Source organism: Fischerella thermalis PCC 7521, assembly GCF_000317225.1.
In the GTDB taxonomy this organism is placed as follows: Bacteria; Cyanobacteriota; Cyanobacteriia; order Cyanobacteriales; family Nostocaceae; genus Fischerella; species Fischerella thermalis.
Genome location: NZ_AJLL01000106.1, coordinates 57,672 through 153,819, shown reverse-complemented (window position 1 = coordinate 153,819; position 96,148 = coordinate 57,672). Strand labels below are relative to the sequence as shown.

Genomic DNA, 96,148 nt, shown 5'->3' with positions numbered 1-96,148 from the left:
ACATTATTGCTCAACGCCGACCTATTGCTTTTCGATATTCAGAAGAAAGACTGTATATGTAACGTGGCAAATCATTTAGCGTTTTGCCGATTTCTTCCTTTTCTAAAAACCCTAGTAACCAAAGTTGTTCTGGGCGATAGTATGTCTCTGTTTTACTTCAATAATTCTCTTGTATGGTAATAAAAAAATAAATTTTATATTTTGTTAAAGGCAAATACATAATTACGTGTAAAGATTAAATTTGAATATAGAAAAATTATTTTTAGTTATATACTTCAACTTTTAGTTTTACTAAGGTACACACTAGCAATACATAAGTGTTACTTAGGGGTAAGAATACTACTTTTTATACAAAAATACAAAACTTAACAAAGACTGCATCAGAGAGTATTTTCCACGGGTATCCGCCCTTTGGTAGACTGTAAAACTGAAATCACCAGATGAAAAGTCGCAAAATCAAGCTATCGAGAGGGCAGACTCTGTGGAAAATACTCTTGGGTTAGAGATTATTGAGGTAGTTGAGCAAGCTGCGATCGCTTCTGCTCGTTGGATGGGTAAGGGCGAAAAGAATACTGCTGACCAAGTGGCTGTAGAAGCCATGCGGGAACGGATGAACAAAATTTACATGCGCGGTCGCATTGTGATTGGGGAAGGCGAACGCGATGATGCTCCCATGCTTTACATTGGAGAAGAAGTTGGTATCTGTAGCCGCCCGGATGCTAAAGATTTTTGTAACCCAGATGAATTAATTGAAATTGACATCGCTGTTGACCCTTGTGAGGGTACTAACCTTGTAGCGTATGGTCAACCAGGCTCAATGGCAGTGTTGGCAATTTCTGAAAAAGGTGGTTTGTTCGCCGCCCCAGACTTTTACATGAAGAAGCTAGCTGCTCCCCCAGCTGCCAAGGGTAAAGTAGACATTAACAAATCTGCCACTGAAAACCTAAAAATTCTATCTGAATGTCTAGACAGAGCAATCGATGAACTGGTTGTAGTGGTGATGAAGCGTGAACGCCACAACGACCTGATCAAAGAAATCCGGGAAGCAGGAGCAAGAGTCCAACTCATTTCTGATGGTGATGTAGGTGCAGCCTTATCCTGTGGTTTTGCTGGAACCAATATTCATGCTTTGATGGGTATTGGTGCGGCTCCCGAAGGTGTGATCTCTGCTGCGGCTATGCGCGCGTTGGGTGGACACTTCCAAGGTCAGTTAATCTATGATCCAGAAGTAGTCAAGACTGGTTTGATTGGCGAAAGCAAACAAGCTAACATCGAACGCTTGAAGTCTATGGGTATCGAAGATCCTGATAAAGTCTACGATGCTCATGAACTAGCATCCGGTGAAACCGTCTTGTTTGCCGCTTGTGGTATTACCTCTGGTAATCTTATGCAAGGCGTCCGCTTCTTCAAAGGAGGTGCTAGAACTCAAAGCTTGGTGATTTCCAACCAGTCGAAAACAGCTCGCTTTGTGGACACCATCCACATGTTTGAAGAACCCAAGGTATTGCAGTTGCACTAAGTTTGGATAGTGGTTAGTAGTTAGTGGTTAATACTACTAACTACTATCTACTCACTACTAACAACCGCTCGTTCCCCATTAGTAAAGACGATTTAGCAAATGAATATAGCAGTGGTGGGGTTAAGCCATAAAACAGCCCCAGTCGAAGTCCGGGAAAAGCTGAGCATTCCAGAACCACAGACCGAAAGCGCGATCGCACACCTGCTTAGCTACCCCCATATTGATGAAGTTGCCATCCTTAGCACTTGTAACCGTTTAGAAATTTACATTGTCACCGAAGAAAGTGAACAGGGTGTGCGAGAAGTGACACAATTCCTCTCGGAACACAGCAAAACACCTGTGACATCTCTAAGACAACACCTATTTGTTTTGCTCCATCAAGATGCTGTAATGCATTTGATGCGGGTTGCTGCTGGTCTAGATAGCTTGGTACTTGGTGAAGGTCAAATTCTTGCCCAGGTGAAAAACACCCATAAGCTGGGACAGCAATACAACGGTATAAAAACTATTTTGAATCGATTATTCAAACAAGCGATCACGGCTGGCAAGCGCGTACGTACTGAAACTAGCATTGGTACTGGTGCAGTTTCGATCAGTTCGGCGGCTGTGGAATTGGCCCAAATGAAGGTAGAAAATCTCGCAGCCTGCCGAGTGGCTATACTAGGTGCTGGCAAAATGTCGCGCTTGTTAGTGCAACACCTAGTTTCTAAAGGTGCTGTCAAAATTTGTATTTTAAATCGCTCTGTTGGTAGAGCAGAGCAATTAGCTAAGCTCTTCCCCGAACATAATATCCAAACTCATCCACTTTCGGAAATGATGAAAGTCATTTGCGAAAGTGATTTAGTATTTACAAGCACGTCTGCAACAGAACCAATTCTTGATCGTGCTAAATTAGAAATTGTGTTAGAAGCCAGCCGGGCATTGATGTTAATTGATATCTCCGTGCCACGCAACGTTCATGGAGATGTTAACGAACTGGCAAATGTCAAAGCGTTTAATGTTGATGATTTGAAAGCTGTGGTGGCCCAAAACCACGAAAGCCGTCGTAAGATGGCCCAGGAAGCCGAAGGGCTTTTAGAGGAAGAAGTAGAAGCTTTTGACGTCTGGTGGCGATCGCTAGAAACAGTAACAACAATTAGTTGTCTACGCAATAAAATCGAAACTATCCGAGAACAAGAACTAGAAAAAGCTTTATCCCGTTTAGGTTCAGAATTTGGCGAAAAACACCAAGAAGTCATCGAAGCTTTAACAAGAGGTATCGTTAACAAAATTTTACATGACCCAATGGTACAACTGCGAGCGCAGCAAGATGTCGAAGCAAGACGTCGTTGTATGCAGTCGCTACAAATGTTGTTTAACCTGGATGTAGGAGAGCAGTTTAGTTAGGGATCGGGGACAAGGGAGACAAGACAGACAAGGAAGATAAGGGAGAATTATTTAACAAGTCTCTTCCCAATGCTCAATACCCGATCCCCGTTCTCGATCCCCGATCCCCAATCCCAGTATGAACCGAATTTTTCGCGTCATTACACTTGTGTTAGGTTTGTGGCTATTGTTTGAATTAGCCTCACGCCTCATAGCAGAAATTCTGTGGTTTGATGAAGTTGGATATTTACAAGAATTTCTGTTGCGCTTACAGACACAAATAGGATTGTGGGCGATCGCTTTTTTGATCTCAATCAGTTTTTTGCTAGGTAATTTGGTTATAGCCAATCGCCTCAAGCACCCCTCTGGGAAGATGGGGAGGAGGTGGGGACGCGGGAATACGGAGAGTATGGATGAAAGATTCTCTGCTTCTTCCCCAGGTCTCCCTACCTCCGCGTCTTCTACTTTGAAGCTACGCTTACTCATCCCAGCAGTGGTGGGACTGAGTGCATTAGCAGGAGTGGTTCTGATTTACTACGTCCAGACAGCTTTTGACTTATGGTTTGTTAATATCAAACTCCCCACTTTATCTTGGCAATTACCACCCCTGTTGCAGTTTTTTTCACAACTTTTTCGTTCAGAAGAAATACGTTTATCTGCTGTCAATGCAGGTTTGTTAGTGTTTTTAACCATTGCAATTTTAATTACTCATCAGTTTTGGTTAAAAGCGATCGCCCTATTGATTAGCTTATTATTAGCTTTCTTGCTATCTGCACGTTGGGTTACAGTTTTACAATTTTTCCAAGCTACCAGTTTTAACAGTACAGACCCTCTTTTTAACCGAGATATTAGTTTTTATGTATTCTCCCTACCAATTTGGGAACTATTGAAATTTTGGTTATTAGGAATTTTTGTATACAGTCTTGCTTCCGTATCATTAATTTATCTGCGTTCGTCTAATAGTTTGAGTGAGGGATGGTTTCCTGGGTTTTCTGTACCACAGCGACTCCATTTAAATGCCTTAACAAGCTTGCTCATGCTGGCGGTAGGTTTACACTATTGGTTGTTACGCTACGAACTTTTATACTCCAAAAGTGGATTTAACTTTGGTGCTAGCTACACAGAGGTCAACGTACAGTTACCAATTTATACAGGACTGAGTGTCTTGGCTGTGGCGATCGCAGTTTACTTACTGTGGCGAATATATATTTTATCCAAACGCCAAAAAACCAGATTAAGACCGATTCCTTTTCCACGCCAATTAATCTACTTACTTGCATTGTATGTAGCACTCGCAGGGCTTTCTGGTGAAATTTTGCCCACAATTGTACAGCGCCTGGTTGTCCAACCTAACGAATTAGCCCAGGAAAGACCCTACATTGCCCGCACCATTGCCTTGACTCGCGAAGCATTTAACTTAAACGCTATTGATGCTGAAACTTTTGACCCGCAAGGTAAATTGACAGCAGCTGACTTAAAAGAAAATCAACAAACAATTGGTAATATCCGTTTGTGGGATAGCCGTCCCCTTCTACAAACCAACCGTCAGCTACAACAAATTCGACCATATTACAAATTCCCTGGTGCCGATATTGACCGCTATACCTTGTTGCGCGACATCGAAAAACAAACAACAGAATACCAACAAACTATTATTGCAGCGCGAGAACTAGATTACGGTGATGTTCCCCAGCAGGCACAGACTTGGATCAACAAACATCTTATTTATACTCACGGCTATGGATTTACACTTAGTCCAGTCAATGTTGTTGGCCCTGGTGGATTACCTTATTACTATGTCAAAGATATTGGTGTAGAAGACAGAGGTAGCCAAGGTTCATTGCAAATCACTACAGAAGAAATTCGTGCCAGCATTCCCATTAACCAACCACGTATTTATTACGGGGAAATTACTGATACTTACGTGATGACAGGGACAAAAACCCAAGAATTAGATTATCCCAGTGGTAACGAGAATGTCTATAACGTCTACGATGGGCGGGGCGGGATTTCTATCGGTGCGATGTGGCGGCGTTTCCTGTTTGCTCAGTATCTCAAAGATTGGCAAATGCTACTAACGCGCAATTTTACTTCTCAAACCAAGTTATTATTTCGCCGCACTATTCGAGATCGGGTACAGGCGATCGCGCCTTTTTTACGTTTTGACAGTGATCCGTATTTAGTGGCTGCAAGTGGAGGAGGGACAACTCTTACAGGTCAGCCTACAGACCTTTACTGGATAATTGACGCATATACTGTCAGCGATCGCTATCCCTATTCTGACCCTGGTAAAAATTCATTTAACTATATTCGTAATTCCGTCAAAATTGTTGTTGACGCTTACAACGGTACGGTTGATTTTTATGTAGCTGATCCCACAGATCCAGTAATTACTACTTTGGGGAAAATTTTCCCACAAATGCTCAAACCTCTGCAAACGATGCCAGTCGCACTCCGCAGTCACATCCGCTATCCAGGAGACTTTTTTAGAATTCAATCAGAACGCCTACTGACCTATCACATGACTGACCCGCAGGTATTTTACAACCGAGAAGACTTGTGGGAGATACCAACAGAAATTTATGGTAACGAACAGCGAACGGTAGAGCCTTATTATTTAATCATGAAGTTACCAAAAACAGAGACAGAAGAATTTATTTTACTGTTACCTTTTAAGCCTAACCAGCGTGCAAATTTAATTGCTTGGTTAGCAGCACGTTCTGATGGCGAGAACTACGGTAGATTATTACTATATGAATTTCCCAAACAATTGTTAGTTTATGGAACTCAACAAATCGAGGCATTAATTAACCAAGATCCGGTAATTTCTCAACAGATTTCTCTATGGAATCGTGAAGGTTCAAAAGCAGTTCAAGGAAATCTTTTAGTAATTCCTATTGAACAATCTCTTTTGTATGTTGAACCCTTATATTTGGAAGCAGAACAAAATAGCCTACCAACTTTTGTCGCAGTAATTATTGCTTACGAGAATCGAATTGTGATGGCAGAAACTCTAGAACAAGCATTAGCAGGGATCTTCCAGCCAGAACAACCAGCTGCGCCGACAATTATTCGCCCAGTGGAGTAAAGGCAAAAAGCAGCCAGTTGCCTTTTTAAGAAAGTTAGGTGTGTCGAGTGTTGGATGCGATCGCCCAATTTTTACCTCTAAATACTTAGTTCATGAAGTCGTAGGCAAAAAAGTTTAAAAACAAAACCCCAAAGCATAAGTGCTTTGAGGCTGCATAATTATATTCAGGGTCTTTATATGGGCTGACCCCATTTTATTACAAAAAGTAAACTACTATTTAGATTTACATCAAATTAGTTAAAAATTATAATATTTAATATTTTCTTAAGATTTTGATTTTAATATTTTCTTTAGATTGTTCACGATAACCGACACAAACATACCCCGGCTACAAACCGGGGCTTTTGTCCAAGTCAGCTATTGTAGTCTTGCTGTAGGCTGTCGCAACGGGGTAAGTGCTGTGAACGCATCAACATTACGTCAACTGTGGTCTTTGATTGAGAATACTCAAACTAATATTCTTTTAGAAGTTAATGATACGGAATTAATCCAGCAGTTGTTAAAGCAACTGGAAAACCAAAAACTACTCAGTAGTGAAGAAAGTAAAGTCATTCGTGCTTATATCAGTTCTAGGCTACCGTTAATTCGGGATCTTGCAATGTTACGCAGAAGCTGTACTTAAACTCAGTAAATAGTAAACAGTTATCAATTAGTAGCCGTTTACTGATAACTGATAACTGAATTTGTCTTTTACTCAATCTCCCGAACTTTGAGTTTGAGGAAGTGATTCTGATTTAACATACTTACCTGGCTGTTCCTTCGGTAATTACCTTCCACAGTCGATCACGCAGCATAGCGATAGTGGAAGGTTTAATGTTTAAGGACGAACGCCAGTTTTTTGCATATTTATGGTCTTTGAGGATATGCGCCTGAACGCAGAAATCACCATTTGCAGGTACAGAGAACATAACAGCCGCAACTGTACGTATGTTTTTTTAGCACCAATTCTAGATGATTGTATACTAAGACAAAAATCAATTCCAAGTCTTTGATTATTTGTATAAAAAAATACCTTAATGCGAATGGAATTTAGTGGCAGATAATCTAAAAAGTGTATCTTTTGTAAAACTTTTTTTGCCGGATACAATGAACCCAGATGTAATATTTAGTCTGTCGATTTATTATTTTGGGGACTAAGGACTAGGGAGATGGGGAGGTGTGGGAGTATGAGGAGAATAAATAGTGACCAATGACAAATGACTTTTGACCACTAACTACTAACCACGAACTACTAATAAATGACAATAAATTAGGACTATGGGCCATAGTGTGATGCAAAATCAAGATGAAATAACGGCTTTTGAGTCCCTTGATGTTGAGCTGCGTAACGTTTTTAAGTTTTTCGACCAAGAGCCAGCAGTGCATGGAATAGACTTGGATGTCAGACAGGGCGAATTCTTTAGTATTCTCGGTCCATCAGGTTGTGGTAAGACAACTACACTACGTTTAATAGCAGGGTTTGAAAAAGCTGATGCTGGTAAGATTTTGATCCAGGGTCAGTCTATGAGTAACGTTCCTCCCTATCGCCGACCAGTCAATACTGTATTTCAAAGTTACGCTTTGTTTAACCACTTGAATATATGGGATAACATCGCCTTTGGGTTACGGTTAAAAAGATTACCTAAAGCTGAAGTAGAAACAAGAGTTAAAGAAGCTTTAAAACTGGTGAAGATGGAAGGCTTGCGATCGCGCTTTCCCAGCCAACTTTCTGGCGGTCAACAACAACGTGTAGCATTGGCACGAGCATTAGTCAATCGTCCAGCAGTGTTGCTCTTAGATGAACCATTGGGGGCGTTAGATTTAAAGCTGCGTAAAGAAATGCAGGTGGAACTATCAAATTTACACAAAGAACTGGGCTTGACTTTTATTATGGTTACCCATGATCAAGAAGAAGCTCTATCTTTGAGCGATCGCATTGCCGTGATGAACCATGGCAGAATAGAGCAAATTGGTACACCCAGCGAAATTTACGAAAATCCCCGAACAGCATTTGTTGCTGATTTTATTGGTGATACAAATTTATTTACAGGCGAAATTACAGAAGTAAATACATCCACTGTAGAAGTGGTAACAAAAACAGGATTAAAAATCACAGTCTCTCGCTTTGTTGATACACCTGCTGAATTGTTACAAGCAGTAGTAGTAAGTGTGCGTCCAGAAAAAATTCAGCTTTCACTTTATAAACCTAGCGTCCAAGCTAATTGTTTTGAAGGGCGACTAGTGAACGTTATGTACTTAGGAACTCACGTTAACTATGTTGTTGAATTAAAAACAGATGTGTGTATCACCGTTATGCAACCTAATATTTTTGGCAGCTTACCAGATCCTAATATACCCATCTATGCTTGGTGGACAGAAAATGATTGTTTAGTAATTGGTCAATAGTTATTCTTTTAAAAAATGACTACCAGACGACTATTTATAAAAAATATAGTATTACTTTCTAGTTTATCTTTAGCTAGTTGTGGTTGGAGATTAGCTGAGGTTCGCGCTAATTCTAATAATACAGGTTCCCGTGACCAATTGGATATCTATACTTGGACACAGTATGTAGATCAAGAATTATTTAAAACTTTCAATGCGGAAACTGGCATCAAAGTACTTTCAGATGTGTATGATTCTAACGAAGTCATGCTTAATAAATTACAAGCTGGGGGTGGTGGAACTTATAGTGTAATTTACCCTTCTGATTACATGGTGCAAAAAATGGTAGAGAAGGGTTTATTAATCGAACTAAACCATCAACGTTTAACTGCTATAGATAATTTATTCCCGCACTTTCAAAATCCTAGTTATGATCCAAATAACCGTTATAGTCTTCCATTTAATTGGGGAACAACAGGCTTAATATATAATTCCGAAATCCTCAAAAATCCGCCTGAAGATTGGGAATATCTTTGGCAAAATCAACAGCAACTCAACAATAAAATCACTTTGTTAAATGATGTGAGAGAAGTGATGGGAGCAGTGTTGAAAATGCTGGGCTATTCCTATAATTCTAAGAACGAAACCGAAGTCAAACAAGCTTATGAAAAATTACAAGCTCTCAAAGGTGCGATCGCAGCTTTTGACACAGATGCTTGGCGAAATCAAATTGTAGCAGGAGATTTATTATTATCAATGTGTTATTCATCAGATGCGGTGAAAATCACTCAAGAAAATCCTAAATTTAAATATGTGGTTCCCAAAAGTGGTTCTTCACTCTGGACAGATACAGTAGTAATTCCAACAACAGCCCGAAATATTGATGGAGCTTATGCTTGGATAAATTTTATCTTTCAACCAGAAGTAGCAGCGCAAATTAGCCAACGTCTTTGGGTAACGACATCAAGCCGCGCGGCTTTTGAGTTATTACCGAATAAAATAAAAAACGATCCGAACGTATTTCCTCCAGATTCGATACTGGAAAAATGTGAACGCATCACACCTTTAGGAGAAATTGAAGAAGTATATGATCGCTATTGGACTGAATTAACAAGTGGATAAAAGCGGAAGAAAGTCTCAATTAAAAAATTTCATCACTAAGCATGAAAAACCTCACCCCTTACCCCTCTCCTTATTAAGGAGAGGGGTGTCCGATAGGACTAGGTGAGGTGAGTTTTAAGTCAGAAAGCAAAAATACAAATATTAATGCTTTACCCTTCATAACCGTGTCTACTCAAATTCCTTCTTCTCAAATAAATCCTACAGGCGGAATTCCCACAGTTCCTAAATGGCGTCCAAAGTTAACCTGGTTAGAACCTTTTGCATTACTTGCACCCGCAGGAATTTGGTTGCTATTGCTGCTAGTTTTGCCAACTCTGCTAATTTTAGAACTAAGTTTAGTACCTGGAATTCGACCAGGGGATTTAGTCATTCCTAGTGGTTTCGATAACTATATTCGGCTTTTTGATCCACTGTATCTGCGAGTGATGAGGCGATCGCTATCTTTTGCAGTTGGCACTACAGTGATATGTTTAGTCTTGGGTTTTCCTGTCGCTTATTGGATCGCACAAATAGCACCAAAGCGCTGGCGAAATTTGCTCTTAATCGCTTTTGTTTTGCCATTGTGGACTTCCTCTTTACTCCGCACTTATGCTTGGATTACGATTTTACGTCCCACTGGTTTACTGAACACAGTCTTAAATAGTGTGGGCTTACCACCTTTAGATTTACTCAATCGCAGTCCTGCTGTATTAATTGGTATGAGTTATAGTTTGCTGCCTTACATGGTGTTGATTTTATACGCATCTCTAGAAAAATTAGACAAACGTTTCTTAGAAGCAGCTGCTGACTTGGGTGCAAATCCTGTACAAGCTTTTTGGCAAGTCACCGTACCTCAAACTCTCACTGGTATAGCAGCAGCTTCTTTTTTAGTATTCATTACAGCTTTAGGAGATTTTATCAACCCAGAATTACTTGGTGGTGCTTCCAGTAGCACAGCAGCAAGGTTAGTTTATAACCAGTTCCTCGGTGCTACCCAAAATTGGGGATTTGGTTCAGCGCTGAGTATGGTATTAATTTTGGTTGTAAGTATTGCGATCGCAATGTTAATTAAATTGGGTGACATTACACCCAAGAGGTAATGGGGAGATGGGAAGTAAGTATTAATCAACCATTAACTACTAACTACTAGCAAATGACCAATGGCAATTGACAATTGATCATTAACTAATTTTTCTGTTTAGAAATCGACAGAGTATATGTATGCTCCCCATCAACTAATTCCCCAACGTACAATAAGTATTTACCAGCTTGCCAGAAACCAGAAATTTCTGGCTTGTCTCCAGAGTAATTATCTGGTAATACACAAAAACGCCCTCCTGGCCCTTCAATCAATAAAGTTGGTTTGCCATCACTTGTGACTGCTAATTTCAAATAAGGCAATGGCTTTGTAACTTGAATAATTTGATTTGGTGTAGCTGAAATTTTACCACAATCACTAGATTTTGGGCCGCCAGACTTACCATTTAGAACCATTGGATCTGGTTGAAAATCAGGATTTATGGTGACGGTTTCTGCCATAACAGATTTAGCATTTGTGAGTAGCAAGCTTGCTGTCAAAGCCAAAACCGATGCAATATTAAATAATCTACATGTCTTCATATTGATGATTTTATTTACTCTTGATTAATTCAAGAGCGATAGTTATACATAATATTCTGACATTTCTAGACGACCGCAAATTCACTTTTGTTCCACAACTTAGCTTGTATAAAATTTAAACAGTTACTTAAATACAAGTAGTGGAAAAAGACATACCATAACTGACGGTGGCAATAATTAGATGATTAAAAATTAAGTAAAAAGCTTAAATAATATTAGCTTCGTAACTTTTAACTGATAATAAGTCTTTTCCTTTCTGCCACCTGTCCTCGGATCAAGGCAATAACATTCGCTAAAATCACTAAGACAACAGTTAACTATCGGATATATTTGGACTGTTGTTGAATAAGTTTGCTAACCGAGGTAAAACAATATGAATCCTCAACCTGATGAAGACTTACAGCAACGTCTCCGCAAACTGGAGGCAGAAATTGATTCGTCTTCTGGGGAAAAAACCAAATCACAACAAGTTGAGCAGTCGTCTGTGCCTAATTTTTCCAGTGTAAATTCACAATTACAGCAACTGTCGAATTGGTTTAATAGCCTATCTGGGACGGGAAAGGTAGTTGCTGGGAGTGTCGGCGTTTTATTAGGCTTGGCGGTTGTGCAAGCAGTGTTTAAATTTGTTACTTCTGCAATTAGTTTGGCACTCTTAGCAGGACTAGTTTACTTTGGATACAAATTTATTGTGTCTAGTAGTTCGCGACGCAATCGATAGTATATTTTGACACGCCTGGAGTGGCATATACATATATAAAAGTTCAAGGGAAATATTGCGATGGCAACCCCAACTGTGAGGAGAAGTAATGATCAATCTAGTTCCAGTCAATCTAATCAACCAGGTAAACCCAAAGCACTGCCTCTATCTACTAGGCGTGTAGCTGCTTGGGCGACGGAAATGACGCTACTAGTAATTAGTGGCTTAATTCCTTTCAGCCTTGGTGCATATCTTAATACTAGAACTGATCTCAACCGAGTGCCACTAAATCCTGTATTGATTGTAACAGAAAGAGAAATCGCTCGTCCCCTAGCTCTGCCTGTGAGCTACGGCACTCGTAACGTTGCATGGCCAACAAATTTTTTGTGGACAGTAGCTATACTAGCGCCTCTGACACTTTCTGGTTGGCAATTGCTTTTACTAGCGAAAACAGGCAGCACCCTGCCAAAACGCTGGTTTGGTGTTCGGGTTGTCAACTCTCAAGGCAAACCCCCTGGTTTAGGGGCTGTTTTACTGCGAGAAGGTGTTGGGCGTTGGACATTGAGTTTGTCTGTAGCTTACATGCTCTGGCGCAACAGCCCAACTTTTCCTAACTTAGGTGTTTTCACTTTCCTGTCTGGTTTAATAATGCTCTTAGAAGCTAGGGGCTTACCATTACGACAAAGGCGCGCAATCCATGACATTATTGCAGGTACTTACACCATAGACGCGAATCAACCGTTTACACCTTCCCAGCTAAAAAACCAAAAGCAGACGCAGTGGACAGAAGCAGCAGACGAAGACGCAGCCATTGCCTCAGTTGTGATCACACCATCAGAAACCACTCAACCACCTGCCCATCCGTGGGAATGGTTGCGGCGTAATCCAAGTATAACCCTGCTAGCGATCGCACTGTTGAGTATGGCTGGTGTATTGACAACTCTAGTCGGTACTCAAATATACATCCAAACTCAGCAAAATCGCCGGGTTTTAGAGCAGCGCAACAGCCAACAGTTCCTAGCTCTTGTCAAACAATTAAGTCCTAACTCTGGCGTCAGCAATGAAGAGCGCCGTAGTGCGATTCTGGCAATGGGTACTCTCAATGACCCACAAGCTACCAAATATCTTGTAGAACTTTTAGCCAAAGAAACTGACCCCAGTCAACTCGAAACAATACAGCAGGCTCTGACAAACATTGGTCTGTCAGCCATCCCTGATTTAAAACGCATGAATCAGTCCTTAGCTGAGGATTTGGAATCAACAAGCAACCCATCTCCAGAGCGGGAATTGCGACAGAAGCGCTTGCAGAGCAATCAGCAGGCGATCAATAAGATTATTGCAGTTAATAGCGCTAAAGTTAATGACCTCGACCTCAGCCGTACTCAATTATTCCAAAACGGTGCAGCAAATAGCCCCATATTCAACTTGGCACTAGATAAAGTTGATTTATCAGGAATCAATTTCAAAGGAGCGAATCTATCCTTTGCTAGTTTGAGGGGTAGTAGCTTCCGGGGAGTAGGTGAGGATAGACGTTGGGATACTTTCGATGATTGGATTGCAGATTTGAGTGGCGCTCAGTTTAAACAAGCCGATCTGCGCGATACAAATCTCAGTCGTGTCTTGATGGTGCGTACAGACTTCAGCCGCGCTAACCTCAAGGGAGCAAACTTAACTAACGCACGTTTAGTTAGTGCCAACTTGAGCAGCGTCCAGTTAATGGGAGCCGATTTACGTGGTGCTGTTTTAGAAAATGCTAGCCTTACCGGGGCAGATTTGAGTGAAGCTATATTTAACGACGCTGACTTATATGCTGCTCGCCTGGGTCGTGTCATTGCGATCGGTACACAATTACCCTTTGCCAACTTAAGTAAAACCGATTGGCAAGCAGCAGATTTATCAGGAGCAAATTTGCAGCGTGCGGATCTAAGCAATGCTAATCTCAGCGCAACTCGCTTGACAAATACTAATTTGCGCTCTGCTAACCTGACAGGTGTCAACTTCCGCAACGCCGATTTGAGTCTTGCAGATTTACGCGGAGCAAATCTCACAGAAGCTGATTTTCAAGGTGCTATTCTCTTCCCTGCTAAACAAGATCCAGCCGATCAATTTGTGCAAACTCCATCAACAGGTTCACAATCTGCTGTAGTCAAAGGAGTGGATTTTAGCCAAGCAAAAAATTTAGATACCAAGCAATTGGCTTACATTTGTACTCAAGGTGGTATTCATCCGCGTTGTCCGTAAGGTGGGGAGTGTGAGGACAAGGAAGACAAGGGGGACAAGAAAGAAATTACCTATTTCCTGTTCCCTGTTCAGAGTTCTCTGTTCCCAATGACAAATGGACACCAACCACTAACCACCAACAACCAACGAAATCAGTGTGAGGAGAGTCGGCAAATGAAGCGTCTTAAATATTTAATATCCGTACTTTTGGCTAATTCACTTTTGAGTTTGAGCCAATTTAGTCAGCCAGCCCATGCTCAAGCAGCTTATGGTAGTTACGTCGGTGTTGGACCCGCTGTTGGTTTTGCGGATGGGACTCAAATTGGTGGGGTTGTAGCCTTTCGTTACAAACTTTTGGAAACACCAGTTTCTTTCCGCGCTCAAGCTTTTTTAGCTAATAACATAGCGATTGTACCAACTGTTTCTTATGATTTTCCCCTTAACTGGCAAACTGATGCTTATATAGGAGGTGGGCTAATTTTTGCTGGTGGTGATACGCCTTCACCAGTTGGTAATAAAATTAGCTTTGCTTTGCAACCAGGTATTGATTATGTTGTACCTAATAGCAATACTGTGTTGTTTGGTAATGCCATTATTGGCTTTGACGCTTTGCGTGATGGCGGTACAACTTTCTCCTTACAAGGTGGTGTTGGTTTGAGATTTTGATTTGCTTGGTGTCTTTGTGACTTGGTGGTGAATACAATGATTTTTGAACCACAAAGACACTAAGACACTTAAGATTTATTTAGCGATCGCAAATCATTTCCAGAAGCATCCCCTTTGTCAAAACTACAAAATTTTTGTCAGAATCAGGAAATAAGGACATAGTTGATGGTTCCAAATCAGTTAACAGTAACTAATAAAATTTGATAACTGATAACTGTTAACTGATAACTGATAACTGATATTAGGATTGACAAATTATGTTCAGAAATTTGGGATGGGTATCAAACGATAATTTTGCTCCCGATAATTCGCGATCGCCACAAAACAACCCAAAAGCTGATGAACAACTTCTTGATGCTTATTCCCAGGCTGTCATCAATGTAGTGGAAAAAGTTAGTCCTACGGTTGTTAATATTGATGTGAAAAAATGGCTGACGGGACGTAGCCGCAGTTATCAACCGTTTACACAAGAGGTACGTGGTAATGGTTCTGGATTTATTTTCACTCAAGATGGCTACATTCTCACCAACAGTCATGTCATACACGGTGCATCAAAAATTCAGGTAACACTGTCTGATGGTCGCAGTTACGATGCTGAAATGATTGGGGATGATCCGGATACGGATTTGGCTGTGATTAGAATTTATGCGCCCAATTTAGTAGCTGCGCGTTTTGGTGATTCTCAAGCATTGAAAGTCGGTCAGTTGGCGATCGCGATCGGTCATCCCTACGGTTTCCAGACTACTGTTACAACTGGAGTGATTAGCGCATTAGGACGTTCTTTCCAATCCCGATCTGGTAAGCTGATTGAAAATATTATCCAAACTGACGCTGCTTTAAATCCTGGTAATTCAGGCGGACCGTTAGTTACATCCCACGCTGAAGTGATTGGTATAAATACTGCTATTGTGATGGCAGCACAAGGGATTTGTTTTGCCGTACCTATCAACACAGCCAAAATGGTCATCCCGACTTTAATGAGGTATGGTCAAGTTCGACGTGGTTACATTGGTATTGGTGGACAAAATGTGCAAATTTCCCGCCGGATCATGTTATTCAACGAATTGGCTGTGGATACAGGCATTTTTGTTATGCACGTTGAACCAAACAGTCCGGCTAAAAAAGCTGGTTTACTGCAAGGGGATGTGATCGTTGGTTTTAATAATTTACCGCTGGGTGGAATTGAAGACTTGCAGAAGTTTTTAACACCAGAACGTGTCGGAGTGCGATCGCAACTGACTATTTTGCGTAACAATCGCAAGCTAGTAATAGATATCATCCCAGAAGAATCAGCTAGAGGCTAATAGTTAAAGTTATTGGTCTATCGCAAAAGCTTTGAGAGGTTTGTAGTCAGCAGGAAGCGTGCTTCAATATTAGAGAACTAAAGTCCTCACTACAAACGCAATTAAATCTCATAATTAATGCGATAGACCACTATTAACTTCTACATCGGTGTTTATCGGTGTGTATCGGTGGTCGATTTATCAAAAATATTGGTCATAGCTTTAATTTTCATCAGGTATGAAACAAACCTGTTGTCACCTCCTCTAATACTTTCAGTCCCTGCAAAGCACCTCGAATAAGTCTGGTTGCAGCAATGGGTTGTTTTAGCATTGCTACAGCCAAAGATAAAGGCTGAAGGGAACCATCAGAATTCAGTGTGGAATTGAGGTTTGGTAAATTGCGATCGCATCCATCACTTACAACCCGCACCATTGCTACTGCTATCCCAGTTGAGTTGAAAAATTTCAGCACGGCATATCCTTCCATGTCCACAACATCGGCTGCTAACATTTGACCAAGCTGGCGTTTTTCTTTACTCAACCAAATCATGCGATCGCTTGTTAATGCTTTGACAACAGCAGCCTGAGGGAGACACTGCTGCAAACATCCTGTCAAAGTTGCATCGCACTTATACACCAAAGTATCACCAGTATTTTCCTGATAAATGCAATCTGCATACACTACAACGTCCCCTACTTTATACTGGGGTTGGAGACTGCCACACAAACCCATTACCAATACTCTTGGTTGGGGATGATTCAGGATATTTTTTAAACCTTGACTTTTTTGCAAATATGTGTATACAGCCTCTCCTGCCATAGGTATGGGTATTACAGACGGTGTAGAGCTAATGATGCGGCTTAAGCCTCGGCACACAGCTTGGTACTCTGCACCTTGACAGACTAGGATTGTTTGGATAGTTGTTGAATGAAACACTTTTATAAAAATTAGGAAACTAAGGGCAACAAAAGAGGAATTTTGCTTTTTTAGTATGGCTGCGTAAAATCGTAGCGTTTTTATTTTTAAACGCAAAGAAACGCAGAGTTTTTCTATGGAAAATTAGCTACCAGCGAATTTGATATAACGTCTAATCGTATGCCTGTGTGATTAAACTTAAGATCAGCAGTCAGCAAAAATCTCAGTCATCATGGTAAAACCTCATCACTCTAAGTCTCTCCGTGAGCGCTTCAATATTTCTAAATTAGCGATTCAGCATCCCCGACTGACGGTGAGTTTTTGGTTAGCTGTGATGATAGCGGGAATACTTGCTTTTAGTTCCCTCAAGTATGCTTTGTTTCCAGATATTACTTTTCCTGTAGTAGTGGTAAATGCTACAGCTCCACTTTCGACAGCTTTAGATACGGAAGCAAAGCTCACTCAACCCATAGAACAGCGCCTCAATTCTTTAGAAGGACTTGATAAAATCCGCTCTTCTACATATCCTGGACAAACAGTTGTGAGTTTGTCTTTTTTTGTTGGTACTAACCTAGAAAAGTCTACGGCAAAGGTAGAAACAGAACTCAAACAAGCATCTCTACCTGAGGGTTCCTCTTTTAAGATTATTCCGATTAGATTGAATGAGTCTGGTGCTGTTAGTTACGCCATTGAGAGTCAGTCGCGAAATTTAACAGAGCTGACAAAGTTAACTAACGAGCAAATTATACCTGCGATCGCCAAACAGCCAGGAGTGTTAAGAGTAGATTTATTAGGCGCTGCTGCTACCCAACAAGGAGCAACATTAGTCAGATTCAATGGCAAAGATGCGCTCGCTGTTCAGGTAATTAAACGTGGTGATGCGAACACTTTGGAAGTGGTTTCTCGAGTAGAGAACCAGGTGCAACAGCTACGTTCTACGTTGGGTGATGTTCAACTCACCCTAGCTGCTACGCAAGCAGAGTACATCCGCAAAGCCACCGATGCCACTATTGATGCTTTAATTGAAGCCATAATTTTGGCGGTAATCGTGATTTTTCCGTTTTTGTGGAATTGGCGAGCGACTGCAATTTCTGCACTGGCAATTCCTATATCTTTGTTAGCAACTTTTATTGTCATGGCCTTGTTTGGCTTCAACCTCGAGACAATTACACTATTGGCTCTAGCTTTGGTGATTGGCAGTATTGTTGATGATGCGATCGTTGATGTCGAAAATATTATGCGGCACGTCGAGGACGGAGAACACCCCCGACAAGCTGCCTTTTTAGCTACTGATGAGATTGGGCTGACAGTCACAGCAGCAACTTTTACAGCAGTCGCCGTGTTTCTACCTATAGGCTTGATGGGTGGAGTAATTGGTCAATTTTTTAAACCCTTTGGCATCACTGTTTCCGCAGCAATGCTAGCTTCTTTGCTAGTTGCCCGGACTTTATCGCCAGTTTTGGCTATTTACTGGCTCAAACCCAAGCCTCCAGGTTCTAGATGTCGCCAAGGAAGGAGATGGTTGAGTTTTGCCCAATATTACCAGAATTTGCTGGGTTGGTCGCTGAATCATCGTGCCATAGTCATCGGTTTAGCTGTGCTGAGTTTTGTAGCGGGTATAGCTTTGATTCCACTAGTTCCCAAAGGGTTTATACCGAAGTTAGAACGGGGGGAATTTAATATAGTTTATACAACTGCCTTACCAAATTTCGCAGAGTTAGGACAGGGAGCAGAGGACACAGTAAATTTTGTTCCAGAATTTTCCCCATCTCCAGGTCTACCTGTTTCTGATTCTGTCTCATCTCTTTTCCCTGATGAATCTCCAATCACAACTATCTTGAATAAATCTGCTGAGGTAGGTAAGAAACTGGAGGAGGTAGTGAGAAAATCACCAACAGTCGAAACAGTATTTACTGTTGCAGGTACGCGTGAGGGACAACCGAACAAAGGCAAACTTTACGTCAAACTTAAAAGCGATCGCAACATCAAAACCTCAGAATTACAAGATCAGTTTCGTGCCTCTTTGCCTAAACTTGAGGGTGTAAGTATTAGTGTTGAAGACATCCAGTTTGTTGATTCTGGCGCGCAAAAACCTTTAGAAGTAGCATTACAGGGTAATGACCTCAACACCCTCAGTCAAACCGCCGAGACAATCAAACAACGTCTGCAAAAATTGCCGGGGTTTGCTGATATTACAGTCAAAGGTACAACAAATGCCCAAGATCAAGTCTCGCAAATCGAACGTTTGAATAATCAACGGGTCGCTTATATTAGCGCCAATCTCGGTCAGAATTTACCCCTAGGTGATGCTACTGATAAATTAGTATCTGAAGCTCAGGCTGTGATACCTGCTGGTGTGACTTTGAATTTAGGAGGTGACTCTGAACGCAGTGGTGAAGTTTTCGCCAGTTTCGGCACTACTCTGGCGTTATCGGCATTGTGTATTATTCTTGTACTCATTGCCCTGTTCCACAGCTGGGTAGATCCGGTGGTGATTTGTATTTCTTTGCCTTTAGCACTAGTAGGGGCAATGTTGGCGCTGGTAGTTACTAAAAGTGACTTTGGCATGATTTCGCTGATTGGCTTTGTGTTTTTGCTGGGGCTGGCTAACAAAAATGCAATTCTGCTTGTGGATTGTATTAATCAGTTGCGAGATGGCGGCTTAAGCCAGAAAGAGGCTATTCTCCAAGCCGGACCAATACGCCTGCGCCCGATTATGATGACAACTGTTTCGACAATTTTAGGTATGCTTCCCATCGCCTTGGGTTTGGGAGCAGGTTCGGAATTGCGATCGCCTATGGCTGTTGCTATTGCTGGTGGGTTAGTAAGTTCCACCATCTTGAGTTTAATTGTTGTCCCAGTCGTATACGCCGTTCTTGATGATTGGTTTCCCAGACGCAGTGACACCAAACCCAGAGGATAGACTGATATGATTCCGCTTAAACAGTTATATTATCCGTTGGGGTCGGTAATTGGTAATGGGTAATTGGTAATTGGTGATCATTGATTATTTTTTCACTATGCCCAATAACGCCAGGTGACGCCATGTGCTACAACTGTTGGAACCCCCAAGGGCGTAGTGGCTGCTTGATGCCGGGAAAGGAGTCCATCGCACTGACTCCTCAATGCCCAAGCTTTATATCGTAAGCAATTAATCGGGCATCATAATGATAACTGACGCCTAATGTGAATTAAAACTATGGCAAAAATCTTGTTTTTGAAATCGTAGACGCCCCAAGGGCGGCTTCCCGTAGGGTACACCGATGCATACCGATAATCTATCTGTGTTCATCTGTGTTCATCGGTGTTCGTTAACCAAAATCAAACTCTGGACAATTGCCAAAAACCTTATATTATTTCCTCAATTCACAGTCTTACGTAACTGATAACTGATAATGCGTGTATTTGTTACAGGTGGTACTGGTTTTGTTGGTGCAAACTTAGTGCGGTTACTTCTAGCAGAAGGATACACCGTTAGAGCATTGGTACGTCCTAATAGCCAATTAGATAACCTCCAAAATCTAGATGTAGAAATAGTCAAGAGTGATTTAAATCACCCAGAATTATGGCAGCAGATGCGTGGTTGCCAGTACCTTTTTCACGTCGCTGCTCACTATTCTCTTTGGCAAAAAGACCGGGAAGCTCTTTACCAGCATAATGTTCTAGGTACGCGCAATGTCCTAGCTGCTGCTAGAAAAGCTGATATTGCTAGAACAGTTTATACCAGTTCTGTAGCGGCTATTGGAGTCGGCCCTGGTGGTACGATTGTAGATGAAACTTATCAAAGTCCTGTAGAGAAACTAATTGGTCACTACAAAAAGTCTAAGTTTTGGGCTGAACAAGAAGCCATGCAAGCGGCTGGCGATGGTCAGGATGTGGTTATAGTCAACCCCAGTAGTCCAATTGGGGCTTGGGATATTAAGCCAACGCCGACAGGAGATATTATTGTGCGGTTTCTGCGACGACAAATGCCTTTTTATACGCACACGGGACTGAATTTTATTGATGTGCGGGATGTGGCGAAGGGGCATTTACTAGCTTTACAAAAAGGTAAATCAGGCGATCGCTACATTTTAGGACATCAAAATCTGACGCTCAAACAACTACTCGATCAACTTGCCGAGATTACAGGTTTGCAACCCCCGAAAAGGTCTATACCTGCTTGCTTACCTCTTAGTGTTGCCTGGTTTGATGAAAAAATTCTAACTCACTTTGGCAAAACACCATCTGTTCCTTTAGATGGTGTACGTATGGCAACGCAAACGATGTATTATGACGCTTCCAAGGCTGTGCGAGAATTGGGTTTACCTCAGTCTCCCCTAAGTGTGGCTCTGCAAAATGCTGTAGATTGGTTTTTATCGCGTCCAGGATTTACGCAGATTTAATTCAAATTTACAGTGCTGATGATAACAGCAAATGTATACCTCTTCCGGAGCCGCGATCGCTCCACCTATATAGCAGTTCTATCTGATTTGCAGATAATTTCACAAATAATTTCGGATTGCTATATAACCCATGACAAGAATGTATAAAATCAGCCATAAACTTGTAGATTAGAACACAGAATTTTATTGATTAAAGTTGTACCTGTTGTACTATCCATATGGATTTCTAGCTCTGCTTGGGGAAAAGCCTCAAATAGCATTTGTTCTCCAGGAAAAACTATTTGCTCGAAGTCACAGTTAGTGCTGTGGGAGATGCGAAGGATTTGAATCTGACTAGTTGTGTTTTTGTAGAAACACAGAATTTGGTTTTGTGTCAGCAATGTTGGAGAGTTGTGCATTTGAGTTCTACTGGCTTGTTGAACAAAGTTGACTATAGATGTTTCCAAAGCCTTATATTCATTAGAGCTAAGATTGCACGGCTCGTAAGATTGGCTGAGAAAACGGATTAGCGCCAGACTAACAGCTTCTAAATCAGCCCGTTTTTTCGCTGCTGCAAAGGCTTGAGTGAAAGTGGGATAAATTTGGCGATCGCTGAATCCAGTCTTTTCATCTGGAAGCCAACACTGAAATAAATATCCTTTGGGCATTGGTATTATTTCAATCAACCAGCCATGATAAGACTGCTTCCATTTCATCCACAATTTCCTTCTGAGCTTTTTTGATCGCAGATTGATTGGAACAATAGATTTTCTGCTTAATGTTCCCCTCCAATACCCCTCCAATATCTGAAGAATATAAAACCTACATATGCAATTTCCGTGTAGAAATTGTGCAGAAATTGTGGAGTCGTTAGGGTAAATGACAGCCGTGTGTCCCTACTTGAGACGATAGCCTAACCCATGTACAGTTTCTATAAAATCTTCAGCAGCACCTGAAAATTTGAGCTTTTGCCTGAGAGATTTGATGTGAGATCTAACAGTTTCTTCTACAGGCGAGTCGTCCATAGACCACACTTGCTCTATAATGCTAGAACGGCTCAACACTCGTCTGCCATTGGCTACCAATAATTCCAAAATCGCATATTCTTTCGGTGTCAACGCCAGAGGTTTATCATCGTAAGTAGCCTCGTAAGTACTAGGATTGAGAAGCAGGCTCCCCCAACATAAACTTAATGTGGTTGCAGAACTACCCCTTCTGAGCAAAGCACGTATACGAGCCATTAACTCTTCTAAGTCAAATGGCTTTGCCACATAATCATCTGCTCCTGCATCTAATCCGGTAATTTTGTCTGCTACAGTATCACGAGCCGTTAGCATCAACACAGGTGCAGCAGAGTTACGATGTGCTGGATTATTGGCTTGGATGGTGCGTAAACGTTGGCAAAAGCGAATACCATCTAATTTTGGCAATGTCACATCCAACAATAGCAAATCGTACTTAATGGACTCAACCGAGTTCCAGGCTGCTTCTCCATCTTGGGCAATATCTACTACATATTGACTCAATTATTAAGGGAAATTCTTCAGGAATCTGTTGATGAGAATAAATTAAAAAATTTATATCGAATTCAATCCTCGGCTAAATTAATGAATCAATTAATTACTGATTTGTTGACTTTCACAAGGGCAGAGGCAGGAAAATTAGATTTCAATCCTCAATTGATTAATCTAGAAAGTTTTTGCTTAAATTTATTAGAAGATTTTCAGCTTTTGGATACTAAACAAACTGCAATACATTTTATTAAATATGGTCGCTGTTATCGGGTGAGCATGGATGAGAAACTGCTATATTCTATTCTCAGTAATTTGCTTTTGAATGCCATCAAGTATTCATCCCCAGGAGGGAATATATATTTATTATTAAAGTGTGAAGTAGAAACTACTATTTTCCAAGTTAAAGATGAAGGAATTGGTATTCCCCAACATGAACAGCAGAAGATTTATGAACCGTTTTATCGAGGACAAAATGTTGAAAATATAGTTGGTAGTGGGTTAGGTTTATCAGTTGTAAAAAAATGTGTAGAACTCCATCAAGGAGAAATTTTTGTGGAAAGTGAAGTAGGAGTTGGCACTATATTTACAGTGAAAATCCCTCACTGAAGACAAGGGTGTAAACGCTTCGCTCAATTACAAATTAAAAATGTATAACTATTAGCAGGGTAGATATAAGTTTTGTTTTTAACTTACCTAAGTACTACTTAAGTAAAAATACTGACAAATTTGCTAAGAATAAGATAGGCAATGTAGGATATACCCCTATTTGAGTAGCAAAATTGCGGTAAATAGAGTAAAACTCGAGTTAATGATTGAAATAAAAATCTATGCCGCATAGCAATTTGACAGCAAATATACGCACAGACAGCAATAGTAGACTGGCTGTAGGTAAGCATGTACTCAAAATCAGTTCTAGCCAAGGTGCGATCGCAGAATTAGCAACCATACCAGTAAAACCGACTTTGCTAGAACGCTCGACGCCAGTGTTGATTCGTCAACCTCCTAAGGAGAAACTTCTAGAGCGTGAAAAACCAATCAATGAAGCGATCGCAGCTTTAAAATCTGGACAATCGGTAGAATTTTATAGTCCCGTAGGTTTTGGCAAAAGCTTTTTATTGCGTTACTGCGCGCAAGAACTCCAGGCTGATTCTGTGTTTAGTGATGGTGTTATCAGTCTATCTTGCCATCACCCCTATGTGAGTGATTTACTGCAAATAATTTGGGAAGCTTTCTATGGATATGAAAGTGATACCCCTTATAAACCTACAGATGAGCAAATACGCCAGCAAATTCAGGATAAACACGCACTAGTTATACTCGATGACGGCGATCAACTTATTCAAGATGAAGTGCAAAAGCTGAGAAATGCTGCTAGCAACTGTACTTTTCTGGTTGCTTCTACAAAACAGCGTCTGCCAAAACCAGCATACTCCACTGCACTTTCTGGATTGTCTATTCAGGACGCCTTAGTTTTTGTAGAAACAAAAATGCGACGTTCCCTGAAAACTGAGGAACTACCTGCTGCTAGATCACTGTGTATCATCCTCAATGGAAACCCGCTGCATCTGCAATTAGCGATCGCCTACATCTTAGCAGAAGGGCGATCGCTAGCGGAAGTTGTCAGTCAACTACCAAATTCTCAAGCTAGTATTTATCTCATTCAACAAATCATTGAGTCACTACCACACACCCACAGAAACATTTTGGAAACTTTAGCAGTGATGGGTGAAGTAGGGTTATTACAGGAAGAAGTTGCAGCGATCACACAACAACCAGACACCTCTGAAATTTTAAAGAATTTGCAACAGCGTTATCTCATACAACAGGAAGATTCTCGTTATCGGATCAACAAGACCATCACAGAAGTGTTACCACCAGCATGGAAATTAGGAACACCATTAGAAAACGCGATCGCTTACTTTATTAACTGGACACAGTTGTATCTCCAGCAGCCACAAAATTTATTAGCAAAAATTGATGCGATCGTACAGATTTTAGAAGTAGCAGTCAGAGCTAGCCGTTGGCAAGTAGTCTTACACTTAGCAAAAGCAGTGGAAAGTTTACTAGCTTTGAGTAAGCGCTGGGGTTTGTGGGAACATGTGCTACAACGTGGACTACAAGCATCTCAAGCCGAACGAGACAAAGCCTCGGAAGCTTGGGCTTTACACCAACTTGGTACTCGCGCCTTGTGTTTAGAAGAAAATACTGTTGCCTTTAGATACTTTACCAGAGCCTTAGAAATACAAGAATCGTTGAGTGATTTCACAGGACTAGCCCTCACTCGCCAAAATTTCAATTTACTTCCCTCATCTTTATTAAATTCCCAGCTTCAAAATATACACAATGGTAGCAGTGAATCCCACACTCTCCCGAAAATTGAGAAAAACCCCAACTTTAGTAATCATGTTCAAAAATCAAAAGTTAACTCGCCAAAAAATAGTCATCAACCTGTAGTTAATCACCGAGTTGTCAACAGTATTCAGGCAAAAGAAGCCAAACCTTTGCCCCCTTCCTCAGTGTCACCCCTAACTCGGATGAATATAGTAGAAGGACAAACTTTACCTCCAGTTCAGCCTTTGCGGCAAAACTTTTTACTTTCACCACAAGGGATTATTACTACCGGAATTTTGGCTTCTGGTGGATTATTAGCTTGGTTTTATTGGGATCGTACCGCACCCCAACCCATTCAACCAGATACCAGCAAGCCTCAAGCAACAACCATACCATCAGCCCAGCCAGAAACCGAAGCAACATTCACACCATCGCCCATTGCTAAACCCACAAACTCAGAAATACCCACACTGTCACCCTTAAAACCCTTAAAAGAAACTAAACCCAGAATAGATCCAGCATTAACACCACCAACATTTCCCGAACCAACATTCATCAAACCACAACAGTCAAAAAGCAAACCTACATCTGCACCAGTACCAACGTACTCACCCACTACCACTCCAGAACCAACACCGACAGTAGAAACCGAGCCAGGCTTTAATTTTACACCAGTACCCAGTCCAGCATTCGGTCTACCATCTCCGACAACTTCGCCAATACCAACTTTTGAGCCAGCATCACCGGAAACTACATCTGAACCTATTTTTACCCCGTCACCGACTCAAGAACCAACATCAAGTTCTATAACCATACCTTCTACTTTTACTCCGTTGCCTGCTCAAGAACCAACATCAAAATCAATCACCATACCTTCTACTCCAGAAGTGACAGTGACGCCAATTGAAGAACCATTTAATCAAAATTGATTGTTGGTGGTTGGTTGTTAGTTGTTGATGGTTGGTTGTTGATGGTTGGTTGTTAGTGGTTAGTGGTTATTCCTCCACTCCACCTTTACGGAAAGCCGCTTGCGCGTCTACACACTCCTCACACTCCTCACACTCCTCATACTCCTCATACTTCCCCCACCTCCCCACTCCCCAGTTAAAATCCAAAATTGCTAGTCAAAGTCCTAACTTCTCCAACACTGGGCGAGTAGAAACAATGTGCCTTTCTAAACCTAGTTCTTTCGGACTAATGCCGATCGCTAAAGCAACCAACTGCGGTAGATGCAAGACTGGTAAACTTAGCTTACGTCCAATTACCTTTTCTACCTCTGGTTGACGAGAATCGAGGTTAAGGTGACACAAAGGACAAGGCGTTACCATACAATCAGCACCCGCTTCTATGGCTTCTTGAATATGCTTACCAGCCATTTTGAAGGACTCGCTGGTAGCATAACTAGCAAGAGGCCAACCGCAACATTGCGTACGACCTCTGTAATAAATGGGTGTAGCTCCCACTGCCCTAAATAGATTTTCCATCGTCTCTGGCTGGAAGGGGTCATCATAAAGCATGAATTTTTGGGCACGCAGGAGATAGCAGCCGTAAAAAGCAGCACACTTGAGTCCAGCTAATTTACGGCTAACTCGTTTTTGAATCTCTTCTAAGCCATAATCTTTTGCGAGAGCATAAAGCAGATGTTTAACTTCTGTGCTTCCTCGGTAAGGTGAACACCCTTCTTTTTGCAGCAAGCTGTTAACTTGTCCAACATAAGCGGGATTTGTTTTCTGACATTCTTTGAGGTGTTCATCAACATGACCAATTACACCTTGACAAGTACTACAATGAGTCAGTAGAGGCAAACTTAATTCTTCTGCTAAAGAAATATTGCGAGCATTGACAGTATCTTCCAAAAGTTGGGAATCTTCCTTAAAAGTACCGGAACCGCAGCAAGCAGCTTTTTTGAGTTCAATGAGTTCAATGCCCAATGCTTTGCTGAGGGCTACTGTGGATTGATGAAGTTCCCGGCAAGCCCCTTGAGCAACACAACCTGGGTAGTAAGCGTATTTCAACGTATGGGATAGCATAGAAATATTGTTGTTAGATAATCGACACGAATTGCGTACACTAGAGCAGATGAAAAAGGTAATTGGTAATTGGTGATTGGTAATTGGTGAGGGGGAAAGGAGGTAGTTGGAATTATATTCTATGAATTTCCTTCTGCCTTTTAATGCCTCCTGCCTTTGCCTCCTGCATAGCTGCCTGTAACTGTTTTATCATCGCAAGACTAGTGTTGGTTGTCAGACAATAGGTACTGGGGTGTATATTCTGAAAAAAAATTTAGTAAGAATTGCAAAACAGAATCCTTTAAAGAGTGTATGCGATCGCGCTTTCAGATAAGATGTATATGCTCAAAACCATGTAACCCATAAAGAGCGGATTATAGCAACTGGTTGAGGAATTTAATCTATGAGCCAAGCGGACATTTTTGATAGAGTGAAAAAAATCGTTGTGGAGCAACTAGGTGTTGAACCCGAAAAGGTTACACCACAAGCCAATTTTGCCAATGACCTAAACGCTGATTCCCTAGATACAGTCGAGTTGGTAATGGCTTTAGAAGAAGAATTTGATATCGAAATTCCTGATGAAGCAGCTGAAAAAATTACCACAGTTCAAGAAGCATTGGATTACATTAACAACAAAGTTGCCGCATCCGCATAAGAGAGGTTAGGGCATAGGGTATAGGACATAGGGCGTAGGGCATAGGGCATAGGGCATGGTGCGTAGTAAAAATTATATGAAGCCCAATTCCCAATTCCCAAATCTCAATTCCCAATGCCTAATTTCCTATTTCCAATGCCCTGTGCCCAATTCCTGTTTTGTCCTGCCGGAGAGCCACCTGTAACTTAGTCATGACAGATTTGATACGTAAACGCGTTGTTGTAACTGGTGTTGGCGCGATTACACCGATTGGTAATACACCAGCCGAGTATTGGGAAGGATTGGTAAGCGGACGCAATGGCATTAGCGAAATCACCTTGTTTGATGCTTCGCGCCATGCTTGCCGTATTGCTGGCGAGGTAAAAAACTACGATCCGCACGATTACATGGATCGTAAAGAAGCCAAGCGCATGGATAGGTTTTCTCAATTTGCCGTTTCAGCGGCAAAACAGGCTCTAGCAGATGCGCAATTAACGATTAATGACCTGAATGCTGAACAAGTAGGTGTGATCATCGGTTCTGGCGTTGGTGGTCTGAAGGTAATGGAAGAGCAGCAAACGGTTTATCTCAACCGTGGCCCAGACCGCTGTAGCCCATTCATGATTCCCATGATGATTGCCAACATGGCTGCGGGGTTAACAGCAATTCACACTGGCGCAAAAGGGCCTAATTCCTGCTCCGTAACAGCTTGTGCTGCTGGTTCTAACTCCATCGGAGACGCGTTTCGCCTGATTCAAGGCGGATATGCCCAAGCAATGATTTGTGGCGGAGCAGAAGCAGCTATTACACCCCTATCTCTTGCTGGTTTTGCTGCATGTAAAGCACTTTCGTTTCGTAATGATGACCCTGCTCATGCCAGCCGTCCCTTTGATAAAGACCGTGATGGATTTGTCATGGGCGAAGGAGCAGGTATTTTGATTTTGGAAGAAATGCAACACGCCATCAGTCGTGGTGCGAGGATTTATGCCGAAATCGTCGGCTATGGTATGACCTGTGACGCTTACCATATCACATCCCCCGTACCCGGTGGTGAAGGAGCCGCCAGGGCTATACAGCTGGCACTTAAAGATGCAGGAATCACCCCCGAAATGGTGAGCTACATCAATGCCCACGGTACTAGCACCCCAGCTAACGATTCGACTGAAACCGCAGCAATGAAAAGAGCCTTAGGTGATCATGCTTACAAAGTAGCAATTAGTTCTACTAAATCCATGACAGGTCACTTATTGGGCGGTTCTGGTGGTATTGAAGCAGTGGCAACAGTACTCGCGATCGCTAACGACCGACTCCCACCCACAATTAACCTGGAAAACCCTGATCCAGAATGTGATCTAGACTACGTAGCAAATGTTAGCCGTGTTGCACGTGTTGAGGTAGCACTGTCCAATTCTTTTGGTTTTGGTGGTCATAATGTCACCCTTGCCTTTAAAAAACATGTCTAGGAATTAAAAGGGGATAGGGGATCGGGAAACAGGGACAAGAGAGACACGGGGGACAATGGAGAAATGTATCCCAATTCCCCATGCCCCCGTTGCCCCTTATTCTAGAGAGGACCCCACCTTCCCCGATCCCTTTCTTCGATCCCTAGAAAGAACGTATTGTCTTTGACGCCCTGTTGAGATCATTCCGTCCCTTTAACAACTGAATATCTAGGCCAATCCTTTCTAGAATAATCCTAAAATCCCTGATCAAAAATCCTCAACTTTACGGCTTGTTTGTCAACAAGCACCAATGGGATGATGATACTATCGTGGGGAAATTTGATCCCCAGCAGGCGAAAGAAGCTTAAAAGAGTGCTAACCCGTCGTTAACAACAAGAGATTATGGCTGTTGCAACCCAAACCCTTGAAGAACTTTGTATTAACTCGATCCGCTTTTTGGCAATTGATGCCGTAGAAAAAGCCAAGTCTGGTCATCCAGGACTGCCAATGGGTGCTGCACCAATGGCATTTGTGCTGTGGGATAAGTTTATGCGGTTTAACCCTAAAAATCCCAAGTGGTTCAACCGCGATCGCTTTGTCCTGTCTGCCGGTCACGGCTGTATGTTGCAGTATGCCCTACTCTACTTGACTGGTTACGACAGCGTCACGCTAGACGATATTAAACAATTCCGTCAGTGGGGTTCTAAAACTCCTGGACATCCAGAAAACTTTGAAACACCAGGTGTAGAAGTAACGACCGGACCCTTAGGACAGGGAATTGCCAATGCGGTCGGTTTAGCGATGGCAGAAGCCCATCTCGCCGCAAAGTTCAACAAACCCGATGCCAAAATAGTTGACCACTACACCTATGTGATTTTGGGTGATGGTTGCAACATGGAAGGTGTATCCGGGGAAGCCTGTTCTTTGGCAGGACACCTGGGCTTGGGTAAACTCATTGCCCTGTATGATGACAACCACATCTCTATTGATGGTTCTACCGATATTTCCTTCACCGAAGACGTGGGCAAGCGTTTTGAAGCATACGGTTGGCACGTGCAAGCCGTTGGCGATGGCGACACCAACTTAGAAGCAATTCATAAAGCGATCGCAGCTGCCAAAGCAGTCACCGACAAGCCATCTTTAATTAAAGTCCGTACCACCATTGGTTACGGTTCCCCCAACAAAGCCAATACCGCAGGTGTTCACGGTGCAGCCCTTGGTGGTGATGAAGTCGCTGCTACTCGTAATAACTTGGGTTGGGAACACGAACCATTTGTTATCCCAGAAGATGCCCTCAAGCACTTCCGTAAAGCCATAGACCGTGGTGCTGAGTACGAAAGTCAATGGAATAAAACCTTTGCTGATTACAAAGCGAAGTATCCCCAAGAAGCGGCTGAATTTGAGCGGCAAATTAGTGGTAAATTGCCAGAAGGCTGGGAAAAAGCACTACCCACCTACGAAGCAGGAAGTAAAGCGATCGCCACTCGCAAAACTTCCGAAATCACCCTCAATGCTTTAGCACCCGTCCTACCAGAAATGATCGGTGGTTCTGCCGACCTCACCCACTCCAACTTGACAGAACTCAAGGGAGCAGGCGACTTTCAAAAAGGACAGTACCAAAACCGTAACCTCCGTTTCGGTGTGCGTGAGCATGGTATGGGTTCGATTTGTAACGGTATTGCTTTGCATGGTTCCGGGTTAATTCCCTACTGTGCTACCTTCTTGGTCTTTGCCGACTACATGCGAGCAGCAATTCGCCTTTCGGCATTGTCTCAAGCGGGAGTCATCTACGTTATGACTCACGATTCCATCGGTTTAGGTGAAGATGGCCCCACCCACCAACCAGTAGAAACCTTGGCATCTTTGCGGGCTATTCCCAACCTGACAGTTATCCGTCCCGCCGACGGTAACGAAACATCTGGTGCTTACAAAGTCGCCATTGAAAATGCTAATCAACATCGCCCCACTTTGCTAGCATTGTCGCGGCAAAACCTGCCCCAATTAGAGGGAAGCAGCATTGAAGGTGTGACCAAAGGCGCTTACATTCTTTCTGATAGCGAAGGAACTCCCGATATCATCCTCATCGGTACAGGTAGTGAAGTATTTCTGTGCGTTGACGCTGCTGCCAAACTCCGCGCTGAAGGTAAGAAAGTTCGTGTAGTTTCCATGCCTTCTTGGGAACTCTTCGATGCTCAAAGCGAATCCTACCGTGAGTCAGTGTTACCCAAAGCAGTTAAAAAGCGTTTAGCTGTTGAAGCTGCTTCTAGCTTCGGTTGGTGTCGTTACCTGGGCGACGAAGGCGCAATGATTAGCGTTGATCGCTTTGGTGTTTCTGCACCTGGTGGTGTGATCATGGAGAAATTTGGCTACACCGTTGATAATGTAGTCAAAAAGGCGCAAGAATTGTTGGTTTAATCAGCAACAGAATAATCTTTGATAAATTTTAGCGAGGGTGGGTGAATCCACCCTTTGTTATTTTATGAACCGCGTGGAGAGTGCTTGCAGTAAGCTTTTCTGTACCGTTGAGTAGAAATATTTAATTTATAGCGCTTCTCTTTATCGGTGTGTATCGGTTTTTTTCTGTGGTCGAGTTTTTCAACAAGATTGTGGCGAAGTCGCAACTTCTGGAAATTAAGCTTTGCCTGCGTAAATTGAACTTGTGTATACACTGTAGAATGTACTTTTTTGAGGACCTATCTTCTGCCTACCAACAACTACAGGCATCATAGAAGTTGAAGGTATTAAAAGAGCAACTTTAAAATGACTATTTACTTTTACAAAGCTTATGAGCCTTATGGCTGTTTTTCTAACTTTTCTCCCCACAGCATTAAAATCGATGGTATTCACTGGCGGACAGTAGAGCATTATTATCAAGCTCAAAAATTTGTGGGAACAACAGATGCGGTGATCATACCTGTAATCCACGCCGTTGAGACACCAGAAGAAGCAGCGGCTTTAGGACGCTGTTGCACTCGCAAGGTGCGTTTAGATTGGGAAATAGTTAAAACTAATATCATGCGACAAGCTGTACTCAAAAAGTTTCTCACCCATGCTGATATTAGGGAGGTTCTACTCACGACCGGCGATCAATTACTGGTGGAAAACTCACCAAGAGATTATTTTTGGGGTTGTGGTGCAGATCACACAGGACAAAATCATCTCGGTAAAATTCTCATGAGTGTACGGGAGGAAATTCGTAAGTTACCATTGCTTACAGTAATTTCTGAATAAGGTCGTCATTTTTTGGCAAAATTTTGAGCTAAAAACAATTTAAGGCGATCGCTAACTAAAAACTTGAGAATTCGAGTTAAGTAATTTCCAGGTAGCGGCGATTTCGTCTCATCGCCGCAATTCTTGCTTTTGTGGCTTTAACACCAGGCTTTCGATCATCTTTTTTTCCAACAAGCCACCCAGTATTGCAAGAAGTTTTAATTCTGTTAATCAAAAACTAACAACTAAACAAACAACTTTTATTGCACATTCACCCAAAAATCAGCTGTATTAACTTTACCATTACGATTAAATTGCATCCACAGTTTGTATGTTCCCGCTTCAGGAAAACTAGTTACAAAATCCACCTCTCCATCAGGAGAATCTTTACGAGCATGAGCATGAATATAATCTGATGCTGTCAAAGGAGAAGAACTTTTAATAATAACTAAATGTCCTTTTTCTCCTAAGTATGGTTGCAAATCTTTAATTGTTTGATTATTATCAATGTCTTGGAGAGCAAACTTCAAATTGACTTCTTCACCAGCCTTGAGAGTTGGTTGAGAAAAATTTAGGTTGACTTTAGTATCAGCTAATATTTTGGTATTGCTGTATTTTGCTAACTCTTGAGGTACAGGAGTTGAACCGGGCACTGTGATTTTCATAACAGTAACTTCTTCTTGTTTACCAGATGGCTTGTAATCGCTGAAAATTGTGTAGTTATTAGGTTCAGGAAAATTAGTATTAATTTCAAAACGCCCATTACCTTTGTAATTGGGATGCAAGTGATTGAAAAATTTTAAGTCATCACTCACTACAATTAAATGCATTAATTGTTCTTGGAATTTGTCAAATTTGCTGATAGATTTTCCTTGAGAATCTTGGATGTTAATTACCAAAGGTAGAGGCTGATTTGGAACAATATTTTTAGGAGCGGTTAATTTTGCTTGAGTAGAGACGTAATTACTATTACTATGATTGTTTGAATGATGTTCATAATGTGTTTGCTCAGTAGCATGTCCATTATGATTTGCTGATACTGTTGTATTTTCTTGGGAAGCAGTTTCTCCCCACTTAACTTGTGATGAGCAACCTTGATTAAGTATTAAAACTGCGATAGCAACAATTCCAGCAATAGAATATTTCATAGAAATCTTTACTCTGTATGATGAATAGGTGGCAGTATAGCTAACTAAAGTTTGTCATACAGAAATGAAATCATCATGAAATTGTTCTCTTCCTCATTCTGGAATGTACCCTGACGACTAAGGTCGACGAATCGCGATCGCATTCTTTCCGTCAACTGCTGACACTCCTCCCATCTGATTCCATCTTCCTTCAAGAACCAGTCCTCAAAAAGGGCAAAATAGCCTCTGCTACTGCTTCTGGATATTCTTCATGCATTCCCAGAGAACCAGGAAGAACGGCTGTTTGGACTCCGCTGAGTGCTGCCAAAGCGTCCATGTCAGCACGGGATTTGCTGGGAGAGGATTCTCCAATTACCACCATCAAAGGCACAGATAAATTTTGAGCCAACGTCAGAAAGTCAGCTTGGTGATGTACAGCGTCGAGATTTCCAGTTACAAAGGCAGCAGGAGCAAATCTAGCTCCTGGTTGTTGGGTATTTTGCCATTTATGCTCAATGAAACTGGGGGTGAGTTTGGCAGCATCCACGTAGACGTGGCGACGGTACATAAAACTTAAAAAAGATGGCACGGTGTTGAGCTTGTAGAGTGCTTGACCAACAATAGGCGATCGCACTATTTCTCTAAATACTCCTGCGATCTGTCGATCTACACCCATCGTCGGTAAAGGCCCACGCCAAGTTGGCGCTACTAAAACCAACCGTGAAAATACGGAGGAGTTTTTCTGGGCTAATTTTAGGACATAAGCCGCACTGTGACCAGCAGCTACTACTGTTATGGGAACATCAAAAACAGAAGTTACAAAATATTCTAGAAATTGTTCATATATAGCAGGTTCGTAATTTACAGGTAAACGAGAAGATTCTCCAAATCCAGGCCAATCTACAGCGATAACTTGAAAATGGGGCGCAAGTAACTTAGCTATCCCGTTCATTTCTTCTCGTGTAGACACAGTGCTAAAAGCAGGAAGTAGCAATAGCGGGGAACCACTACCGATAGTTTCATATACAATCTGGAATTGTTGGTTTTTCCAATTCCAGGAGATTGCTTTGACTACTCCACCGATACCAAAATTAGTAGGAGATGATAATAAATTAGTTGACATGAGACAAAGTTTTATAGTTTTTGATAATTAATAATTTCAATTATTAGTTATTTAAAAAAATTTTTCCCTATATTCCTAAATTTGGCATTCCAAAGCCTTCTTTTGCATAGTCTTGAAAATGTTGTAGAAACCATTGGCACGGGAAGGTGTGAGGCTAACGTTTAAACCAGTTTCTTGAATAAAATCTGGAGTCAGTTGGACAATTTCAGCAGGAGTAAGTCCATTCAAACCTTCAATTAAAAGACCCACTAATCCCTTAGTTAATTGAGAATCAGAATCACCTTGAAACGTAACTTTGCCATCTACTAAATCAGCCTTGACATAAACTTGGGAAACACACCCAGGTACTTTGTTTTCTGGAAGTTTATCAGCTTCTGGAAACTCCTTCAGCTTCTGACCATACCAAATTAACTGTTCATAGCGTCGTTTTGGGTCTGTAGCGCGTTGAAAGCGCTGGACAATCTTAGCAAGGTTTGGTGGTAAGGAGTCTATGATAGAGGACATAACACAATTAGCCGAGCGATCGTATCATCTTGAGTTTAGATGATTTTGCAGGTGATTGTGTCTTAATCTCTAATCCACTACACCTAATCCCCTACCCCTTATCTCTTCCAGGAAACTTCTAGCTACCCTATCCCAAATTCGGTGATCGCCTATAGCTTTTACTAAGTAATCCAAAAAAATGTTAACTATTAATGCAAAATTCAACTTTGGATTGTTTTTTTTTGGTAAGAAATTCACATTGGTATTTTTAACGCAATCACAATTGTAAGGAGAAATTCAGTTGCTGACATCTACTTTACTAGCGGCTGCAACCACACCTCTGCAATGGAGTCCCACTGTTGGGGTGACTATGATTCTCTGCAATATCCTTGCCATTTTCTTTGGCAAATTCACCATTAAATACCCCAATGCAGAACCTGCCTTGCCTTCAAACCAGTTTTTTGGCGGATTTGGAGTGCCGGCATTACTCGCTACTACGGCTTTTGGTCATATATTGGGAGCAGGCGCTATCTTAGGTCTGCACAACCTGGGAAGATTTTAAATTTTTCTACCAGAAGCAATACAAGCTGTTTACCGTATTAATATTTACGGTTAACTACTGGGTTGATGATTTTTTGTCTCCGATTATGAGTCAGAGAATTTACTCTCTGACTCTTTTTTTAGAAGTTAGTGTGAATTGACTAGACTGACATAGGAGGCTGACCGCGCATTTGACGTAAGGCGTTGAGGCAAGATGGACAGTCACACCCAAACAAAGCTATGGCGGTATCGCTTTCCTCCTCAGTAAAGTTCATTTCAATTATGTCACTGGGATTGTTTTTTTGAGCCAGTTTCATTTCTGGTTTGGGTAGTGGGGTAGGAGTGTTACTTACCCGTGTACATACCAGACGATGAGTTGCAGAGTGAGGAGACTCTACACAAGAAACATGGCTTCCTGTTGAGTTCACTGTTTGATTTGCGCGGGCTGGTTGGGTCATCATCACCATAGACAGCATAGACGCAAACAGTGCGGGGCTAGAAAGCAAGGAAAGAGCTAATTTTCTGTTCATTTACTCAACGACGTTGGTGATTAACGAAAGCAGAATAGATAGTATTTTCACATTTGTATGGCTAATGTTCAGTAAATTCTATATAAAGTTGTCTGATGTGATAACCCAAAGATTACTGAAAAAGCGAACATTGCGTTACTTGTTGTTATCCCTGGTTGCAAGTCCTGTCTTTTGTAAAGACTTATGAGAGTTCAGCTCAACTTTTAACGATTACACAGCAACAAACATAAGTGAAAGACTCAGCTATATGAAGCTAAGTTTAAGGCATCGACTAACATAATAGTTGCCAAGTTCCCAGAATGGGGCAATGGGGTGATGGGGAACTCGGGGCCCCCACTGGGGATTAGGGGCAGTGGGGAGTAGAATAATAACCACTAACTACCAACTACCAACAAACAACCACTAACAATAATGGCAAATTCTCCTACAATTTGTTGGGTATAAAAGCATAATTTAAGCTATGGCGAATCAAAATTTGATCCCTGTAATTGTGAGCGGTGCTGCTGGTAAAATGGGGCGCGAGGTAGTCAAAGCAGTGGCACAAGCGCCTGATATGAGCCTGATGGGTGCTATTGATACTAGTCCAGAACACCAAGGCAAAGATGCAGGCGAACTTGCTGGTTTAAGTGAACCTTTGGAAGTACCAATTACCAATCAATTGGAACCGATGCTAGGTTATGTAGCTGGTGAAAGGCACATGCAACCAGGAGTGATGGTGGATTTTACTCATCCTGATGCTGTGTATGATAACGTTCGTAGTGCGATCGCCTACGGTATTCGTCCGGTTGTTGGTACTACAGGGTTAAGTCCTGAACAAATTGAAGATTTGGCAAGTTTTGCAGATAAAGCGAGTACAGGATGTCTACTCATTCCCAATTTTTCTATCGGCATGGTACTACTGCAACAAGCCGCTGTGACAGCATCTCAATATTTTGACCACGTAGAAATCATTGAACTGCATCATAACCAAAAAGCCGATGCTCCCAGTGGTACTGCCATTCAAACTGCCCAAATGTTAGCAGAAATGGGTAAAACTTTTAACTCAGCAATCGTCAAAGAAACCGAAAAATTACCAGGGGCGAGAGGTAGTGTTGCAGACGAAGGAATCAGAATTCATAGCATTCGTCTACCAGGGCTGATTGCTCATCAGGAAGTCATTTTTGGCGCCCCTGGTCAAATTTATACCTTACGACATGACACAAGCGATCGCTCTGCCTATATGCCAGGAGTACTACTAGCAATTCGTAAAGTCTTGCAGTTAAAGTCGTTAGTATATGGATTAGAGAAGATACTCTAATATCTGGTTGGTTTGAATGTTTATGTCATCTGTCAAGCTGGTAATTGGTAATTGGTAATTAGCCTTTTCCCCATTCCACATTACCTATGATCAATAAAACCAACTTGGTATACATTTTCCATCTCCAATCCAAAATCTAAAATCCAAAATCCAAAATCCGAATGCTTGTCCCATTGACTCGCCAAAAATTTAATCAACTCATTCCTTTAATCGCCACTGGTCCGCAGTATAAGTATTACTGGGGAAAATTTCCGGATTTTTTACAGAGGCTGTTAATTTCTGTTGTCATTGCAGCTGTTTATGTGTTGGTAAGGCTTTTTGCCATGCCTGGTTTTGGTCCCATTCTATTTGTACTGGGAGTAATTGGTGCTTTTTACTGGCTGTGGGGACCTGTATTTTGGGCGAGTATGCGCAATGCCAAATGTCGCCGTTACAAATACAGTGGCTTTTTCCGTGGTCGGGTTTTGGATTGGTGGATTACAGACGAATTGATTGGTAAACAGGAAACCGTTGACAACAAAGGTGATTTGGTAATAGTAGAAAACCGGGAAAAGCGAATCAACCTGGAAGTAGGTGACGAAACCGGATTTACAGCCCAACTCAGAGCGCCACTACGGGTAGAGCATAAAGTAATTGCTCGTGGTCAAAAAGTAGAAATGCTGGTAATGTCAAATCGTCCAGATTTGAGCAAAATTGAAGAAATTACCGATATCTATATTCCTAGCCGGGATTTGTGGGTTAGTGATTATCCTTATTTGCGGCGAGATTATTTTCCTGAAGTGAGTCGTCGTTTACGCGATCGCCCATCAGAAAGACCCCGCAGACGTCGTCCCCCTGAGGAACAAAAGGGGAGAAGAGTGGAAGAATGGGAGTAAAAAGGAGTGTGAGGAGTATGAGGAGTATGAGGAGTGTGAGGGGTGTCACAGAGAATAATTAATAACTAATTCCCAATCCCCGATCCTCTATCCCCTCGCTTTTCCATAGGCTTGCCAAGCCAAATCTATTAGACCATCAACGATCGCAGTTGCAACTAATGCTCCACCTTTGCGGCTGTCGATTGTAATGTTTGGCGTCAGAGAATCTTGCAAGCGTTCTTTATCTTTATCTATGCTGATAAAACCTGGTGGCGTAGCAATCACCAAAGCTGGTCTTATTTCTTCTGCTTCTATTAAATCAACTAATCTAGACAAAGCTGTTTGTGCTTGACCAATTACAAATAAGCCCTCTGGATAACGTTTAGCTAAAGTTTCGATTCCCCAAGCTGCTTTAGTTTTTTCTTTTTGAGGACGGGTAGGTGTATCCATGCTGCAATATACAGCGTTAGCAAAAGTACTTTGAATATCGTAATTAATACCTACTTGTACCATCGGCACATCTACAATAATAGTTGTGCGTGAAGCTAAAGCTGCTGCTCCAGCTTGCAAAGCACGCTCAGAAAAACGAATCAAAGATTTGTACTCAAAATCAGCCGTGCTATAAATCACCCGCCGAACAATTTCATACTCGGCAGGTGAAAAGACATGTTCGCCAATCTCGCTATCAATAATTGCTAAACTCTCAGCATCAGTTATGTGCCATTCCATTGGATTTCAGCTTAAATAGTCAAGTGTCAATTGTCCATAGTTCATAGTCCATAGTCAATTGCCCATAGTCAAAAGTACAGAGAATTTCCAATTGACCATTGACCACTGACAATTGACGAAATCACATTTCCGATGCTGAAGAGCGATTGAAAAAGTTAGATAAGTAGGCAACTAATACACCGATGAGAAAACCAGCTATATTGCGAACTAAAGGTAGCCAGTCAGAGGTGCGGGATACTACAGGCCCAATACCGAAAGCGATAAACAAGATTCCCCACAGAGGAGAAAAAATTAAAGCCCATTGCCAAGCAATAACTTGTCCGTCACGCCGGGGTTGAGCCGCAAATCCACACACAATTCCACCAATGATTGAGCTAATCAAAGTCAGAATCCACTGCTCTTTAGGCAATCCAGGAACAACACGGCAACCGCCTTGACGCAAACAAGTTTCAATTGATTCTAAAGCTTGTATAATTGCTCCGTCTTCGCCTTCTTCTCGTACAAAGTATAAGTTGCCAAAGCGTGTTTGTAGTTCTACCCAAAATGTGCGGGGTAGCAACTTATAAACTGCATCGCCGACGTTGAAATTGAGAATATTACCACCACTGGCATCAGCAACTAATAAAACACTTTTATCATCAAGTTTCCAAAAGTTTTTAACTGCTAAACCAGGCGTACGGTCATACTGAGTTAAAACTCTCAACTTCCAACCGGTTTCAGCTTCAAATTGTTCTAGTTTTCTAACAAGGTTTTCTTCCTGAGCAGAGGTAAGCGATTTGGCTAAGTCTACGACTGGGGTTGGGGTGTCTGGTAGTAACTCTGGATTGTCGTAAGCATGAGCGTAAGGAGGATGGGTTGCCCAAATTGACCCTGCCAAGAAAAACACTGCACAAAATACCAGAATTCGTCGCCAAAAACAATGCTGCATGGACTTTTTTATACGATTCTCTACAGTAGACGTGAACAAGTTGTTTTAAAAGATTAGAGGAAAACTGATAATTCTTTACACTTTTTAACTTTAATCTAATTTAAGTCATTAGTCATCTGGGAAGAGATCAAGTGTCATTAGTCAATTAACAAATGACTAATGACAATTGCAAATTAAAGAGGTTTGTGTGTCGGTATACCGACAGCACGGGGAAATTTAGCTGGTGTAGTTGCAATCTTCCGCAAGTACAAACAATGACGAAGACTTTTACTCAAAGGAGTGGTAAATTGTTCAATTGCTTCTATTTCACCACCAAGCAGTTTCACAGCATCTGTTAAAGCTGTAGTTTCCTCTTCTGTCCAATTACCCCGGTAAATAATGGCTAAACCACCTTGTTTGAGTAATGGCAAAGTATATTCCGCACAAACTGATGCATTACTAACAGCGCGAATCATGGCGACATCGTAGTTTTGGCGGTACTGTGACTGCTGACCAATTTCCTCTGCTCTGCCAGTTAACGTTTTAACATTCTCCAGTGCTAACTCAGGTAAGATCTGTTCCAGAAAAGCTATTTTTTTGCGAGTAGAATCCACAAGTGTGACAGTACAATCAGGCAGTGCGATCGCTACAGGAATACCAGGAAAACCCGCACCTGTACCAATATCAATGAAGTGGTGGGGTGGTGAAGCGAAATCTTTCTCCCCAACTCTTAATAAGAGTGCAACTCCCCGCAGAGAATCCCACAGATGTTTTTCCCAAAATTCCTGGGGGTCAGTGATCCTAGTTAAATTAAGCTTTTGATTACCTTCTAAAATTAATTCATACAACCTCTGCAATTGTACTTGCTGTTTAGTGGTCGGTTGCCAATTGAGAGTTTGCTGCCATATCTCTGGCAATTCTGGTAAAGAAGGCGTGGTTGAGTCGTTCACAGTTTCACTCTCACCTTAACTTTTTTACGATTCGGCTTGGTGTCTTGGTGTTTTGGTGGTTAAATTTAAGATTTATTTTTTCACCACTAAGACACTAAGACACTAAGAAAACTATGCTTTGCAAGTTTTATTTTTAAGAAAATTTACGATAATGCGTAGTAACATAACGATTTCATATAGAAAATTAAGACATTTGTGACTAACGTCTTGACGTTGTTTATGAACGAGAACCCATTCATAAGGAACATTAAGACATTTATGACTAACGTCTTGACGTTATTTATGAACGAGAACCCATTCACCACAAACGTGAAAGCGTCGCAAATAAAAATTAAATTTATAGCGCCTACAAACTAATAATTGCTTAAGTTGCTGCTGCGAATCGTTTGTTTATTTCATCCCAGTTCAGCACATTCCACCAAGCGTCTAAATAATCGGCGCGGCGGTTTTGGTATTTGAGGTAATAAGCATGTTCCCATACATCATTACCGATTATTGGATATTTGCCTTCACTCAGGGGAGTGTCCTGATTGGGTGTAGTGACAACCTCAAGCTTGCCATCTGGGTTACGCACAAGCCAAACCCAACCACTACCAAAAAGTTTACTCCCAGCATCGTTAAACTGCTTTTTGAAATTTGCAAAACTGCCAAAATTGTCTTGGATAGCGTTAGCGATCGCTCCAGTTGGTTCACCACCACCATCTGGTTTCATAATCAGCCAAAACATCGAGTGGTTAATATGACCACCACCATTATTGCGTACCGTTGTGCGAATATCTTCAGGGACGCTGTTGAGATTACGCAGTAAATCTTCTACATTTTTGTTTTTGAGAACTGGATATTTATCCAATGCAGCATTCAGATTTTTGACATAAGTTGCATGGTGTTTGTCATGATGGAAGCGCATTGTAGCTTCATCAATGTGTGGTTCTAGGGCATTGTAATCATAAGGTAAAGGTGGTAGTTGAATTGCTCCTGAACTACCTGGGGGAGTAGGAGTAGGAGTAGGAATAGGAGTAGCAGGAGGGCTGGGAGTGGGTGTATTGGCGGAAGCACAAGCATCTAAAGCAAAAGCACCTACACCTGCACCAAGTAGAACCAAAAAGTGTCGACGTTGAAAAATCATAAGGGTGACTGAAGTAAATAAATTTAGTGAAATTAGTTTGCAGTTATTATTTTCGTAGATTTTGTCACATTAACTCCGTGATAATCGCTGTACTGCTTCTCCTTGTAGGAGTTGGTGTGCTTGTGTAAGGATGCGAGGAATTTTATCTGCATGGGGACTGCGTTTGAGACACTGGTGCAAATCTAGTTTGTCTATTTGGTCTACTTTGTTACCAGGGAACCAGTGACTACCATTGCCAAGCAGGTTGTAGCGCATTTTGGCGTAGTCTACCATATCGTAGGCGATCGCTAAATTCCACAGCCACAAAATTATTGGAATATTCACCTGTCCAGGAGTTTGTTCGTAGGTGGGCAAATTGACATGCCAGGTTTTGACCCAATCTTCTCCTAAAATTGTCATCGCTTCTTTCTCTAATCGTGCCAAAATAGGCGGCAAAATTTCTGAGGCGTTACCCAGCAAATCTAAAGTTTTTAGGTGTTCATCAAAGTCTGTTGGTTTTGCTGCGCCTAAACTGAGAGTATGTACTTGGGGATGACTCAAACAAAATAAATCGTTAAATACCATCGGACTCAAAGGGGCGCAAAGTTCGACTAACTTTTGCGGTGGATCGTATAACTTCCCTCCCTTATCAGATGGGCTAATAATAAATACACCCATGTCATGGTGAGTAGCAGCCTCAATCGCAGACCAATTAACTTGATTAATGTAATACCAGTGCAAATTAACATAATCAAATTGATTAGTGTTAATTGTCTGAATAATAATATCTGTAGGAGCATGGGTAGAAAAGCCAATAAACCTAACTTTACCTTGGGCTTTTAGCTTTTTTGCAACTTCTAAACAACCATCCGCTCGGATAGTGTAGTTTAATAATTCAGCATTGTTGATACCATGAATTCCTAGTAAATCAATATAGTCTAAACGCAGATATTTTAATGATTTTTCAAATTCCTTTAAAAATAATTTTGCATCTGCCTGAGGACTGACTTTAGTCTGAACAATCAATTTTTCACGCTTAAGTTTAGGTAAAATCCTCCCCAATTGCATTTCAGAAGTACCATAACCACGGGCAGTTTCGATATGATTAATGCCTAATTCTATTGCCCGTTGAATTGTCGCTTCCAAATTTGCCTGATTATCACCTGGAATCTGCCACTGTGGTACATCTTGCCATTTATATTGGTATCGCATACCTCCACAAGAAAACACAGGCATTTGTAATTCTGTACGGCCAAATCTTCTGTATAGCATGAAAGGTATGGGTGTGAATAAACTCAATTTGGTTGTTTGTTGTTTGAGACAAATACCAGTATATATTTGAGACAAAGTAAGCTAATGCTTATGGGATATAAATTTCAGTCTGTTTTAACGGACTTGAACTATGAAACTTGGACTTAATTTCCAAGCAAGCTATCAAATGAAGTTACTTAAATAAACATATGTCGTCCACACCCCAAGTTACACCTTTTGACCCCAGTCCAGCAAATCAGCAACCCATTGGTGTTGCAGTTGTTGGTACAGGGTTCGGTCAAAAAGTCCATATTCCTGGATTTCAAGCACATCCTCGTACCCCAGTGGTTGCTGTTTATCACCGCAACATAGAAAAAGCCCAAGCGATCGCCCAATCACAGAATATCCCTTACGCTTGTGATGCGATCACAGATATTGTTTCTTTAAAGGAAGTCCAAGCAGTTAGCATCGCGACACCGCCGTTTCTCCACTACGAAATGGCTAAGGAAGTTTTGCAAGCCGGGAAACATTTATTGCTTGAAAAACCTGTAACTTTAAACGTAGACGAAGCTAAAGAACTTTATTTTTTGGCAAAATCAAAAGGCGTGATTGCCACTGTAGATTTTGAATTCCGATTTGTACCCGGTTGGCAATTATTCTCGGAACTTTTATCACAAGGCTATGTTGGTAACAAACGCTTAATTAGAATTGATTGGTTGGGTTCCTCCCGTGCTGATGCTTCTCGTCCTTGGAACTGGTATTCACAAAAAGATAAAGGTGGTGGTGCGTTAGGTTCTTTGGGTTCCCATACGTTTGATTATATTAACTGGCTATTTGGTCCTGTACGCAGATTAAGCGCCCATTTGACTACTGCTATACCCCAACGTCCAGACACCAACACAGGCGAATTCAAGCCAGTCAATAGCGATGACACCTGCATGTTGATGCTGGAATTGGCAAATGGGACACCTTGCCAAGTTTCTATCAGTGCGGTTGTACATGCACCGCGTACTCATTGGTTGGAAGTGTATGGCGATCGCGGTACTCTAGTTTTAGGTAGCGAGAATCAAAAAGACTACATTCACGGTTTTCGTGTTTGGGCTTCTCAGCCTGGTAAACAATTAACGGAAATCGAAATTCCTAATAGATTAATATTTCCCAAAAATTATGCTGATGGTCGAATTTCTGCATTTCTGAGAGTTGTCGATCAATGGGTACGAGGAATTGATCAAGGAGAAGAAATAGCTCCATCTTTGCGAGAAGGTGTTTATTCTCAGTTACTGATGGATTTATCCCATGAATCAAATATGAAATCAAGCTGGGTTGATGTGCCTAGTTTGGAAGAGTTTTTAGGAGTTTGGTAGTTTACAAAATGTATTTTTATTGTATCGAACACCGATACAAACAGATAAACACAGATGGATTATCGGTGTGCATCGGTGTTCATCGGTGTTCGACTTTTTGCAAATTGTCACGAAGTCGGAAGAATAATAATTATCCAATACCAATACAAACAGATAAACACAGATGGATTATCGGTGTGCATCGGTGTTCATCGGTGTTCGATTTCAACAAAAATCAATTTTTCTGCCACCTATAATACCTATTTTGAGTCACAAACTAGCCCTGAGTTGGCGCAATCGACTTTTCAAATTATCCAATTTACTTTGCCATTGATTTTTCTTAACAGGTGCAGGTATCTCTGCTGCTGGTAAAGCTGGATTTAAGTTGCGGTAATATTGCCAAATTTCCCAATAAGGACAACCAGGTTGGATGCGAATACCTGCCCAATGTAGATATTGTAGTGGTTGATTGACTGTCGGATCAAATAGTACATGTTCCTTAATGTTAAAATTGGGAGTTCCTGCCCAATTGCCTGGTGCTTTTTCCTCGCGGCGGACAATGTTAAAACGGCGAGAAATCCGCTTGAGGAGCATGTAGTTAATGATTGGTTGATCAGAAGTTTTTTGAGAGAAATCAAAATACTCTGGATGAGCAGCACATTCGGCAAAAGTGTCGTATAAATCCTGTTGGGAAATGAGGTTTTTTTTAGCGCCCCAGAAACCACCATTAAAAATGTCTTTTAGTTCATTTTCAGTAAATACTTTTTCTGTTAAAACTTTAGGTGTAAAGACATTCTGAATACCGCCTAAGTGTTGATAATCGCAACAAATAAAGTCTACTTGATTAAGATAGTTGAGATTATCAATAATTTTTTCAAAGACAACAATATCTGTATCAATGTACAAAAATTCATCAAAGGGGCCAAACCAACAAGCCTGCTTACGGAATTGATTAGGGCGAGCGAAAAATTTTCCCCCAAAGGTTTCATGCAATTTCTGAGAAAGTCGGTCAATAAAATCTAAATCTTCGTAGATTCCAACTTGGTAATGTTTGCTGAGAGTGTTAGCGATATTGTGATAATTGTCATCATAAGGAATCATGATAATTGGTGTTTCTTGGTCATATAATCTAATACTGTTGAGGAGTGCGATCGCATGATCAGTGACTTTATCATTGGCAATAATATAAATTCCCCGAGTCATAAATTACACCTCAAGTTTTAAACCTAACTTTCTCAAAACTCTTGTTCTTAAACTTGGTGGTGCGTTGTAAGCTCTGGCTTTAGTAGCAAACTGGGGTCGCTGTTCTGGCTCATGCAAATAGCGATAGTGTAAGAAAATATCACGATAGGGAAAATCAATATTTTCACCATCACAAACTCTATTAAAAAGTTTGGAAGATAAACCAATATAATGCAAATAAGTTAATCTATTGCCCTGATCATAGAGAACATTATTGCGATTCTCAAATTGTGGAGAAGTTACACAACAGCCAGTAGCTTTACTTGCAGGTAAATTGAGCGAAAAGTTATAAAATGAGATATTTGCTCTCATTCTCATATAGTTGAGAACAGATTGATTAGGAGCAGCCATATATAAAACATCTGATTCCCCTTCATTTAATTTAGTCAGCAACCAATCTCTTTGTTCTGGGGGAAATATCCCTCGCCTAGAAGCGTAAAAACCAGAACAGAAAATTTCTGAGTTAATCTGCTGTTGACTAAATATCTCTAAAAGTTTGGGAGATTTTAAGTTGTAGATATGAGCAGGGTCTTTATACTGAAAGTCATAGACAACAAAATCATGATGATCCAACTGCTCAAAAATAAAATCTAGAGGCTGCATTACCAACGTGTCAGCATCTAAATAGATAAACTTTTCAAATATGCTATCTGAATCAAATGCACAGTAACGCCGATTTTCTCCCACTCTGTAAAACTTTTTAATCCCTCGTTCTTGCCAAGTTTGGATAGCAGTTGGATGAGATTGCCATACTTGCAAAGAAAATTCTTCCCAGCGAGCAAAAATATCAGGATCTTCTAGCAGAGTAACATTCTTTCGCGATGCAACTTCGCGACGCACTTTATCTACTTGATCATTATAAGCAATCACACATACAGGCACACCTGCACCAGCATTAACTTCTATGCTGTTAAGTAATGCCACCAATTGGTTATAAACTAAATCATTAGCTAAAGTATAAATTCCATTTTTCATTTTTTTAGCCTTGTTGTTTCACAAAATTCGATAGCCAATTGAGCAAATTTAATTCATGTAAAATAATTTGACGAGCCTCAGCAATAGCATCTTTGGCTTCATACCAAGCATCAGGAGTTGCAGTGATTTCTTGAATATAAGCAATACCTTTTTCATCTAAGCTAGGTAAGCGTAAAAAACTACCGGATGGTAATAATTTATCGGCAGCTGATCCACCGTAATAAATTGGTAAACACCACGCTAAAAGTGCATCCCATAATTTTTCACTGACATACCAATTATTGCCGCTATAATTCTCAATTGCCAGATTGTAATAGTACGGAGCCATACCATACCATTTATTACCTAACTCGCCTGATGATTTGGTCCAGCTAGGTAAATCTCGTCCGTAGAAATCTACTTTAATTCCACTTGATTGTAAAGACTTTAAAAAGTCTAAACGTTGGCGATGGTTAGCAGTACGGTTAATTCCAGAAGTAATCCAACTGCAAGTAGATGTCTTTTCTGGTGGTGGCATTTCATGCAAATCTCGAAAAGAATTGGCATGATACCAAATAGCAGGCATATAATCAGGAGTTGGAGCAAAATCATCAGGACCTGATACATAACCGCAATACTTTTGAGCTTCTTTGTAAGCTAATTTGTGTTTTTCTACAACTTCATCTAAAGGCGGTTCACGTAGTAAATAAATTATTCTTTCCTTAGGAATTCCGCGTAGAAAATTTTCGATTTTGACTTCTGATTTTTTCTGTCTACGAAATCTGTCCAACCAGGATTTTTTTTGGGGAGTTTTGGGAAAATTAAACTGATACATTAATAAAAAATCTGGTTGAGTTGCTAGCGCTTGCATTTGTATATTTCCCCAAACGCCAAATGGATGGGGTGTTTGTTGCCATAGCCAATCGCCTTGTTTTTCTAGTGCGCGATAGCTGCTAATCATGCCAATTGTTTTCATAATTAGTTAGTAGATTAATAAATATTTTCTCTCTGTGTTCTCTGTTTATCTGCGGTTTAAAATTTATTTATTGAACCGCACCAGACCCAGAGAAGGCAGAGGTAAGAGTTAGTGATTAACTAATTCAGGATGTAGAGATTCATCAATGTAACTAAGGATTTTGGTAGCACGATTTTCCCAGGAAAATTGTTTGACAAACTCGATAATTTCTGGGTATCCTTGTTCTTTGCGAGGATATGTTTCTAGTACCTGCTTTAATGCTGCGGCAAATTTATGCGGATTATCTGGTTCACACCAAGCAGCGATCGCGTTAGTATTTTTAAACTCCATTAGTGAAGGAATTTCTGTCGCCACAATTGGATTACCAGAGGCTAAATAATCAAACAGCTTCATGGGAGAGGTGAAAGTTGCAGCAGGACCAGAACAATGGGGATGAGCTAAAACATCAGCTGCTTGCAGTAAGGATGCTAAATCTTCGTGCAGAATATAGCCTAAAAAGCTAATGTTATCTACCTGTTTTTGTTGTGCTATTTGCTGATAATAAGCAACTTCTTTTTCATCACCTCCGGCACAGACAAATTCAATATTTGTTAATTTTTTAGCAACATCGATTAAAATATCAATGCCTTTAAATTTTCTTAATGCTCCTGAATAAACTACTAGTTGTTTTCGCCCATTTTTGAGTAGCTTTTGTCGCCATAGAGCAGCTTTTTCTGGTTGTCTTTCCATAAAAAAACGGTTATAGCCATTATGTAATTTAATCACTTTTTTTGGTGGCATTCCTTTGGCAATCATGTCATCTCGAATGGTATCGGCTACTGTGACAGCTAATTGAAATAAGGGATGATTCACGATTTCTGGCTCAAATTTTTTATCTTCGTGATGATGGTGTTCGTAAATAACTGGGATGCCATGTTTGATGGCAGCTTTGATAAAATTCCAGTTCCAAGCGTGAACAAGTTTAGTTTGGGAAAGAATATGAAATGGGAAATAATATTTTGTAGCGATGGTATTAGAATTAGTTAATTTTCCTTTGATATGGTCTACAGGCCAAGGCATTGGCAAAGGTGCTATTTTGAGTTTTTCTTGTAGATTATAGTACTTAATCAGTTCTGCTGATACTTTTCTGGGTCGAAAAGGACGAATTAAATTTAAAGGATTTAGTGCAGATAATCCTTTAGAGGGATAAGCTAAAACAGTTGGATAGCCTAAATTAGCTGCTCCATTAGCTGCGTTGGTAGATTGAACTAAACTTGCTCCTGGTTTGGGAATTTCATCTACTAAAAAAAAGATGTAATACTTTTGAATAAGAGAACTTTGCATAATTATTTAACTTTAATTATATTTTCAAAATTTTCTAAATTATTCAGAAAACATATGGCAGATTGCAGCGCTTTCTCAATAAATTCATTTTCTCGCTGAGAATTATTGTCTAGCAAACGCAAATAATTAACTATTTGATCGGTATCTGTATGAAACTCTTTGGCAATATTAACTAAGTTTGGATATTGGGTATTTGCATCTTGGGTTTGCCATTTTATTTCTAGGCTAACCATATCGTCAATCACATCAATAATGTTGAGAATTTTCAAAGCAGATTTATAAGCATCTGCAATTAATTCCTGTCTTTCTTGCGGGTTGTCCGCTAAGTTGTCAACTAATAACAGCAGAAACCCAATCATTGAATTGAGGCGTGTGCGAATTTCGTGGGAGATGCGAATTAAACCTTCTTGGTGTTTGCTGGTAGATTCTTGTTGTTCGCCAAACTGCATTGAGTACAGGCGGTAGTAATGACCGTTTTTTTGTAAAAGTTCTTCATGAGTTCCCACCTCTACTACTCGTCCTTGATCTAAGACGGCGATTTGATCAGCTTTCTGCACGGTAGACAAGCGGTGTGCAATTATCAAGGTAGTACGATCGCGACTTAAATCATCTATCGCTTCTTGTACTAAGCGTTCGGAAACTGTATCTAAGGCGCTGGTAGCTTCATCTAAAATGAGTATTTCGGGATTTTGTAATAAGGCTCGTGCGATCGCCAGACGCTGTTTTTGTCCTCCTGATAACATCACACCGCGATCGCCAATTAATGTATCAAATCCCTGGGGTAATTTACTGATAAACTCGTAAGCATTAGCTTGCTTAGCAGCAGTAATAATTTCATCATCGGTGGCGTCAGTACGTCCATAAGCAATATTGTTTCGCACCGAATCATTAAACAAAAAGGTGTCTTGACTAACAATTGCCATCCCTTTGCGTAGAGATGTAATTTCAAATTCCCGTATATCAATGCCATCAATGGTAATAGAACCGGAAATCGGGTCATAAAATCTTGGTAAAAGGTCTGCTATAGTTGATTTTCCGGCTCCAGAACTACCCACCAAAGCTAAAGTTGTGCCACGCGGTAGATATAAATCTACGTCCTTGAGTACCATTTTTTCATGACTAGGATAGGCAAAAGAGACATGGTTAAATTTAATACTTTTACTTAATTTTTTATAAGTAATACTACCATTTTTCATGAAAGGCTTATCATCCCGGCGGAGAAAATCAGCAGTTATTTCTACGCTGCTGGTTGCATTGGCAAAGCTATTGCGGAGAGTATTTAATTGAGAAATGAGTGGTAGTAATCGCAGTAAGATTAATAAATAAGTGAGTAAAACAGTTGAGAGTGAAGCAATTTCTTTTTGAAAAAATGTGCGACTTAAAATCACTATTAACAAGAGAGCAACAACTCCCATCACCTCACTAATCGGTGCGATCGCTTCGGAATTCATTTGAGAGCGAAAGTCAGCTTTTTCGCGCTCTCGAATAAATTCTTTAATGCGTTGATATTCCCTTTGCTCATTACCTGTTGCTTTAACTAATCTAATACCACTGAGAATTTCTAGAATCGCAATTGAATATGCTTTTGACATTTCACTCAGTAGTTTACCAAAAGTTCGAGAACGAGCAATTACATACTGATTAATCAACGTCACAAAAGACAACAAAACCGTAGCAGCAATAGTTAATTGCCAAGAAATCGAGATTAGTAAAGCGACAAAAACTAAGACAGTAATTCCTAGAATTATTAATTTCACTATATTGCTAATTGTAGTAGCAGCACGACCAATCTCTCCACCAAGCCGATTGATTAAATCACCAACTTTCATCTTGGCGTAATAATCTATGTCTATTTCTAGTAATAACTGTACACCTGCTTCTCGCATATCAGAAGTCAAGCGACGTGATAAATAGCTAGATGTCAATGAACTAGCGTAACTAGCTAAATTTTTTAAAAAAATTATTAGTATGATTACTCCAGCCATTAGCCACAAGCGATTATTTTCTGACATGTTATCAAACGGATAAGTAATCGCTTTGAGAATGGGAGGAGCGCTGCTAAAGTCTACTTCTTGTCCCACAATTTTTAAAATTACAGGCACAATTAAAGCCGTACCTACCCCGTTAAACAAAGCTCCAGAAAATCCTAATATTATTGTTAGGAAAATCAGACCTGGATAGGGTTTAGCAAATCTGAGTAGTAGTTTACGAGTAGACATTGGGGACTTAAATTAAAATATACTCATTCTTAACATGATTCGTGATTGATTTTTTGAAACAGCTAAAAAGTAAAATTAATCAAAATAAATAATTATGATGTTGCTGTTCCGTATTTATACGGTTGCACCCTAATAAATTGTAGATTTTGAATGGAATAATTCCACATCTCATCAAATTTTAAAATGTCTGCTATAAGTAACTACAACCGAGCAATTACCGATTTTAAGCTAGATGCCATTGCCTCTAAACTATATTTTTCTATACACCTTTGTCTAGCTCTTTTTCCACGTTCATTTGCTGCATCTAAATCTTGAAATATCAATTGAATTTGCTCGGCAATTTCTTCGGGAGAACTAGGCGCAGCTAAATAACCTGTTCCCCCTAAAATATCAGGAATATCCCCTACTTTTGTTGATAATACTGGTTTAGCCATTGCCATTCCATCTGTTAATTTCAGAGGGAATTGAGCGCGAGTTTCTGGAGTATCTCGTTGGGGAACAACCACAATATCAGCAGCAGCTATCACATCTGGCATTACATCTGCGGAAAACTTTGTTAATTTAACTATCCAACGTCCCCATTGCTGTTGAAGTTGGCGATCGTAATCATCGTAAGGACTACCACCGACAATGACAAGTTTTAAGTCAGGCTGATTGATTTTTTCTAGTGCCATGAGAATATCTTCTAGACCTTTATAAGGTCTTGGCGCACCAGGAAACATCAAAATTTTATATCCTGATAAACCATAACGATTTCTACTAGCATTGCTGTCATATCGGGATGGATCAAATAAAGAGGTATCTTTTCCATTAGGAACAAACGTACCTCCAAATCGTTGCTGCAAAAATTGATTATGTACAGTTACAGCATCAGCCTGATTAATCAAAGCTTCCATCCATTTCAAATACAAAGGATGATAAGGTGATCTTAAAGCACCATTTGGTTTCAATAAATCCCTTGCAAATTGTCTGAGCGTCGGACGATATTGCCAATTATCGCCACCGTGCCAACTCATTTCCCAATCATCAATATCTAGAATTACTGGTCGTCGAGTATAGAGTTTTTTTAAAAGTGCAACACCATAACTAGCTGGTTGGGGCTTAATTGCGTAAATAATATCTCCATCAATACGTTTTATTAATTCACCAATTGATTTAAAAAATTTTGGATAATTAGCACCATTTATAGCCTGTAATTGGGTATTAGGAGGAATGGCTGCATATAATTCCTTTCCAAATAAAAAACCTAAAATTTCTACCTCATACCCCAACTGCATTAATGATTTTTGTAATAATGATGCTCGAATATAACCATCATTAGTTGACAGATTCCAAACTAGTATTGATATTTTTAATTTATCTTTATGCTTCATAATAAATAGCACATCTTATAGCAACCGATTAATTGTTTTTGAATAAGCATCACATAAATAATACATCTGCGTCCATCTATGTTCATCTGTGTTCGATAAAATATACACAATTTTCACACAGATTAAATCCAGAACCAATGTAAATATATTCATTTTTCCCGCCAAGGATTAGTAACTTGATTAGGCATAAAAACTTGAGCAAACTTATCAAACACCCTTGTGTATAATGACCTAGTAATATTTTTTGCATATTGAGGTCTATAAGCATAAGTACAATGAAGAACCTTAATTTCTTCTTCAATTTCGTAGCGATCTTTCCATTTACTTAAATAGTTATAGGCGGGTGGCAAAACTTTCAAATTGGGACGTACAGTTTCAATCGCAGCTGCAAAAGCTCCTTGATCTCTTAATAACAACTTATCTTGATTGCTTTGAATAATTTCAAAATACTTTTGAAATTCATTAAAAAAGCTTTTGATTTTCTCATTTTTACGAAAAGCTATCAAGCCACTATTGTATTGAATACTATTTTCTTGTAGTGGCAGACCTACGGATTGTAAGATTTGCAAAACTTTTGGTAAATTTTCTTGCTGATTACCTCGCAGTAAATTTGTAGCTTTGCTAATAACAGGTTGTACATCTTCTGTTAATAACAAATCAAATTCATCTAGATAATCAAATACGTCATTGATATCAGTTAGTAAGCAAATATCCGAATCTAGAAAAATAGTTTTATCAAATTCCGAAAATGAATATAAAGCAACTTTTGCTAAACGCGATGCTAAAACAGTATTTTCATTAGCAGGTGCTGGTTTTAAAATGACATTTTTAAAAGCTGTGAGTAATGGATATAAAGCTTTCGGAACACGGTCTATAAGAATAATTATTGGTTCTTGATGAAACTTTCTGATAGCAGCTAAAAAATGAATGCAATCTTGAAATGAGTATAATCCTGTTAAAATAGTAATAAATCCTCTTGTTTCTTTTGACATTATTTTTCCCGATAATATTTATTGAGGGCTAAAAATTTGCACTTAATTTTTATGCACAAAAGCAATATATTCGTACAAATATTGCCCTGTATATTAGTTAATTTTTGGCTCTTAATTATTTTATAATGCCAAAATAAATATCAGTGCAATTTACCAGTTAACTAGTTTTAATCGTCCTGTTTGTATACGGTCAAAAATACGATTAATTTGACGACGTTCTCCTTCATTTATTTCACCATTATTCAGTACAGTAGATGTGAGTAATGCATGATCTAGACGACTCATTTCTCCTGATGCAATAATCCGATTTACAATTGCCTCAACAGCCAATTCAGATTTATTGTTAAGAGTTTTGTAGGCAGAGTTGTAATTAATCATTTTTCCCTGATGGATACAACGTTTCATGTCAATACTCGCTCTATTTTTAACTAATTAAATAGAGAGATTACCAACATAGAAAACTATGGTGCTAGATAGATAAAACAAATATTTATTTTGCTTTATCTAAAACTTTTTGTGTTTTGAACTTGCAAAACAACCAAAATAAATCTAACTTCGTATTTGCTTTTCTACCCAGAGAAATTTTACTGATAAATTTATACCTGGTTTCTAGTTAAAAAACTAATGACCGTAAAAATACGGTTGTCAGCTTTTATTTTTAAGAAGTCTTCAAGCTATAATCAGGAAAATGTAAATCTTGTGCCGATCACCTCAAGCTTTTGCTAAGCATAGGATTGCTGGTCAATGTTGAGTATCTATTTGTGAAGGAGGCACAGTTAATGCAAGTAATCCGTTTAGAGGCACTTTCAGACAATTACATTTTTCTTTTACACGATCGCCAACAAAATATCGCTGCCGTTGTCGATCCTGCCGAGGCAAAACCAGCTTTAACAAAACTTTACGAATTACAGGCAGAACTCGTAGCAATTTTTAATACACATCATCATTCTGATCACGTCGGTGGCAACAAAGAATTGATACAAAGATTTCCACAACTGAAAGTATATGGCGGAGCCGAAGACCGGGGTAGAATTCCAGGACAACAGATATTTTTGCAACCAGGCGATCGCCTTCAGTTTGGAGATAGAGTTGGGGAAGTAATCTTTGTACCCGGACATACCCGCGCACATATCGCCTACTACTTTCCTCCTCAGCACCCAGACGACACAGGGGAATTGTTCTGCGGCGATACCCTGTTTGCAGGTGGATGCGGTCGCTTATTTGAAGGTACGCCCACACAGATGGTAGACTCCCTGAGTAAACTACGTTCTCTACCAGATTCTACGCGAGTGTGGTGCGCCCACGAATACACTTTAAAAAATCTGCAATTTGCTCTCACCGTAGATCCTGACAACCCCGATCTACAAACTCGTTACGAACAAGTAAAAACCTCTCGCAGCAAAGGACAAGCAACAGTTCCTTCCCTGCTAGGAATTGAAAAACGCACAAATCCCTTTTTACGATGGGAACAGCCAGCATTACAATTAGCAGTTAACAGTCGCGACCCGATACAAACCTTTGCACGTCTGCGAGTCATGAAAGATAGATTTTAGTTATTTGTTATTTGCCATTTGTCATTCTATCTGTATCCATCCGTGTGCATCCGTGTGCATCTGTGTTCGTCATTACTTATTCTTCCAGCTTCCCCACAATCTGAAAAAACTCGACCACCGATAAACACCGATTCACACCGATAATCCATCCGTGTGCAAGCGAGTTGGACTTTTTCGCAGTTATGGGTTGCGATCGCACCCTGCATTTCGCTAGGATCTGTAGGCTTATTGGCTATAAGCAAAAGCTTGTTGGGGAAAAAGCTACACTATATTGTGAACTATCTTGCTGAAACCCCAAGAGATTGAGATTTTAAAGGCAACAACAGAAAAAAGAAAAACAATGGCAAAACGTATACAGTTAGTTTTAACTCAGGATGTCAGCAAATTGGGTAAATCCGGCGACTTAGTAGAAGTAGCTCCTGGCTATGCTCGCAATTATTTACTCCCCAAAAGTTTGGCAACCTTTGCCACTCCTGGTATTCTCAAGCAAGTAGAACGCCGTCGAGAAGTAGAACGCCAACGACAATTAGAACTCAAGCAACAAGCACAAGAGCAAAAAGCAACGCTGGAAAAAGCAGGTAGCTTCAGCATTGCTAAACAAGTTGGTGAAAAAGAAGCTATTTTTGGTACTGTCACCAGTCAAGATGTAGCCGATATCATCCAACAAACCACCGGACTGGAAATAGATCGGCGTGGTATTACCATACCTGATATTAGCAGGTTGGGTACTTATGAAGCAGAAATTAAGCTCCACAGTGAAGTAACTGCAAAAGTCAACATTGAAGTTGTAGCCAGCTAGAATCAGTGATCAGTTATCAGCGAGTAGTGATAACTGATAATTGCACAACACATCTGTTCTCATGTATTTGTGGTGTGAAGACGTTGCAATGCAACGTCTTTGTACATTTAACATGTAAAAGAAATTTTGGACTATAAGGGAATGTAGTCACAATTAATCTAATATCTAAAATTTTATATGTCTATGTCTGAAGAACTAAATTTTCAAGGAATAGGCAATGATCGTCTACCTCCGCAAAATATTGAGGTGGAAGAAGCGATATTAGGGGGGATTTTGCTCGATCCAGAAGCGATTGGTAGGGTAAGCGATCGCCTAGTTCCAGAAGCATTTTATATTAGCGCTCATAAAGATATCTACCAAGCGGCAATTGTACTCCACAATCAAGGTAAACCTACAGATTTGCTCTCACTCACAAGTTGGTTGGCTGACAACGACTTACTAAACCGTGTTGGGGGTAGAAATAAATTAGCAACGCTTGTAGACCGCACAGTTTCAGCGATTAATATCGACGCCTTAGCCTCATTGGTAATGGAAAAATATATGCGGCGTCAGTTAATTAAAGCTGGTAATGAAATTGTGCAATTGGGTTATCAAACGGAAAGCGAATTACCTCAAATTCTCGATCAAGCAGAACAAAAAATCTTCGCCGTTACTCAAGAACGTCCTCAGTCTGGTTTAGTCCACATTTCTGATAGCCTGGTTAATGCTTTTCAAGAAATAGAAACTCGCCATCAAGGTGTAGCTTTACCAGGTATTCCCTGTGGATTTTATGATTTAGATGCCATGACTAGCGGTTTTCAGCGTTCAGATTTAATCATTGTTGCTGGCAGACCGTCAATGGGGAAAACCGCATTCTGCTTGAACCTTGGTTATAACGTCGCCGCTTTATATAAACTACCAGTTGCGATTTTTAGCTTAGAAATGTCTAAAGAACAACTGGTACAGCGATTAATAGCTAGTGAAGCAGAAATAGAATCTAGTTATTTGCGGAGTGGACGCATCAGTCAAGCCCAATGGGAACCTCTCAGTCGTGCGATCGGCTTACTTTCAGAGATGCCAATTTTTATTGATGATACGCCGAATATTACAGTTACAGAAATGCGTTCTCAGGCACGACGTTTGCAAGCCGAATTAGGTTCAGAACTAGGATTAATTATTATAGATTACTTGCAATTAATGGAAGGAGCAGGGGACAACCGCGTACAAGAATTGTCTAGAATTACTCGTAGTATTAAAAGTTTGGCTCGTGAATTATCTGTACCAGTAATTGCCTTATCTCAGTTGAGTCGAGGAGTGGAAGCACGTACAAATAAGCGTCCCATGATGTCTGATTTGAGAGAAAGCGGCTCGATTGAACAAGACGCGGATTTAGTAATCATGTTGTACAGGGATGAATACTATAATCCCGACACTCCTGATCGAGGTATTGCAGAAGTTAATATTGCCAAACATAGAAATGGCCCTACTGGAACTATTAAACTTTTATTTGATCCGCAATTTACAAAGTTTAAAAATTTAGCTAGACCAAATTATTAATAGTTAGTAGTTGATTGTTGTTTGTTGTTTGAAAAAATCAACAACCAACAACCAACCATCAAAGATCAACTATCAACTAACTTTTAACAACTCCACATCAAAAATCAGGGTGGCGTTGGGAGGAATGACACCGCCAGCACCACGAGCACCATAACCTAATTCTGAAGGGATGATTAACTTACGCCGTCCGCCGACTTTCATAGTACTAAGTCCTTCATCCCAACCTTTGATCACTTGTCCCTGGCCAATCTTAAACTTGAATGGTTGATTGCGATCGCGTGAACTATCAAACTTCTTACCGTTTTCGAGTGTACCAGTGTAGTGAACTGTAACCGTTTGCCCTGGTTCAGGAGTCGCCCCAGTCCCCTCTTCTAAATCTACGTACTTTAACCCAGAAGGCGTGGTAACAACATTAGCATCAGACATAGGAGCGCTCGCAATCAGAGTATTGTTTTCAATAACAGTAGTGGGTGCTGGTGTACTGTCTGTGACTTGGGCAGCGATCGCAGACTCTTGCTTACCACTGCCAATTTGAGCTACCACCAAAACCACAACACAAATCAGCATGAAACCCACGCTGAGTAAAATCGCTTTCAAAATTAACCCTCCCTACTTAAGCTGGTTTTAAAATTTAGCATAACTAGTAGGATAAAATTCAGTGTAAATCAGAAAGCGCCCCTAAATAGAATATTAGATTTTAGATTTTGGATTACAAAATTGTTAATAGCACAATTAACCATTAGCTATTAGCGCCAGAGCTTATTTTCTAAATCTCGTACTTGACGCTCTAATCGGTCAATTCTACCCCGCAATTCATCTACTTCTGACTGGCGTGCAACGCCTAAGTCTTGCATCATATTCCGCATTTGTCGTTGCATATTTGCTTCCCAGTTGCCCTGCTCAGACTTTAACTGGTTTACCATATCATCCATTACTGCTTTAGCTTGCTCAGGATCGAGTTTGCCATCTTTGACTAACTGATCACTCACTTGTTTCATTTTCTCTGCTACCAAGGATGTTGTACCAATACCAAGTATTAATAGCTGCTGCATCCAGTTGTTGCTGTCCATACCTAATCCCTATTAATTTTTATCTCACCAGAAACAATAACCTTACTTTTGCATCTAGCCAGAAACCAATGCCGCAAGGATAATTATCAAGGTCGGGTGATGTGAAAGCCTTACTTTTAAAAGTGAATGGTTCAAACAGCACATCACCCAGTAATTGGTAATTGGGAAGATTGCAAACAAGTTTTACCCATTACCCATTACCTATTAGCCATTACCGGGACAACCCCGCTACCAAAACATGGGCGAATTCCCCAAAATTTAATCGGGGTGTCCCCTCAATCTAGACTATAGCTCTATTGTGACAAACCTACACGGGGATTAAAAGGAGTGATTATCGAACTGCTGCGGGTGAAAGTACCACCTGAACATCGGGAACAATACATCCAAAAGGACGCCGAAATTTGGACAGCAGCACTTGCTCGTTATCCTGGTTTCCTCGGTAAAGAAGTTTGGATTAATCCTAATGACACTGGAGAGATTATTTTAGTAGTGCAGTGGGCGACAAGGGAGGAATGGAAAGCCATTCCCCAAGCTGAAGTAGATGCTATAGACCAAAAGTTTAATCAAGAATTAGGATTTCAGTCTGAGATCGTAGAGTTTTGTGAGTACCAGGTACGGAAATTTCCTAGAAAGAGTGAGGTTTGAGGATCACCCCTCTGTTAAGAAGCATCATAAATCTTCTAATACCAATTCAAAAAATATTTAAGAGCAATTTTAAGGGATAAGATCCTCGACTTCTCTAAGAAGTCGGGGATCTACTTTCTTTGACTTTTTTATCAACGTCGTCAAAATGCGATCGCATCTGATCAAAATATATGATTGAACTGTCGATCAGGAATTCAAACCACAATAAAAAATCAATGAATGACGAACACAGATGAACACAGATGCACACAGATAATTCATCTGTGTGCATCTGTGTGTATCGGTGTTCGCTTTCCCAAAAATTTTTATCTTTAACCAATCTCAAATATGGAAATTGCCTGTAATTTTGAATCCTGCCCAATAATAGGGATGACTATAAACTTTTGTATCTGCCGCCATTTGACTAGTTCTATACAGTTCTGATGCTAAATGGGTTTTAATTCTTAATCCCTCTGAAGGCATTTGCTTTAACAAATCTTCATACCATTGTCTCAGTTCTGCAGCAGTTAATTCCTTTAGCCATAATATGGCTTCACCTAAAGCGAGAGCAGGTGATATATTTTGTTGGATTCTTTGGTAAAACTCTATCATTACCAAAGTACTAGCTGGTGATTCTACAGTCCAGAGATTACTAACAATATGAGGAATTTTTAGACTCAGCAGAAAGTTTAATAAGTCACTACATTCAGTAGTTATAGTTTGAGGACAAGCTGTTGTAGTTTTGATATTGCACAAGGTAACTAGTTTGTAGTTTGCCAGTTGATGAATATCAAGTTCTGCAAGAGTGATTTTCTCTTGATTTGCTAATACTAATTCTGAGGCACACGGCTGGCTATAATTAGGAATTACCTGCCCCAAAAAGTGAAACATGTTGTAATCTTTTTGTAGAGAATTGATGACAAACTCTTTAGTAGCCCGTGCTTCTTGAATGCATTGAGAATGAGTAAATATTTGGCTTATTACTTCAGCTTCTACCTTAGCAAGTTTGAGTTTCGATGAACCTGTAGCTTGTTCAACATATAACAGCAGCTTTTCATCTGTTTTTTCTATAGCTTTGGAATTTAAAGATAAACCCATCTGAACACTTGGTAGGTAGGTAATTGTGAAATGAGAAGATACATTTAAGGATTCTTCCTCACTCGCACAGTTGAGATAGAAAAGCGCATGAAGAGGTAATTTGTGCAAATCGCGGTGGGGAATCAAAATCAATTGGTTAATGTCTTCAAGTTCTTGCACAATCGCAGAAATATTGAGAATTTTTTTGAGTTGTAGCAGTTTGCGTTCAATGTCCGAGTCCCAAGCATACTTGCTTCGGCTTTGTTCTTCTTCACCGAGACTAGAATATCCTTGATATTTTTGATGCCATTGTTCTATCCAATCTTCAAATGCACTTAAACGTGCAACTGCTTCCGGTACAGGCAACTCATCAATTGAGGCAAAATTAAGTATTGGTGTAAAAATGGGTATAGGTTCAGGGGATTTGTATTTAATAACAAAAGTGCGTAATGTACAAGGGCTAATATGCCAGTAAATTATTGCTGTTTTGGGATTAAGTAGTTGGTGAATTTCGTTGTAACTGGGTGAGAAAATTTGCTCACGCCAACCAGAAAATAGCCAAGTGAAACAAGCATTTTTGCCGTATTCGGCAATTTCCCAACCTTGTGCTAACTCTCCAAATTGTATGGCTATATCAACAGCCAACTGCCATAAACCCACAAATTTCAAAGCCAGTTGCTTTTTATCTTCGTTGCTGCGAGTCGGTTCTTCTAACAGACTTTGCAATAAATCGGTAGCACGCTTTTGGTATTGGTGGGCTAGTTTTGTTTCTCCTAAAACAACCAAGGTTTTAATGAGATTTTGTAGAGTCTCTAAATGCAACAGAGGAAAGGTTTGATCTGTCAGGGTAGTCAGTGCATTTTCATAAGCAGCAACAGCTTCTAGCCAATAATGACGGGGTACAGGATGTCTTTTACCTCGATCATAATGAGCATTACCAATTGCTAAATGTAATCTACCCCAACCTTCAGGATGGGTGTTTGGGCTAAGATATTTAAGTCCCTCTTGATAACTGGCCAATTTTCCTTCATAGCCACGTTCGTTGAGAGCATGATTATCGGCTGCGATACTACTCAATACAGGCGATCGCCATTCCACCATAATTGCGTTTCCAGCAGCGCTACCCCGACCTAGCCAAGCTTCCCAGTAATCTGGTTTAATTTTTAAACTGCCATCATAGGAGATAATCGCTTCTTCATATTGCCCTAAATAAAATTGCGCTACACCCCGATTGTACCAAGCAAGATAAAAGTCGCTTTCGATTTCTATGGCTTTGTCGTAAGAGGCGATCGCTTCTTCTCGGCGTCCTAAATTGTCCAACGCTACACCCCGGTTAAACCAAGTTAAATAAAAATTAGGGTTAATTGCTATGGCTTTATCCCATGAGGCTATCGCTTCTTCCCAATTTCCTAAACTGGCTAAGATGACGCCTCGATCAATCCAAGCTTCGTGGAAGTTGGGTTGAATTTGTGTAGATCGATCATAGGCGGCGATCGCTTCTTGGATGTTACCTAATTTTTCCTGGACACCAGCCAATCCATACCAAGCTTGGTAACATTCAGGGTTGATTTGAATTGCTTGATGATAATTGGCGATCGCTTCTTCCCAGTCGCCGATGTTAAATAATGCTACCCCTCGCTTGTACCACGCTAAATCAAACTCGGGATGATACTCAAGGGCTTGAGCGTAACAGGCGATCGCATCATGATTTTGCCCGGCTTCTGCTAAAGCAGTCCCCCGAAAATACCAGATTTCTGGATCGTGGGGTTGTAGTTGTAATGAAGCGTCAAAACTAGCAATAGCTTCAGATAACTGTCCTAGCTTTAGTTGTACTAGCCCTCGTCCAGACCAAGCTTCGTGATAGTCGTGTTTCAATTTTAAAGCTTCATCAAATGAGGCGATCGCTTCGGTAAAATTTCCTAACTCACTCAGGGCTGCGCCTCTGTTGTACCAGCCTTTATAAAAATCAGGTTTAATTCCAATCGCCCGATCATAAGAGGCGATCGCTTCTGGGAAATTTCCTAAATAAAATAGCGTTAAACCCCGGTTAAACCAATATTCATAAGCATCGGGTTTTAATTCTACGCTCTTATTGTAATATGTCAACGCTCCTGCCAAATCACCTATTTTAGCCTGTTGTAGACCTTCGTAAAACCATGCCTCTGCTTGGACACTATTGCCATTTGATTCATCGCTCAGTGCTTCAATAATCGCATGGGTATCGGTGGTTTGAATTCCCAACCCCACAGCTAATTGTTGTACTAAATTAGTACTCTGCTCTAACCTCAGCAATAGATCATCCAGTGAAGTTTCTACAATTGGCGGTGAGTTTTGCCAAGTTTCTTCTAATGCTGTAGCTGCAAGACTTTCTCTGACCCAACTTTCTTCTTCGTATTCTTGCCAAGGAGTATCCTCTTTTACCACATCTAAAGGTGGAACAAAATGATCGAGTGTTTTGCTTACTACACCATCTTCTTGGTACTCCCATAAAAGTTCCCCAAGATTGCGTATCAAATCTATCCCTGGAGTTGCCGATACAGGTGTGGGTATAGTATTTTCCTCATGCTGATTCGGCAGATTTGCGGGTAATTCTGCTTGTGGTAAAGGAATAGAGTTAGGTTTCGACTCTAGGGTTTCAAAGTCTATTGCCAAATCTTCTACATCAGTTTGCCAATATTCTCCACCTAAATTCCGTGTTAACAGGCGTATACCAATATCGTAGGCCAGGTCTCCGACTGTTCCAATCCTCAATTCACCTAATTGCACCATCCTTTCTGCCAGGTGATTATTGGGTGCAGGTGAAGATAGTAATTTTTCACCGAAGTTTAACAGCCACTCTATCCAGCGATCTGTACTGATACGATTTTCCATCCGTTGCAGATACTTGATCGCCCAGTGCTGTCCTCGCGCCTGATACACACCTTCTAGCAGTTGGGTGAACAAAAATTCCAGATCTGCGTCCGTCAGTTCTGGTAGCTGCTGTTCCACCTGATACCCCGCTACAGCCTTGCTATAAGCAGTCTGCTTTCTGCCATAGGGGGACTTCCATAACCTTTTTAGCCAATCTACTAGCCACTTGAGCATTTCAGGGACTCTTGGATGCTTTTCATATAGATTTTAGCGATCGATGTTTAAAAAAACTCATCAATTACGTAAAAACTCGTTATATTGTTACATAAAAAAATGCTAAATTTATCACAAAACATCTAACTAATTCTACAGTAAGACACTGGTCTAAAATTTATAGCGATTATCTCAGTGATGGTCAAGTGCCTTGTATACATAATTTGACACTCTCTCTTGAAAATGGGTGTGGAAGTGTAATACCGTTTCACCATAAATCTGATGCACTTGGCGAACTCGAAGACAAGGCAGAGAATTTGTATCAATAATTTGGTGAAATGGTCTAAGGGTGCAGGAGTGATAGTTTAAGTTGCGATTAGCTAACTAGAATAAGGCTTTTAAACTGTTAAATTTTACATCTTGCAAGAGTTGCAACAGCTAGGAGGCTGAGGCTTCAAACCCTTGTTAGCAGTAACATGAACAAGAAATTCTGGCTCTTGTTGATCTTGGTGCAAGACTTCCATGAGCAGAGTTGACAATCAAGCAATTAAAATTCCTTTTTACTCCTTCTACCTTTTGCCTTTCCAGACAGTTAGCAGAACTTATAACTGTGAACTCAAGTTCACGGCTTGATGCAAGATGTAAGGTATCAGACTATTCATAGTTGACGTTGTGTTACCTTAGTATTACTTGCAAAGCTAAACTCTTGAAAAATTGAGAGGAAATCATTATCGTAGTCCAAAAACAATTAATTAACTCCCAAATCAAGTCTCCTCAAGTCTTGTTGATTGATCATGAGAATAACAATCGTGGTCTTGTTGACACCCGTGAAGCTCTAGAGCTAGCCCAGAGTGTAGATCTTGACCTAGTTGTAGTCTCTCAAGACAAAGATACTCCTGTGGCGAAGATTCTCAACTATGGTAAGCTTCAGTATCAAAAGAAAAAACGTCAAAGCCAGAGTGCTAGACCCACGGTCAAGGAAGTACGATTCCGTCCAAATGTGGGTGCGGCTGACTACAATTTACGTATTAGCCAAGCGACTCAGTGGTTGAGTAAAGGTGATTCAGTAAAATTTGCCATTCGTTTAAGAGGTCGAGAACATCAATATCGTGATCAAGCTGGAAAATTACTAGACCGTATTGTCAATGATCTTACTTCAGTGGGTAAAGTCCAGTCGCTTGATAAACGTTCACTAATTCTTCAAGTCATTCCTGCCTAAATTTATCTTTTAACAATCTCGTTAGAAAGTCCCTCAATGAAGAAATTGAAGTGAAAGAGGGTCTAATAATATTCAATGAGCCAGACGACCAATCCACAAATCAAAATTTTTTCTAGTGGAATGGGCCTCTGGCTTGTTATCATTTAGATGATAGAATTGATAGCTGAAGACTGATAACTATTTAAAGCCAGTCTCGATAAGCTGAAATTTCATTGACACTAATTTCAAAAGGCATCCCTTTACCAAAGGGAGGATAGACGCGAAGATTGGCGTTATTGTTAAATTTTTCTAACTTGCTTCCTAGTTGGGGAATATTATTGACTATATGCCAGTAGGTGACTATATCTGGGCAGTCAATTACTAATTTCAGACTACCGTCTTTGGTCGTGAGATACCACTGACAACTAGATAATAATACTTGTGTGATGCGATCGCACGCTTGAAAAAAGCACGCACCTATTGACTGTTCTAGTTCCAGATACAACATTCTATCCTGTGGCGTCACCTCGTTGGGTGGCATGTCATCTGGAGGCAAGAAGGGTTTCTTCATGATATTAGCCCTTGATTCAAAATTTGTTGGTGGTTAGTAGATAGTAGTTAGTAGTCAATTTTTCCCACTAACCACTAACAACTAACAACTAACCACTAACCCTTTTCAGACATAACTTCGCACTTCTTGGTTGTAGCGGGTTAAACTTTCGAGATTTTTTTGCCAATCAAAAGCTGAGGGTTTAAGTGCCAGTGCATCTATATTTAATTCGTCCTGAAATCTTTTGATTTTGTCGCGACAAGTTGCTACGTCACCAATAATTGAGTTCTCAATCAGGTAGTCTTCTTCAAAACAAATATTGTGGCGATCAAAAGGCTTTTGATGCTGGTTGCCGTGATTTTGATTTTGCATCACGACAGCAGCATTGGCTTGCATTTTTTGGCTAAATTTGCGGATAAAAGGTAAAGCCTCACTCACTGCCTGATCATAGGTTTTAGCAACAAAAAAGAAGCGTGCCAACATCAGTTTCTCAGAACCACTGGAATTTAATGTCCGATATTTGATAACAGTGTTTTTCAATCTCTCTAGGGAAAAGGGTGGCCCCCCCATTAAACCAAAAGAATGTTTGGCGGCAAAGGTTATCCCCTCGTCATCACCACTGGCAATATACACAGGTATCTGTTTCTGCAAAGGTTTGGGGAAAATTGTGATGCGATCGCAATGATAGTAATTCCCCTGAAAGGATACATCTGTTTCGTACAAAAGTTTATGAATTAATGTCATCGCCTCTAAAGCTTTGGCACGAGATTCACCCATAGGTGTGGCAAAATGCCTATTGTGTTCAGGGAAAGGTCCGCCTTTGGCTATGCCAAAAGCTAGTCGTCCACCACTGAGGTGATCGAGTGTGGCAATGTCTTCTGCTACCTGGATGGGGTTGTGAAATGCCAATAATACCGCCGCCGAACCTAAGCGAATTTTGGAAGTCACGCCCGCTAAGTGTGCCATCAATACCAAGATTGAGGGACTGAGATTGAATTCGTTAAAGTGATGTTCTGTTACCCAAGCTTCATCAAAACCTAAACTTTCGCAGTGTTTTACCATCGCAACTTGTTCAGTAATGGCGCGATGGGCGTCTTGATGATAGTTTTCATAATTGCAGAAAATTCCAGTTCTCATTGCGATCGCTATTATTCAGACATTGCTACCCAATGCAAATCTAACCACAAGCGCGGATCTGCTTGCTTGATTTTCGACATGGGATCACGTAACAGTCGCGAGGCATTCAGGAAGACTACCTGAACTAACCCCATGTTCTCTGCTAAATCTCGGAGCACTTCTTTGTGGGCTTGCACACGGGGCATCATTTCGCCAGGACAATAAATCCCTATGTAGCGCAAACGTTTGGGAGGTCGTCCCCAATAATTGGTGATGACTTTGACATAACAGTCATCTAACAATTCTCCGACTTTGGGGTAATATTTTTTGACGATCCTCACATATTCTTTGGATAATATATCTTCTCTAATCATGACAAAACCTATTGCAATCAGGCAAGAGTCAGAATTAGGGATGAAGAATGAAATTTAATACTTCATGCTTCATTCTTAATATGCTTTCAATTGGTCAATTAAGTCAGCAACCATGCCCTATTTTTTAGGGTTTATCACATTATTAATATAGCATGATTTAGTCGTGTAAATATGACCAAATCATAGAATAAATAATAAAATATATTAAATTTATAATTAAAAAATATAATTTTTTAATTACCAATTCATCATCAAATAAAAGTTTGTAGTGAAATTAGCAAAAATCACTACAAACCTAACAACACACAAGCAATGTATAAAAATTTTATTTTTATTTCTACCTGCTAACGAAAATTACGCTCTGACACTAATACTTCAGCTACCAAACTTGGTAATTCTGTCAGATCAGCATATCCTTCTGAACCATGAATTGGAGATATAAATGTATAATCTGGATCACATTCTCCTGTGTCATAAACTTGCACATACCACCGATCAGGAAATCCCTCTACAGCTATTTCTACAATGTACCAACTCATGCCAATCAAACGAGAATTAACAATGACAAACCACTCTCTATTTGCTTCTAAAACGTTCCACTCAGCCATGAGAAACTCTAAAGCGATTTGTCCTGCGTCAGTTGCAGTTAATAACATCTTTACTCCTTATTTGGAACATCAGGAATTTCAGGATATAACCCTAACTGCTTAGATAATTCACGGGCAACATGAATCAAAAACTTTGCTCCATCATCATTGCCTTGATGTGCAAATACAGCTGCAACTTGTAACATTGTTTGTATTAAACCGGCATCAAGTAATTCTGGCTGAGTTTCCAAAACTTCTGGTTCCTGACCATTAGGACAGCTAAGTAACTGATCAATCAAATCAAAGTATAGATTTTGGCGTTCTTCTGTCATTGTCATAAATTTATTATGTATTGCTTATTGCTCAATGCTTTCCTGCCATAATTTTTCCAACATTTCCACTTGTTGTTGAAAAATTCCAGCCCGATAAACTAGATACCTGTCGTATAAAAAAAAGAATATTCCCAAAACTATAGGGAATAACAAAAAGAACCATTTCAATAAATCAACAACTTTATATATTTGAGTGTAAGTGAGCAAAATATGTAGAAAATTAGTATCAAATATTTTGATTTTATTTGTATCATGGGCAAACTTTTGACATTCTTGCTCAGGAGTTAACAAATCAGTATGTTGGCTACTAATAATACGAAATACACCTGTTTGCATTTGTTCTACTTTACAGGTTAAATGCTGTATTTCGACTAGCTGCATATGTTGTTCAAAAACCAAACTCAATACTACTAGCTCAGGTGAAAGCACTATCAAAGTCAGTAAGCAAACTATAAAAAACTTAGACATTTGTAGTCTCATTTTGGCTCTCCCTTGCTAGGTAGTATGCACCCCGTGAGACAGTATCTTTTTGTCTGAATTGACCCTGTGGAGTAATTAAGGTATGAACACCCAAAAGTTAAGCCCAATCAGTTAACAGTTATCAGTGAACATATAAATGTGAAAACTGATAATCACAAGAAAGTAAACAATCACTATTGTTTAACAAGCCGAATTTTTACCAGAGAACTTACACATTCCAAGCCACTCATATATTAGTTCATCTACTTTACATTTGTGAGGGCTTAAGAAGTCCCCCCTTTGCAGGGGGGGTAGAGGGGAATCTCTGCGTAAATCCTATATGTTTTATAGCAGCTGCCTTAGCCGAGAAGAGCTGTTTGCAGCCGGATCAAGATTATTAAATTAATTAAGTTTGTACTCAAAGCTAATAATTGCCATTTAATCAGTGTTTAAAAAATATTTTGGGGGATGGGTGCTAGTATTTTGAGGTATAGGGACTCGCATTTTCCAGATAGGGTACTGGCATTGATGTACTCAGTCAGCAATTTGTAGAATTCAAAGGTCGAAAGTCAAAATTCAAAAGAGAAAATTATAATTTCACTTCTATAGATAGTACTCATTCTGAAATTATTGAAAAAATTGCCAAATTTTAGTAAGAGAAAAGTCAGAGTTTCAAGAAAAAATAGCTAAGTAAATATACACTTAATTAACATTAATAAAGATAAAAAAATATATAATATCATTTTTTAATGATTTTCAGAGAAAAGCTTTAAATTATCATTAAAAATTACAGAAATCAACTAAATTCTCTTTTAAGATTGTTTGGTTGTTGATGGTTAGTGGTTAGTTGTTTACTCCCCACTGCCCCTAATCCCCAGTGGGGGCCCCGAGTTCCCCATCACCCCATCACCCCCATTCCCCAACAAGGAGTTTTATTCGTGCGAATTGCCCGTGACGTGACTGAATTAATTGGACGCACGCCATTAGTCCAGCTGAATAAAATTCCCCAAACAGAGGGATGTGTGGGCAGAATTGTTATTAAGTTGGAAGGAATGAACCCGGCTGCTTCCGTAAAAGATCGGATTGCTGCGAGTATGATTACAGCAGCAGAAACTGCTGGATTAATTGAACCAGGAAAAAGTATTTTAGTAGAACCAACATCCGGAAATACGGGAATAGGATTAGCAATGGTGGCGGCGGCGCGTGGTTATCGTTTAATTTTGACTATGCCCGAAACCATGAGTATAGAACGACGAGCCATGTTAAAAGCTTATGGTGCAACTGTAGAATTAACACCAGGAACAGAAGGAATGCGGGGAGCAATTCGCAAAGCCGAAGAAATCGTGGTTAACACTCCCAATGCTTACATGCTGCAACAGTTTCGCAACCCAGCTAACCCCAAAATTCACCGCGAAACCACAGCTGAAGAAATTTGGACAGACACAGATGGACAAGTAGACATTGTCGTCGCTGGGGTGGGTACTGGTGGAACAATTACGGGCATAGCTGAAGTTATAAAAGCACGTAAACCAAGTTTCCAAGCGATCGCAGTTGAACCCCAAAATAGCCCTGTACTTTCTGGTGGACAACCAGGATCACATAAAATTCAAGGTATTGGCGCAGGATTTATCCCTGAAGTTCTCCGTACAGACTTAATAGATGAAGTGATCGCAGTCAGTGATGAACAAGCGATCGCATTTGGGCGACGTTTGGCGAGGGAAGAGGGCTTGTTATCGGGTATATCTTCGGGTGCAAATTTGTGTGCAGCAATACAAGTAGCGAAACGACGGGAGAATGCACAAAAGTTGATTGTGGTGATTCAGCCTTCCTTTGGAGAGCGTTATTTGAGTACACCGATGTTTCAGAATTGGTAATTGGGGATTACTTAACCCTCTGTTAAGAAGCAAGACCCAGGGAAGAAGTCAGACGGCATTTGTACCTGCTCAAAAAGTGTAGATTGCTGGATCACGATCCCATGCTATTTCCATTGCATAGAGAACCTTGCTACAAACAACAAAACTTGTAAAGATACGTAAAGCTAAAAAAAGAAACTTAATGGCAATGGGCAGAGTGCAACGCTGAACGTCACCCACTGCGGTAGTCTAGATGAAGTGAATTTATCTCTGCCCTTTGACATAATTGGTTTATGACATCAGTGGTTTCCAGTCCGAGCCGTACAATCCGCATTGGTTCTCGTAAAAGCCAACTTGCTCTAATTCAAACTTATTGGGTACAAGAACAACTACAAAAAAGCTTTCCCGATATTACTTTTGAAGTCCACACTATGGCCACCCACGGCGACAAAATCTTGGATGTGGCATTAGCCAAGATAGGTGATAAAGGACTGTTTACCAAGGAACTCGAACTGGGAATGATCAATCAGGAGATTGACTTTGCTGTTCATTCTCTCAAGGATCTGCCGACTCGCTTACCAGAGGGTTTAGTTCTAGCAGCAATTACAGAACGGGAAAATCCCGCCGATGCGCTTGTGGTGCATGAAAAGCACAAAGACAAGCAAATTGACACCCTGCCAGAGGGAGCGGTGATTGGTACATCTTCTCTGCGTCGCCTAGCACAGTTACGCCATCGCTATCCCCATTTCACATTTAAAGATGTGCGTGGTAACTTGAACACACGCATGGCCAAGCTAGACGCTGGTGAGTACGACGCTTTGATTTTGGCAGTAGCTGGATTGCAGCGTTTAGGAATGGGCGATCGCATTCATCAAGTTCTCCCCAAAGAAGTTTCTCTACATGCTGTTGGTCAAGGTGCATTGGGCATCGAATGCCGTGCTGAAGATACAGAACTGATATCCCTGCTCAAAGCCATCGAACACCCCGAAACACGCGATCGCTGTCTAGCGGAACGCGCTTTCTTGCGGGAACTAGAAGGTGGTTGCCAAGTTCCTATCGGTGTAAACACTGAAGTAAAGGATAATAATTTGACTTTAACAGGAATTGTCGCCAGTGTCGATGGTCAAAAAGTGGTCAAAGACACCATTTCTGGCGCGACCAAAGACGCAGAACAGCTGGGTATAGAACTAGCACAACGGATGCGGGGACAAGGAGCGCAGGAAATTTTAGATCAAATCTTTGCTGAAATCCAGCGTGGTTCTTAAATCAGTGAACAGTGATTCAGTTATCAGTGATTAGTCAACAGTTACATCTGAATGTAAATCCACACTGCATTCAGATGACTAAATGCACACGAATCATCTATCTATGTGTATCTGTGTTCATCAGTGTCCATCGGTGGTCGATTTCTCAAACATAAAACTTGTTGTGTTTTGAACTCAGATTAGGCATCAGTTAGAAAAATGACAACTGGTAACTGATAACTGTTATTGTGGTGATATTAAGAAAAATTACAGTTGCTAAGCAGGTCCACCAAATTTGGCTGACAGTTTAGCAAGGAAAATTTGAATACCTAGGCAAATTCGGGGAAGCAAAAATTACCATGCGGATTCTATTTGTTGCAGCAGAAGCAGCTCCGGTTGCAAAAGTTGGCGGAATGGGTGATGTCGTTGGAGCATTACCTAAAGTCCTGAAAAAAATGGGGCATGACGTGCGGATTTTCTTGCCTTACTACGGCTTTCTGCCAGACAAAATGGAGATTCCCAAAGACCCCATTTGGCATGGATATGCCATGTTCCAGGACTTTTTCGTTTACGAAAGTGTTCTCCCTGGTACTGATGTGCCATTGTATCTATTTGGACATCCGGCTTTCTGGCCCCGTCGCATCTATGCTGGAGAAGATGAACACTGGCGGTTTACTTTGTTTGCCAATGGTGCTGCTGAGTTTTGCTGGAATTACTGGAAGCCAGAAATTGTTCATTGTCACGACTGGCACACAGGTATGATTCCTGTTTGGATGCACCAGTCTCCTGATATCACTAGTGTGTTTACAATTCATAATCTGGCGTATCAAGGTCCGTGGCGCTGGTATTTGGAAAAAATAACTTGGTGTCCCTGGTATATGCAAGGACACAACACAATGGCTGCTGCGGTGCAATACGCCGACAGAGTGACTACTGTTTCCCCGACTTATGCTGAACAAATCAAGACGCCCACCTACGGTGAGACTTTAGAAGGTTTAATGTCTTTTATCAGTGGGAAATTATCGGGGATTGTCAATGGCATTGATACTGAAGTTTACGATCCCGCAACTGACAAATACATTGCCCAAAACTTTACCAGCGACACCCTAGAAAAGCGCAAAGCCAATAAAGTTGCTTTACAAGAAGAAGTAGGGCTAGAAGTCAATTCGAGTGCCTTTTTAGTGGGGATGGTGACACGCCTAGTAGAACAAAAAGGTATTGATTTAGTGTTGAATATTCTGGATCGGTTTATGTCTTATACCGATGCCCAGTTTATTATATTGGGTACAGGCGATCGCTACTACGAAAGCCAATTGTGGCAGATGGCATCCCGCTTCCCCGGACGGATGAAAACTTATTTACTTTATAATGATGCCCTAGCCCGTCGTATCTATGCTGGTTCTGATGCTTTCTTAATGCCTAGCCGTTTTGAACCCTGCGGTATTAGCCAAATGATGGCTTTACGCTATGGTTCTGTACCCATTGTCCGTCGTACCGGAGGATTAGTGGACACCGTATCGCACCATGTCCCCATCCATCATAGCGGTACTGGTTATTGTTTTGACCGCTATGAGCCGTTGGATTTATTCACTTGTATGGTTCGCGCTTGGGAAGGCTTCCAATACAAAGATTACTGGCAAGATTTACAAAAACGTGGCATGGGTCAGGATTTTAGTTGGTATCGCTCAGCTAAACAGTATGACAAACTGTATCGGTCGATACTTGGCTTGCCGGAAGCAGAGGAACATAAAGAACCTGAAACGGAACAACCTGGTTTGATTTTGAAATCTTGATCGAAAATAGAGATTTACTGAATTAAGAGGGGACATTAGTTATCTAATCCTGCTCCTCTTTTAAAGATTGCAGTTTCTTAAGTGCCTCTTCTACATGACCTTTAAAGTTGAATTGAGAGTTGAAAATGTGCTGTACAATTCCATTTTGATCAATCACGTAGGTGACACGACCAGGAAGAAGACCAAGAGTCGTCGGGACACCATATAGTTTGCGAACTTGGTTACTTGTGTCACTTAATAATATGAAGGGCAGCTGGTGCTTGTTCGCAAATTTTTGGTGAGACTCTGGGGAGTCGCCACTAATGCCAATAACCTCAGCACCAGCATCCTGGAAGACTTCATACTGATCTCTGAAGGCACATGACTCTGCTGTACATCCTGGCGTATCGTCCTTCGGATAGAAATAAAGAACGACACATTTGCGACCGCGATAATTACTGATGCTAACTAATGAACCAGACTGGGAGGGCAGAGTAAAATCGGGAGCAATATCTCCAACTTTGACTGACATATGTGTTGAGCAAAAAAACTTAATATATATGACCAATATTTAATTATCCGAGTTTACTGTATCACTGCCAAGAAACTGGTTCGTTCTCGCAAAAGAAAGTTGTCAACTAGCACGATAAGCGAGGCGCAGACTTTGTACAAGAATAATCAGAGATGCGATCGCCATTAAAGTTCCCCAAAACCAGTAAGGTAAAAGTAATTGTTGCTGAATTTGAGCTGTATCGGATAAACCTAATGGGCCTGCACTGTAGCTAAATAAATAATCGAGTTGCTGATATGTACTCACACAAGCTTGTACACCCAAAAATTGCACAGTAAATCCCTGTAACCAGCGTGGTGCTTTCAAACCAGTACCCAGAATACTTAAACCCAGTAAAGGAATTGCCACTAACCCAAATAGGGATCTGACCCAAATTACCGTTGATAGCAGTAAAAAACCACCTAATATTTTTAAACTCCACGAAGCAGTTTTAAAATTGCGAGAAGCCAAGATTAAAGCCGCACCAGCAATAGGTGGCCCCATGGGGCCAGCTGCTGCAACTACAACACGACTAAGAGAACCTAGGAATAATCCACCGTTGTAGCTATAATATGCGACACCAGATCCATTGGAAAAAATCAGTAATTGTTGAAAATTACCGCCCAGAATTAAGGCCATCAAGCCATGACCCATTTCATGAAACCAAGTCGCTAGGATAGTAAACGGGTATAAAATATAATTCCCTGCCGGAACTTGCCACAGAATTATGGTCGCGATCGCTGCTCCTATTAGCCAGGTAAGCCCCATGCGTTCAACCTCTGGTGGAGCTTCGTTAGCTAATAGGGATTGATTTTCTTTTTTTGATTCCCTCATGGGTTATCCGATTTTAGATTTTAGATTTTGGATTTTGGATTTTGCCCACTAATAGAGTTTTTAAAAGTCGTCCACCTCAAATGTTGAAGTTGCTTTTTTATCTATCTTAGCTGCTTGGTGGAAGTGGAGATGGGGTGATGGGGAGTAAGTATTAAACAACTAACAACTAACAACTAACCACTAACCATTCACCTTTTCCTGGGTAAACTTTCAATTTCTTGATCTGATTTTTCTCCAATCTCTGTTTCTCTTTCTGCATTTACGAGGGTTGGCAAGCAACGCTGGGACTTGCTAGCTGGTGTGGTTGTCGTTATTCCTAAACGAATTTGAATTTGCGGTCCAGAACGAGCAAGGCGGAGGATGACTCCATCGGTAACTGGTACTCTCACAATTGCTTTCCCATCGACATAAGTTCCGTTCGCACCTAAATTGAGGACTTCCCAGCCATTGTTTACTCGTCTTAATTCTATATGGCGACGGGAAACCACAGCACTATACAGAACAACATGGTTATCCGCCGCTCGTCCGATCAAAATGGCTGGTTCGTCGTCTGCAAAAGTCCAACTTTGGGCTGGAACGGGTTGTAGTGGGTGCAAGAGGATAAGTGTAATCACGCGCTAGGCTTGTATCAATTCTCCTCCACTATAACTGAGCATTTAGGAGATTTGAAATATGAATGTCACTAGATCTCCTTTACCTAAACTGATGCGATCGCCTGGTCTCAAACGATGCCTGTTTCCAGGTAATAAGGGCAAATTATTGATGTATGTGCCGTTAGAACTGCCTACATCTTCTATATAATAAGCATCTCCCTCAACACGAATATCTGAGTGTATCCGTGAAACAATTTCTGAGTTGGGAAAGCCAGAAACATCCACGTCAGGCGGAATCCGGTCATTAGGCTTACCGATATGAATTACAGACAGATTCTGTGGCAACTCAATTTGCCTATCTGTTTGGACATGGACAAGCCGGGCAGTTACTTGCTGTAATTGCGTTCTAGCAGGTGATGGTGCTACAGGTTGTGCTGGTGGCGGAGGTGGTGGCGTGGGTTGTGGTGCTGGTTCACTTTCACTTGCTAGTACTGGACTCTCTTGTTCTACAGCTACTGGTGGCGGGGCTGCAACGGTTGGAGGTGGTACAGCAACTGGTGGTTCTGGGGGTGCTGGTGGTGGAGACGGGCTAGTTTCCTCAGCATGAAAAGCTGGAATTGGAGGTGGTGGTGGACTGCTTTCTACTGAAGGAACTGAAGGAAATGCTACAGCCGTTGGTGGCAAAGGTGGTGAGTCAGGCGTGGTATAGCTGCCAGATCCACTCACTGATGCAGGTTGTGGTTGTACAAGTGGATCAGGTGAAACTAACGGTTGGACTTCCACTGGAATATCAGGTGCTACAGTTGCTGCTACTGGCGTGACAGTACCTGTACGCAGGTGATAGCCACACTGCCCGCAAAAAGAAGCATCTGCCTGCACGGTTGCCCCACAACTAGGACAGTTAGTAGTCGCTGGTAAGGGGGTATAGCAAGCTTCACACTGGGTAGCGCCATCAGGGTTGTGGTGATTGCAGTTAGGGCAGACGATCATGGAAATTAAACCTTTGTTTTAGGTCATCGTACAATAGTGCTGGCAAGCAGAGGCACAACTCTAGCTTCCGATTTTAACAATTACTTTTGAAGGCATGAGGCAGAGAGCAGGAGGCTCAGTTGGCAGAAGGATAAATTAATTTTTAATCCTTCATAATTCATAATTCATAATTTAATTTCATCACCTGCTGCTGCATCCAGTAGCCACCAAAGTTCTCCTTGAGGTTGAATGAGACGGGATGGATAAGTAGAGTTATCAGCTTCTGGTGCGAAAACTTGGGTAAGGGCTGGTTTTTTGTTCGCGCCAGCAACTACGAAAATAACGCATCTAGCCGCATTAATAAATGGATAGGTAAAGGTAATACGAGGATTACCATCTTTGTTGCCTACAGTAATTAAGCGATCGCGTACTTTTAGTGCTTCTGTGTGCGGGAACAAAGAAGCAGTATGGGCATCATCGCCCATACCCAGCAAAATCACATCCAAAGCCGGAAATTCTCCAGGTTGACAATTAAAAAACTCTTGCAGTTCCTTTTCGTACTTAGCCGCAGATACTGTTGGATCACCTTCAGTTGTGGGTACAGCATGAATGTTTGCTGCTGGTATATCCACACGATCTAACCAAGCACGACGTGCCATACCTTCATTACTATCTGGATGATCCGGCGGAACGTAACGCTCATCCCCCCAAAAGACATGAATTTTATCCCAAGGGAGATTTTGGGTAGCGATCGCTTCATACAATGGTTTGGGTGTACTGCCGCCAGATAGGGCGATGGTAAATTTTCCTCGCTGTGCAATAGCAGCGTTAGTTTGCGAGAGGATTAATTCTTGAGCCCGCGCTATTAACGCTTTTTGATCTGGTAAAACCTCAATTTTTCTTGTCATCGCTTCCTCATCAATAATAGGCGATATCCAGCATTACATAGCGAAATTACTCACCTCGTGAAGTCAATAGTCAATGGTCATTTGTCAAAACTCTAGACAATTGACACTTGAGTCTGGACATTAAACTTCTTGAAGGGTTTAACACTTGTTTATTCAAACCAATTACGGCAATTTAATAAAATCTTGCCGAATCTTAATAAAAATCATCAGTAACAATGACAGTTATCAGCTATCAGTTTTTTAATTGTTCACTGTTAACTGTTCACTGATTTTCTTATCCTTGATATATTTGATGCCAATCAGGGATCGCTTGTCGTTGGGCAGCTAATAAATTTTGAATTCCTTTTTCAGCAAAATCTAGAAGCTGATTCAACTGGGAACGGCTAAAACAGCCTTCTTCCGCAGTTCCTTGAGCTTCAATAATTCCTAAATGCTCATTCATCACCACGTTAAAATCTACTGTAGCGGCAACATCTTCAACGTAGTTTAAATCTAAAAAAGGCTCTCCCTTTAATAAGCCTACAGAAACAGCTGCCACTTGTCCAACAAGGGGCGATCGCTCTAAAACCCCTTGCTGCAATAATTTAGAAATTGCATGTGCAAGAGCAACAAAACCGCCTGTAATCGCTGTGGTTCTGGTGCCTGCATCTGCTTGTAAAACATCCGCATCCACAGTCAGCGTACGTTCTCCCAGTAATTCTAAATCTACTGCTGCTCGTAGACTACGTCCGATTAAACGTTGGATTTCCTGAGTCCGTCCAGATAATTTCAAAAATTCTCGTTCTTGTCTTTGGTGAGTAGCAGTTGGTAACATACGGTACTCAGCAGTAAGCCAACCTTTGCCAGTACCAGCAAGAAACTTAGGGACTCCTTCAATCACACTGACAGTACACAGCACCTTCGTCTCGCCAGCTATTGCCAAAACCGAACCACAGGCAAAGCGAGTAAAGTCTTGATGAAAGGTAACGGGACGGAGTTCGTAAGGTTGCCGACCGTCTGGACGCTGCCAAACCATTGCAGTAGCCTCAAATTTTATAAGACACTGCCTTCAGAGTATCCTTTCAGGTCACACTTTGAATAAATTTAAACAACTATCTAAGAATTGGGGTGGTGGGGAGAATAAATAGTGACAAATGACCACTAACCACTGATGTAGAGACGCGATGTTCCTCGCGTCTCTACCTACTAACAATCAACCACTAACTTAACAAACAGAAAGCAGATTCATAATACTGTGTAACACCATTTCTGGTGATTGGTCGCCGTTAATGGTTAGGAGGCGGCGGCGACGGTCGTAATATTCCAAGATCGGAATGGTGCGATCGTAAAATAACTCAACGCGACGTTGGACAATTTCTGGTTGATCATCTGGAAGAGAACGTCCTAAAGCACGGCTCACCATAACAGCTTGTGGTACTTGTAGATAAATTGCCCAAGTTAATTGTTGTCCTAATTGATCCAACAAAAAATCTAATTCTTCTGCTTGAAAGGCTGTACGAGGATAACCTTCTAACACCCAACCACGTTTAGCATCAGGCTGCTTGAGTTGAGTCAGGATAAATTCAATAATCACCTCATCTGGTACTAACTCCCCTGTTGCCATGTATGGTTGTGCAAAGCGACCCAAGTTGGTAAAGTTAGCAATTGCTTGACGCAATAGCTCACCTGTTGCGATCAAAGGAATTTCTAATTGACTACATAGCTTTTGCGCTTGAGTACTTTTCCCAGATCCTGAACCTCCCACAATCACTAATCTCACAACACTAAACTCCTGGTCTTGTCAATTTCACAACTGTCTAAGTCTGTTTTGCTGAGTTAAAAGAAAATTTAATATCTGAAAAATTCCGGAATTTTTCAGATTATTTAGCGATTTACCTAAATTTCTTCCTTTGATTGAAATTGGAAATTATGTGTTTTAATTTTTACCAATCTTTTCATAAGTCAAACCAAAAATAAAATCTTTACAAACCTTGACTTGAGTACAGAGGTAGTGTTTGACTAAGAATGCAACTTGCCAAATAAACTACATATCCTAAAAATAGTTTGATTATACAAGCAGACTTACCAGAACAAACCTCCGCGACAACGCTTTAATCTATTGTATTTTTTTATATTCACTTATGATTGCCCAGCTAGAAACTCCAAACGAAAATTTGATACTCAGCCTACCATACTCGATAAAAGGACTCGTACAAGTTTTCACGAGTACGCATCGTAGTTTTTTTACTAGTGTGATGGCTCAAGCACTGAGAATCGCTGGTCAAGGTACGCCAGTGTTAATAGTGCAATTTCTCAAAGGAGGCATTCATCAAGGACATGAACGCCCGATTCGGTTGGGGCAAAATTTAGATTGGATTCGTTGTGATTTGCCTCGTTGTATCGATACACCACACCTTGATGAAAGCGAAACTCAAGCCTTACAAAAGTTGTGGCAACATACACAAAAGGTCGTATGTGAAGCTCAGTATTCTCTCGTTGTCTTAGATGAGTTAAGTTTAGCAATTAACTTTGGCTTGATTCCAGAAACGGAAGTTATAGCCTTTTTGGCAAAACGTCCTGCTCATGTTGATATCATTCTCACAGGGCCAGATATGCCCAAGTCGATTCTGGAAGTAGCGGATCAAATCACAGAGATTCGTCGCAGTCATCAACCTTGAGGCGATCGCGAAACGGTTACTGGGGGCTAGGAACAGGAAATTAAGAATTAAAGATTATTTCTACTTAAGCTGCTCCCTAATCACCTACCCCCTATCGCCCATGTCCAATTCAGGATATTCTATATAATTTGGTTTTTCGATTATTCTCTACTTGTGATTAAGAACGATATTTGGATTTCTCAAATGGCTCAAAAGGCTATGATTGAACCCTTTGAGCCTAGCCTGATTCGAGAAATTAAAGATTCAGATGCTCCACACTTACGCCGTGTTATCAGCTATGGCTTGTCTTCTTACGGGTATGATATACGGCTTTCTCCTGTTGAGTTCCGAATTTTTCGCCACATTCCTGGAACTGTTGTTGATCCCAAAAACTTTAATCCTCACAATTTGGAACCAACACCATTGCATACAGATGCTAATGGCAGCTACTTCATCCTACCTGCACACTCCTACGGTTTAGGGGTCGCCTTGGAAAGGTTGGAAGTGCCAGACAATATAACAGTAATTTGCATTGGCAAATCTACCTATGCAAGATGCGGTATAATCGCGAATCTAACTCCTGCGGAGGCTGCGTGGCGTGGTCATTTAACTTTAGAATTTTCTAATTCTTCTAGTGCTGACTGTCGGATTTATGCTAATGAAGGCGTTGTGCAATTACTATTTTTAGAAGGTGAACCCTGCGCTATTAGTTATGAAGCACGTCAGGGTAAATATCAAGATCAGCAAGAAAAAGTGACTCTTGCTAAAGTCTAGTTTTTAAGGTGTGTTACCCTAACACACCTTAAACCAACAATTGAAAATAATTATGTAGATGACACAGTTTTTTCTGCTACTGTTGTTGCCTCATTTTGTGAATTTGGGAAAAATTTCTTCGCTATCCAGTAAGTCAAAATGTGAGAAAGTAATCCCATTGGCCCAGCAAACAAACATAAGGCAAGGGAATGAATTGTCCAAATCCCTGTTTTCTGTCCTTGTAAATAAATGTGGCGACCGACAAACAAATCCATTACTAAAAAATGAATCCAACCTGTAGCAGCAGCTGTTTCATCAGCGAAAAATTTGGCAATGTCTGCTAATTGAGGATTCGATAATGCTTGGGCATTTTCTGGTGTAATGCTGCTGACAAATAAATATATATAAGCTAATGCTAATGGCACAAAAGGAATATATGATTCCATTACCCGACGAGTAATTTTCCAGTTGGGTAAGAAAATCATCAAAGCCCAAAAAGGTAAAACGTAAAGATTGGCAATATTAAACAGTTGAGCGATCGTCATAGCTATTACAAATAGAAATAGTGAGTAAATATGAGGTTGTGATCAACTATTGCCCTCCTCCAGAACGAATGATCTGTCCTGTAATTCACTAGGCTTGTGACCAGGCAATAAATTAACACAAACTCGCTTCTAACTGTGCTGCAATTTCAGTAAGATTGAGCTTGCGACCAATAAAAACTAGCTGGGTTTGCTTTACTTCATCTGGTTGCCAAGGGCGATCGTAAAATTGTTCAAAACGTGTCCCTACGCCTTGCATAACTAAGCGCATGGGTTTGTTAGGTACTGCGACAAAGCCTTTAATCCGGTAAATTTCTTGTTGTTGGGTAAGAGTTTGCAATTGTTTTTGTAGTATTTGCGGGTCAAAATCACGGTCTAAAATTAAGTGCGTTGCTGTGATTTCTTCGTCGTGATCGTGATCTTCTTCGGTGTCGTGGTGGCTGGGACGAGTATCTAAGTTTTCTTCAACTGCGGCTTTAAATCCTAATAAGATAGATGGATCAAGTTGACCTTTATTACTTTCTACGATCTTGACGACTCTGGGTAATTCTTGTTTAACTAAATCCTCAACTTTTGCTTTTGTTTCTTGATCGATTAGATCAGTTTTATTTAAAATAACTAAGTCTGCACAAGCTAGTTGGTCTTCAAATAATTCTTGTAAGGGTGTTTCGTGCTCTAAGCTATCATCTGCTTGTCTTTGTGCTTCTACTGCTTGTGGATCACTGGCAAAGGTTCCAGCTGCTACTGCTGCACAATCGACGACGGTGATTACAGCATCAACTGTAGCACCGGAACGAATTTCTGGCCAGCGAAATGCTTTTACTAATGGTTTTGGTAATGCTAAACCAGAGGTTTCGATCAAAATACAATCGATGCGATCGCGTCGCTTGAGTAATTGTTGCATTGTGGGCAAAAATTCTTCCTGCACTGTGCAGCACAAGCAACCATTGGTTAATTCAAAAATGTTATCTTCACTCTCACCATCTTCTGGACAAATTTGACAGGATTTCAATAGTTCGCCATCTATACCAAGTTCACCAAATTCATTGACGAGAACAGCAATGCGTCGTCCTTGATTATTTTGTAATAAGTGGCGAATCAAAGTTGTTTTACCACTTCCTAAAAAACCAGTGATTACGGTGACAGGAATTTTTGTAGCCATGCTGGGAATGATTTTTTCTAGTCTTAGAAATAAGTAAATTCCAGTACTTAACTTGTAACTATATTATTTTGCTAAATACTGAACTTAATTGAGTGTGGAAATTAACCTCTGTTATTTTAAGCCGAAACTCTACTATTCTTATCCCAACTTTTGATTTTTCATTTTTAATTTTTAATTGTTTAGGGGTAGTCTCCTTGCGCTTACCCATGCCTGCTACAGGTAATCTCAAGGCTACTACCCCTAAGATTTTTATACCAAGATTTAGTACTATCTGATTTTAGATTGGCAACTAATTATTGTTTTCTACAATCCAAAATCCAAAATTGTTACAGCTTTTACTCGGCTGTAGCGAGTCCGGTTTCAGTACTACCGCGAGTCCGACGACGGGTGAGGGTGTTGTAAAGCATTTGCCCGATCGCTTTAATCAAATTACCTTCTAATTCGTTGAACATCTTCATGTTCATACCAAAGGCGTCGTTTGCTTCCTGAACAATGCGATCGGCTGTAGCTTCATCAATCGGGAGTTCGTCCAAGGCTTGACGATATTTGTTTTTGAATGCTTTTTCGTCGTCAATATCTGCAAATTCATAGAAGGCGACACCATCCCCATTCAGGTTCATTGCTGTTTGGGCAATTCCTTTGAGAATTTGTCCCCCAGACAAATCACCCAGATAACGGGTGTAAGAATGAGCAACTAACAATTCTGGTTCTTTTTCAGAAATTTCCCGGATGCGCCCAACATAGGCTTGTCCTGCTGGGGAGAGTTGGATTTGTTCCCGCCAGTTAGTACCGTAGTAATAAGTCAGGTCTTTTTCTAAGCTGTGTTGTCTGTATAGCTCCAGAAAATTAATTTTGGAAACAATAGGGTGATCTTTGTGCTTTTGCATTTCCTCTTCCATCGCTGAATACACGAAGTAGAGGTTGGCAACCAGTTTGCGGTAAGAGTTTTTCTCTACAACTCCTTTTAAAAAACACTTGACAAAACCAACGTTTTCTGCCATTGTGTGGGCTTTTTTGGTGCCTACACGCAATTTAGTTGCTAAATTACTGCTCATGCTAAATTTCTCAAATTTAAAAGGTAAATAGTTGCCTTTTTTCAGAACGGCTACAAAAGCCACTAAAACGTTACAGTAAAGCTATTTGATGAGAATTTCTATTAATATTTTTTAAGTGTCAAGACTTTGTATTGTGCAACACAGCAACGACAATCACGGGCACAGAGGTATGTTTATGAATTGTAAAAAGAAGTTAAAATCTGTAAAGTGATGGGGATACACGGGGACGCGGAGAATAACCAATGCCTAATGCCCGCCAACCCCAACAACTAACAACTAACCACCAACATAAATTAATTTTTTGAGATTATTTTTACAAAAGCTTCATATAATTATTAAGTATTTCTGCTTAAATGAGAGCTGAAGAGCAAATAAATCTGTAAAAAGAAAACAAATCAGATATCGTGGTAAAACCTAATTGATAGGGGATTAGTCATAATCTTCTGTGTGTCTGTGTGGAGTGTTTCTACTTATGGTCTCATCTATAACTCGGACTCAAGGCTTTGGTGGTAGTTCTGCTTCTGAGCCTGATAAATTGCAGAAAGCTATCGAGGGTAGCCTTGCACCCAATAGCATCTCATTACCGACAACTCCCTTGTTTGGCACAGACGGCATTCGTGGGCGAGTAGGGGAATTACTGAGTGCGCCTCTAGCATTGCAAATTGGTTATTGGGCGGGTATCGTACTACAGTCTTATACTGCTAATTCAGGCTCAGTAATTGTTGGGCAGGACTCAAGAAACTCCAGTGATATGCTGGCAATGGCCTTGAGTGCAGGGTTAACAGCAGCAGGACTAGAAGTTTGGTATTTAGGCTTATGTCCCACTCCCTGCGTTGCCTATCTTACCAGCATGAGTGATGCCGTTGGTGGGGTAATGATTTCTGCTAGCCACAACCCGCCAGAGGATAACGGCATTAAAATATTTGGTGCAGATGGTTTAAAGTTACCCCAAGCTTTGCAAGCAGAAATTGAAGCCGGACTGCGGGGTGTGGCAGCATCTACCGGTGTTAGCAATTGTGGTAGATACTATTCACGCCCGGAGTTGGTGGGGAGTTACACAAATGCGTTAACGCAGTCTTTGGAAGCAGCTAATCTCCAAGGCATGAAAGTAGTTTTAGATTTGGCTTGGGGTGCAGCAGTTGGGTTAGCACCATCGGTATTTGAATCGATGGGGGCAGAAGTTATTTGCTTGCATCACCAACCGGATGGCGATCGCATTAACGTCAACTGTGGTTCGACTCACCTCGATATTTTGCAAGCAGCAGTTAGGGAACACAACGCTGATCTAGGTTTTGCCTTTGATGGCGACGCTGATCGCGTGTTAGCAGTAGATAATCATGGACGGCAAGTCAACGGCGATTACATTCTTTACTTGTGGGGACACCACCTCCAGCAAAAGCAAGCATTGCCAGATAACTTAATTGTGTCCACCGTCATGGCAAACTTGGGCTTTGAAAGAGCATGGAAACAAAGCGGTGGTAAACTGATTCGCACACCTGTCGGCGATCAATACGTACAAGCAGAAATGCAGAAAACTGGCGGTATGCTGGGGGGAGAACAATCTGGTCATATTTTATGCCGTCATTATGGCATCACAGGAGACGGATTACTCACAGCTTTACACGTCGCAGCCTTGGTACAGCAGGCAGGTGCTTCCCTCGCAGAAATGGTAGATCAAAGCTTTCACACTTACCCCCAGCTATTGCGGAACGTACGAGTAGAAGATCGCCACAAACGCATGGCGTGGAAAGAATGCCAACCTCTGCAAGAATCAATAGCTAAAGCTGAAGCTGCGATGGGTGATACTGGGAGAATCTTAGTCCGTGCTTCTGGCACAGAGCCAGTGATCCGAGTCATGGTAGAAGCAGAAGCAGCCGATCTTGCTAACTACTGGACAAATGAATTAGTACTGCAAGTGCAGAAATATCTGGGTTGAGGGCAATTGGGGATTAGCGATCAATACGGTTCAGTAAGATCTAAAAACCTAATTTCGTGTAGTAGACCAACAAGACTAAAACCCTGCATTAACAAACCGCATGAGTCAAGAGAGAACACATAGATAAAAGAAGAGATTTATTGCACTATTTTAGTTGTTTCAGCTTACTACACAAAATTAAATTTTTTCAAAAACCAAACCGGATTCCTATAAAAACCAGAAGATTTATCAACACTTTATGAAAGTAGTTGCCTTTAGACTCAGACCTAATGAAGATTTAAGACAGAGCCTAAAAATTTTTGCCATAAATCAAAATATTAACGCCGGATTTATCTTAACTGCAATTGGTAGTCTCAAACAAGCAAGCATTCGTTTTGCTAATCAACAAACGAGTACAGTCTTAACAGACAAATTTGAAATTCTTTCTCTCAACGGTACAATTGCTAACACAGGTGTTCATCTCCACATTGCGATCGCTGACAAAGAAGGTAAAACTATTGGTGGACATCTTGATAATGGATGTATTATCTACACCACTGCGGAAATAGTGATTGGATACACAGAAGAATTTGCTTTTACCAGAAAAGTAGATGAACAAACAGGCCATCAAGAACTAGAAATTATTCCAAGCTTCGGTAATCGATAATCCTTAATAGAAAAGCAAAATACTTATTACCTCTTCAAACGCAGAGGAGCGCAGAGGTCGACACAAAGGTACGCGAAGCGTTAAGCAAAGTTACTTCGTTTTTGTGTTTTGAATAGTTTCACTCAACCACCAACGCATAATCCATCAGTGTCCATCGGTGTTTATCGGTGTGCATCTGTGTTCGTCTTCCAAAACATAATTTGTAACACAGCTAAAATTCACATCAGCCACAATTCTACCTCCAGGACGCTGCATGAACATCTTGAGGAAGATGTGGAAAATTCCACAAATTTAGTATTTATCAAAGCGGGAGGTCAAACAAACCATCCTGACAAAGGAGACAGAGTTAATGAAATTAACAGTGATTTGGGATTTACTCAAAGAAACATTTAACGAATGGCAGCAAGATAAAGCATCGCGGTTAGCGGCAGCCTTAGCTTATTACACAATTTTTTCTATCGCCCCATTATTAATTATTGTGATTGCGATCGCAGGTGCAGTATTTGGAGAAGCAGCAGCAAGAAACGCAATTTTTACCCAACTTCAAGGATTAATTGGCCCTGCGGGTGCAGAAGTTATTCAAAATGCTATTGAAAGCGCTAGCCAACCGCGAGCAGGAACTATTGCTTCACTCATTAGTATAGTAGTCTTAATTTTTGGTGCTACTGGTTTATTTACAGAATTACAAGATTCTCTTAACACCATTTGGGAAGTACAACCCAAACCAGGAAAAATGGTAAAAAACATGGTTCGCCAACGTTTTTTGTCCTTTGCAATGGTGTTAGCGATCGGCTTTTTACTCCTCGTGTCTTTGGTAATCAGTACAGTATTAGCAGCGTTAGTTAACTATTTTCAAAATTTACTGCCAGGCGTCGATTTTGTCTGGCAAATTATCAATTTCATCTTGGGTTTTGTCATCACTACTTTACTATTTGGGTTGATTTTTAAAGTTCTACCAGATGCCAAAATTGTTTGGAAAGATGTTTTAATTGGAGCAGCTATTACCTCACTTTTATTCTCCTTGGGTAGGTATGCGCTAGGACATTATCTGGGTAACGCTACTTTTGGTTCTACCTATGGGGCTGCTGGCTCAATAGTAGTGATTTTAGTCTGGGTTTACTATACCGCTCAAATCTTGTTTTTTGGGGCAGAATTTACCCAGGTTTACGCCCGCAGATATGGTTCTCGTATTGTCCCAGCTGATTATGCAGTTTCTCTAAACGAAACAGACAAGGAGACAAAACAATTAAAAATAAAAAATTAAAAATTGGGAAGAAGGACAAGGGAAACAAAGGGTAACTCGGGGTCCCCATCTCCCCATTGCCCCTAATACCCACTCCCTATCGGTCGTGGGGCCCCGAGTTCCCCATCCCCCCACACTCCACGCGATCCCCGATCCTTTAACCCACAGGCCACTGTACAATATGACGGTTGTACTCTGTGACGGACTGTGATTGAGCGTTATACCTTGCCTGAGATGGGCAATTTATGGACAGATGCATATAAGTTTAAAACCTGGTTGCAAGTAGAAATCGCTGTTTGTGAGGCACAGGCGGAATTAGGTTATATTCCACCCCAAGCGGTTGCAGAAATTAAAGCCAAGGCGAATTTCGACCCCAAACGAGTGTTAGAAATTGAAGCGGAAGTCCGTCACGATGTCATCGCTTTTTTGACAAATGTCAATGAATATGTAGGCGATGCTGGACGATACATTCACTTGGGTTTAACTAGTTCTGATGTGTTGGATACAGCTTTAGCATTGCAACTTGTTGCTAGTCTGGATTTATTGTTGCAACATGTGCAAGCATTAATTGATGTGATTCGTCAGAAGGCGAAAGAACATCGTTACACGGTGATGATCGGACGTTCTCATGGTATTCACGCCGAACCCATCACCTTTGGTTTTAAACTCGCCGGGTGGCTAGCAGAGGTATTGCGCCATCAAGAACGTCTGCAAATTCTCCGGAAAACCATCGCTGTGGGCAAAATTTCCGGTGCAGTGGGAACCTATGCCAATATCGAGCCACGCGTAGAAGCGATCGCCTGCCAAAAACTCGGACTCCAACCTGATGCAGCGTCGACACAGGTAATCTCACGCGATCGCCACGCCGACTTCGTGCAACAGTTGGCTTTACTTGCAGCTTCCATCGAACGTTTTGCAGTGGAAATTCGCAACCTCCAAAAAACCGATGTTTTGGAAGTCGAAGAATTCTTTGCTAAAGGACAAAAAGGTTCTTCTGCCATGCCTCACAAGCGCAACCCCATCCGTTCCGAACGCCTCACAGGTATGGCTAGAATCATCAGAAGTCATGCTGTCGCAGCTTTAGAAAATGTTGCCCTTTGGCATGAACGGGATATTTCCCACAGTTCTGTCGAACGAGTAATTTTGCCAGACGCTTGCATTTTGACGCATTTTATGCTTGTGGAGACAACCGACTTGGTAAAAAACCTACTGGTGTATCCAGAGAATATGGCGCGGAATATGAATGTTTATGGCGGCGTTGTCTTTAGCCAAAGAGTTTTACTCACCTTGGTAGAAAAGGGAATCAGCCGCGAAGAAGCCTATAAAATTGTCCAAGAAAATGCTCATACTGCTTGGAACAAACCGGAAGGCAATTTCCGTGACTTGATTAGCAAAGATCCCCGTGTCACCGCCAAATTGTCACCAGCAGAAATTGCAGCATGTTTTGATCCACAACACCACTTGCAGCATTTAGAACAAGTGTATCAACGGTTGGGAATTTAATTGTTTGTTGGTTGTTGGTTGTTGATTGTTCCAAACAACAAACAACTAGCAACCAGCAACAACCACTACCCAAAATATACGGAATTAGTATACAACATTAATATATCCAGATACTGATAAACTTCAGTACTCTAATGCCCAAGCTATTTAATCTGTGAAAAAATCACATCACAGGGAAGTGTAAATAGCTACTATTTGCTTCTGCATTTGTGATTTTGAGCCTTATGATTGAACTCCTAGCCGCACTTTCTGCCTCAGCCGCAGCAGGAATGAGAACTGCCTTACCCTTACTGTTTATTGGACTGTTACAAGGTCGGCTTCTTTGGTCGCAAGTACCAATCTTATCTCACATTTCCTCACCTGTCTTGCTAGGCATTCTCACAAGTTGGTCATTTGTGGAACTATTTGCTTCTAAAAAACTGATGGGACAACGAGTGCTACAAGTGGTACAGCTTGTTTTGTCTCCGCTTGCAGGAGCAATCATGGGGTTAGCAGTAGCTTCAGCCACAGCGCCTGCCAACTGGCTGATTGCTCTGATTGGAGGTACATTTGCCTTGGTACTCCAGCTCACTCAAGTCGGCTGGTTCTTTCGTTTGCGCGGCATACCCTTGTGGGCAGTTTTCATTCAAGATTTCTTGTGTATTGTCCTGGTATTTTTTGCCCTTGGCGCTCCCCGACAAGGAGGATTAATTGCTCTGGTCTTGCTTTGGTTTGCCCTTCGTAGTGGTCAATATTGGTATCGGCGATATTGGCAAAACCTTAAACAGTAACACCGAGATAATTAAGAGTTTTAATTTGGTTTTTTATTATGGTGCTTCTCGTTTAGATGAAGTAATACCGTAAAAGCATAGACCCGGAGCGGCTTCAAAGGAGATGAGCTTGTAACGAAAAGTAAAGTTGACTAAACACCTCTTTATTTGTACCATCTGCCTCCTGCCTTTTCATAACGACAATTTTTAACGCTACTTCTGCGTAATTTACTCTTAAAAACTTGTAATAATTTCTGTAACGGATGTAGATGCACAAACACAAGCTTCGTAATATTTCTCTGTAATTTTATCGCCCCAATTTCTGTAATCTAAAGATGGGTTTTTGATATTAAACTTAAGTTTATTGTTCTATGATTGCTTAACAAAAGCGCTTCGTTGTGGAGCGCTCTTTTTTTTGGTCAAAGGTTCAGTACTATAAAAACCGCAAGTAATTTCTTCATAAGTAATTTTGCAATCATGCCTGTACGTCAAACTTTAGCAAAGACTGATATTCAACTTTCTTATTTGGAGTGGAACCAAAATCCAGGTCAAGAAAATTTATTACTACTGCATGGTTTAGCTGACCATGCCCTAGTTTGGTCTAGTTTGGGAGATTATCTAGCGCCACACTACCACATAGTTGCCCCTGATTTACGCGGTCATGGCGAAAGTAGTAAGCCAGAGAAAGACTATAGCTTTGAGAGTGCGATCGCAGACCTAGAAGCATTGATGAATAAATTAGGATGGACAAGTACTCATATCGTCGCCCACTCTTGGAGTGGTAAATTAGCTTGCATCTGGGCCAGACAAAATCCACAAAGATTGCGGAGTATGATTCTAGTCGACCCGATTTTTATCTGGCAAATGCCCAGTTTCTTGAAGGCGACATTTCCCATGTTGTATCGCTTCTTGTCATTTCTCAAAGCAATGGGCCCATTCCCCACTTACGAAGCAGCCGAAAAACAAGCCCGTCAGTTGAATCAATATCAAGGCTGGAGTCCCTTACAACAAAAAGTTTTTCAAGCAGGTATAGAACAAAAACCTGATGGTAGCTGGGGTAGCAAATTTACAATAGCTGCACGCGATCGCATTTTTGAGGAAGTAATGCAGGTTCCTGGTTTAACAGTTCCAATTCACACTCCCGCCTTATTTGTCCAGCCAAAAAAAGGTCTTAACCGCCAAGAATGGCAACTGAAGCCTTACAAAAAATACCTCAAAAACCTACAACTGTGCCAAGTTCCTGGTAATCATTGGCCATTTTTGACCCAACCTGAAGCCTTTAACCAAACTGTAGAAGCTTTTTTGCAAGAAAATTAAACTCTCTAACCCAAAAGCATACAAATAACCTATCTGTGTTTATCTGTGTGCATCGGTGATCGATTTCTAAAATACTCTTTACGTAAGACGGTGAATTGAAGCAGCAATATAAGGTTTTTTGGCAATTGCTTAGTTGATTTTGATTGACGAACATTCATGGAACACAGATACACACCGATAATCTATCTGTGTTCCATGAGTGTTCCATGAGTGTACCCTACGAGAAGCCACTCTTGGGGACGTCTACGATTTGAAAAAAATATGATATTTTGTACTGGCGCGATCGCGCTACTCATGTCTCACCCTCACTGCTGGATTTAATTGATTGGTTGATGGCGCGGGATGTAGCCCAGCGTCCTGCTAACACCCAAGAAATTTTACAACGTTAAATATTGCTACGATAAGTACGTAAAATAGTATCTCTATAACTAGGAAAAAATGGGCTTTTACTCACAAAAAATCCTTCCCTATCTGATTGATTGGTCGCTATCAGATCCTAGTCTGGCTAAATATCGTCAAGAGGTTTTAGCAAATGTAGAAGGAGAAGTTCTCGAAATTGGTTTTGGTAGCGGAGTAAATCTTTCCTACTATCCAGAACACATTCACAAAATTATCACAGTTGACGTCAACCCAGGCATTCATGCACTAGCCCAAAAACGTATTCAGGCATCTTCCATTACAGTAGACCATCACATTTTAAGTGGTGAAAACCTGCCAATGGCAGATCATGCATTTAACAGCGTAGTCAGCACTTGGACTTTATGTAGTATTGAGAATGTTGAACAAGCTCTCAAAGAAATCTATCGGGTGCTAAAACCGGGAGGAAGATTTTTTTTCATTGAACATGGGCTAAGCAATGAACCTAATGTCCAAGTCTGGCAAAATCGATTGACCCCATTACAAAAAATAATTGCAGGCGGTTGTCAGCTGAATCGAAATATCCGACAAATTTTGGAGAATCAGTTCGATACAGTGAGCTTGGAAGAGTTTTATGCCGAAAAAACACCCAAAATTATCGGATATCTTTACAAAGGTATCGCAACTAAAGCTAGGTAATTTAACATAGTCGTAAAATCTTCCTCCCCAGGACAGTAATTAACGGGAAGTGAATAAATTATATAGATGGGATTGGCAGTTTTGCTCAGCTTAGGGATTGAGGCGATCGCTAATTCGACAGATCAAAATCATTTTAATAACACCTCAGCCGAAATTTTCATAAAATTTAGGTCTTTTTGTGCCATTTCCTGCATAATCCTGTGTTTGCAATTCCCATACATAAATAGCAAGAACCCTCAGATTCAGAGAGTCAGGTTGACTCATTAATAGTTGACCGAAGCAAAAACCAGAGGACACTTCATGAAAAAACGTGAAGGTATCATTGAAAAGTTCTCAACGTTTCTCAGTTTTGGCAACTCCAGTAGTGATCTAAATCCTATTTGGCAAACAGACCCAAACCTAGAACGTTGCATAAAAAGTTTAGTGGAGTCAGAACCAGATGCAAATGAAGAATTTTGGGCGCAGTACTTTCTGAAAGTTTTAAGGAAGGCGTCAACAGAAGAGGATACGGAGACAAAAGCAAACGGGGACGCGGTGAATATTGATGGACTCTCCGCGTCAACTCGTCTCCCCTTCACCACGTCTTCTCTTATAGCTGGAAGACATATGTCTGCATATTTACAAGAAGCTTGCTTGTGGGCTTCTCAAAAAGCTTATCAAAGATTTAAATATCTCCGGCATAAATATCCATTGGAAGAATATTTTCAAATCGCCAATGCAGCTGCTAATCCACCAGGTAAACTCCTGAAAAATTTTAATGTTGAATATCCCCTGACTAATATCGAAGGATATGCTAAAACAGCAATCATAAGGTTAATTAGCAATACAATTTATCAGCATGATATAGAAGCAAAGAGAGGAAAATTTTCTGATTATGGTTTACTCAAAGATTTAAACGCTAAAGAATTACGGGAAGCATTGCTCTCTAAAGGGATAAATCACAAAAAGCTTAATTCTTACTGCTTAGTTTGGCGATGTTTAGATAAAATCTATCAACCAACACGCTCTCAAGGAAGTCGTAGTTTGGAACCTCCCAATCAACAGCATATCCAAGAAATTGCCCATTGTTATAACCAGCAAATAAACAAACTAGATTTTCCCACAGCACCAGTTTCCAGCGAGAAAGTTCAATCTATGCTATCAACCTGCGTGCGGGCAGCTCGTGATTATCGTACCAAACGTTTTTTATCCTTAGAAGAATATGACAATATTTTTGACCCTACACTAACACCTTGGGATACTCTCATACAAGAAGAAGCATGGAAACAAGTTAACTCAATTATCTGCAAATTATTTGCTTCCATACCAGAAACTGGTCAAATAATGTTAAAACTTTGGCAAGGGCTAAGCTTGACTCAAACTGAAATAGCAACAATTTTAAGAGCTAATTATCCAGACTTACAAAAACAATATCAAGTAGCCCGTCAATTATCCAGATATAACCAAAGTATATTAAAAGATTTAGTAAAGGAATTAAAGAAAGTTCATCCAGATATTTGTTTTCACAATGAAAAAGATATTGAAAATATTAAAGATGCCATGAATGAATGTATTAGATCGCATTGTCAAAAACTATTATATTCAACATTAGATATAATTGGAGAAAAATCTCCAGAACAAGATAAATTGTTGGCTATTTCCCATGAAATTCAAATTTTAGGAAAACAAAACTATCAGCAGATTAGTATTTTCTTGTCGGAAGCATCAAGTGTATTATCACAGGTAAAACAAAACCTAATTATATCTTTCAAAAACGAATTAGAAAAGAACATGAATTTAGAACAAAACTCTCTCGAAATAGTCAATCAAAAAATATCTGAATTCATTGAAGAATGGTTGAAAAGCAAATTGTATTTTGCCAAACAGGGATAAAAATATGAAATCTGAAATGAATGATTTAATGGTGCTTTACCCAGATAAGTTATGGTTAGATTTATCAGATCAAGAACAACAAACTGCATGGCAAATATCTGCTCAAAATCATTACTCTAACCCTGCTGCTCGTTGGAATGCCTATCTCAATTGTTTATGTTTGAATGCTTTTTTAGATTGGTTGAAAGAAGAACCTGATTTAGGTGAAACTCCCAAGGTTTGGCCAAGTGATTATCAGTTACCTAGTATTTGGGAATTTGTGAATGGTACTTGTTTAACTGTAGGTGAACTGCGGCTAGTGCTAATTCCCAGCGATAAAAGTAATCTAACAGAATTTCGCATACCCCAAGAATGGGTTGATATTCCCAACTGGGTGGCTAATTATTATCTAGCTGTGCAGATCAACTTAGAAGAAAACTGGATAGGAGTGTGGGGATACACAACCCACCAACAAATTCGAGAAAAAGCTAAATATGACTTGATGGATCGAACTTACTTGTTAGATGAAGAAGATTTAATTGCAGATATAAATGTGATGTGGGTGGCACGGGAAGTATGTTCTGTGCAAAAACCAGAGCTAAAAATGCTGCCAGAGTTGTCAAGTGTACAAATAGAGAAACTACTCAAGCAACTGGATCAGTGGACTCCTGATTTGCCCGAGAATGTGAGTGAGCAAGAATGGATGGCATTACTGGCACTAGACAAAAAAAGACAAGACTTATACCAAAAAAGGCTTGCTAAGCATAAAGGTAATTTAGTTGCATACAGCCAACCCTTGGTAAATAACTTGAGTAAATGGTTTCAAAATGTCTTTGAAGCAGGTTGGCACTCTTTTGACACCCTCGTTAGTTCACAACAAAATACTTTAGCTGTGCAGTTCCGCAGTGATGCAACCTTGAATGAAGTTCGTGTCAAGGGAGCTAAGTTGATTGATTTAGGAATGCAACTCAGGAATACTGCTGTTGTGCTGCTGATTGGTTTGACATCAGAGATAGATGAGAAAGTCAGTATCCGTGTCCAATTACATCCAGCTAACGAAGAAGTATATCTACCACCTGATTTGAAATTACTTTTGCTTTCGGGGTCGGGAAACATTCTTCAGGAAGTACAATCTAGAAGTCACGACAATTTTATTCAACTCAAAAAATTTAAATCTCCCCCAGGCAAAAGTTTTAGTTTACAAGTAACCTTAGGTGATATCAGTATTAAAGAAGATTTTATGCTTGAGAAGCTTGTTGGCTAACAGCCATGAGTAAACTAGTTGTATTGAACCTGGGAAAGGGTAATTTAAAGCAAGGCTTTCCCTCTGTTACTGCTGCACTCTGGGAAGAAGGCAATCCAATCGCCATGCAATTTATGGGTAGCCTACCACCCGCACCAGAAATTTGGTCACTTTACAAACGTTGGCAGCTGCTTTATCAGTTACTCTATGAAGCTCTTTACCCTAGCTTGGATTGGCGCAGTTACACAGATGATTTAGAGGATACAGATATCGAAATAGACGAAGATGATGTCACGAATGTTTCCTCTGTTGATTTTAGTAATTTATGCGATGATTTACACAAACAAATTAATTTATGGCTGAAATCTGAGCAATTTCGTCACATTGACCAAAAATTACGCACGAAATTAAATCCTGATGATGAAATCCGCTTAATTCTGGCAACAGAAGATCACCAGGTGAGACGTTTACCTTGGCATCTGTGGGATTTTTTTGAAGACTACCAAAAGGCAGTGGCATGTTCAAGTGTTTTAGAGGTTGAGCAAGTTAAGCCGTTACGTAAAAATCCTGGGCGAAAAATCAGGATTCTGGCTGTTCTGGGTAATAGTCAAGGAATTGATGTCCAGCAAGATCGGGCGATTTTAGAGCAGTTACCAGGGGCGGAAATTATTTTTTTGGTCGAACCACAACGGCAAGAGTTGGATCGCTGGCTTTGGGATAGACGAGGCTGGGATATGCTATTTTTTGCAGGTCATGGTTCCACTGGTGCTGAAGGAGAAAGTGGTCGGATTCATATCAATCAAACAGAGACGTTGACGATCGCTCAATTAAAAAATGCTCTCAAAGCAGCGATCGCACGCGGTCTGAATTTAGTCATTTTTAACTCCTGCGAAGGTTTGGAATTAGCGCGGGAATTAGGTTCTCTGCATATTCCCCAAATGATTGTCATGCGCGAACCGGTCCCCGATTTTGTCGCCCAAGAATTTTTAAAGCACTTTCTCGAAGCTTTTGCTCATGGAGAATCTTTTTATTTGGCGCTGCGAGAAGCACGGAATAAATTACAAGGTTTGGAAAATCAATTCCCCTGTGCCAGTTGGTTACCGATGATTTGCCAAAATCCAGCAGCAGAACCGTTAGTTTGGCCACAACAACACCTAAGCAACCGCCCCCCGATTTTACCTCCCCGACGCATTCTCCCCATCATCTTCAAAGCAAGCGTGGTAATCACTGCTCTTACTGTTGGCATTAGATCACTAGGAATGTTGCAGTCGTGGGAACTAGCAGCTTTTGATTTATTGATGCGATCGCGCCCTTCTGAAGACCCCGATCCTCGGATACTGGTAGTAACAGTCACAGAAGCTGATGTGAGCGCCCAACCCGCCACAGAAAGAGCAGGAGCATCGCTATCAGACAAAGCCTTGGCTGAAGTTGTGAAAAAACTGGAACAGTTCAACCCCAGCGTTATTGGTTTGGATATCTATCGTGAGAACCCTGTCAAACCAGAATATGCAGATTTAGCCAAGACAATGCAAACAAGCGATCGCTTTATTGCCATATGTAGAGGTGGTGAAAACACAACTGATTCTGGTGTTCCACCACCTCCAGAAGTTTCTGGTCAACTTCAACGCCAAGGTTTTAGTGATGTCGTTACTGATCCTGACAACGTCATTCGTCGTCAAATTTTGTCTATGGCTCCTGCACCTCCCTGTGCGACTGATAAATCTTTGAGTTTTC

At 40.7% G+C, this 96,148-nt stretch carries 85 protein-coding genes and 1 pseudogene (1 of these 86 running past the window's edge); 43 read left to right on the top strand and 43 right to left on the bottom strand.

All coding sequences use genetic code 11. The features are described 5' to 3' along the window. The first annotated feature begins 481 nt into the window (after positions 1-481). The 7 genes from glpX to UYK_RS0123555 all read left to right on the top strand — a co-directional run bounded on the left by glpX (position 482) and on the right by UYK_RS0123555 (position 10,537). A complete protein-coding gene (gene glpX, locus UYK_RS0123585; protein WP_009456466.1) occupies positions 482-1,519 on the top strand; it encodes a class II fructose-bisphosphatase in 1,038 nt (345 codons plus the stop codon). Between the two features lie 99 nt (positions 1,520-1,618). Beyond that, positions 1,619-2,905 carry a glutamyl-tRNA reductase gene (locus UYK_RS0123580; protein WP_009456468.1) on the top strand — a complete coding sequence of 429 codons (1,287 nt, stop codon included), beginning with the start codon at positions 1,619-1,621 and terminating at the stop codon, positions 2,903-2,905. 118 nt (positions 2,906-3,023) lie between these two features. Then, positions 3,024-5,972 carry a UPF0182 family protein gene (locus UYK_RS0123575; protein WP_009456470.1) on the top strand — a complete coding sequence of 983 codons (2,949 nt, stop codon included), beginning with the start codon at positions 3,024-3,026 and terminating at the stop codon, positions 5,970-5,972. Positions 5,973-6,372: 400 nt separating this feature from the next. After that, positions 6,373-6,594 (top strand): hypothetical protein, encoded by a 222-nt coding sequence (locus UYK_RS0123570; protein WP_016872269.1) that lies wholly within the window; start codon positions 6,373-6,375, stop codon positions 6,592-6,594. 635 nt (positions 6,595-7,229) lie between these two features. Further along, positions 7,230-8,357, top strand: coding sequence for an ABC transporter ATP-binding protein (locus UYK_RS0123565; protein ID WP_016872268.1), 1,128 nt, complete (start codon positions 7,230-7,232; stop codon positions 8,355-8,357). Between the two features lie 15 nt (positions 8,358-8,372). Continuing rightward, positions 8,373-9,458: a polyamine ABC transporter substrate-binding protein gene (locus UYK_RS0123560; RefSeq protein WP_009456475.1), complete on the top strand. Its 1,086-nt coding sequence runs from the start codon at positions 8,373-8,375 to the stop codon at positions 9,456-9,458. Between the two features lie 164 nt (positions 9,459-9,622). Beyond that, entirely contained in the window at positions 9,623-10,537 is a 915-nt protein-coding gene (locus UYK_RS0123555) for an ABC transporter permease (protein ID WP_016872267.1), read from the top strand. 85 nt (positions 10,538-10,622) lie between these two features. Here UYK_RS0123555 and UYK_RS0123550 read toward each other — a convergent pair whose 3' ends face one another. Beyond that, complete coding sequence (locus tag UYK_RS0123550) at positions 10,623-11,057, bottom strand: hypothetical protein (RefSeq protein ID WP_009456477.1); 435 nt, start codon at positions 11,055-11,057, stop codon at positions 10,623-10,625. A 373-nt stretch (positions 11,058-11,430) separates the two neighbouring features. On the opposite strand from UYK_RS0123550, the gene UYK_RS0123545 reads away from it, so the two are divergent. From UYK_RS0123545 to UYK_RS0123530, 4 genes are all read left to right on the top strand, one after another. Further along, positions 11,431-11,775: a hypothetical protein gene (locus UYK_RS0123545; protein ID WP_009456479.1), complete on the top strand. Its 345-nt coding sequence runs from the start codon at positions 11,431-11,433 to the stop codon at positions 11,773-11,775. Positions 11,776-11,835: 60 nt separating this feature from the next. Next, a complete protein-coding gene (locus UYK_RS0123540; protein WP_009456481.1) occupies positions 11,836-13,995 on the top strand; it encodes a pentapeptide repeat-containing protein in 2,160 nt (719 codons plus the stop codon). Positions 13,996-14,148: 153 nt separating this feature from the next. Then, positions 14,149-14,640: a hypothetical protein gene (locus UYK_RS0123535; RefSeq protein ID WP_026086576.1), complete on the top strand. Its 492-nt coding sequence runs from the start codon at positions 14,149-14,151 to the stop codon at positions 14,638-14,640. Positions 14,641-14,897: 257 nt separating this feature from the next. Further along, positions 14,898-15,944 (top strand): S1C family serine protease, encoded by a 1,047-nt coding sequence (locus UYK_RS0123530; RefSeq protein WP_009456486.1) that lies wholly within the window; start codon positions 14,898-14,900, stop codon positions 15,942-15,944. Positions 15,945-16,155: 211 nt separating this feature from the next. Here the strand turns inward: UYK_RS0123530 and UYK_RS0123525 are convergent, their stop codons facing one another. Beyond that, on the bottom strand, positions 16,156-16,860 hold the full coding sequence (locus tag UYK_RS0123525; protein ID WP_026086575.1) for a 5'-methylthioadenosine/S-adenosylhomocysteine nucleosidase family protein: 705 nt from the start codon (positions 16,858-16,860) through the stop codon (positions 16,156-16,158). A 211-nt stretch (positions 16,861-17,071) separates the two neighbouring features. Between UYK_RS0123525 and UYK_RS0123520 the strand changes: the two genes are divergently transcribed. Beyond that, positions 17,072-19,762, top strand: a complete 2,691-nt coding sequence (locus UYK_RS0123520) for an efflux RND transporter permease subunit (protein WP_016872264.1) — start codon at positions 17,072-17,074, stop codon at positions 19,760-19,762. Positions 19,763-20,234: 472 nt separating this feature from the next. Next, positions 20,235-21,224 carry a hopanoid-associated sugar epimerase gene (gene hpnA, locus UYK_RS0123515; RefSeq protein WP_009456492.1) on the top strand — a complete coding sequence of 330 codons (990 nt, stop codon included), beginning with the start codon at positions 20,235-20,237 and terminating at the stop codon, positions 21,222-21,224. 149 nt (positions 21,225-21,373) lie between these two features. Here hpnA and UYK_RS0123510 read toward each other — a convergent pair whose 3' ends face one another. Together UYK_RS0123510 and UYK_RS0123505 are read right to left on the bottom strand one after the other, a co-directional pair. Continuing rightward, positions 21,374-21,919: a DUF1830 domain-containing protein gene (locus UYK_RS0123510; RefSeq protein WP_009456494.1), complete on the bottom strand. Its 546-nt coding sequence runs from the start codon at positions 21,917-21,919 to the stop codon at positions 21,374-21,376. Positions 21,920-22,099: 180 nt separating this feature from the next. Beyond that, positions 22,100-22,729, bottom strand: a complete 630-nt coding sequence (locus UYK_RS0123505) for a response regulator transcription factor (RefSeq protein WP_009456496.1) — start codon at positions 22,727-22,729, stop codon at positions 22,100-22,102. Between UYK_RS0123505 and UYK_RS0123500 the strand changes: the two are divergent. Together UYK_RS0123500 and UYK_RS0123495 are read left to right on the top strand one after the other, a co-directional pair. Then, positions 22,724-23,323: pseudogene (locus UYK_RS0123500) on the top strand (sensor histidine kinase); the annotation flags it as partial. The gene UYK_RS0123505 and the pseudogene UYK_RS0123500 sit on opposite strands and share 6 nt — an antisense overlap. Before the next feature lie 221 nt (positions 23,324-23,544). Continuing rightward, entirely contained in the window at positions 23,545-25,977 is a 2,433-nt protein-coding gene (locus tag UYK_RS0123495; protein WP_009456499.1) for an NACHT domain-containing protein, read from the top strand. A 195-nt stretch (positions 25,978-26,172) separates the two neighbouring features. Here the strand turns inward: UYK_RS0123495 and UYK_RS0123485 are convergent, their stop codons facing one another. Continuing rightward, complete coding sequence (locus UYK_RS0123485) at positions 26,173-27,078, bottom strand: CoB--CoM heterodisulfide reductase iron-sulfur subunit B family protein (RefSeq protein WP_016872262.1); 906 nt, start codon at positions 27,076-27,078, stop codon at positions 26,173-26,175. A 382-nt stretch (positions 27,079-27,460) separates the two neighbouring features. On the opposite strand from UYK_RS0123485, the gene acpP reads away from it, so the two are divergent. The 4 genes from acpP to UYK_RS0123465 all read left to right on the top strand — a co-directional run bounded on the left by acpP (position 27,461) and on the right by UYK_RS0123465 (position 32,364). After that, on the top strand, positions 27,461-27,712 hold the full coding sequence (gene acpP, locus UYK_RS0123480) for an acyl carrier protein (protein ID WP_009456503.1): 252 nt from the start codon (positions 27,461-27,463) through the stop codon (positions 27,710-27,712). Between the two features lie 191 nt (positions 27,713-27,903). Further along, positions 27,904-29,154: a beta-ketoacyl-ACP synthase II gene (gene fabF, locus UYK_RS0123475; protein ID WP_009456505.1), complete on the top strand. Its 1,251-nt coding sequence runs from the start codon at positions 27,904-27,906 to the stop codon at positions 29,152-29,154. Positions 29,155-29,535: 381 nt separating this feature from the next. Continuing rightward, positions 29,536-31,548 carry a transketolase gene (gene tkt, locus UYK_RS0123470; protein ID WP_009456507.1) on the top strand — a complete coding sequence of 671 codons (2,013 nt, stop codon included), beginning with the start codon at positions 29,536-29,538 and terminating at the stop codon, positions 31,546-31,548. 345 nt (positions 31,549-31,893) lie between these two features. Beyond that, positions 31,894-32,364, top strand: a complete 471-nt coding sequence (locus tag UYK_RS0123465; protein WP_009456509.1) for an NADAR family protein — start codon at positions 31,894-31,896, stop codon at positions 32,362-32,364. A 239-nt stretch (positions 32,365-32,603) separates the two neighbouring features. On the opposite strand, the gene UYK_RS0123460 is transcribed toward UYK_RS0123465, so the two are convergent. The 4 genes from UYK_RS0123460 to UYK_RS0123445 form a co-directional block, all read right to left on the bottom strand. Then, positions 32,604-33,491 (bottom strand): hypothetical protein, encoded by an 888-nt coding sequence (locus UYK_RS0123460; protein WP_009456511.1) that lies wholly within the window; start codon positions 33,489-33,491, stop codon positions 32,604-32,606. Positions 33,492-33,535: 44 nt separating this feature from the next. Continuing rightward, entirely contained in the window at positions 33,536-33,685 is a 150-nt protein-coding gene (locus tag UYK_RS26445; protein WP_157221851.1) for a hypothetical protein, read from the bottom strand. Then, positions 33,682-34,593: an alpha/beta fold hydrolase gene (locus tag UYK_RS0123450; RefSeq protein WP_009456514.1), complete on the bottom strand. Its 912-nt coding sequence runs from the start codon at positions 34,591-34,593 to the stop codon at positions 33,682-33,684. The genes UYK_RS26445 and UYK_RS0123450 overlap by 4 nt, the downstream gene beginning before the upstream one ends. Before the next feature lie 75 nt (positions 34,594-34,668). Then, a complete protein-coding gene (locus UYK_RS0123445; RefSeq protein WP_009456516.1) occupies positions 34,669-35,097 on the bottom strand; it encodes a SufE family protein in 429 nt (142 codons plus the stop codon). A gap of 280 nt (positions 35,098-35,377) precedes the next feature. Between UYK_RS0123445 and psaK the strand changes: the two genes are divergently transcribed. Beyond that, positions 35,378-35,638 (top strand): photosystem I reaction center subunit PsaK, encoded by a 261-nt coding sequence (psaK, locus tag UYK_RS0123440; RefSeq protein ID WP_016872261.1) that lies wholly within the window; start codon positions 35,378-35,380, stop codon positions 35,636-35,638. A 139-nt stretch (positions 35,639-35,777) separates the two neighbouring features. Here the strand turns inward: psaK and UYK_RS0123435 are convergent, their stop codons facing one another. After that, on the bottom strand, positions 35,778-36,074 hold the full coding sequence (locus UYK_RS0123435) for a hypothetical protein (protein WP_016872260.1): 297 nt from the start codon (positions 36,072-36,074) through the stop codon (positions 35,778-35,780). Between the two features lie 532 nt (positions 36,075-36,606). Here UYK_RS0123435 and dapB point away from each other — a divergent pair. Next, positions 36,607-37,443, top strand: a complete 837-nt coding sequence (dapB, locus tag UYK_RS0123430; protein WP_016872259.1) for a 4-hydroxy-tetrahydrodipicolinate reductase — start codon at positions 36,607-36,609, stop codon at positions 37,441-37,443. Between the two features lie 161 nt (positions 37,444-37,604). Beyond that, positions 37,605-38,318 (top strand): monovalent cation/H(+) antiporter subunit G, encoded by a 714-nt coding sequence (locus tag UYK_RS0123425; RefSeq protein WP_009456524.1) that lies wholly within the window; start codon positions 37,605-37,607, stop codon positions 38,316-38,318. 87 nt (positions 38,319-38,405) lie between these two features. On the opposite strand, the gene UYK_RS0123420 is transcribed toward UYK_RS0123425, so the two are convergent. The 5 genes from UYK_RS0123420 to UYK_RS0123400 all read right to left on the bottom strand — a co-directional run bounded on the left by UYK_RS0123420 (position 38,406) and on the right by UYK_RS0123400 (position 43,260). Then, a complete protein-coding gene (locus tag UYK_RS0123420) occupies positions 38,406-39,026 on the bottom strand; it encodes a precorrin-8X methylmutase (RefSeq protein WP_009456526.1) in 621 nt (206 codons plus the stop codon). A 121-nt stretch (positions 39,027-39,147) separates the two neighbouring features. Then, a complete protein-coding gene (locus UYK_RS0123415) occupies positions 39,148-39,954 on the bottom strand; it encodes a TPM domain-containing protein (RefSeq protein WP_009456528.1) in 807 nt (268 codons plus the stop codon). A 173-nt stretch (positions 39,955-40,127) separates the two neighbouring features. Beyond that, complete coding sequence (gene rsmG / locus UYK_RS0123410; protein ID WP_009456530.1) at positions 40,128-40,883, bottom strand: 16S rRNA (guanine(527)-N(7))-methyltransferase RsmG; 756 nt, start codon at positions 40,881-40,883, stop codon at positions 40,128-40,130. Positions 40,884-41,247: 364 nt separating this feature from the next. Beyond that, the gene (locus tag UYK_RS0123405; RefSeq protein WP_009456531.1) at positions 41,248-42,009 is read right to left on the bottom strand and encodes a superoxide dismutase; all 762 of its coding nucleotides are present in this window, start codon (positions 42,007-42,009) and stop codon (positions 41,248-41,250) included. A 69-nt stretch (positions 42,010-42,078) separates the two neighbouring features. Further along, on the bottom strand, positions 42,079-43,260 hold the full coding sequence (locus UYK_RS0123400; protein WP_009456532.1) for an aldo/keto reductase: 1,182 nt from the start codon (positions 43,258-43,260) through the stop codon (positions 42,079-42,081). A gap of 188 nt (positions 43,261-43,448) precedes the next feature. Here UYK_RS0123400 and UYK_RS0123395 point away from each other — a divergent pair, with 188 nt between their 5' ends. Next, positions 43,449-44,603: a Gfo/Idh/MocA family protein gene (locus UYK_RS0123395; protein WP_009456534.1), complete on the top strand. Its 1,155-nt coding sequence runs from the start codon at positions 43,449-43,451 to the stop codon at positions 44,601-44,603. 249 nt (positions 44,604-44,852) lie between these two features. On the opposite strand, the gene UYK_RS0123390 is transcribed toward UYK_RS0123395, so the two are convergent. The 8 genes from UYK_RS0123390 to UYK_RS0123355 form a co-directional block, all read right to left on the bottom strand. Further along, a complete protein-coding gene (locus tag UYK_RS0123390; RefSeq protein WP_009456535.1) occupies positions 44,853-45,785 on the bottom strand; it encodes an Npun_R2821/Npun_R2822 family protein in 933 nt (310 codons plus the stop codon). Between the two features lie 3 nt (positions 45,786-45,788). Then, positions 45,789-46,799, bottom strand: coding sequence for an Npun_R2821/Npun_R2822 family protein (locus tag UYK_RS0123385; RefSeq protein ID WP_016872257.1), 1,011 nt, complete (start codon positions 46,797-46,799; stop codon positions 45,789-45,791). A 4-nt stretch (positions 46,800-46,803) separates the two neighbouring features. Continuing rightward, a complete protein-coding gene (locus UYK_RS0123380) occupies positions 46,804-47,754 on the bottom strand; it encodes a glycosyltransferase family 10 domain-containing protein (RefSeq protein ID WP_009456538.1) in 951 nt (316 codons plus the stop codon). Positions 47,755-47,862: 108 nt separating this feature from the next. Then, a complete protein-coding gene (locus UYK_RS0123375; RefSeq protein ID WP_009456540.1) occupies positions 47,863-49,077 on the bottom strand; it encodes a glycosyltransferase in 1,215 nt (404 codons plus the stop codon). Between the two features lie 2 nt (positions 49,078-49,079). Beyond that, complete coding sequence (locus tag UYK_RS0123370; RefSeq protein ID WP_009456542.1) at positions 49,080-51,296, bottom strand: ATP-binding cassette domain-containing protein; 2,217 nt, start codon at positions 51,294-51,296, stop codon at positions 49,080-49,082. Between the two features lie 200 nt (positions 51,297-51,496). Beyond that, entirely contained in the window at positions 51,497-52,669 is a 1,173-nt protein-coding gene (locus UYK_RS0123365; protein WP_009456544.1) for a glycosyltransferase family 4 protein, read from the bottom strand. A gap of 149 nt (positions 52,670-52,818) precedes the next feature. Beyond that, entirely contained in the window at positions 52,819-53,661 is an 843-nt protein-coding gene (locus tag UYK_RS0123360; RefSeq protein WP_009456547.1) for a glycosyltransferase family protein, read from the bottom strand. Between the two features lie 150 nt (positions 53,662-53,811). Continuing rightward, entirely contained in the window at positions 53,812-54,039 is a 228-nt protein-coding gene (locus UYK_RS0123355) for a hypothetical protein (protein ID WP_016872255.1), read from the bottom strand. 401 nt (positions 54,040-54,440) lie between these two features. Between UYK_RS0123355 and gloB the strand changes: the two genes are divergently transcribed. Next, complete coding sequence (gene gloB, locus UYK_RS0123350; RefSeq protein ID WP_009456549.1) at positions 54,441-55,214, top strand: hydroxyacylglutathione hydrolase; 774 nt, start codon at positions 54,441-54,443, stop codon at positions 55,212-55,214. Between the two features lie 26 nt (positions 55,215-55,240). On the opposite strand, the gene UYK_RS26440 is transcribed toward gloB, so the two are convergent. Further along, complete coding sequence (locus tag UYK_RS26440; protein WP_146003489.1) at positions 55,241-55,456, bottom strand: hypothetical protein; 216 nt, start codon at positions 55,454-55,456, stop codon at positions 55,241-55,243. A gap of 98 nt (positions 55,457-55,554) precedes the next feature. Between UYK_RS26440 and rplI the strand changes: the two genes are divergently transcribed. Continuing rightward, the gene (gene rplI, locus UYK_RS0123345) at positions 55,555-56,013 is read left to right on the top strand and encodes a 50S ribosomal protein L9 (protein ID WP_009456550.1); all 459 of its coding nucleotides are present in this window, start codon (positions 55,555-55,557) and stop codon (positions 56,011-56,013) included. 183 nt (positions 56,014-56,196) lie between these two features. Next, the gene (gene dnaB, locus UYK_RS0123340) at positions 56,197-57,549 is read left to right on the top strand and encodes a replicative DNA helicase (protein ID WP_016872253.1); all 1,353 of its coding nucleotides are present in this window, start codon (positions 56,197-56,199) and stop codon (positions 57,547-57,549) included. 72 nt (positions 57,550-57,621) lie between these two features. Here dnaB and UYK_RS0123335 read toward each other — a convergent pair whose 3' ends face one another. Continuing rightward, on the bottom strand, positions 57,622-58,146 hold the full coding sequence (locus UYK_RS0123335; protein ID WP_009456565.1) for an FKBP-type peptidyl-prolyl cis-trans isomerase: 525 nt from the start codon (positions 58,144-58,146) through the stop codon (positions 57,622-57,624). Positions 58,147-58,295: 149 nt separating this feature from the next. Continuing rightward, entirely contained in the window at positions 58,296-58,619 is a 324-nt protein-coding gene (locus UYK_RS0123330; RefSeq protein ID WP_009456566.1) for a phasin family protein, read from the bottom strand. 327 nt (positions 58,620-58,946) lie between these two features. Here UYK_RS0123330 and UYK_RS0123320 point away from each other — a divergent pair, with 327 nt between their 5' ends. After that, positions 58,947-59,264: a TIGR03792 family protein gene (locus UYK_RS0123320; protein ID WP_009456567.1), complete on the top strand. Its 318-nt coding sequence runs from the start codon at positions 58,947-58,949 to the stop codon at positions 59,262-59,264. Positions 59,265-59,585: 321 nt separating this feature from the next. On the opposite strand, the gene UYK_RS0123315 is transcribed toward UYK_RS0123320, so the two are convergent. Further along, the gene (locus UYK_RS0123315; protein ID WP_009456568.1) at positions 59,586-63,404 is read right to left on the bottom strand and encodes a CHAT domain-containing protein; all 3,819 of its coding nucleotides are present in this window, start codon (positions 63,402-63,404) and stop codon (positions 59,586-59,588) included. A 703-nt stretch (positions 63,405-64,107) separates the two neighbouring features. Between UYK_RS0123315 and infC the strand changes: the two genes are divergently transcribed. Next, a complete protein-coding gene (gene infC, locus UYK_RS0123310; protein ID WP_083819804.1) occupies positions 64,108-64,602 on the top strand; it encodes a translation initiation factor IF-3 in 495 nt (164 codons plus the stop codon). Between the two features lie 181 nt (positions 64,603-64,783). Here infC and UYK_RS0123305 read toward each other — a convergent pair whose 3' ends face one another. From UYK_RS0123305 to UYK_RS0123280, 6 genes are all read right to left on the bottom strand, one after another. Then, on the bottom strand, positions 64,784-65,152 hold the full coding sequence (locus UYK_RS0123305; protein ID WP_009456570.1) for a hypothetical protein: 369 nt from the start codon (positions 65,150-65,152) through the stop codon (positions 64,784-64,786). Positions 65,153-65,257: 105 nt separating this feature from the next. Further along, positions 65,258-66,268: an LLM class flavin-dependent oxidoreductase gene (locus UYK_RS0123300; RefSeq protein ID WP_009456572.1), complete on the bottom strand. Its 1,011-nt coding sequence runs from the start codon at positions 66,266-66,268 to the stop codon at positions 65,258-65,260. Between the two features lie 11 nt (positions 66,269-66,279). Continuing rightward, the gene (locus UYK_RS0123295) at positions 66,280-66,621 is read right to left on the bottom strand and encodes a hypothetical protein (protein WP_009456574.1); all 342 of its coding nucleotides are present in this window, start codon (positions 66,619-66,621) and stop codon (positions 66,280-66,282) included. A 344-nt stretch (positions 66,622-66,965) separates the two neighbouring features. After that, positions 66,966-67,277, bottom strand: coding sequence for a hypothetical protein (locus UYK_RS0123290; RefSeq protein ID WP_009456576.1), 312 nt, complete (start codon positions 67,275-67,277; stop codon positions 66,966-66,968). Between the two features lie 2 nt (positions 67,278-67,279). Next, entirely contained in the window at positions 67,280-67,546 is a 267-nt protein-coding gene (locus UYK_RS0123285) for a hypothetical protein (RefSeq protein WP_009456578.1), read from the bottom strand. An 18-nt stretch (positions 67,547-67,564) separates the two neighbouring features. Then, positions 67,565-68,020, bottom strand: coding sequence for a hypothetical protein (locus tag UYK_RS0123280; protein WP_009456580.1), 456 nt, complete (start codon positions 68,018-68,020; stop codon positions 67,565-67,567). A gap of 917 nt (positions 68,021-68,937) precedes the next feature. Between UYK_RS0123280 and cysK the strand changes: the two genes are divergently transcribed. The 3 genes from cysK to glgA all read left to right on the top strand — a co-directional run bounded on the left by cysK (position 68,938) and on the right by glgA (position 72,889). After that, a complete protein-coding gene (gene cysK / locus UYK_RS0123275) occupies positions 68,938-69,873 on the top strand; it encodes a cysteine synthase A (RefSeq protein WP_026086572.1) in 936 nt (311 codons plus the stop codon). 272 nt (positions 69,874-70,145) lie between these two features. Further along, positions 70,146-71,117: a hydroxymethylbilane synthase gene (gene hemC / locus UYK_RS0123265; protein ID WP_009456585.1), complete on the top strand. Its 972-nt coding sequence runs from the start codon at positions 70,146-70,148 to the stop codon at positions 71,115-71,117. Between the two features lie 338 nt (positions 71,118-71,455). Further along, the gene (gene glgA / locus UYK_RS0123260) at positions 71,456-72,889 is read left to right on the top strand and encodes a glycogen synthase GlgA (protein ID WP_009456587.1); all 1,434 of its coding nucleotides are present in this window, start codon (positions 71,456-71,458) and stop codon (positions 72,887-72,889) included. Positions 72,890-72,932: 43 nt separating this feature from the next. On the opposite strand, the gene UYK_RS0123255 is transcribed toward glgA, so the two are convergent. The 7 genes from UYK_RS0123255 to UYK_RS0123225 form a co-directional block, all read right to left on the bottom strand. After that, the gene (locus UYK_RS0123255) at positions 72,933-73,400 is read right to left on the bottom strand and encodes a peroxiredoxin (RefSeq protein WP_009456589.1); all 468 of its coding nucleotides are present in this window, start codon (positions 73,398-73,400) and stop codon (positions 72,933-72,935) included. 102 nt (positions 73,401-73,502) lie between these two features. Next, the gene (locus UYK_RS0123250; protein WP_009456591.1) at positions 73,503-74,252 is read right to left on the bottom strand and encodes a M50 family metallopeptidase; all 750 of its coding nucleotides are present in this window, start codon (positions 74,250-74,252) and stop codon (positions 73,503-73,505) included. A gap of 188 nt (positions 74,253-74,440) precedes the next feature. After that, positions 74,441-74,866, bottom strand: a complete 426-nt coding sequence (locus tag UYK_RS0123245) for an FHA domain-containing protein (RefSeq protein ID WP_009456593.1) — start codon at positions 74,864-74,866, stop codon at positions 74,441-74,443. 42 nt (positions 74,867-74,908) lie between these two features. Further along, positions 74,909-75,835: an FHA domain-containing protein gene (locus UYK_RS0123240; RefSeq protein ID WP_009456594.1), complete on the bottom strand. Its 927-nt coding sequence runs from the start codon at positions 75,833-75,835 to the stop codon at positions 74,909-74,911. A gap of 164 nt (positions 75,836-75,999) precedes the next feature. Continuing rightward, positions 76,000-76,722: a 6-phosphogluconolactonase gene (gene pgl, locus UYK_RS0123235; protein ID WP_009456595.1), complete on the bottom strand. Its 723-nt coding sequence runs from the start codon at positions 76,720-76,722 to the stop codon at positions 76,000-76,002. A gap of 274 nt (positions 76,723-76,996) precedes the next feature. Beyond that, positions 76,997-77,737: a ribonuclease PH gene (rph, locus tag UYK_RS0123230; RefSeq protein WP_009456596.1), complete on the bottom strand. Its 741-nt coding sequence runs from the start codon at positions 77,735-77,737 to the stop codon at positions 76,997-76,999. A gap of 189 nt (positions 77,738-77,926) precedes the next feature. Then, positions 77,927-78,481, bottom strand: a complete 555-nt coding sequence (locus UYK_RS0123225) for an adenylate kinase family protein (protein ID WP_009456598.1) — start codon at positions 78,479-78,481, stop codon at positions 77,927-77,929. A 361-nt stretch (positions 78,482-78,842) separates the two neighbouring features. Between UYK_RS0123225 and UYK_RS0123220 the strand changes: the two genes are divergently transcribed. Beyond that, entirely contained in the window at positions 78,843-79,379 is a 537-nt protein-coding gene (locus tag UYK_RS0123220; protein WP_009456600.1) for a P-loop NTPase family protein, read from the top strand. Between the two features lie 183 nt (positions 79,380-79,562). Continuing rightward, the gene (dcd, locus tag UYK_RS0123215; RefSeq protein WP_016872249.1) at positions 79,563-80,132 is read left to right on the top strand and encodes a dCTP deaminase; all 570 of its coding nucleotides are present in this window, start codon (positions 79,563-79,565) and stop codon (positions 80,130-80,132) included. A gap of 50 nt (positions 80,133-80,182) precedes the next feature. Here dcd and UYK_RS0123210 read toward each other — a convergent pair whose 3' ends face one another. The 3 genes from UYK_RS0123210 to UYK_RS0123195 form a co-directional block, all read right to left on the bottom strand. Continuing rightward, the gene (locus UYK_RS0123210; RefSeq protein WP_009456604.1) at positions 80,183-80,656 is read right to left on the bottom strand and encodes an ABA4-like family protein; all 474 of its coding nucleotides are present in this window, start codon (positions 80,654-80,656) and stop codon (positions 80,183-80,185) included. Positions 80,657-80,768: 112 nt separating this feature from the next. Further along, positions 80,769-81,815, bottom strand: coding sequence for a cobalamin biosynthesis protein CobW (cobW, locus tag UYK_RS0123205; protein ID WP_009456606.1), 1,047 nt, complete (start codon positions 81,813-81,815; stop codon positions 80,769-80,771). A gap of 335 nt (positions 81,816-82,150) precedes the next feature. Then, on the bottom strand, positions 82,151-82,870 hold the full coding sequence (locus UYK_RS0123195) for a biliverdin-producing heme oxygenase (protein ID WP_009456616.1): 720 nt from the start codon (positions 82,868-82,870) through the stop codon (positions 82,151-82,153). Positions 82,871-83,342: 472 nt separating this feature from the next. Between UYK_RS0123195 and glmM the strand changes: the two genes are divergently transcribed. The 10 genes from glmM to UYK_RS0123140 all read left to right on the top strand — a co-directional run. Next, positions 83,343-84,806: a phosphoglucosamine mutase gene (gene glmM / locus UYK_RS0123190; RefSeq protein WP_009456618.1), complete on the top strand. Its 1,464-nt coding sequence runs from the start codon at positions 83,343-83,345 to the stop codon at positions 84,804-84,806. A gap of 238 nt (positions 84,807-85,044) precedes the next feature. Next, positions 85,045-85,452: a PPC domain-containing DNA-binding protein gene (locus tag UYK_RS0123185; protein ID WP_009456620.1), complete on the top strand. Its 408-nt coding sequence runs from the start codon at positions 85,045-85,047 to the stop codon at positions 85,450-85,452. A gap of 349 nt (positions 85,453-85,801) precedes the next feature. Continuing rightward, positions 85,802-86,716: a YihY/virulence factor BrkB family protein gene (locus UYK_RS0123180; protein WP_009456622.1), complete on the top strand. Its 915-nt coding sequence runs from the start codon at positions 85,802-85,804 to the stop codon at positions 86,714-86,716. Between the two features lie 186 nt (positions 86,717-86,902). Beyond that, positions 86,903-88,198, top strand: a complete 1,296-nt coding sequence (purB, locus tag UYK_RS0123175; RefSeq protein ID WP_009456624.1) for an adenylosuccinate lyase — start codon at positions 86,903-86,905, stop codon at positions 88,196-88,198. Positions 88,199-88,422: 224 nt separating this feature from the next. After that, positions 88,423-88,968, top strand: a complete 546-nt coding sequence (locus UYK_RS0123170) for a DUF4126 domain-containing protein (RefSeq protein WP_009456626.1) — start codon at positions 88,423-88,425, stop codon at positions 88,966-88,968. A gap of 456 nt (positions 88,969-89,424) precedes the next feature. Next, positions 89,425-90,264: an alpha/beta fold hydrolase gene (locus UYK_RS0123165; RefSeq protein WP_009456628.1), complete on the top strand. Its 840-nt coding sequence runs from the start codon at positions 89,425-89,427 to the stop codon at positions 90,262-90,264. A 438-nt stretch (positions 90,265-90,702) separates the two neighbouring features. Next, positions 90,703-91,320 (top strand): class I SAM-dependent methyltransferase, encoded by a 618-nt coding sequence (locus UYK_RS0123155; RefSeq protein ID WP_016872244.1) that lies wholly within the window; start codon positions 90,703-90,705, stop codon positions 91,318-91,320. Positions 91,321-91,620: 300 nt separating this feature from the next. Next, positions 91,621-93,192: a hypothetical protein gene (locus UYK_RS0123150; protein WP_009456632.1), complete on the top strand. Its 1,572-nt coding sequence runs from the start codon at positions 91,621-91,623 to the stop codon at positions 93,190-93,192. 4 nt (positions 93,193-93,196) lie between these two features. Further along, entirely contained in the window at positions 93,197-94,435 is a 1,239-nt protein-coding gene (locus UYK_RS0123145) for a DUF1822 family protein (RefSeq protein ID WP_016872243.1), read from the top strand. Positions 94,436-94,440: 5 nt separating this feature from the next. Then, positions 94,441-96,148, top strand: the 5' portion of a protein-coding gene (locus UYK_RS0123140) for a CHASE2 domain-containing protein (protein WP_016872242.1). The gene runs 635 nt beyond the window's last position; the window shows 1,708 of its 2,343 coding nt (coding positions 1-1,708); the start codon lies at positions 94,441-94,443; its stop codon lies beyond the right edge, outside the window.

Bases quoted from the DNA above. Each gene is read 5' to 3' on its own strand.
- UYK_RS0123180 (WP_009456622.1), top strand. From the start codon at position 85,802: ATGAAATTAACAGTGATTTGGGATTTACTCAAAGAAACATTTAACGAA.
- UYK_RS0123170 (WP_009456626.1), top strand. From the start codon at position 88,423: ATGATTGAACTCCTAGCCGCACTTTCTGCCTCAGCCGCAGCAGGAATG.
- UYK_RS0123220 (WP_009456600.1), top strand. From the start codon at position 78,843: ATGATTGCCCAGCTAGAAACTCCAAACGAAAATTTGATACTCAGCCTA.
- UYK_RS0123495 (WP_009456499.1), top strand. From the start codon at position 23,545: ATGCCGCATAGCAATTTGACAGCAAATATACGCACAGACAGCAATAGT.
- UYK_RS0123210 (WP_009456604.1), bottom strand. From the start codon at position 80,656: ATGACGATCGCTCAACTGTTTAATATTGCCAATCTTTACGTTTTACCT.
- UYK_RS0123370 (WP_009456542.1), bottom strand. From the start codon at position 51,296: ATGTCTACTCGTAAACTACTACTCAGATTTGCTAAACCCTATCCAGGT.
- hpnA (WP_009456492.1), top strand. From the start codon at position 20,235: ATGCGTGTATTTGTTACAGGTGGTACTGGTTTTGTTGGTGCAAACTTA.
- UYK_RS0123285 (WP_009456578.1), bottom strand. From the start codon at position 67,546: ATGACAATGACAGAAGAACGCCAAAATCTATACTTTGATTTGATTGAT.
- UYK_RS0123485 (WP_016872262.1), bottom strand. From the start codon at position 27,078: ATGCTATCCCATACGTTGAAATACGCTTACTACCCAGGTTGTGTTGCT.
- UYK_RS0123380 (WP_009456538.1), bottom strand. From the start codon at position 47,754: ATGAAAACAATTGGCATGATTAGCAGCTATCGCGCACTAGAAAAACAA.
- UYK_RS0123565 (WP_016872268.1), top strand. From the start codon at position 7,230: ATGGGCCATAGTGTGATGCAAAATCAAGATGAAATAACGGCTTTTGAG.
- hemC (WP_009456585.1), top strand. From the start codon at position 70,146: ATGACATCAGTGGTTTCCAGTCCGAGCCGTACAATCCGCATTGGTTCT.
- UYK_RS0123255 (WP_009456589.1), bottom strand. From the start codon at position 73,400: ATGTCAGTCAAAGTTGGAGATATTGCTCCCGATTTTACTCTGCCCTCC.
- cobW (WP_009456606.1), bottom strand. From the start codon at position 81,815: ATGGCTACAAAAATTCCTGTCACCGTAATCACTGGTTTTTTAGGAAGT.
- UYK_RS0123420 (WP_009456526.1), bottom strand. From the start codon at position 39,026: ATGGAATGGCACATAACTGATGCTGAGAGTTTAGCAATTATTGATAGC.
- dapB (WP_016872259.1), top strand. From the start codon at position 36,607: ATGGCGAATCAAAATTTGATCCCTGTAATTGTGAGCGGTGCTGCTGGT.
- tkt (WP_009456507.1), top strand. From the start codon at position 29,536: ATGGCTGTTGCAACCCAAACCCTTGAAGAACTTTGTATTAACTCGATC.
- UYK_RS0123445 (WP_009456516.1), bottom strand. From the start codon at position 35,097: ATGTCCTCTATCATAGACTCCTTACCACCAAACCTTGCTAAGATTGTC.
- acpP (WP_009456503.1), top strand. From the start codon at position 27,461: ATGAGCCAAGCGGACATTTTTGATAGAGTGAAAAAAATCGTTGTGGAG.
- UYK_RS0123415 (WP_009456528.1), bottom strand. From the start codon at position 39,954: ATGCAGCATTGTTTTTGGCGACGAATTCTGGTATTTTGTGCAGTGTTT.
- UYK_RS0123315 (WP_009456568.1), bottom strand. From the start codon at position 63,404: ATGCTCAAGTGGCTAGTAGATTGGCTAAAAAGGTTATGGAAGTCCCCC.
- UYK_RS0123435 (WP_016872260.1), bottom strand. From the start codon at position 36,074: ATGACCCAACCAGCCCGCGCAAATCAAACAGTGAACTCAACAGGAAGC.
- fabF (WP_009456505.1), top strand. From the start codon at position 27,904: ATGACAGATTTGATACGTAAACGCGTTGTTGTAACTGGTGTTGGCGCG.
- UYK_RS0123405 (WP_009456531.1), bottom strand. From the start codon at position 42,009: ATGATTTTTCAACGTCGACACTTTTTGGTTCTACTTGGTGCAGGTGTA.
- UYK_RS0123530 (WP_009456486.1), top strand. From the start codon at position 14,898: ATGTTCAGAAATTTGGGATGGGTATCAAACGATAATTTTGCTCCCGAT.
- UYK_RS0123535 (WP_026086576.1), top strand. From the start codon at position 14,149: ATGAAGCGTCTTAAATATTTAATATCCGTACTTTTGGCTAATTCACTT.
- UYK_RS0123195 (WP_009456616.1), bottom strand. From the start codon at position 82,870: ATGAGCAGTAATTTAGCAACTAAATTGCGTGTAGGCACCAAAAAAGCC.
- UYK_RS0123560 (WP_009456475.1), top strand. From the start codon at position 8,373: ATGACTACCAGACGACTATTTATAAAAAATATAGTATTACTTTCTAGT.
- UYK_RS0123465 (WP_009456509.1), top strand. From the start codon at position 31,894: ATGACTATTTACTTTTACAAAGCTTATGAGCCTTATGGCTGTTTTTCT.
- UYK_RS0123330 (WP_009456566.1), bottom strand. From the start codon at position 58,619: ATGGACAGCAACAACTGGATGCAGCAGCTATTAATACTTGGTATTGGT.
- UYK_RS0123145 (WP_016872243.1), top strand. From the start codon at position 93,197: ATGAAATCTGAAATGAATGATTTAATGGTGCTTTACCCAGATAAGTTA.
- UYK_RS0123395 (WP_009456534.1), top strand. From the start codon at position 43,449: ATGTCGTCCACACCCCAAGTTACACCTTTTGACCCCAGTCCAGCAAAT.
- UYK_RS0123425 (WP_009456524.1), top strand. From the start codon at position 37,605: ATGCTTGTCCCATTGACTCGCCAAAAATTTAATCAACTCATTCCTTTA.
- UYK_RS0123165 (WP_009456628.1), top strand. From the start codon at position 89,425: ATGCCTGTACGTCAAACTTTAGCAAAGACTGATATTCAACTTTCTTAT.
- UYK_RS0123155 (WP_016872244.1), top strand. From the start codon at position 90,703: ATGGGCTTTTACTCACAAAAAATCCTTCCCTATCTGATTGATTGGTCG.
- UYK_RS0123360 (WP_009456547.1), bottom strand. From the start codon at position 53,661: ATGTCAAAAGAAACAAGAGGATTTATTACTATTTTAACAGGATTATAC.
- UYK_RS0123400 (WP_009456532.1), bottom strand. From the start codon at position 43,260: ATGCTATACAGAAGATTTGGCCGTACAGAATTACAAATGCCTGTGTTT.
- UYK_RS0123510 (WP_009456494.1), bottom strand. From the start codon at position 21,919: ATGAAATGGAAGCAGTCTTATCATGGCTGGTTGATTGAAATAATACCA.
- UYK_RS0123240 (WP_009456594.1), bottom strand. From the start codon at position 75,835: ATGATCGTCTGCCCTAACTGCAATCACCACAACCCTGATGGCGCTACC.
- UYK_RS0123550 (WP_009456477.1), bottom strand. From the start codon at position 11,057: ATGAAGACATGTAGATTATTTAATATTGCATCGGTTTTGGCTTTGACA.
- UYK_RS0123520 (WP_016872264.1), top strand. From the start codon at position 17,072: ATGGTAAAACCTCATCACTCTAAGTCTCTCCGTGAGCGCTTCAATATT.
- rplI (WP_009456550.1), top strand. From the start codon at position 55,555: ATGGCAAAACGTATACAGTTAGTTTTAACTCAGGATGTCAGCAAATTG.
- dcd (WP_016872249.1), top strand. From the start codon at position 79,563: ATGGCTCAAAAGGCTATGATTGAACCCTTTGAGCCTAGCCTGATTCGA.
- UYK_RS0123305 (WP_009456570.1), bottom strand. From the start codon at position 65,152: ATGAAGAAACCCTTCTTGCCTCCAGATGACATGCCACCCAACGAGGTG.
- UYK_RS0123545 (WP_009456479.1), top strand. From the start codon at position 11,431: ATGAATCCTCAACCTGATGAAGACTTACAGCAACGTCTCCGCAAACTG.
- UYK_RS0123460 (WP_009456511.1), bottom strand. From the start codon at position 33,491: ATGAAATATTCTATTGCTGGAATTGTTGCTATCGCAGTTTTAATACTT.
- pgl (WP_009456595.1), bottom strand. From the start codon at position 76,722: ATGACAAGAAAAATTGAGGTTTTACCAGATCAAAAAGCGTTAATAGCG.
- UYK_RS0123375 (WP_009456540.1), bottom strand. From the start codon at position 49,077: ATGCAAAGTTCTCTTATTCAAAAGTATTACATCTTTTTTTTAGTAGAT.
- rph (WP_009456596.1), bottom strand. From the start codon at position 77,737: ATGGTTTGGCAGCGTCCAGACGGTCGGCAACCTTACGAACTCCGTCCC.
- glmM (WP_009456618.1), top strand. From the start codon at position 83,343: ATGGTCTCATCTATAACTCGGACTCAAGGCTTTGGTGGTAGTTCTGCT.
- dnaB (WP_016872253.1), top strand. From the start codon at position 56,197: ATGTCTGAAGAACTAAATTTTCAAGGAATAGGCAATGATCGTCTACCT.
- UYK_RS0123575 (WP_009456470.1), top strand. From the start codon at position 3,024: ATGAACCGAATTTTTCGCGTCATTACACTTGTGTTAGGTTTGTGGCTA.
- UYK_RS0123355 (WP_016872255.1), bottom strand. From the start codon at position 54,039: ATGATTAATTACAACTCTGCCTACAAAACTCTTAACAATAAATCTGAA.
- UYK_RS0123390 (WP_009456535.1), bottom strand. From the start codon at position 45,785: ATGACTCGGGGAATTTATATTATTGCCAATGATAAAGTCACTGATCAT.
- UYK_RS0123300 (WP_009456572.1), bottom strand. From the start codon at position 66,268: ATGAGAACTGGAATTTTCTGCAATTATGAAAACTATCATCAAGACGCC.
- glgA (WP_009456587.1), top strand. From the start codon at position 71,456: ATGCGGATTCTATTTGTTGCAGCAGAAGCAGCTCCGGTTGCAAAAGTT.
- UYK_RS0123580 (WP_009456468.1), top strand. From the start codon at position 1,619: ATGAATATAGCAGTGGTGGGGTTAAGCCATAAAACAGCCCCAGTCGAA.
- UYK_RS0123365 (WP_009456544.1), bottom strand. From the start codon at position 52,669: ATGAAGCATAAAGATAAATTAAAAATATCAATACTAGTTTGGAATCTG.
- UYK_RS0123150 (WP_009456632.1), top strand. From the start codon at position 91,621: ATGAAAAAACGTGAAGGTATCATTGAAAAGTTCTCAACGTTTCTCAGT.
- UYK_RS0123295 (WP_009456574.1), bottom strand. From the start codon at position 66,621: ATGATTAGAGAAGATATATTATCCAAAGAATATGTGAGGATCGTCAAA.
- UYK_RS0123385 (WP_016872257.1), bottom strand. From the start codon at position 46,799: ATGAAAAATGGAATTTATACTTTAGCTAATGATTTAGTTTATAACCAA.
- UYK_RS0123540 (WP_009456481.1), top strand. From the start codon at position 11,836: ATGGCAACCCCAACTGTGAGGAGAAGTAATGATCAATCTAGTTCCAGT.
- UYK_RS0123290 (WP_009456576.1), bottom strand. From the start codon at position 67,277: ATGTTATTAACTGCAACTGACGCAGGACAAATCGCTTTAGAGTTTCTC.
- UYK_RS0123450 (WP_009456514.1), bottom strand. From the start codon at position 34,593: ATGTCAACTAATTTATTATCATCTCCTACTAATTTTGGTATCGGTGGA.
- gloB (WP_009456549.1), top strand. From the start codon at position 54,441: ATGCAAGTAATCCGTTTAGAGGCACTTTCAGACAATTACATTTTTCTT.
- UYK_RS0123280 (WP_009456580.1), bottom strand. From the start codon at position 68,020: ATGAGACTACAAATGTCTAAGTTTTTTATAGTTTGCTTACTGACTTTG.
- UYK_RS0123250 (WP_009456591.1), bottom strand. From the start codon at position 74,252: ATGAGGGAATCAAAAAAAGAAAATCAATCCCTATTAGCTAACGAAGCT.
- UYK_RS0123185 (WP_009456620.1), top strand. From the start codon at position 85,045: ATGAAAGTAGTTGCCTTTAGACTCAGACCTAATGAAGATTTAAGACAG.